The organism is Thermococcus sp. 9N3, assembly GCF_012027685.1.
GTDB classification, from domain to species: Archaea; Methanobacteriota_B; Thermococci; order Thermococcales; family Thermococcaceae; genus Thermococcus; species Thermococcus nautili.
The window spans coordinates 1-108,147 of sequence record NZ_SNUV01000002.1; the positions used below are offsets into that span (position 1 = coordinate 1).

A 108,147-nucleotide genomic window follows, 5' to 3' on the forward strand; every position below is an offset into this window, starting at 1 on the left:
GGGAACGCAGGCGGGCTTAACTTCCGGGGTCGAAACGAGACCGGGTGTAACCCCGCCGCTATGGCCGCCGTGCCGATTCATACCTGTCGTGGCGGGTTTATAAATTTTGCGGTGAATTTTTCGGCATATCCTGTTTTGAGGAGTCATATACATGGGACTCAATGCATAACAACATACGCCAAAGCATGCAGCATTCGTGTTCATAACATCAATGGACAATAATGTGTAACAATGAGGAAAAAGGTTATAATCCCAACTGGGCTAGGGAGTGTAAGTGGTTAGAATGGAGAGCTTGCTACTCCTCGGCCAGATGCTCAGCTTAACGGCCAAAATTGTTGTTGCAGTTTTCCTGCTGAGGGCGTATCGAATTTCGGAGAGGTTCTCATCCCTTCACCTAGGCATCGCTTGGCTGGTGTCCGCTGTAGTCGTTCTCATGGATGCGCTTGGACAGGAAACGTTTGTGGTTATTTTCTACGCTCTTTTTTCTGCGGTGCTCTTTTACGGTTCCCTTCTCTTTCTCATTGAAGAAGGCCAGGTTTCACTTAAACGCCCCTGGATGTGGGCCCTTCCTCCAATCGTTGGGACTGTTTACGGCCTTCTCCTTGGCAACGGCTGGGACTCCCGCGTGGGGATATCCTACGGAGTTTCGGCCTTTTACGTCTTCCTCGCCGGAGTTACCATAGCCTCAGCCGAGGCCGACTTCCCCACGGCAAGAAGGGCTGGAATCGCCTTGGCGCTCTTTGGCCTTCATGAAATGGACTACCCAATCCTTAGAGACGTCTCTTGGTTTGCGCCAATCGGTTTTACCGTAGGTGCGTTCCTAACACTGCTCTCCGCTTATCTAATGGCAAGAATGGTGCTCTCGGAGAGGTTCATCGGGAGGAAACCGACCGTTGAAGTTAAGCCCGGCGTCCAGCTGCTAACACGTGAGAATTATGGTAGCGTCGTGGACGGACTGAAGGACTACCCTGTCCTTGCGTTTCTGAGGGAACCGGCACCGTATCCAGCTTGGACCGGCTACATGCTGACTGCAGTAAGCGGTGAGATGAAGATTCACCCCACAAACCTTGCCAGGATTAGCGAGATAGTGAGCAGATACCTGCGCGAGGCCTCTGCTCAGGGCGTTACGGGCGTTGTTGTCATTGACGGCGTGGAGTTCCTAGTGACCTACAACGGCCTCCAACCGGTTCTCAAGTTCCTCGCGACGCTCCGGGACATGGCGCTTGTGAACAGAGCTCTCCTCCTCGTTTTCATAGAGGAAGGAGCCTGGAACCCCAAGGAACTGTCCATGCTGAGGAGGATTTTCGCGATCGAATGACGGAAGTTTAATAACCAACATCAACGAGACCCCCCAACAGGTGTGAACCATGGGACTGCTGGAGGACAAGGCCCTCGTTGAGGCGGCCCTCTTCGTTTCGGGAAGACCGCTCAGCGTCAAAGAACTGTCGAAGGCCCTCGGGATAAAATCCCTAGACTACCTCGAAAAGCTCATCGAGCTCATAGCGGCTGAGTACGCGGAGAGAAAGAGCGCCATAGAGGTCGTCAAGGTTCTGGGCGACAAATACGTCATGCAGGTCAAGCAGGAGTACAGCCAGAGGGTTATCCACCTCATGCCGAGACCCGACCTGAGGACCGGCGAGCTGAAGACCCTCGCGCTTATAGCTTACCTCCAGCCGATAGAGCAGAGCAAAATCATAAAGCTCCGCGGAAGCCAGGCCTACGAACACATAAAGAAGCTCATCGAGATGGGTCTAATCTACGCCGAGCCCTACGAGAGGACGAAGCTCCTCGGAACGACCCAGAAGTTCGCGGAGCTCTACGGCTTCCCGGAGAACGACCCGGCGATAATCAAGGAGGCCTTCAAGAAGGTTGTCCACGCGGAGTACAGCGACCTCATAGCGAAGCTCGAGGGTAAGGCAGGGGACGAGGGTGCCGAAACTGAGGGAGACAGTTCAGAAAGCGATGGAACTTCTTGAGCTCCCAGTTATCTCTTTTCTTCGATAGCGCAGAAATAATGCCCCTTCTCGCCAAAAGGAGTTCGGAGAACAAAAAGTTTAAATACCCCGAGTCCCAATTACCATCAAGGTGAGTGCTATGGTAGGCCTTACAAAGGAGCAGATAATCAATCGAATCATCCGGCATCGGGGCCTCTCAAAAGAGGAAATCGAGGAGAGGATTGCCGAGCTGGCTAAAACCCACGGAATTTCCGAGCACGCCGCGGCCGTAATGCTGGCCGAAGAGCTCGGCGTCAAGCTCGAGGAGGGAGAGGAGCTCCTTCACATAGCCGACCTCGTTCCGGGAATGAGCAACGTGAACATCGTCGCGAGGGTTCTCAGGAAGTTCCCGCCGAGGGAGTACAAGAAGAGGGACGGCTCGACCGGAAGGGTCGCCAACCTCATCATCTACGACTCCACCGGTCAGGCGAGGCTCGTCCTCTGGGACAACTTCGTTAGCAAGTACTACGACGAGCTCAGCCCCGGCGACGTCATCAAGGTCATAGACCCCCTCGTCAAGGAGGGAATGCGCGGGATAGAGCTCCACGCCAACTACAGGACGAGAATCATCAAGGACCCCGAAGACCCGCGCGTCGAGGAGATACCGCCCATCGAGGAGGTCAGAACTTACAACTACAGGAGGATGAAGATTAAAGACTTGGAGGGCAACGAGCGCTTCGTCGAGCTCAGGGGAACCATAGCGAGGCTTTACAGGGTTATAACCTACGACTCCTGCCCCGAGTGCAGGAGGAAGGTTGACTACGACCCGGCGAGCGAGAGCTGGGTCTGCCCGGAGCACGGTCCGGTCAAGCCCGTGAAGATGGTAGTCCTCGACTTTGGCCTGGACGACTCAACCGGCTACATCAGGGTCACGCTCTTCGGAGACGATGCCAGCGAGTTGCTCGGCGAAAGTCCAGAAGAGATAGACGAGAGGCTCAAGAAGCTCATCGAAGAGGGCCTGACGATGAGGGAAGCCGGCAGAAAGCTCGCGGAGGAAACCTACTACCCGCTCCTCGGCAGGGAGATAATCGTCAGGGGCAACGTCACGGAGGACAAGTTCCTCGGAACGCTCCTCAAGGCCAGGACCTGGGAAGACGTTGATGAGAGGCGCGAGATAGAGCTCGCGAGGAGAGAGCTGAGGGAAGTTTTGAGGGCCTTCGGTGGTGAGTGAAATGGAGGAGATGAGATTTAGGCGCAGAAAGCCCGCCGTCGAGAGGAAGATTGCCGAGATTAGGGAAGACGACACCAGAGTTTCCCTAATCGGCAAGGCCTTCAAGGTTGACAAGCTCGACTACACCTTCTGGCTCGACGACGGGACGGGAGTTATACTCGTCGAGAGCGAGGAGAACGTTTTACCCGAGAACGGCCAGGTCGTCAGGGTCATCGGCAGGGTCATAAGGAGCGAGGAGAGCGTTCACATCTTCGGCGAGGTCATACAGGACTTCAGCGACGCCGATTTGGAGGCCCTGGAGGAGATAAGGGAGCTCGAGAGGAAAGTGCTCCCGAAGGTTGAGAACGTCATCAGCTTCTTCGGAGGTGAGGAGCTATGAAGAAGCGCCTTCCAGCGAGCAGGGTCTACATCAAGGACATCCTCGACGGCTACTACGTCAGGAGCGAAGGTGATTTCGAGCCGAACTACCTCATAACGCGCGACGCCAGAAAGGTCTACCGCGTCAAGGTCGTCGCTACGGTCGTCAGGGAGCCGGTGATAAGCGACGACGAGACCTACGGCAAGTTCCAGATTGACGACGGAACCGGAACTATCTGGGTTCTCGGCTTTAGAGACGACACGCGCTTCATAAGGCTCGTGAAGAAAGGAGACATAGTCCAGATAATCGGAAAAGTGGCTGAATGGCGCGACGACAAGCAGATACTCGTCGAGGGAGTTGCGAAGGTGAGCCCGAACTTCTGGATACTCCACCGCTTTGAAACGCTCCGCGACAAGGTCGAGCACGCCGAGAAGGCGAAGATAGCCTTCGAAATCTACGACCGCTACGGCATAACGGCAAAGGCCAAGGTCATAGCCAGGAACAAGGGCGTTGACGAGGAGCTACTCCAGACGATAGACGAGCTGTACACGATGATGCTTGAGCAGAGGGCCCTTGAGGAAGAGCTAATCGAGGAGGAAACGACCGAGGAGACTGAAGAGACACCGGTCAGCCCGGAGCTTGAGAAGGCGAAGGAAGCCGTCATGAACCTCCTCCGCGAGAAGGGCAAAGCCCTGTCGCACAAGTTCATAGTCAAGAAGCTCTCCAAGGAGTTCGACGAGGAAATCATTGAAGAAGCCATAAGCCAGCTCTTAGCCGATGGAGAAATCTACGAGCCGGAGATAGGCTTCTACGAGCCCCTGTGAAGGAGCTCCCTTCTCATTTCCCTTTCAAAGTGCCTGAAGTCGAGGTACTCTCTAACCGTCAGGTCGTAGAACTCAAGCCATTTCTCCTCGTCCCTGGTGAAGAGTAGCTTTCCGTGGAGAACCCTGTACCTAAAAGCCGGCGGTGCGTCGTTCAAAACCCTGACATCAACCGGGTATTTGAGGAGCAACTCAAGCTCCACCGCGAGCTTGAGCTCGTAGCTGAGAAAGTCCTTGACCTTCTCCGGGTCAACGTACACGGCAACGTCGATGTCCCGATAGAACTCACCCTCAAGGAAACTACCGTGAAGGTAGGCGAATATTATCTCCTCCTTCTCCATAAGGAATTCGATGAGGGCTTTGATGACCTCATCCTTGTTTAGATGTACTCGGAGAACTAAATCCGGGTCAATTCCCACAGGACCACCCAAAGGGGATAAAGGGTCGCAAAGATAAAAACCCATCGTCAGTACTGCTCGCGCATCGTCCTTATCACGGGGTCATGTATCAGCGTCGACGTTATGCTGTCCACCATGCGGAAGAACTCGTCCTTTCCGCGCTCGAGGTCGAGGCTCTCAACCCTAATCAGCTCGCAGTCCTTCCCGAGTATCCACCTGCCGAGGAGAATCTTCTCCCTCCCGTCCTTCTGGAGGTCGAGCCTTATGAGGCCGTAGGGTATATCAGCTGTCCACCAGTTGGCCTTGAAGGTCACCTTCCAGCCCGCTTCTTCAACGACCTTAGCGAGCTCGTTTAGCGTTTTAGACGGGCCGTGCGGGGTCTTGAACGTCAAAACGGTCCAGAGCTCATCGTTTTCAAGCTCTTTAACTATCTCGTCCTTAAACTCCATACTCATCACCTCACGAGCGAAGCTATCATGAAGGCCATAACGGCAAGGAATATGCTTATTTTGAGCAGTTTTTGCGAGCGGTGGGCGGTTTCCCTGTCCTGCGAGCGGAGGATTAGGAGGGCCGAGTATAGGATTATGGCATCGACGGGAACCATTGCAAGGTAGCTGAGACCGACGCCGGCCTTAATCGGCAGGAAGGACGCGATAACCGTCAGGACAGCGAAGAACGCCCCCACGTAGGCGGATTTCTTCTTCCCGATGACTATCGGAAGGGTCCTCGCGCCCTTGGCGAGGTCGCCTTCCACATCCTCTATGTCCTTTATTACCTCCCTCGCGACGTTAACGAGGAACGCACACAGGGCCAGATAACCGGCGAGGCCTATCTTCCCCACCGCTATCGCGCCGTAGAGCGGTGTGGCCCCTGTAAGGCCAGCGACGACGAGGTTGCCGACGAAGGGGAGTGGCTTGAGCTTCCAGGCGTAGAGGAACATCGCGGTGTAGGCGACAACGGCAAGCAGGAAGGCGTAGACGTTTATCAGGGAGGCAAGGACTAGGCCGATGGCGAAGAGAACCATCGCGTACCAGAAAGCAACCCTCCGGCTCATCGCGCCCCTCGGCAGGGGCCTCTCGGGCCGGTTTATCCTGTCTATCTCGTAGTCAAAGTAGTCGTTTATCGTGTTGCCGGCGGAGCAACCGAGAGTGACCACTAAGAAGACGAGCAACGCCTTTACCGGCTCCGGGAAGTGGCCCACCGCCACTATCGAACCCAGCAGGCCGACTACCCCAGCCAGGACGCAGTTGTGCGGCCTCGTTATTTCGATGAAAGCCCTCGCCTCCAAACTACCACCGTCCAACCGTTATGGTTAGTCTTTAAAACCTTATGGGTTCAAAGTTCGTCTCTCCTCAGGAGACCGAGTTCCTCGCCGGTCTCAAGGACCCTCATCCTGCCGAAGCGGAGTTCCCTAACCTCTCCAAGTGCCACCTCGTCGAGCGGGGTGAGCAGTTGAAGCGTTTCGGCGCTGAAGTTCACCCACTTGAGGATTCCAAGGCCGAGACACAGCCCGTCCCCGTCGAGGAGACCCACGAGCAGGTTGCTTAGCCTTTCGAAGTCAACGGCGTGAATCGAGCGGTAGCCCCTTGGGAAGCTCTCCTCGTCGGCCTTGACGACCGTGTAGCGCCCCTCGTTTTCCCAGCCCGCTAAAACGAGCCACCTGAAGGCCCGCGAGAGGAGGGTCTTTTCCCTCTCATCGAGGGGACGGCCGGTGAAGAGCGAAGTTCCAGTTAAAGTGACCTCAGAAAGGCTGAACTCGGCGAGCCTGGCATTGGAGAAGTAGGTTCTCCACTTCTCGAACCTTATCTCCCGCCTCTCCTCCCGCGCAACGGCTTTCGCGTTCTCGCTAACGGTCAGCCTGACGACCTCGCCGTAGGGGCTCAAAGCCCTCGCAAGGGATTCCAGCTCGCCGTTCCGCTCGAGGAGAACTATCAGGTCTGGCCTCACGAGCTCCGCCTTGAGGCGCTTCATCTCGAAACCCGGCCCTGTTACAAAGCCGGTCGTGTCTATCAGAACGATTTCAGCACTCCTCTCAGCGAGCTCAACGAGCCTCTTCACACCAACGGCCATCTCGCCCGTGAACTGGGAAGGGGATACGGTGCCTATAAAGTAGTGCGCGACTCCCTCAAGCTCAGAAAGGCTGGAGAAGTTCTCATCCGGACGGGCGAGGCTTATCGTGGCAGGTGGCAGGATGCCCTTCTGACCCACATCGGAATCAACCACCGCGACGCTCCTCCCAAGGCTGAGGAGCTCGTTGGCCAGAAACGTTACAAGGGTGCTCTTTCCGGCGTCAAGGCCACCGATGACCATGACCTTAACCGCGTCGCGGGACGAGAGTTCGGCGAGGAGTTCAAGCCTGTCGGGCGGGACGTCACGGGTGTAGCTGGCCTTGTTCATGGTTTAAGGTTTCCGCCGGGAGTTAAAAACCTTGAGTCCGGGAAACTTAGAAAAACTTATAAGATGCATCACTCCCAGTGAGAAAATGAAAAGTTAGGTTTGACGTTTATCGCGCTCAAATTGGAAAAACGGTAAGGTGAAGGCTCATGGTTGAGAGGAACACCCTCACCCCGAGGCAGGTTAAGCTTCTAAGGAAGCTCTACGAGGACGGAAAGACCATAGAAGTTCACACCGTCGAGAAGACCCAGGACGAGCTTGCGAGGGAGCTCGGAATAACGAGACAGGCTCTGAGCAACCATCTAAAGGTTCTCAAGGAGCTCGGCTACATAAGGACCGGTAGGGGCTTTATCGATTTGACGGACAAGGCCCTTGAACTGCTCGGCGAGAAGAAGGGCGACGTCTTCGTCTTCGTCAAGATAGAGCCGACCAAGAGGAGGCAAGTCTACGATGCGATAAGGAGGCTCAAGATAAAGAAAATCTACCGCGTCACCGGCGACGTTGATTTAATAATCGAGGCCGACAAGACCAAGCTCGACGAAATCCTTGAGGAGATAGCTTCCCTCGACGGGGTGAAAGAAACCAACACCCACCTCGTTCTGGAGATTCTATGAGCGGATTTTCTTTTCCATCAACCTTCTGAGCTCGTCGAGGTTCTTCCCGAACTTGGCAGAGATTGGAACGAAGGTCTCGGGAATCTCGGAGTAGGGGACGCCGAACTTCTCGGCGAGGAAGTGGACGACCCGCTCGACGTTCTTGACCTTGTCAACCTTGTTGACTGCCACTACAACAGGTATCTCCAGCTCCCTGAGGAACCCGTAGAACTCCACATCTATCGGGATTTCGCCCCTCTTCTCCCAGCGCTCTATAATCTCGGGAGCGGCCTTGCCGTCAACGACGAGAACGGCGAGCTCTATTTTATCGGCGTTGTCCTCGATGAAGTGCACTATCTCGTCCTTTATCCGCTCCTGGACGTGCTTCGGAAGCCCGCTCATGAAACCGAAACCCGGTAAATCGACGATTTTCTTTCCGCGCCACTCGATTTCGACGGGCTTCCTCGTCACGCCGGGCCTCTTACCTCGCCTAACTTTCTTCCCGGTCAGCCTGAATATGAGGGTGCTCTTCCCCACGTTGGAGCGCCCGGCGAATATTATCATCTCTCCTCACCGGGCTGAAGTTCTTTCGGGCCTTTAAAAGGTTTGGCGGAAAGGTTAAGTATGCCGGGAGACAAAATCCAGCGGTGGTGAATATGTCTGAGGAAGCGCGGGCCAACCAGCTGATAAACAAGTTCGTGATTTCCCTTACAGATGGCAAGATACTCGGCTACGTCACCGATATAAACGTCGAGGTTGAGGGCGACCAGTTCTACTTCATCCTGAAGATGAAGGAAGTCGAGAACCTTGGAAAGGGTCAGAGCATATTCACGAGCGAGAAAAAGCTCAAGATAACCCCCAACGACATCGTGAACGTTGGGCCGGACGTCATAATTCTCGGCGACGGAAAGGTGCCTCCGCTGAGGGAAATCGAGAGGCTCCACCAGATAGCGGAGGAGTACAACAACCTGATGGCCGAGCTTGAGGCCAAGGAGAAGCTCATAGAACAGCTCAAGGAAGAAAACTACCGCCTCAAAAGGGAGCTCGACGAGCTACAGCGCGAGCTGAGGAAGTTCCAGGTCATGAAAGACGACTTCGAGCACCTCAAGGAACAGCTGGTGAGGCAGGAAGGCCAGCTCGAGATGGCGAGGGAGTACATAAGGCTCCTCGAGGGTCTCAGGGGCGACATAGACAAGATTAAGGCCGACGTTGAGGCGCTGATTCAGAGACAGCTTGAGGAGGTCGTCAGGGGGATAATAGACGAGGAATTAAACGCGAGGGGATTGAAGAAAACGAGCTTCCTTTAGCCAAAGATGCTCGGACCGAAAGCGTGCAGCAGGAACTCTATCGCAACCAGTATGAGGGTCATCGCTATGACGCCCTTCGGGCTGACCTTTATGGCCCTCGTGTCCTCGTCGAAGAACCTCATCAGCCCCGCTCCGGTCGGCGGAAGTGTGGTCTTTTCCTTCGCCATACTATCACCTGCCCTTGAGTTTTCTCCATGATATTTAAGCTTCACGGTAAGGTTTTTAAACGCTCCGTTCAAGACCGCTCGGGAAAGGGCTCTGCCCAATGAATCCCGCTGATGAATGGAGGTGGGAGGAATGGCCACTTTCAAGCTCGTTATATCGAACCCGAAGACCGGTATAGCGAAGCAGGTTGAGATAACCGGTGGAGAGGCAGAGAAGCTCGTAGGAAAGCGCATAGGCGAGGAAATCTCAGCGAAGGAGCTCGGACTCAACCTCAGGGAGATATTCGGCGACGAGAGCATTCCGGAGGATGCCAAGCTCAAGATAACCGGCGGAACCGACAAGGACGGCTTCCCCATGAGGCCCGACGTCCACGGCCCTAGGAGGGTCAAGATACTCCTCTCCAAGGGACCCGGATTCAGGCCCAGGGAGAAGGGTGAGAGGAGGAAGAAGACCGTCCACGGCAACACCATAAGCCCGAACATCGTCCAGGTCAACCTGAAGATAGTTGCTTAGCCTTTTACTCCAAAACATTTATATTTATATTAATAGTTTTTATTTTGGTGATAATAATGAAACGAGTGCATTTGAAAATACTTACTCTTTTATTCGCAGTGGGAATGATTTTAGTGTGGCTTATTAGCATTGGAAGTATGATTGAAAAATTTCCAATAACAAATGTTCCTAAAATAGAGGGATCAAATTCAACATATGTCTATTATAGACATATTCCCATAGTAGGGATTTTAATAACGACAAAAAACAATTCCCTTGTGACCTTTTTAGAGAATACTCTTGTAGTTACTACTGAACTCGACATAACTCCATCTAAAAAGCAATTCATACTTAAGTATTCTGTTCGTTTTTTGGGAGATAATTATACATTGCGTAAGTTAATACATGAAAAAATTATACAATTAACTCCTATATTTCCCAAAATTCCGAGAGAGTTAGCACAGGATACAAAGCAATCTAAGTGCATGCCACTATATATAGGAAGTACTCCCTACCAAAATTCAAGGGGCGATATAAAAATAACAATGAGAAATATAAGGATAACTACTCAATATTATCCAAATCCAATACCCCAAACATTTGGTGGAGAAATTCCTTGCATCCCCGTTGATACACATGTTGTCACAACCAATACACAAACTAAAATAAAAAATAAACCCTTTGAATCATTATGGATAGATAATAATACTCTTATTATAACAACAAAACCTATAGACTTATCTAGGATAACATATCAAGAGAATCCAATATATAAAACGGTAATTTTATACAACAAAGGAGCATTGTTTGAAATAAATTCAACTGCTAAAAACAGTGATTACTTTTGGGGTACATTACATATAAAACCTGTGACTATTGTTTATCTAAACTCAACAAAATATCAAATCTCAATTTTAAAACTAGTATCGATATCCCCAAACAACATTTATCAAATTAGACAGTCCAACATTAGTCTTATGTACAATAACAATGATGCTATTTACTTTCGCATAGTTAATAATGAAAAATATAGATTCTTAGGATTTAGTCTTCTAATTGGAATATTGTTAATACCCATTTTATTAGGCGGATTATTCGAGAATAACATAGAAAAAAGATTAACCATTGCAATATTTTATATTGTCTTTTTCTTATGTGTTACTAAAAGTTTGGGCAAAACTGAGCCTGCCCTTATTGGACTTTTCAGTTCAGTTCTGTTTATTATTTTTTCATGGTTGGAACAGCGCAGTTAGAATTTTATATTTTTTAATATTCCAACGCTCTTAATCCTAAGAGAATCTTAAGAGATATATTAATAAACGTCCCCGCTTTCTAAGCTTAGGGGTGAGAGAGATGGCCAAGAAGTTTAGGCAGGCCGAGGTTAACATTGGTATGGTAGGTCACGTTGACCACGGAAAGACGACGCTCACCAAGGCTCTAACCGGAATATGGACAGATACCCACAGCGAGGAGCTGAGAAGGGGTATCACGATAAAGATAGGCTTCGCGGACGCGGAGATAAGAAAGTGCCCGAAGTGTGGCAGGTATTCAACCTCTCCGGTCTGCCCGTACTGTGGCGCCGAGACCGAGTTTGAGAGGCGCGTTTCCTTCATAGACGCTCCCGGTCACGAGGCGCTGATGACGACGATGCTCGCTGGCGCCTCGCTCATGGACGGTGCCGTTCTCGTCGTTGCGGCGAACGAGGGAGTCATGCCCCAGACCAGGGAGCACCTGATGGCTTTGCAGATAGTCGGCAACAGGAACATCGTTATAGCGCTCAACAAGATTGAGCTCGTGGATAGGGAGACCGTTATGAAGCGCTACCAGGAGATTAAGGAGTTCGTAGCTGGAACCGTCGCCGAGAACGCCCCGATAATCCCGATTTCGGCACTTCACGGCGCGAACGTTGACGTTCTGCTCGCTGCAATAGAGAAGTTCATACCCACTCCCGAGCGCGACCCGAACAAGCCGCCCAAGATGCTCGTCCTTAGGAGCTTCGACGTCAACAAGCCCGGAACCCCGCCGGAGAAGCTCATCGGCGGTGTCATCGGCGGTTCGATAGTCCAGGGCAAGCTTAGAGTTGGCGACGAGATAGAGATTCGCCCCGGTGTTCCCTACGAGGAACACGGCAGAATCAAGTACGAGCCGATAACGACCGAGATTGTCTCGCTCCAGGCTGGAGGAAGGTTCGTCGAGGAGGCCTATCCCGGTGGACTCGTCGGCGTCGGAACCAAGCTCGACCCCTACCTCACCAAGGGCGACCTCATGGCCGGAAACGTCGTCGGAAAGCCCGGAAAGCTGCCTCCGGTGTGGGACGAGCTCCGCCTCGAAGTCCACCTGCTCGAGCGCGTCGTTGGAACCGAGGACGAGCTCAAGGTCGAGCCCATCAAGAGGAAGGAAGTGCTCCTCCTCAACGTTGGCACCGCCAGAACGATGGGCCTCGTCACCGGGCTCGGTAAGGATGAGGTCGAGCTCAAGCTCCAGATTCCGGTCTGCGCTGAAGTCGGAGACAGGGTTGCCATCAGCAGGCAGGTTGGCTCAAGGTGGCGCCTCATCGGCTACGGTTTCATAAAGGAGTGACCCTTCTTCCCTTTTCTTCCCGGTGGTCGCGATGGCCCATAGGAGAGAATGGCTCGTCCTTCCAGACACCAACTTTCTGCTCGTTCCCGGCCAGTTCGGGGTCGACATAGTTTCCGAGCTTAACAGAATCCTCGACGTAAAGTTCAAAATCGTCGTTCCAAACGTCGTTCTTGAAGAGCTTAACGTCATCGAGAAGAAAACGCGCGGAAGGGATTTGCTCGCTGTTAGAATGGCGAAGAAATTGGCTGAGCGCTTCGAGACCGTTGAAATCGGGGAGTTCGGGAAGAGGCCGATAGACGACCAGATTTACGACTTCGCCGTCAAGAACGAGAGGGTAATAGTCTGCACCAACGATAAGGGCCTGAAGAAGCGCCTCCGCGAGAGGGGTATCCCAGTGGTTTACCTCCGCTCGAAAAAGATACTCGAGCTTGAGGGCATGCTGGAGTAGGGGATTGGGAGAGATACGTCAAAACCGCCCCGCAAACGCCAGCTTTTTTCACCGAATCCCGTTCAAAACCCTTAAATTCTCCCCGCCGTTTGGCCCTTGGGTGGGAGAATGTACACCGAGGAGGAACTTCTGAAGGAGATTAGGGAACTCCTTGACGACGACAGGCTCTTCGAGGCCTACGAGAGAACCTTCAGGGAGTACCACTACTACTTCGACACCACCAACTACATAGTGCTCAACGTCTACCAGTTCAACGACCACGGGCCGGTCCACGTCCTCCTGACGACGAGGAGAGCCTTGGAACTGCTGAGAATCCTCAGGAAGTTCGGAATCCAGACGACGGCCGAGAAGCTCGGTAAACCTTTCTGGTGGAGCAAGTTCATCGTCGCCTTTGGAGCGCTCCTGCACGACATCGGCAACATGATACACAGGATAAACCACTACGAGTTCAGCGTTTTCTTAGCCGAGCCGATAGTTGAGAAGCTCGTGAGGGAGTTTGAAAGGCGCGACCCGCTACTCCTCAAGGCCCTGACGCTCAACGCGATATACACCCACGACGAGCACGTGCCGTGCACGACGATAGAGGGCTCGCTCGTCACGATAGCGGACGGCTGTGACATGGAGGCAGGAAGGAGCAGGCTCGTCCACAAGAAGGACCGCGTTGACATACACGCCGTCTCGGCCCTGGCAATAGAGCGCGTGGAGATAAGGGAGGGGAACGAGAGACAGCCAATACTCATCGAGATATGGATGAAGCACCCGGCAGGAATCTTCCAAGTGGACGAGATTCTGACGAAGAAGGTCAAGAGCTCCCTGCTGGCCGGCAAGGTCAGGCTAAGGATTCACACCGGCAAGGACGGCGAGACCCTCGAAAAGGTTATCTGAGCTCTTCCCAATTTTTCACCATGCTGATTGAGGCCTATCGAGACCTTAAGTACCTCCTCAACAGGGGCTACCGGAAGAGCGTTGCGTTGAACTTCGTGGCCGACCACTACAGGCTGAGGAAGGAGGAGAGGCACCTTCTAGCGAGATGCGTCTTCCCGGATTCCTGGATTGAGGAAGTTAAGCGAAAACTCCTTCGGCCGGATGAGATTAGGGGCCGGGTTCTCGGGGTTGATGGCTTCAACGTTCTCATAACCCTTGAATCGCTCCTCGCGGGGAGGGCTATCCTGTGCGAGGACGGCCTCATTAGGGACTTGGCCTACAGGGGAAAGTACAGACCGCACGGGGAGACCGGGAACAACTTGAGGCTCATTGTCTCGGCCCTGGCGGAGCTTTCACCCGGGAGGGCGGTCTTCTTCTACGGGAAGAACAACCCGGGGAGCGGGGTCGTTAGGAAGCTCACTGAGGAACTCCTTGACGAGTTTGGGGTTCCCGGTGAGGTGAGACTCGTCAAAAGTCCGGACCACGAGCTCAAGGCGTTCGAAACGGTGGCGACTGCCGACGTTGGGGTTATTGAGAAAGCTGGGCATGTCTTCGACCTCGCGGGGTTTGCGGGAAGATTGGCAGGTGCCGGACCTGTCCCGCTTCACGATATTTTAAAAACTTCAAGTTTGCTTGAATCCCTAAAAAAGTTTTAATAGAATGAGCGCGGAGTATATAAAGATGCCCTTTGCTTTTCTGGGCCTAAATCAAAGAGTCAGGAGATGTTTAGTATGAAAAAGTTTGCACTCGCCCTGTTGCTCGTGGCGGTTGTCCTGCTCGCGAGCGGATGCACGGGCTCGGGCGGAACCTCCTCTTCGGAAACGCCCGAAACGACTTCACACTCACAGGGATGGGAGAGTTCAACATCTCAAACGCCCACCTCATCGCAGGGAACGACGGAAACGCCCTCTGAGACACACTCAACCTCTTCCCCCACTCCAAGCCAGACGGAAACCCCCACATCTACCACCCCAACCCCCAGTGAGGAACTGTACTGGACGAACCCCTGGGAGTATTCACCGATAGACGTGAACGGGGAAAAATACGTCATAACACACTACGTCGTCCTCTACAAGGTCAGGCCCAACGAGACGAGCCCGCTCTACGAGTACAGGATTGAGAAGACGGAAAGGAAGACGAACATCACAGTTTACGGAATGGACTTCTCGGGCTCAAAGGTCGAGGTGGGAACCTTTGAGGTGTACGAGTACGAGACCGTCATAACGCCGGTAAAGGCGGCGGCGATGGAGGGGCCACTCACGATAAAGGTGTGGTACACAACGAGGGCAAGCGACGCGTTCATATACCCCTGGGATATGGGCTGGGCTTCGGCCAACTACGGAGAGAACCAGGTTGTTGGCTTTGAAATGGACTACCAGGGAAGACAGCTCCTCTACACCAACCCTATGGCCGTTGGAAAGTCCGCGATTCCCTATATGGGCGGCGACCAGAACATAATGGACGAGCTGAATACCGACCTGATGAACCTCTACTACGGCTGGTTCGCGGTTCTCCACGTGGGAATATGGGCCGACTGGAGCGGCAGAAATCTTCTCGTGCCCCAGAGTGGAACTTGGAGCGATTTCTTCGGCCACGCTTGGAGCTGGGAAACCAAACCGGACGGAACCGTTGAGTTCTCCGGCATTAAGTTCAGGGTCGTCGAGGGCACCTGGAGCTATACCGGGGTTGAAGGGGTTTCAATGACGGGCAAAGCCAGGGTCGCACCGAAGATATTCATTCCTCTGGAAGTTGACGGCCACTTCACCTCCATAGACGAAAACGGGAACCCCCTAACAATCTACGGCTACTTCAAGGTTGAGGAGCTCGACCTCGCGAAGGCCTCTTAGGAAACTTTAAATTTTTGGGCCCCCTATTTTTCAGCATGAAAACCTTCGGCGAGCACGAGCTCAGAACGCAGTTCATCCACGTCGGCGAGCGGAAGATTCACGTCGTTGAGAACCCGGACGGGACGTTCACGTACCGGCGGGACGACCTCAGGGTTAAAATCCTCGGTGGAAAGTACCTCTCGGTTCTCCCCGCCCCAGCCGAGGGTTACGGTGTCAAGTTCCTCATGGTGAAGTTGAGGGAGAGACTAGCGGTGCCCCCTGGGGAAACCGTTCACGGCTACCTGAGCGCTCCCGTGGACGTTGTTGTAAAAGCCGGAAACGCACCCATAGACCGCTTCATCGTCGGAAGGGAGAAGTACGCGCTCTACGGCGAGCATTCCATTGGAATAATCGCGAGGTACCACGTCAGCTGTTTCCACGAGAAGGAACCTGATTCCCTCGGTGTAATCAAGCTCGCCGTTAGAAACCCCACGAAGGAGTGGAAGCTTGTCGAGAGGGTTGTAATCCCGATAAGGAACAGCGTCATGTTCTACTCGGACGAGAAAGCATACTACCCCCTCATCATACTCACGACGAAGGAACCCTACGAGGTCAACAACACTGGGAATCCGCCGGACGGAAGGCTAAAGGCCACCCACCGGGCCGAGCCCCTACCTAACTTCAGGATGAGGTGGTGGCCATGAACACAACGGCGACTCTGCCGATTCCGTTCGTTCCGGGAATCACACTCGAGAGCCTGCTCAAGGCAGTTGTAACTCTCGTGGTTCTTACGTTCCTGGGGGAAGTGACGAAGAAGGCCATAATCCGCGCCTCCAAGGAGACCGACTTGACTTGGATACTCAACGAGGACACGGCCGAGCTCATCTTCAGGCTCTTCGTTCTTGGGGGAATAATCGGAGCCCTCTACGCCCTTGGAGTTATGAAATACACCCTCGGCCCCACAACGATAGGAAACCTGACCTTTGCCGTTGGTTTCTTCTACATCTCCTACCTGATAGCCAAGAAGTCCAAGGACTACCTGCTCCAGACGAAGAGGGGCCCAGAGGATATAATAAAGGCCAAGCTCTTCTACTACCTCTTCATTACTGTTGCGTTCTTCCTCTCCCTTAGCTTCGCAGGCGTCATGGGAGAGCTCGGGGCGCTGCTCGCGGCGGCTGGAATAACGGGCATAGTCCTCGGTTTTTCATCGAGAACCGTGGTCGCGAACTTCGTCTCGGGAATATTCATGTACTTTGACAAACCCCTCCAGATAGGGGACGCGGTTCAGGTCGGCGACGTCCAGGGCGTTGTCGAGGACATAAGAATTCTCTCGACGAGAATAAGAACGTGGGACGGAACACTCGTCAGGATTCCGAATGAAGCCCTCTTCAACAGCAATATAGTCAACCTCCAGAGGTATCCCGTGAGGAGAGTAGATGTAAGCGTCGGCATAGCGTACGCCGAGGACGCGGGAAGGGCCATAGAGGTCATACTTAAGACCCTCGATGAAATGCCCCTCGTCCTTGCTGAGCCGGAGCCAAAGGTTTACGTCGAGAGCCTCGGCGACAGCTCGGTGGTTTTGAGGGTCTGGGCGTGGGCGCCGAGCGAGAGGTGGTTCGACGTCAGGACAGAGGTCGTGAGGAGAATCAAGGAGGCCCTTGACAGGGAGGGAATAGAGATACCGTTCCCGCAGAGGGTCAACTGGTTTGCCAACGAACTCAGGGTGAAGTTAGAGGACGAGTGAGCGCTCCTTTTCCGCTATGTTTTCCAGAACCCGGAGCGCAATCGGCGCGAGTTCTGTTCTCTTTATCTCCTTCAGGAGGGGAACGAACTGCGCGAAGAGAACCGCGTCTTCCCTCGGAACCGTTCTCGTCATGGCCTCGAGAGTTAGAAGAACCTCGAATGGATACTCCTTGAGCAGGGCCCTCAGGAGCGGGAGCACTCTTCCGGCGAGTTCCCCATCCCAGCGCCTGGAGAAGTAGTAACTGAGGAATGTCAGCGCTCCCGGAACCGCTTTCTGCCTCTCGAGCAGCCCTATGACGGAACTCACTATTTTGGCACGGTAAGGGGCCCTCAGCGCCAGCCTCGCAAGGATTCTCGCAGACCTGTCCCTTGCCCACCTGTTTTCGGAGGCGAGAACACCGAGCAGGGGTTCTACCGCGGGCTCTAATGCCACGAGCCCCTTCTCAGGGAGCTCCTTCGCGAGCCTGTGGAGCTCCCACAGGGCGTCCATCTTCTCCTCGATGCTCCCGGAGAGGGAATCCACGAGCTCGGCCACGCGCTCAAAGGGAACGCGGGTTTCTGGCTTCTCCGGCGGTTCCGGCTTCTTTTTCCGCACGGCCCCCCACGAGGACGAACCACCGCCCGGCCCTGAACCCCTCAGGTGCTCTACATACTTAGGCCCCAGAACAACGGAGCCCCCGCGGGAAGGTAGTTTTGAAAATCCCCTTGGAACGTCCTCCCCAACCTCAAGGGCGAGCTCCATCGCCTCGTCAACCTTACCCTCAGCCAGGAGCTCAGCTATGGTTCTCATGGCCTCGCCGGGTCTTGAAGAGTAATACAGGGTGAGGAGCTTCTTAACCCGAAACGCCAGGTCCCTCACCTTGCTCCTGACCCCGGGAACAGGTGAGCGGTGGGAAACAACCTCAAGGGCCCGGAGGAGCTCCCAGTACTTGCCAACGTTTTCCTCACTCGGGGGGACAAGAACCTCCGAGAGGAGGTTGAGGGTGAAATCCTGGAGGGGGACGTCCTCCCCGAGCAGGGCCTCGTCAATCTCATCCAGCAGGAGCGAGAGAACCCGCGAGTCCCCAACGCTCATGTTGGCGAGCAGTCTGAGACCCATTGCCCGGAGCCTCGGGTTGCCGGAGGAGAGCAGGGCCATTGCCCTTGAGCGGGCCAGGGGAGATGCCTTCGCGGGCCTCAGCCGTTCAAGAACTGGGGGAATTTCCAGTAAAACCACCTCGTTTCTTTTGGAGCGTACTAGGGAAACAAGGGCATCAACGACTTCAACGTAGTCCCTTTCCTCTGGATGAACCAGCGAGAACAGAACCGCGAGAAGCCGAAGCGCCTCGATGGCAACTTCATCGGTGTCCTTCAAAAGACTAAGAACGGTTCTGAGGTTCCTGAGGACGGAAAGGGTGTACCTCGGTTCCGGCTTGCGCCGGAGGATTTCCCTTAGCGCTATGAGCGCACGCCTCCTGACGCGGTCGTCACCATCGCGCAGGAGAACCATGAGCGAAGAAAATGCCCCCTCGTTCGAGACCGCCAGCTCCACCACGTTTGAGGTTCTCCACGCGAGGAGCATCTCACGCAAAACGTCGCGGTAGTCCATCATGGTAGTCCTTACGACGAACCCCTATATTAGGCTTTCTCAATCAGCGCGTAGAAGAAGCCTATCGTCCCGTGCCTGTGGGGCCAGGCCCTTATAGTGCCGGGCAGGAAGCCCTCATCGTAGGGCCCGCCGAGCGGAACGAGTCTCGCGTCGTCGTGCCTCGAAAGGAACCACCTCACGACCTCCTCGTTCTCCTCCGGGAGCATAGAGCAGGTTGAGTAGAGCAACCTCCCGCCGGGCTTCAAAAGCCTCCACGCGCTTTCAAGCAACTCCTTCTGAAGCGCAACGACCTTCGGTATGTTCTTCTCGCGAAGGCGCCACCTCAGCTCGGGGTTCTTAGCGATGGTTCCGTCGCTCGTGCACGGTGCGTCTAATAGAACCCTGTCGGCAACTTCCTCGCCCAAAACTTCCGGGGCCTTCCTGCCGTCGAGCTTCCTGACCTCGGCAATCTCAACGCCGGCCCACTTCAGAATTTGCCCCATGCGCTTAATCCTCTCGGAATCGACGTCGAAGGCGTAGATTTTTCCCTCGTTCCCCATGAGCTCGGCCATGTGGGCGGTCTTTCCGCCGGGGGCCGCGGCCAAATCAACAACCGTCTCCCCTGGTTCGGGGGAGAGTATCAGGGAAGCGACGGCAGATGCCTCTTCCTGGGGTAACGCGAGACCCTTCTCCATCAGCTTTCCGGGGTTGAAGGGGTCCAGAACGCGGATTACCGTTTCAACGCGCTCGCTCCTCTCGAAGCGGAGGTTTTTCCTCCTCAGGTAATCCTCAACGTCTTCAACGCTCGCCTTAAGGCGATTGACGCGAAGACTAACCGGAAGGGTCTCGTTGAGGGCTTTCAGGAGTTCCTCTGCTTCATCCCCCAGAAGCCCGCGCATCTTCGCTATGAACCACTCGGGAAAGAGGTACTCCCACTTAAGCCTCTTCTCCTCGGAGTCGAGCTTTGGGACGTAGTTTATGATTCTCGGCAGTAGCTCGTAGTAGTAATAGCCCACATACGGGTGCGTTTTGCCCGAGAGGAACTTGGCGAGGCCCTTGAGGTGCTGAAGGGTTTTCTCGTTAGGGTTCCTGAAGACCGCGACCTCAACCGCAACCCTGAGCGCCGCCCTCAGCCAGGGGTCGAGAATTAGGGGAGAAACTCCTACGAGCTCCTCGATTACCTCGTCTATCAACCCGAGCCTCCGTTGAATCGAGTAGAAGATTCCGGTCAGCTTGGAGTTCTCCCAGCCCTCGATTTTGTAGCGCGAGAAGGCCTTCCTCTTGGCGCTTTGACTCGGCTTGATTACCTCGCCGAGCTTCACCGCTTCAATGAGTGCGTAGAGCTGTCTATCTGAGAGCTTGAGCTTTGGCATCAGAGCCTACCTCTGTTTCCGTAGGCCTCCCAGGGTGCAGTTGGGATTGTCCCTATAGCGGAGGAAATCATGTAGGCCTCATCCACGAGCCCAAGGCGCATGAGCTCCTCGACGACCCTCTGGGCCTCCCTCGGCCTGACGCGGTAGTAGCGAACCAGGGTTTCCCTGAGCCTGTCGAAGACCTCAACGGCCCTGGCCTTCCTAATCTGGTCGTCGCAGTCAACTATAGTCTTCCTGAGCGCAGGGAGGAGCTCCTTTATGAGGACGTCCATCGAGTACACCGGCGGGAGCTTCGAAATCTTCATTGATGCCACCAGGCCGGCGTCGACGAGCCTCGGCTCCCCGCTCAGCAGTGCCCCAGCAACCCTTTCAACGAGGGTGACCCAGCAGTCCTTGTCTATGGCGCCGGTCTCAAGGAGGACCATTGCCACTATTATCGCTTCTCCCGCCGTCCCAGACTTGAGGAGGGCCCTTAACTCGCCGGCAATCCCGTCGTCTATGTACGGCGCCATGACGTTGTCAACAACGTTGAGGAGTTCGTCCCACACAACGGCGTTCTTCGTCTCGGCCAGACCCGTTATTGCCCTCACGAGCTTGAGCAACCTGGCACCGTTGAGCGGATTGTTCTTGAGGAGCGCTGAGAGTATGGCGAGCGTCCTCCAGAGAACGCGCGGGTCATCGGTTGAGAGAGCATCAACGAGGGCATCAAAACCAAACTCAAGAATCCTCTTCCTCTCGCGCCAGTTGGAGGTCTGAACGAGTTCCAGAAGGGCTGAAAGTGATGCGAGCTTAACGTCAGGGTCATCTGACTCAACGGCCCGCAGAATCTCAATCAGAGCCTCGTCGCTCTCCCTCGCGAGCCTGATTAAATCCCTCATCTCCCATTTTTTGAGCAGGGAATCCAGCTTACCCCGGGGCATTCACGTCACCGACCTTGATTATATCACTTAGATTATGGTCTGAACCAAATATATTTTTTTCGGCGAAAGTCTTGGGTTTAAGGGGAATACCTTTCGAAGAGGTACAAGTCAACGAGAATCCTCTCCAGTCTCTTCCGGTGGAAAAAGAACTGAGCCGGAATCTCGAAGGGAACGGTCGCCAGCCGAATCAAGGTAAACCCGCCCTCGGCAGAGAACTTTTCGATGAAGTTCCTTACCTCGGGCTTCGCGAGATGGATTGAGTAAACCCTATCGGCGACCTCAAAGGCCTTGAGCAGGAACGGCCGGTCCGCGCCCTTCCTCTGGCTCCCGAAGGGAGGGTTCATCACAACGGTGTCAACCTTCTCCCCGAACTCAGAGACGTCGGCGTTTATGAACTCGACCTCGACACCGGCCCGTTCGGCGTTTCTCCTCGCGACTTCGAGGGCTTTCTCATCAACCTCGACGGCGTAGACCTTCTCCGCGCCCAGAAGCTTTGCCCCTATCGCGAGAACGCCGGTTCCGGTGCCGAGGTCGGCAACGACCTTTCCAGCGATGTCTCCAGCTGAGTAGGCCAGCCACAGCAGTTCAGCCGCGACGTTTCCGGGAGTTCTGTACTGCTCCAGCTCTGGTTTCGGCTCGGGGAAGCCCTCAAGCTTTGAGAGAAGCATTGCGAGGTGCTTCTTCTTCATCCCCTCACCCCGTGAACCGCTATGCCGAGGGGCTCGTCCTCCCCCCGCTCAACTCCAGGTATCTCATCGAACTCGTAGTCCTCGCGAAGACCGAGGAGGAGCTCCACTTCCCTCGGCGTCAGAACAGGCTTGCGCCAGTTCTCGTAGTCGTCTATCGGAACCCTCGGACAGGCAACGACGACGTACGCATCAAAGGGAAAGCCCTCAAGCTTCGAATAGCTTATGTGGTCCATCGCTATGAGCCTCGCTTCTCTACCGTGCTCGCGGAGGAGCTCAACTACCCGCCTGGCCTCCGCTAAGCGGAGCTGCCCCTTCTTAGTGCTCACCACGACTCCAAAGCTCTTCGCATCCATAGCCTTGGCTATCTGGGCCCACCGCTTTCTTACCAGGCGCTCCGCCTCTTCGTCCATCCAGAGCGCGTCGCCGGAGTAGGGGTTTATCGCCAGGGTCGGCTTCTTGACCGCCAGCGCAACGCCAAGCGGGTGGAAGTAGCCGGCCCCGATGAAGAGAACGCCGTCTGCCTCGACCTTCGCGCTGGAGAAGTTGCACCCGAGCACCTGCCCAGGCCAGCTCACCCTCGAGTCGCCTTTCCCAATGAGCACTTCGAATCCGTTTCTCTCCAAAAATTCCCGCGCCTCATCGAGCCTGTGAACGTGCTGGGCGGTGGTTACGAGCGCTATTCTCTTTCCAAGCTTCCGAATCTCCTCAATGTTCTTTTCAAGGGCGGGAACGAGTTCGACCTTCGCGAAGGCCGGGACAAAGATTGTCGGCACCTCAAGGTTCAGGCGCATGTAGCTGTGCCCGAGGTGGATTAAGGCGTCGCAGCCGAGCCTTTTGGCATCGGAATCGGCGGGGTCGCAGGCCCCGTAGTTTATCTCGCCGTGCAGGATGACGGCTAAACCGTTCTCCTCAAGGAAGCGAGCGAGCTCTTCGGCTTCCCGTCTCAGCCCTTCGGGGGACTGTATGAGAACGCATCTCGCACCGAGTTTTCTCAGCTCCTTCAGTATCTCGCCGTGCGGAACCTCGTGCATTCGACCACCTTGGGGTAATACTCGAAGGGGGTTTAAATGGGCATCGCAATGATTCGCTCCCCATGAATGGACATCCACCCCGTGGACGTAAGAGTGCAACCTCTTGGTGAACAAGTTCATGCATTGTATAACAACAGTGGGCAACCAAAATCTTTATTAGTCATTAATGTCCAAGTTTTTCTCACAATCTCGAGGTGGTGGTCAAATGAGGAAGATAGGTGCAATACTGGGGCTCCTGTTTTTGACTGCGATGTTGAACCCGGTAGCGGCTTCGGGAAGCAAGGGCGACGCCGACTACTGGCATCCATACCCGGGGAACGTTATCCCCGGCGACATAGTTATCGGCCACAACCCCAACAGCGACCCGTTCATCCCCGGGTACTGGACCCACACGGGAATGATAGCATACTTCGACTACAGCGCCAATGACTGGGTCGTTGTTGAGGCCTGGGACGACCCGAGCGCCGTTAGGCTTGTTTACCTCTCGGACTTCCTCAGAAGGTACGATACCGTTGCCGTCCTCCGCGTGGCAACCTCGGACTACGTGAGGCAGAACGCGGTGTACTTCGCGCTTCAGCAGCTTGGAAAGCCCTACGACTGGGGCTGGTGGACGAAGGAGGTTTACGGGGACAGCTACTACTGCTCCGAACTGGTCTGGGCAGCTTACATAGCTGCAGGAGGGCCCGACATTGACGCCAATCCGGGCTGGACATGGACGTACCTCAACGGTGTGGCTCCCCAGGAGGTCTACGATGATTCGGACACCTATGTCGTTTACTATCACTCAGACTGACGAAACATCTTCTTTCAACTTTTCAGGTTCTTCCCAACGTTTTTGAGCCCCGGAACTGGAAAACCGTACGAAACGACGACATAATTTTATTAAAACCTCGGTACCCAGTACAGACGCAACAATCAGGAGGTGGTCGAATGAAGAGGGCTGGAATAATGGCCCTGGCGGTTCTGGTTCTCTTCGCCAGCCTGCCAGCGGCCAGTGCCGGAGACCTTGTGAACTACATATGGAACACCAAGACCTACGAGCACCCGTACCCAACGGACGTGAAGCCCGGAGACCTCGTGTACGGCCACAACCCGGACCTTTTCAACGCCCTGATTCCCGGCTACTGGGTTCATGTTGCTATAGTGGCATGGTACAACGAGAGCATAAACGACTGGATGGTTATCGAGGCTAAAATCGGAAAGGGAGTCATAATAACTCCCCTCAGGGTTTTCCTCAGCAGGTACCAAACCGTTGCCCTCCAGAGGGTCAGAGTTGACGACTCTATAAGGGAGAAGGCGGTCGCCTTTGCCTACCAGCAGCTTGGAAAGCCCTACAACTACGACTACTTCAGCAAGCCGAAGGTCTACGACGACAAATACTACTGCTCCCAGCTCGTCTGGGCGGCTTATCTCGTCGCCAGCAACTTCCAGGTCAACCTCGACGAGAACGACGGGGCCTGGAGCTGGAAGTACTTCTACGCTGTCGCCCCCCAGGAGGTTTACGACGACCCCATGACCTACACCATCTACTACGACGAGGCCTGAATGGCCATTCCCTTCTTTTTCTTCCGGCGCAAGGTTTTTATGTTCTTGAGCTCAACTATACCTCGAAGTTCGATGCATCGAGGTGATTGGTATGATTGTTGTAACTACCGAAACCGTTCCAGGATATCGGATTGTGGAGGTCAAGGGAATAGCGAGGGGCGGCGTAGTTATGGCCACCCACCTGGGCAGGGACATCTTGGCGGGGCTGAGAAACCTCGTTGGAGGCGAAGTCAAGGAATACACCGAGATGATGGCCCAGGCAAGAGAGATAGCCCTGCAGAGACTCATTCAGAGCGCGGAGGAAATGGGCGCAAACGCGATAGTTGGGATGCGCTTCATGACCTCTAACGTCGGTCAAAGGATGGCCGAGGTCTACGCCTTTGGAACGGCCGTTGTGATAGAGCCGGAGTGATGCTTATGAAGCGCCTTCTGGCGGTTCTCGTTTTTCTGCTTTTCCTTGGCTACGTCTCGGCGCTGACGCCGCAGGAGGCCATGATGGAAGCCTGGAAGACTGGGAACTACTCCCTGGTTGAGCCGTACCTCAGCGGGGACATGAGGAAGGCCTTCACCGAAAAGACGTTCAGTACAATCCGGGAAGGAATGGTGAAGGAATACGGACCGGTTAAAGGCTACGAGCTTGAGAAAACTGAGGAAAAGGGCGGTTATCAAATCTACTACTACCGCGTCATAGCCGAGAAAGGCAACTACACGGTGAGCGTGACGGTAAAGGATGGAAAAGTTGAAGGCTTCCACTTTGCCCCCAAATTCAACCCCGAGAAGGCCCTCTACCCGCTTCTCGGCGGACTGCTCGGTTTACTGCTCCTCTGGGCCTACCTAAGGAAATTCCATGCTGGGGAGCTCATCCTTGGAGCCGTCCTTATACTCCCGGTGCTGGTCGTCCAGCCCCCTCTGCAAATGCTTCCCGGATACGCGGGGATAAGCAACGCGGTGCTTGCCGTCCTCTGGAGCGGCCTGATTGCGGGTCTGGTTCAGGAACCGCTCAAGTACTACTTCTCCCGCGACAAGACCCTCGGAAGGGCAGTTTACATCGGGGCCGGCTTTGGTCTCGGTGAAGCCATCTACGTGGCAACAATCTCAGCCCTCTTCGGCGGCTCTCTCCTGGGCCTCTTCGAAAGGACCCTCGCGCTCCTCTTCCATGCCTCAACGACGGCCCTCTTCGCATACTCCTACAGAAACGGCTGGGGTGGAAAGGCCCTGCTCGCGATGGTGCTCGTCCACTGGCTAACGGACAGCATAGCGGCCTACTGGCACGTTAATCCCTCGACCGCTGTCCTTGTTGCAGGATACGCGGTGATGCTCCTCACGGCCCTGGCGATACTCCCGAAACTCCTCCCGCTGGCAAGGACTGAAAGCGAGGAGCCAGAAGTAAGGTGGTGAACCTTTTTATTTTTCCTCCAATCTCCCGAGGGGGCAGTAAGTTGCTCGGCGGCGGTAAGGAAAAGGCCCTGCGGAAGCTCAAAAAGGACCTGCGCTCCGGACTTTACTCCTACTTAGTCCTCTCGCTCCTTGAGAAGGAGGGCGAGCTTCACGGCTACGCTATAAGGAAAAAGCTCGGCGAGCTGAGCGACGGCAAACTCGTCCCGAGCGAAGGTGCCCTCTACGACATTTTGAAGAGCCTGAAGAAGTACAAGCTCGTTGAGGACTTCTGGGTGGAGGTGGGCGGAAGGCCGAGAAAGTACTACCGCCTCACAGACCTCGGGGGAGAAGTTCTGCTGGAGCTGAGGGAGGAGGTAACGAGGATTAAACGAACCCTTGAGAGGCTGGAGGGGTTGGAATGAACGAGAAGGCCTTTGAGGTGTTTGTTTCTCTGAGTTTGCTCCTCGGTGGACTGCTGACCCTTGTCTTTCGAAGAAGGCGCAACGTTCTGATAGGATTTAGGATAGGCTACACCTGGCACTCGGAGAGGGTCTGGGAGAAGGTGAACACCTTCGCGGGAGTTTTTTCAATAGCGTATTCGCTAATCCTGTTCGTTTTGGCGCTCTACGGCATTTCGATGAACGTGTTTATCCTCATAATGGTAGCTTTCGTTGTGTCTGAAGTTCTCCTCGGCTTTTGGATGGCGAGGCGCGAGTACGAGCTCGAAGAGCTCTCCAAGGAGGCCCCCGAAAAGCCCCCTACGGCAGGTGAAAGTGAAGTGAAGAACGAGTTGGGAGAAACGAGTGTAAAGTCTTACCTCCTCCTTCAGCTCGGCTTTTTGACCTTCTACCTTCTGCTGGTTGCCCTCCTGTGGGACAGACTTCCGGAGAGGGTTGCCAGCCACTTCAACACGAGAGGAGAACCGGACAGCTATTCGAGCAGGTTCTGGGGGATGGTTGGCGTTCCGATACTGGCATGGCTTCTTCCGTTAGTTCTCACGATTCCGGCCAAGGAACCGGGATTTTTCGCGAGGGTCACCTTCTACCCGAAGAGCCTGAGGGCGTGGTGCGGATTCACGACGCTCCTGAGCGGCGGAATGGTCTTCGTTTTCACACTCGCCCTTCTCTACAACGCGGGACTCCTCCCGAGCAACGCAATAACCTACGGGGCAATCCTCTTCCTCGGTGTCCTTCTCTTCGCGGTTTACAGACTCCTTACGGTGAGGCCGGATGAACGGATATGAGCTCCTAAGAATCCTCTATGGGCTGTTCCTTGGCATTTTCCTTATAATCGCGGGAGTCCTGACTTTCACGTCCAAGGGCGAGCCAGGGATAGGCTTCAGGATAGGCTACACCTACCTCTCGGAGCGGGCGCGGAGAAAAGCCAACCGCGTTTCCGGAATTGGAACAATTCTGACGGGATTGGCGCTCGTCATTCTCTCGCCTTTCTTCCCGATGCCCTGGCTCATGGCCGTTGTAGCCCTCGGCCTCGGCGTAACCGTCCTGCTCGCTTACCTCGTGGCAAAGCGCGAGTACGAACTTGAGGAGCTCTCCAAAGAGGCATCGGAGAAACCCGGGAGGAGGATAGAACCCCCGAGGGTCGGAAAGTACCTCATCCTTCAGCTCATGTTCGCCGGCGTTTCCTTCACGCTCATTCTCACAGGGGAAGTCCCGAGGGACCCGGGGATTCTCCTGGTCGCCAGCATCCAGCTCTTCCTCCTTGCGCTTACTGTTCTCGTTTCCCGGCCCCTCGTCTTCCAGCTCGCTCCCAAGTTCAAGGGGAAGATGGCGCTCGGCTTCGCGAGGGCGATGACGGTGGTATCGGCGATGGTAGCGCTTCAGCTGGCAGTTGCTGCATTAAAGCCCGGGACGAGCCCGCTCCTCGTAGTCCTCATGCTCCTCGTCTCTCTGGGCGCGGTATTCTACGCGGCCTTCGTCTCCCTAACGAGCGCCTACGAGGAGGGTTACTATTAGCTCTCAAGGGCATTGATTAGCTTCTTCGGCTCGGGTTCGTCAACGATTCCCAGCTCGACCGCGTGCTTCAGGATGTAGTCCGGGAAATCCTCCCCAAAGACAGCCCTGACCCCCTTTCCCGGAAGGTAGAAGGCGTAAACGCGTACGTTCTTCCCGGCGCACCGGCCCCTCGCGACCATGAAGCCCTTCTCCGCGTTGACCCTGGCGATTTCCCACGAGAAGACCTCGGCCAGGCCAAAGAAGGCCTCGAAGAGCTTCACCCGGGCGTCCTTCAGGGCCTTGTTGACGGCCTGCCTTGAAACCCCGAGTTCCCCCGCTATATCCACCTCGCGCATACCCCTGGCCTTCATGAGCCAGACTCGCTCCATCGCCTCAGGGAGCCGGAACATTCGAACCACCGCTTACTAGCATTTTGAGGCTTTCCATGAACTCCCTTATTTCGCTTTCGTTGAGAGAGGAGACGAAGTAAGTGCCAGTTTCCGTTACAATGACGACAGTCCTTTCCCTGAAGTCCGTGAGGTAGAAGAACCCTATCACGATGGTCACGAGAACGTAGAGGGGGTAATCCTCAACCCCAACCCACCGAGCCAAGCCAGACATTATGATACCAAGGGCGAAGATTGTAAGCACGCACCACCTCTTGGCTTTCTTGGGGAACAGAAACGGTAGGAGTGTCATGAGCCCCCAGTACACCCACCCGAACCACACGAAAGACCAGCGGGGGTCGATAATAAATCCGAGTGTTCCCACACCAATCCAGAGGAGCGTTAGGGGAATAGCGGGCTTGGAGTATCTCAGTGGAAGAACGCCCTCAGCCCTTTCAAGGTCAACGACCTCTATAATCTCCTCCGGGGCTATTTCAACCCGGAACAAAGTAACGGGCCACCCGATTTCAAGAACCAGCCTCTTTCCATCGACCTTCACCCGTCTACCGAAAAGCAGGGTCGGCAGGCTGAGCCAGAAGAGAGCTCCCGCTAGGGTTGCGAGAGTTTCAATCCCGGTCAGCAGTGAGCAGAGATACAGTCCCCCTATGGCCCCCGCGAGTAGCCACTCACTCCAATGTCCGCCAAAGTGGACCATACAATCACCTCGTCAACCTCATCGAGAGGGACTTCCTTCCTCGAAAGCGGAACAGGCCGGCCAATCCTCACAACTATCCGGCCATGCTCGATTCTGGCATCGCTGGTCATGGACAGGTAAACCACGAGCCAGAAGGCGAGCGCCATGAGCGCCCAGCCGACGTTATCACCCAAGAGGAAGGAGACCGCAAGCAGGATGAATGGAAGGAGCATCACGGGGTGGTCAATCATCCTGAGGGGCATTGGCCAGCACCCCCACCAACCTTCTGGAGTCACCGCAGAGGAGCAGATAGCTCCTTCTTCCCGCCCGTATCACAACGCCGTCCCTCAGGAGCAGGTTCATGAGCGAGAGTGTTCCAGTACCCCAGACGAAGAGCATCGCGGGAAGGGCTTCTCTGTTAACGAGAACAAAGGGAAGCGACACCAGGAGGGGAACGAGAAGCGAGAGACCAAGCCTTTCCTTCAGCACTTTCAGCGGGAAGATTAACATCTCGGAGTACATGGCTATCCAGTAGAGGAGAGCGGGAAGAAGCATGGAAACCTCTGCCCCTCTCTTCAAAAGAATCAGCAGACTCAGGACGAGGAAGAAGGGCTCCAGAATCAGGGGAGTCATCCACTTAACCAGCCTCCCCCGCTCAAGCTCGCTCAGGCAGAGGATTTCGTCAACGTCAGAGACACGGATTTTGAAGAGGGCGTACCTCAAAACCAGACTCCCGTCGATTACGACGTCCCTCCCGGTGGAGGCGATTACGAGAACAACCCCGGCGAGGAACGCAGTTCCAGATTCTGTCAGAAGGGAGACAGCTATCAAGAGCCACCCGACCACCCTCAGGGCCAGCGGTTTTCCGGCCGATGGAAACGGAAAGCAGTCGAGCTTCATACCACCACCCTGTCAACTTATGTAAGTTGACAAAGCTCTTAAGCCTTTCGATGGGTTTAAAACCATCCGCGAGAACGTTCAACGGTGGGACGATGGAGGAGCTCTACCGCTATTTGAGAACCTTCATGGACCCCAAGAGCGAGGCCGCTCAAAACCGCTTCATCGGACTGCGCTCCTTCTTCAACTGGGCCGTCAAGGAGGGCCTGTTCCCCGAGAGGAGGAAGCTTAGAATCCTTGACCTCTGCGCCGGAACGGGTATAGCCGGTGGAGCACTCTATGAGACGCTCCGAGAGTGGGGCTACGAGGCTTCCCTGACGGTCGTTGACAAGAGGAAAGAGGATTTGCTCCTCGTCGAGGAGTGGGTGAGCGGGGAGGTTTACGGAGCCGTTATGGACTGCCTCGACGATTTGAGAAGGCTCGGGAAGTTCGATATAGCCCTAATCTTTGGATACACGATGCCCCACTTCGACCCGTTTCAAACGGCCGAACTCTTCAGGAACGTCGCGAGGGTTCTCGAAGGCGACGGGGTCTTCCTGCTTGAAGAGATGGACCGCTTTGGGACGTTCTTCTACAGGAGAGCCTACCGCGAGATTGTGCCGGAAGTTCGGGGCGAGGACTACACGGTAATTTCGCTTGATGAAGGCTACAACCCGATGAGGGGCGTTATCAGGAGGGGCTACTACAAGTTGCCGGGCTGGGAGAGGATTGGAGAAATCGAGACGCGCTACTGGGATTTAGCTGGCTTAGCCGGCATCGGTAAGGCCCTCTTCGAGGAGGCCAGGATAATAAGGAAAGGCGAGCACGGCGTTGTGAACGTCGGCGATATAATTTACCTTGGAAAGCCTTACAGGACGTAATACTGTGGCCGTCTGTCCTTGAAGACCTCGTTGAGCTCGTTCAGCCTCTTGTCCCTCGCCAGCTCAAGCTCTATCTCAACGACGGCAACCTCCTCCCTATCCTCGCTTCCCATCGCCAGAACCTCGGCCTTTGGTGAGGCTATCGTGCTCTTGCCGATGAACTTCAAGCCCCGCTCCTCGCCGATTCTATTGGCCGTTATCGTGTAAACGCGGTTCTCCAGGGCCCTAATAGGCATTGCCCTCGGGGCGTAGGGCATGACGAGGTTGCTCGGGTGCGCTATTACCTCAGCTCCCTTCAGGGCGAGCGTTCTGGCGGATTCGGGGAAGAACCAGTCGAAGCATATCATCACCCCGACCTTCGCGACCCCGATGTTGAAGACGTGGAAGCCGAGGTTCCCGGGCCTGAAGAAGAGCTTCTCGCGGTTGAAGAGGTGAACCTTCCGGTATTTCCCGATGTAGCCCCAGCCGACGGGCCCAACCACAACCGCCGAGTTGTAGAGGTTCCCGCGCTCGTCCTTTTCGGCCGTTCCCGCAACTATGAAGACTTCATTCTCCCTTGCGAGCTCGACGAGGAACTCGGTCGTCGGCCCGTCGGGAATCTCGCCGGCGACTTCAGCAACCTCGCTTTTACTCTCGAAGTTGTAGCCGGTGTCGAAGAGCTCGGGCAGAACGACGAGCTTTGCTCCCTCCTTAACAGCCTCGCCGATGAGCTTCTCGGCCTTAGAGTAGTTCTTTTCGGGGTCGAGGAAAGCCGGCTCCATCTGGACGTAGGCGACCTTCATGATACCACCCCATAAAGTTCGCCCCGGAATAGATAAGCTTAGCGGAGGCGGAAACGAAGCGTGTCCGCGACGGTTATGGGCCGAACTTTTTATAACCCATGCAAAAACAACTCGTTTGCCAAATGCGATAGTCTCAACAACGCAAAGCTAAAATATCCGGTGAAGCAACTTTAAAAACCTGAACAAAGGAAATAAAATCGAGAAAAATACCGCGAACCGAAAGGAGTTTCTGAACCGCTCACGCCCCGATTGGAGGGCCGAGAGGGCTTCTCGACCCGATGGGAAAAGCTTAAAAAGGGACTCCCGGAGCTAACCCCGGAGAGAAACTCAGGGGTGATGCTCATGAAGAGACGCCCAAGGAAGTGGAAGAAGAAGGGAAGGATGAGGTGGAAGTGGATTAAGAAGAGGATTAGGCGCCTCAAGAGGCAGCGCAGGAAGGAGCGCGGGCTCATCTGAAGCCCGGTGATTTTATGTCTCCTTTTTCCGACTTTGAGAGTTTATCCCTTTTGCTCGACACCTCCCTCGGAAGAACCCTTCTGATAGCTGACCCGCATATAGGCTTCGAGCTTTCCCGGGGATTGAGGATTAGAACGGGCTTTGAGGAAAGTCTGGCTCGGTTCATCGTGGAAAGCGGTGCCGACGCTTTGATAATCCTCGGCGACGTGAAAGAACCACTCGGCCTGAGCTTCCGCCTGAAGGAAATGCTCCTGCGCTTCTTCTCGGCGCTGAAGGACGTCAGAATAATCGTGACCAAGGGCAATCACGACGGAAGAATCGAAGAGGTAACCGGGAAGTTCCCCAACGTCGAGGTTCGAGAGCACTTACTGCTCGACGGGAAGCTCTTCCTCCACGGCCACACGAGACTGCCAAAGATAGAGTTCGAGGAGGCCTTCCTCGGCCACGCGCATCCCGCTTACACCCTGAAGTCCGGCGGTGTTGCGAGGAAGGTGAAGGTCTTCGCGAGGGTTAATGAATTCCTCGTCCTCCCGACGGTCAATCCATACATTGAGGGCTTCGACGTGAGGGAAGGAATTAAACTCGTCCCGTTCCTCAGGAAAGTGAGGGAGATTGAGCTCTTCCTCCCTGAGGGCCTCTACCTCGGGAGGCTAGAACTTTAGGAAAACCCTTATTAAGACCTATGCACAAAGAACTTCATAGGTGAGAACATTAGTGGTGAGAGAGATGAGCGACGTCTACGAGAGGCTCGAAACCCTGCTCCGCTCCCTGGGAGTCAAGAAAACCGAGCTCAGAATCTACCGCCTGCTCCTGGAGAAGAAGAGACCGATGCGCGTTACTGAGATAGTCAAGGAGCTCGGCATAAGCGAGCGCTCCGTTCGGGAGCACGTCCTCAGCCTTTACCGCAGGGGAATGCTCAGGAGGGAGCTAATACAGCAGGGATGGCTCGGCTACACCTACACCGCCGTTTCCCCGAGCGAGCTCCTTGAGAACCTCAAGAGGCACATCCTTGAGAGGATAAACGAAATAGAGAAGGAGCTCAGGAAAGAGTGACGATTTTCGCTCCCTCGAGAACGCCGACGAGTCTTTCAAGCTTTTCTTTATCCGCTCTGCCGTACTCCTCCTCAAGGGCTTTGAAGGCCCTCTCCTTCGGCAGCAGCTCCGAGAGCATGAGCAGTTCGTGAAGCTGGGCGTAGACCTTCCTGTCCTCTGTGAGCTTCTTGAACTCCTCGGCGTTGCCACCGTTCCGCCTAATCAGCCTCTCGTTGAGGATTCCCCTGAGCTTCCACTCGAGCCAAGGTTCGCTCTCAAACTCATAACCGAGCTCAAAGCCGAGGAACTTTGAATCCCTCGCGAGGCCCCTCATTACGAGTCTCTCGCTCTCCTCCGTCTCAGTGTTCATTGAAACCTCTCCGAGGACCTTCATGGCGTAGCCCCTCGCGAAGCGCCTCAGCTTCTCCCTGTCCTCCGTTGCCAGCGTAAGGGCAGTAACGAGAACCGCGTTTCCGATTATCGCGATTGTCTCAAGGCCCACCTTCTCAACGGTGTCCCCGCTCGAGTGATAAACCCTGTCGGGCCAAGTTATCGGCATCGTCCCAGGAACGCCGAAGAAGTTGAAGATGTCGTGGTCGCTCCCCATCTCGTAGGGGTAAGCTTTAAAGGCCATCGCCGGGAGCTCGCTTCCCGAGAAGCTCTTTCCTTTTCTGTTGGTCAGCCCGATGAAGTGTTCGAGCAGGCCGGAAACAATGGAGAAGCGTGAGAATGGCGTTCTGACGAGCATCAGCGTTGAGCCGCTCCTGTCGGAACTTCCCGCAACCATGTCGAGGTTTACGTTGGCGTAGAATTCCTCAGGGTTCACCCTTTCAAAGAAGGCCTGCGTGCCGTGGTACTCGGGAATCCAGAGGAAGGCGAAGCCGAAGCGGAAGGAGTCATTGTAGGCCTCGCTGAGCTTCCTCGCGAGTTCTATGAGCATCGCGCTCCCGCTCGCGTTGTCGTTGGCCCCGGGCTTGGGGTGGCAGATGTGGGCCGAGAAGACGATGTATGGGGCTTCTCCGATTGTAGCGTAGAGCATCGGGAGGTCTTCCCTCTCTGGGGTTTCCACCTGGACGGAAACGCTTACCTCAAGGCCACCCTTGAGAGATTTTGAAATCATATCCTTTGCCACGCTCTCAGGAACTGCCAGCGCGGGAATCTTCGCCCACTCAAGGTCGTCCTCCGTCAGAAACAGGCCGATGTAGGGATAGAACTCACCCGTGCCCTCGCGGTAGGCTATGAAGGCCTTGGCGCCGGCCTCGTTGGCCCTTTTATAGGCGTCTCTCCAGTTCCTGCCGACCAGGACGATTTTCCCCTCGGCCTTCTCCCAGTCCTCGTCGCGGAAAACCGGCAGGAGCTCGGCCTTGGCCTCTCCATCGGGTGAGTGGGCCATTATAAGGAGAGGGCTTTCCTCCGTCGTCAGCTTCCTCTCGCCGTAGGACAGCTCCCCGCGAACGGGGTTCCAAGCTATCGGCGAGGCCAGCGTCCCGTGCCAGGTTTTTCCGTCGTAGGTGGAACGTAAAAGCCTGTTCTCAACGCCGAGCCCATCGAGCCTCTCTTTAATCATCTCGACGCTCTCAACGAGCTCCCGCGAGCCCTGAATCCTGTGAAACTCCGCTATCTCAGAAATCTCCTTCAGAACGCGCTCCGGGCTGAGCCGGACGTCGGACAACTTCATGAAGACCACCGTATTAACGTGGAGAAGAAACTATAAAAGGCTAATCCCCGAGCCGGAGCATCTTCGGTGGCTCGAGGTGCTTAAGGGTATCCAAAAGCTCCGGAGGCATCGTGAGCTTCGTGCTCTGAAGGAACTCAACGTACTCGCGCTCGAGTTCGGAGGATTCCTCCGGCCGGGCGCTGGCCGCTACAGAAACGGCGCGCTTTGGCCGGGGTTTTGCCTCCTCCCGTTCGACCTTTGCCACGAGGCTTTCGTAAAGCTTCTCCTCCCTGTCCCGCTTCCCGAGCTCCTTTCCTCTCCTGTAGGCGTCTTTGACGAGCTCGTAGATGCCGAGTTCTTCAGCCTTCTGATAGAGCTCCTCCCTCTTCTGCCTCACCCACTCCGCCCACTCGCTGTGGCCCCTGAAGCCAACGAAGTAGCCGAACTGATATGCCTCCTTCAGGAGGTTCTTTTTCTCCTCGGTCATAGCGGGGCCTCCGGATAGACCCTTATTCCGTCTGTCGTGAAGCGAAGCCTCTTCAGGTTGCTGTCGTGCGGAACGCCGCGCATCTTGAGTATCTGGAGCGCCCTGACCATCTGGTAGTTACGCATGAAGTGGTGGAGCACTATCACCCCATCGGCAAGGTAGTACTCGTCGGTGTACTTTTCAGAGCTGAGCATCTCGGCGAGGAGAAGGGTCGTGACCTCAAGGGAGCGGAGGAGCCTGACGAACCTTCCAAGGGCCTTTTTCTTTCCCGCAGGGTCGCTGACGAATGACTCGAAGAGGCTGAAGGAGTCGATGACAACGCGCTTGGCCTTTTCGCGCTTGATAATCTCGATGAGGAGCTTGAAAAGCTCGTCCCAGGTGAGCTCGCGATTCGTGCTCAGCAGAATCTCGCCGAGGTCGTAGAAGGCTATCCGCTTGGACTGGAAGTGCTCAAGGATTCCGAAGTTATAGCGAAGCATGTCACGCAGGATAACGTCCTGGGTCTCGAAGAGCGATATGAAGAGACCCTTCTCGTCGTTGTTGGCACCCTCGACGAGGAACTGTATTCCAAGGGTAGTCTTACCACTACCCGGTGGCCCTGTAATCAGGTAAACCCTGCCCGGCAGGAAGCCGCCGCCGATTAGGTTGTCGAGCCCCGGGACGCCCGTTGGCAGTCTGTCGAGTCCCTTGAGTAGCTCGCCTACGTACATTTTCCGCGCACCCCCGTAAAATTAGAGAAAAGCCAGTATTAAAGGTTAACCATCGTGGAACGTTCAGCCCCACGTGACGTGCCTGTTGACGGCGAAGCGGACGACGAAAGAGGCACCGATGCCTATGAGGTTGGCTATGAGGTAGTGCAGGCCGAGCCACACGAGGGGCACGTATATCGCCCACTGGACAACGGCGCCGGTCAAGGCCGCGACGTGGAAGCTGACAAGTCTCTTCCAGAGGGGCTTTCTTTTGAGGTCTTTGAATGTCCACAGGTCGTTCCACAGGAAGTTGTTGAGTATCGCGAGCTCCGTTGCAGGGATGTTGGCGACGTAGCGGTTGAGGCCGAGGTGAACGAAGAGCCAGAGAAAGCCCTCGTTGACGAGGACTCCGGAGAGACCCACGAGCGAGAACTTTATCAGCCTGTCGAGCTCGCCCTCCCAGCGCATGAGCCGGTAGAGGTGTCTGAGGTAGTTGAGCATCGTCTTCCCGCTCAGCTTGCTCTCGCCGGCCTTCCTCAGGCCGAAGACGAAGGGAACCTCCACGACCTTCCGGTAGTTGCCCTTGATTAGAATCTCCATGAGGATTTTGAAGCCAACCGGGTTCAGCTCAACGCCCTCTACAACCTCCCGCCTGAGGGCAAAGAAACCGCTCACGGGGTCTTTAACGTCCCGGATTTTGGGGAGGGCGAGGCGGCCGAGCATTATGGCGCCCTTCGAGATGAGCTTTCTGTACCAGTACCAGTTCTTAACACCGCCCCCTGGAACGTATCTGCTGGCTATCGCGATGTCAGCACCTTCCTCTATCGCCTTCAGAAGCTCGGGAATGACTTCAGGAGGGTGCTGTAAATCCGCATCCATCACGACGAAAACGTCGCCTGTTGCTTCCTTAAACCCCCTGATTACAGCCGACGATAGGCCCTTCTCGTCGGTTCTCCTGATTACCTTAACGGGATAATCCTTCGAGAGCTCCTCGGCGAGCTTCCAGGTTTCGTCGGGAGAGTCGTCGTCAACTACGATTATCTCGTAATCGTAGCCCTTTAGCGCCTTTGAAATCCTCTCGAAGAGCTCGGGAAGGTTATCGCGCTCGTTGTACGTTGGGACGATGACGCTGACCTTCACTCCACACACCCCGCCGTAGTAGTCCGTAAACTTTATAAGCCCTGCGAAGTCCTTAAGAGCGGGCATGGGGCCGTGGGGTAGCTTGGTCTATCCTTCCGGCTTCGGGAGCCGGAGACCCGAGTTCAAATCTCGGCGGCCCCACCATTGCAGCCCTTTCTGACGAAAGCGCTGGCGGAAGTTGATGTGCCTTTTTGAAATTCAACAATTGTGGGGGAGTTTCTTTTGATTTGCTCTTTGGTGAGTGTTTCACTCTGAGAAGGCGTCCGAAGGACGCCAAAAATGAGTTGAAACTAGTTCAAGGGGCTCCTTTAATGCTAAACTCGTGTTGAATTTCCCAATTCGAGAATGCACGAGTGACTTTTTGTCCCGTTGATGAGAAGGGCGTTCTTTTGGTCAAGCTTTCTTAAAGCTTGTTCGCCTACGCGAAGTTTGACCAAGGTTCGTGATTCCTCTTTAAGGTTTCTTTGCAAGGGATTTTAAAATCGACGGGTATTTGAGATATTGAATCCACTGGACTAAGGCATTTTCACCCGGGTTCTGCTTGAACCGCGCTCCAAAGGAGCGCAAAAAAGGCTTGAACCCCTTTAAAAGACGCTTTTAAATGAATTCACTCTCCAACGAAGCAAACTCAAAAAGAAATCCACTTAAAAACTGTCCCTCAAAAGGGAATCACGAACTTTGATGAAACTTTTGCTTGGCAAAAGTTTCGATGGCGGGCCGGGCGGGATTCGAACCCGCGGCCACGGGGTTAAAAGCCCCGCGCTCTAACCAGGCTGAGCTACCGGCCCATCCCGACGGAATAACCGGGGGAGCCCTTATAAGCTTTGCTCCTTACCCACTTCTGCCCACCAACCGTTATAAGCGGTTCCGCTTAACCCCTCCCTTAGGTGTTGAATATGGAGGACCACCACCTTTTCGATTTGTCGGACTACAAGGTTCTAATCCCCAAGAAGCCGGACATCCACTACCTTTACATAGAGATAACCAACCGCTGTAACCTTCGCTGTGAGATGTGCTTCAAGCAGTACTGGGACGACCCCGAGGGCGACATGGACTGGGAGCTGTTCCTCAAGATTCTCGATGACGCCGAAGAGCTTCCCGAGCTCGAAATGATTTACTTCGGCGGAATCGGAGAGCCGACCGTTCATCCGCGCTTCATGGACATGGCGCGAGAGGTCAAAAAGCGCGGTTTTGCCCTTGGAATAAGCACCAACGGCTTTCTGCTCACCGACAAGCGCATCGAAGAGCTGGTGAAGCTCGGCCTCGACCTCATATACTTCTCCATTGACTCCGTGCCGACCCAGCCCGTTGACATCGGCCACATAAAGCCAGACTACACCAGCTCGCGCATAAGGAAGATTCAGGAGGTAAAGAAGAAGCTCGGAAGCAACGTCCCCCACATCGGCGTCGAGGTGGTCGCGACCAAGGAGAACTACAAGGAACTGCCCGAGATAGCTCACTACGTCGGCTCCCTCGGCGTTGACACTTTGCTCATCTCGAACCTGATTCCAATCACCAGGGAGCACGCGGAGCTGATAGTCTACGACGGTTCCGTTGACATGAAGCCCATCGTTGACAAGCTGGAAGCGATATATCACGGCTACCTCCACAAGATAGCCGAGTTCTCCCTGAGGACAGAGAGAAAGTGCGAGTTCGTTGACAAAAAGGTGGCCGTCGTCCGCTGGGATGGCGAAGTTGCTCCCTGCTACCGCTTCCTCCACACCTATCCCGAGATAGTCTTCGGCAGGGAGAAGAAGGTCTACGCTCACTCCTTCGGCAACGTCCGCGAGAAGAGCCTGGCGGAGATATGGACGAGCAGGGAATACAGCTGGTTCCGCTACGTTGTCAAAAACGCTCTCTATCCGAGCTGCACCGACTGCCCGCTGAACGAGTCCTGCTCCTTCGTGCAGGACACCAACTACGACTGCTGGGGCAACACGCCGAGCTGTGCGGACTGTCTTTGGGCAAGGAGAATAGTGCTCTGCCCGATTCCGGAGAAGGGTATGAAGGGCTTCTGGTAGTTAAACAGATGTGCTTTCGATGTCCATTCTTGTTCCCTTTTTTTGCTTTCGTCAAGTTTATTAGCATCAATGTACAAAAATGATTCACAAAGCGTTTGGAGGCATCGAAGTATGTACGCCTACTGGGGTAAGATTCTGAGGGTGAACCTGACCGATGGAACCATAAAGGAAGAGCACTTCGATGAGAAGTTCGCCAAGAAGTGGCTCGGCACGAGGGGATTCGGCATATACTACCTCCTCAAGGAGATGGACCCGACCGTTGACCCGTTCAGTCCAGATAACAAGATGATTTTTGCCACCGGTCCGTTGACCGGAACCACCGCTCCAACGGGCGGAAGGTACATGGTGATAACCAAGAGCCCGCTGACGGGATACATTGCAATGGCCAACTCCGGCGGCTTCTTCGGAGCGGAGCTCAAGTTCGCGGGCTGGGACGCGATAATAGTTGAAGGCGCTTCCGACCACCCGGTTTACATCTACATCAACGACGAGAGCGTAGAGATTCGCGACGCTAGCCACCTCTGGGGCAAGACCTCAAGCGAGACAGAGGCGGCACTCAAGGAGGAGATAGGCGACAAGCGCATACGTGCGGCCCTCATAGGACCTGCCGGCGAAAATCTCGTCCGCTTTGCCGCTGTGATGAACGACGAGCACCGTGCCGCCGGTAGGGGTGGCGTTGGAGCGGTCATGGGAAGCAAGAAGCTTAAAGCGATAGTCGTCCGCGGCCACAAGCGCGTTGAAGTTGCCGACAGGGCGAAGTTCACGAGCGTCGTCAAGGAGAAGACCGACAAGCTCAGGAACGACCCAACTGCCGGTGGTGGACTGCCCAAGTACGGAACGGCAGTTCTCGTCAACATAATCAACCAGAACGGCCTTTACCCGACGAGGAACTTCCAGTACAGCCAGTTCGAGTACGCGGAGGAGCAGAGCGGTGAAGCTATGGCCGCCAAGTACCTCGTCAGAAACAAGCCCTGTTACGCCTGTCCAATCGGCTGTGGAAGGGTTAACAGGCTTCCAACGCTCGGCATCACCGAGGGACCGGAGTACGAGAGCATCTGGGCTTTGGGAGCTCACAACGGCATAAACGACCTCGCGAGCATCATCGAGGCCAACCACCTTGCCGATGAGTACGGTATGGACACCATAAGCCTCGGTGGAACTTTGGCAACTGCCATGGAGCTCTACGAGAAGGGCCTGCTCAAGCAGGAGGACCTCGGCGAGGACGCTCCGCCCTTCAGGTGGGGCAACACGGAGGTGCTCCACTACTACATCGAGAAGATTGCTAAGAGAGAGGGCTTCGGTGACAAGCTGGCCGAGGGCGGTTACCGCCTGGCCGAGATGTACAACGGCGTCGAGTACTTCATGGGTGTCAAGAAGCAAGAGCTTCCGGCTTACGACCCGCGTGGAGCCGAGGGCCACGGTCTCGGTTACGCCACCAACAACCGCGGTGGCTGTCACATCAAGCAGTACATGATTAGCCCCGAGATTCTCGGCTACCCGTACAAGATGGACCCGCACGACATAAGCGACGAGAAGGTCAAGATGGTCATACTCTTCCAGGACCTTACAGCGCTCATCGACGCCGCCGGTCTGTGTGTCTTCACCACCTTCGGTCTCGGTGCCGACGACTACCGCGACATGCTCAACGCGGCCCTCGGCTGGGACCTCTCGACCGAGGAGTACCTCAAGATAGGCGAGCGCATCTGGAACGCCGAGAGGCTGTTCAACCTGAAAGCGGGCCTTGACCCGCTCAAGGAGGACACCCTGCCGAAGAGGCTCCTCGAGGAGCCCGTCAAGAACGGACCGAACAAGGGCCACGTCGTCAGGCTCCACCTGATGCTTCCGAAGTACTACAAGTTCCGCGGCTGGACCGAGGACGGCAAGATACCTGAGGAGAAGCTCAAGGAGCTCGGCCTGGACGAGTTGTAATTTTTCCAATTTGTTACATATTCTTTTTTGCTTTGATTACTCCGCACGAGGGCATGTTGTTTCTTTTGGCTTGAATCTGAGTCGATTTTGTAGAATATTCATCGGTTATACCGTGCATTTAGTTATGGATTTTTGCAATAGTGTGACCAATACATGTACATTGAGCCAATGTACTGATACGAAAAGTATATTGTTGCGCAAAGTTTTTAACTAAAGACCATTCAACGTCTAGGATGCCCATTATATGGGCATACTGTACAAGGAGGTGCCACCATGAAGAAGTGGGGTATGGTAGTGGTTGCACTGCTACTTGTTGGTTTAATGGCAGGTAGCGTCTTTGCCGCGCCTTCCAAGCCGGTGCCAGTTAGGAACACCTATCAGGAGAAGAACTACGGTCTCCTCACACCTGGCCTCTTTAAGAAGGTTCAGAACATGGACTGGAACAAGGAGGTCAACGTAGTCATAATGTTCGACAACAGCTACGACCAGAGGAAGGCGGTTCAGGTTCTCAAGCTTATGGGCGCTAAAATAAAGTACAAGTACAACGTCATACCCGCAGTAGCGGTCAAGCTCAAGGTTCACGACCTTCTTCTCATCGCGGGCATGATTGATACGGGCTTCTTCGGCAACAGCCAGATGTCTGGAATCAAGTTCATCCAGGAGGACTACAAGGTTCAGGTAGCCGTCGATACAGAGGGTCTTGACGAATCCGCCGCCCAGGTTATGGCCACCAACATGTGGAACCTCGGCTACGATGGCTCGGGAATAACCATAGCCATCATAGACACCGGTATCGACGCCTCCCACCCCGACCTTCAGGGCAAGGTCATCGGCTGGAAGGACTTCGTCAACGGCAAAACTACCCCCTATGACGACCAGGGCCACGGAACCCACGTCGCCAGCATAGCGGCCGGAACCGGTGCCGCAAGCAACGGAAAGTACAAGGGAATGGCCCCTGGAGCGAAGCTCGTCGGCATTAAGGTTCTCGGTGCCGACGGCTCGGGAAGCATATCCGACATAATAGCAGGTGTTGACTGGGCCGTCGAGAACAAGGACAAGTACGGAATCAAGGTCATCAACCTCTCACTCGGCTCAAGCCAGAGTTCCGACGGTACCGACTCCCTCAGCCAGGCCGTCAACAACGCCTGGGATGCGGGAATAGTCGTCTGTGTTGCCGCTGGAAACAGCGGGCCTGACAAGTACACCGTTGGTTCCCCTGCCGCGGCCAGCAAGGTTATCACAGTCGGTGCCGTTGACAAGAACGACGTTATAACCGACTTCTCCAGCAGGGGTCCGACCGCCGATGGAAGGCTCAAGCCCGAGGTCGTCGCTCCGGGCAACTGGATTATCGCCGCGCGCGCCAGCGGAACCCAGCTCACTGACGTCACCATAGGCGACTACTACGTTGCCGCTCCGGGAACTTCGATGGCCACCCCGCACGTCGCTGGAATCTCCGCCCTTATCCTCCAGGCCCACCCGAGCTGGACTCCTGACCAGGTCAAGAAGGCCCTCATTGAGACCGCTGACATAGTCAAGCCCGACGAGATTGCCGACATCGCATACGGTGCCGGTAGGGTCAACGCCTACAAGGCTGCCCACTACGACAGCTACGCCAAGCTCACCTTCACCGGCTACGTTGCAGACAAGGGAAGCGCAACCCACCAGTTCACCATAAGCGGAGCCTCCTTCGTCACCGCGACCCTCTACTGGGACAACTCCAAGAGCGACCTTGACCTCTATCTCTACGACCCGAACGGCAACCAGGTGGACTACTCCTACACCGCCTACTACGGCTTCGAAAAGGTCGGCTACTACAACCCGAGCGCTGGAACCTGGACGCTCAAGGTCGTCAGCTACTCCGGAAGCGCCAACTACCAGGTTGACGTCGTCAGCGACGGCAGCCTTGGCCAGCCGAGCAGCGGCGACAACGGAGGAACCGAGCCCGCGCCACAGCCCGAGCCGCAGCCGACCGTCGATGAGAAGACCTTCACCGGAAGCGTCAGCTACCACGACTACAACGTCCACCAGATGACCGTTAACAGCGGTGCCACCAAGATAACCGGCGACCTCAGCGGAAGCAGCTACGACGACCTCGACCTCTATCTCTACGACCCGAACAAGAACCTCGTTGACCGCTCCGAGAACTACGGCTCAAGCGAGCACGTTGAGTACAGCAACCCTGCTCCGGGAACCTGGTACTTCCTCGTCTATGCCTACAACACCTACTACTGGACCGCCAGCTACCAGCTCGACGTTAAGGTCTACTACGGTTGATTTTTAACTCCGTTCTCCCTCTTTTTCTGGGGTGGTTCCATGAGGAAGGTTCTGGCAGTGGTTTTCATCCTCGCGCTCATGGCGTCATCCGTTCCCGCGAGCGCTAAAATCCAGCCCTACGTTTACACCCCAACGGTTCCCGAGACCGCCTTTGCCGTTCTGGCCCTCTATGAAACCGCCGATTATGCGCGCGTTCTTGAGGGATGCGAGTGGCTCATGGCGCTGAGAACTCCCTTTGACTCCTGGGGATACAAGTACGGGGAAGAGCACGAGGCCAAGTACACGGCCATGGCCATGATGGCGCTGATGAGGGGGGAGAGGATAGCGAGGGGCAGGTACAACTCAACGATAAACAGCGCCGCCTACTGGCTTATCTACAAGCAGAACCCCGATGGCTCATGGGAGGACTACCTAGGAACGTCACTGGCGGTTCTGGCCCTCAAAGAGTTCCTGAAGGGAAACTACATCAACGACAAACTCATCGGTTTCAAGAAGCAGGTACAGGAAGCGATAAGCAGGGGCGAGGGCTACCTCCTCTCGGCAAAGCCAGAGAACGACGTTGAAAGGATTTTTGGTTACCTCGCCCTAGGGGACTGGGAAGACCTGGAAAAGATGAAGGTCGAGGGAAGGCTGAAAGCCTATCGGGCCTTTGCGCTGGCTTACTTGGGTAAAAGGGTGGAACTGGATGACGACTTCAACGACACGCTCTCAATTGCAATGGCCCTCTACGCAACCGGAAACGAGAAATACCGGAAGGAGCTCATCGAAAGGGAGCACTTTGGCTTCTGGGGAACCCTTCACTACCGCGTTCTCGACCTCCTGAGCGTTTCAAAGGTCAACGGTTTTTCGGAGATGAGAACAATCGCGTGCCCCTACCTTCAGAAAATCACGCCCGGAAGCAACTGGGAGGAGGTTGTACTCGCGGACTACTACTTAACCTGCAACAGAACTCCTTCACTGCCCTCAAACCTCTCCGGTCTGCTTCCCTGGCAGGTGGCCGAGCTCGCAAGGGTCAAATCCCTTCTCGACGAGGATTACAGTGAAGAGGTCAGCTACCTCCTCTCAACCGAGAGAGACGGGGTGTGGAGGGACTTCTACAACACCGAGTACGTCGTCTGGGTTTTCAAAGGGTTAAACGTGAGCTACAACTACAGCTCCTCGCTCCGCTACCTCAGCGAGAACCTTACATGGATGCTCGAAACCACCGAGGCGAAGACCGGGAACCCGGTTTACTACAACGTGCCCACCTACTACTTCGCCTACGCGGTGATTGTCTTCAAAGAGTTCGGAATGGAAAGAGAGCTGAACGAGACCCTCAAAATCCTGAAGGATAGACAGTATCCCAACGGGGCCTTTCCATACACCCAGGGCTCGATAGCAGGTATAACCTCCACGGCCAAGGTTCTCTGGGCCCTCCAGGAGGCAGACCTAACCGAAACTGAGATATACGAGAGGGGCACCGCGTTCCTAAGGTCGCTTCTCTACGCCGATATTCCAGAGCCCGAAACCAACGGAACGGCGGTCGTTCTTGCGAACGCAACGTTCCTGCTCATTAAGAACTCGACCTACCTCGGCAACACCACGGGAAGGATATGCACAAACGGTCTGGACGGCTACGTCGTGATTTATCCCTCAAAAAGCCCCCTCGCAGTAATGGCTAGGGAGGTAAACGGCTTCAAAGCAGTTGCCAGGGAAAACGAGAGAAGCATTAACTACGTTTACATTGCCCTCGCAGGCGCACTCCTCCTGGTCGCGATAGCGGTCTGGAAGAAGCGCTGAGTTTTTGCCTTTCGTTTCCAATTTGTTTATTTTGTGTAAAAGCAACTTCCAGAAAAGAGAATTAAAGGAAAATCAGGTGGTAGAAGCCTCTTCGTCGTTGTAGAGCTCGTCGCCGACGGTAATCCTCTCCTCGAAGCCCTTTGAGCCCTCAAGCGTCTGAATCCTGAACATGTAGCTCTTGTACCAGTTGTAGGACGGCTTAACCTTGACCGGAAGGAGCTTCCAGGCGCGCGTTTCCTCCTCGTAGCCCCAGTTGACGTACTCGTTGAAGTTCCTGATGATGTCGGTTATGACGACGCCGAACTCGTTGAGGAGGAGCCTCTGGATTTCGCGCCACTTGTCGAGGGAGCTCTCGCGCCTCGTTATGCCAAAGTAGCCGGCGCAACCGGGGCCCTTGAGGGTCGCGATTCCCCTGCCGACGAAGGCCCTTATTGCCGGAACGGTCTCGGGCGGGTCGGTGATGAAGGTGTCGAACTTGTGGAGCGCGTAGTCGGGGAGTGGCTCGCGGAGGTCGAAGGTGAATATCTCGATGTCGGAGTAGCCGAGCTCGTCAGCGGTCTTCTCGATGAACTTCATGAGCCTCTCGTCGATGTCGAGGACCGCTATCCTCTTGGGCAGACCGCTGAGCATCAGGGCGATGCTGGTTAAGTCGTCGTCGCCGAGGACGAAAACCTCTTTGTTCTCAAGGTCGCCCCTGCTGTGCATGAGGGCGACCCTTGCAACGGTGGTCTCGGGCGTAACGTAAGCCTGGTCGAAGTCGTGCTTCGGCTGGGGCCTGTCCTTGACTATCTCCTTGAACTGCTCGAGCAGGTCGCTGAACGCTGAAAGCTCGACGGTCTTGCCCTCGCAGTGGGAGCAGGTGTAGTCCCTCCTCGGTCCGATTCCGTACTTCTCGACGAGCTGTTTACCGCTCTCGGTGAGGATAACGTTCGGGCCCTCAAAGGCTATGTGGCCGAGCTCGTGGAGCGCCTCAAGAACCGCCACGACGAGCGGGAGCGGTTCCTCGCTGAGGTCAACGATGCGCCAGACGTCACTGCTGGCCTGAATCGCCGAAAGAACGTTCTCTATCGTCCTCTCGTAAACGGGGATGCTCGTTCTGGCCTTAACCCTCTCAACTATCTCCCTCATTTTGAATCCCTCCAGAAGGATTTTTGGTTCGTGAACGGGGTTAGTAAGGGCCTCTTTTAAGGTTTTCCCGTGAACGTGAAAGTTTTAACCAATACCCTCGCCTTTATGTTTGGTGAGAAGATGTCATACTTCCTCATCTCGGTCGCGACGATGGAGAACCTTGAAAAATGCACTCAGATGAACGTTGCAGGGTTCACAAGTAGCGTAAACGGGTACTGGGCCTTTGTCGATATTGATGTCGGAGACTACGTCTCGTTCCTGCACGGGGCGAAGGTTTACAACCTCTATCGCGTGAAAAAGAAAGTCGCAATTGAGAACCCCGACGAAGTCGGCCCCTGGGAGCCGATAAAACTGCCCTCTGGGAGGGTGTATTCTTTCCCCTTCAGGCTCCTGCTGACGCCCCTTCGTGAGCTTTCCGAGTCAATGATAAGACCGGAGTTTTCTTACGTAGCTGAAAACCTTCTGTTGAGAGGGGGGTATAGAAAGACTCATTTCCAGGCCGATGAGGTAACACTCTACAACGTTTCGGGAATGGGAATCCCAGTGAGCGAAGAATTTCAACATGAAACCTCAAAATGGAAAGCGTTCATGCCAAAAATCACCTTTTCACGGGAACTCATAGACCTACCGAGGGTTTTCCCGATGAGGGAAGTCCTCCTCCAGTCCCTCCTTCGAAAGGCCATTGAGCGGAATTTTCTGGATGGGCTTTTGGAGACGTTTAAAATAGACAGGAACCCGGAGGATTTTGAGGTTCTCGGCGAAAAGGCTCTCCCCTCCGGACATGTGGACCTCCTGATAAAGCCCAAACACCCCCTCGGCAGGGCTCCGAGGATTCTTGTGGAAGTAAAGCTCGGAAGCGCCGGAAAAGAAGACTTGAAACAGCTGAAGGCGTACATAAAGGAAAGCGGCCCCGAGACTGTGGGAGGAGTGCTGATTGCCAAATCCTTCAAGAAGAACATCGAGGAAGAGCCCGATATCAAATTCTGGAGTTACGGGTTTGGGAATATCACGAGAGAAGCAACTTACACCTACGAAGAACTGTTCGGGAAAATACGGCTGGAGGAGGTTTAAATGCTCACCCCCACCCAAGACCCTGTCAAGCGCTACCGCCTCCGCTACAACCTCGATGCACTGGAGAGTGTGAGGGAAGCGATAGGCGAGAGCGCGTATTCCAGGCTGAGGGAGCTTGTCATCTTCCGCCTCGAAGGAAGAGACTTCGAAAGGACTCCCACTGATGCCAAGGTCGCTGTGGCCTTCTCCGCTGGCTCCGACAGCACGGCAACGCTGAAAATCCTCCGCTGGGCAGGCTTTGACGCCGTTCCAATAACGGCGAGACTGCCCCAGATGGGCGAAAAAACCCTCCAAAAGGTTCGCTCCGAGAACGCAGTACTCGTCGAGGTGCCGGGTTACGAGGAGACGATGCGGGAGCTGATTGAGAAAGGGGCACCAATCTGCGGCCGCTGTCACTCAATGGTCATGGAAGCGGTTGAGCGGAAGGCGAGGGAGCTTGGCGTGAGAATCCTTGCGACGGGCGACATGCTCAGCTCAGGCCTGATTTCGATTTACGAGAAGAACGACATCGTTATCCTTAACTTTCCGGCGTTTCTTGCCCTCGACAAGGGCGAGATTATCGAGATAATCGGTGGAGAATACAAGTTAAGCTTCGGCTGTCCCCTCCTGTGGGAGCTCTTTAAGCGGGCCCCGTCGACGAAGCGTTTAGCCCTCCAGAGGATTCTTAGGGAGACGCGGGCGAGGGCTTTGAGCCCCGAAATGGCCGTCGAGCTGATGAGGGACGTCCTCCTCCGTTAGTTCCCAACTTTGACCCAAAAGGTTTAAATGTGTAGTTCTTAAGTTGGAGCGGTGGTGAGCATGGTCACGAAGGAAGAGGTTGAGAATGTCGTGAAATCCGTCGTTGACGGGAAGTTCATCCGCTCAATCGAGGTTGACGAGAAGGGCAACGTCACGGTTACCCTTGCAAAGGACACACCCGATATAGACAACGTTCTCATAAAGCTCCACTCCGAGCTCGGAAAGCTCGAGGGGGTCGGCTTGATAACCATCAACCGCGAGAGGGAAGTGAAGGAAGCTGGAGACGTCAAGATAACCGAGGAGATGATACTTGAGAAGCTCAAGGAGGTCATAGACCCCGAGATTGGAATAGACGTCGTCAACCTCGGCCTCATCTACGAGGTGAAGGTTAACCCCGACAACACCGTTTACGTCAAGATGACGATGACGACCCCCGGCTGTCCGCTGACAATGTGGATTCTCAGGGCCGTTGAGGACAAAATCCTCGAGATTCCCGGCGTTAAAGATGCGGAAATTGAGCTTACCTTCGACCCACCATGGACGCCGGACAGAATCAGCCCGGAGTACAAGAAGAAGCTGGGCCTTTACTGACCCATCTTGTCTTTTTCTGTTCATCTTAGCTTTCTTCCGCTTCCCTTTCCACAGACTATCGTTTCAAACCCTCGGTTTTAGGAACGAAAAGTTTATATTCGTCAAACCCCACCTAAGCCCGGTGATGTGCCATGGCGTGGAAGGTTACCGTCGACCAGGACACCTGCATTGGTGACGCCATCTGTGCCAGCCTCTGCCCGGACGTTTTCGAGATGAACGACGAGGGCAAGGCTCAGCCGGTCGTCGAGGTTATTGAGGACGAGAACCTCTACAACTGCGCTCAGGAGGCCATGGAGGCCTGCCCTGTTAGCGCTATCAGCATTGAGGAGGCCTGAAGGCCTCTCTTTCCTATTCCTTGTCGGGCTTTTCTGAAGACAATTAAAAAATTAAGAAGAGCTCATTCGAGGCTCAGCTTGAACTTCTCGGCCTGCTCAAGGACGTACTCCCTTATCTCCCTTGCCTTCGGGAGCTCGGCCACTATCTCACCGTTCTCGATGAGCGGCTGGAGGAGCGGTTCGACCTTCGCCCCACAGACGGGACAGCGTTCGAGCTTTTTCTCTGCCGGAACGCGGTGGTAGTGTCCGTTCTCACAGCGGTATATCTGCTTCCTTCCGCTCAGCTTCCCGCGCTTCGTTATCGGCTTCCCCTCAACCTCAACGATGTCAAGGGAAAAGTCTACCGGCTTTGCGCTCGCAATGGCAGAACCAACGCCGAAGGCGTCTGCCACGTCAACGATTTCCCTTATGCTCTCCTCGTTCAGCCCACCGCTCACGAAAATCTTCACCCAGTCGTAGCCCCTTAAGTCCAGCTCCCAGCGGACCTCCTCAATTATCTTCCTGAAGTTGCCCCTCCTCGAGCCCGGAGTGTCAAGCCTCACAGCTGTTAGCCTCTCGCCGAGCGCTTCAGCCGCCATCAATGCCTCGAACTTCTCGTCGCAGAGCGTATCAACGAGGGCTGTCCTCGGGACTTCTGGCTCAACAACTTCATCGAAGTACTTCCAGGCCTTCACCTGGTCACCGACTGTGAGTATTAACGCGTGGGGCATGGTTCCAACGGGCTTCTCCCCTATCATCTCCGCTCCTAGGACGCCGCTAACGCCGTCGCAACCGCCTATAAAGGCCGCTCTGTCAATCATCGGCGCTATGGCCGGGTGCATGTGCCTTATTCCGAATGAGTAAACCGGCTTGAAGTTGGCCGCTATCTTGACCCTCAATGCTGCCGTCGCTATCCCGCTCGCCTGGCTGAGCATTCCGAGTAGAGCCGTCTCGTAAATTCCAAACTCCTCGTAGTAGCCTTCAATTTGGAGAACCGGCTCGTAGGGGTGGAATATAGTGCCCTCTCTCATCGCGTAGACGTTCACCGGCAGACCTTCGAGGAGCTTCGCGACCTCCTCAATTCCCGCGAGAACGCCCCACTTCCATCCCTTGGGGAGGGAAGTCGTGGTGACGTCGGCGAAAACCTTCCTGTGGATTCCCTTCTCGGTCAGTATCTTCTTCGTTCGAATGAAGTAAACGTCCGTCGTCTTTCCAGCCTTTATATCCTCCTCGTGGGCGATGTAGAAGTTCCTCATCGGTCTCACCTGGAATGGACTTCTCTCGAACCGATTTAAGGGTTTCCAGAGAAAAGCTTATAAGGTTGCAAACCGACCGGTCGGTAGGTGATATGGTGCGGGTTTGCATTCTGTACGGCTCAAGGAGAGGGGCCACTAGGACCGTGGCGCAAGCGATTGAGAGGGCCCTTAGGAAGAAGGGCTACAACCCCCGCGCAGTGGAAGTTAAACAGAAACCCGACGTTGCCGACTGTGACCTCGTGATAGTTGGAGCACCGGTTTACTACGAGAGACCTCTCCCCGAGGTGCTGAGGTTCATCGAAGAGCAGGGAGGCCTCGCGGGGAAGAAGGTTACCGTTTTTATCCTGGCCATGGCTCAGAAGTTCGGAAAACATGGAAGGGAATACGCCGAGAGGAGGTACCTGAGGCTAATTATGGAGCCCATTAAGGGAGATGTCATTTCTTCGAGGGTATTTGAGGGGTGGCTCTTCAGAAAAAACGAGACAACGATAAAGGAAGCCCAAACCTGGGCGGAGGAGGTGGTAAAACTGGCCGGAGGTGAACCGGATGAGCTTTGCAGACCTCGTGGTTGAGAAGCCGAAGAGAACGATTGCAGTAATTCTGCTCGTCACGCTGGTCTTCATGGCCTTTGCCTCGCAGCTCAAGGAGGAAACGAGCCTGAACGCTCTGTTCCCCAACTACCCGGAGGTGAAGGCCCTTGAGAAAATTCAAAGGGACTTCGGCAATGTGGAGCCAGTTGTGGTCGTTTTCAGGGGGAGCAACGTGCTGACACCCGAGTACTTCTCCAAAACGGCCGAACTGACGGAGAAAATAATGGACGGCAGTGCGGGGAAATTCCTCATTGAGCCGAAGGAAAACGCCGTGACGTCCCTTCCCGCGGTTCTCGCATCTTACAGGCTCGCGAAGGAGGGAGTAAGCCCCACCCCGGACCGGGTTCTCGAGGAGATGCGCTCCTTCAAAACGGCCGCCGAAATCCGCGAAACGCTGAGGGAGTTCCTGAGCGACCCCTCCGTCCCGGAGCAGATGAAGGATTACGCCCTCTCGCTCCTCCCCAGGGACTTCAACCGGGAAAGGATGGAGAGCCCCTCGATGGCAATCTACGTCCTCCTCAACGCGAGCTACCCGGAGGACGAGCTTGAAAAGGCCGAGCTCGAGATAGAGGGCGACGCCCTCTCGGTTGACAACGACTCCCTCACCTACGGGTTCCACCTGATGAACTACTACTACGTCAAGACCGAGGAGCGCCTCGCGCCCGCCTTCCTGCTCGCCCTTGTCCTAATCCTCGCCCTCATGTACCTGAACTTCAGGAGCCTCGGGGACGTTGCCATATCGCTCATCACGCTGTTCCTCGCGGTGGTGTGGACGTTCGGCCTCGCGGGCGCGCTCGGCTGGAAGCTGGACCTCATGGCAGGCATGGTGCCGATTCTCGTCCTCGGCCTCGGCATAGACTTCTCCTTCCACGTCCTCATGGGCTACCGCGAGAAGCTGAACCTCGGACCGAAGGATGCCATGAAGGCCGTGCTCTCGACCGTCGGCGTGGCTCTCCTCCTCGCTATGGTCACGACCGTCGTCGGCTTCTCCTCAAACGCCATCTCAAGCCTCCCGAGCATGAGGCGCTTCGGGTTCCTCTCGGCCTTTGCAATCCTCTCGGTCTTCGTCCTCAACGTGACGTTCGTTCCGGCCCTTAAGGTTCTCCGCCCCTCCGCTCCCCCCGCGCGAAGGAAGGGACGGGCCCGCCTTGCCATCGGGGCGCTCTCGGACAAACGGTTCGCGGGCCTGCTCGTCATCTCTGCTTTCCTTGTGGCGGCGGTTGGCTGGTCCCTCGGCCTCGGAATGAAGGCCTCGTACAACCCCACAGGTGAGCTCGCGAAGGACCTGCGCGTTACAAAGGCCTACGAGCTCCTGAACAGCAAATTCGACATCGGGACCGAGAGGGTCTACGTCCGCGTTGATGGGAACCTGACGGACCCAGCTCTCTGGAGGAGGCTCCAGATTGCCGTGCAGAGAATGGCCGACGACAGGTACGTGGTCAAATCCGGCGGAAAACCGGCCGTTGAGTGGCTCCTGAGTGCGCTGCCCATGATTGCCGCCGAGAACCCGGGGGTCAGTAAAGCCTACGCCCTCGTTGATAGGAACGGGGACGGCTGGATTGACTCAAACGTGACACCCCGCGAGCTCGAGGAGTTTCTGAAGGAGGCATACGAGACAAGAACAGGGCGCTTTTACCTTCACGAGAGCAACGGGCACTTTGACGGCCTTCTTCTCGTTGTCCCCTCAAGGACGGACTTCGGCTACCACGGGAAGGAGCTCCTGAGGGAGCTGAGGGAGGACTTCAGGGGGCTGAACGCCACGATAACCGGCGACCCGATAATATGGGCCAAGGGGCTCGACGACATGAGGAACGCCATGATTCTCTCAATCCTCCTGTGTCTGGCCTTTGCCCTAACCGTACTGCCCGTTTCGTTCGCCGTTGCGCACCGCGCCCCCCTGGAAGGGCTCCTCGCGGCGCTCGTCCCCCTCGCGGTCCTCGGCTGGCTCTTCGCCACGATGAAGCTCCTCAACATCCCGCTCAACGCGATGACGGCCATGGTCGGCGCGATAATAGTCGGAATAGGCATAGACTACCCAATCCACGTCGCCAACCGCTGGGTCATCGAGAGAAGGTCAGGAAAAGGGTTCTGGGAGGCCTACTCGACTGCTGTCTCAACCGCGGGCAGGGAGGTGCTCTACTCGGCGCTGACGACGCTGATAGCCTTTGGAGTCCTCGTCACAATCCCCATACCTGTCGTGACCCAGTTCGCGGCGACCGTGCTGTTCGGCCTTGTCTACAGCTTCCTCGGGGCAGTGGTTCTCCTGCCGGCCATGGTGAGGCTCCTCCGGTGATTTCATTTTTTCACAAAGTATTTTTAGGTGGCCCACCAAGGAAGGCCGGGGGATGGCATGGCGAGGGACACGCGGACGAGGATAATCGAGGCTGCCCTTGAGCTCTTCAGCGAACGCTCATACCATGAGGTATCGGTCGAGGAGATAGCCAGAAAAGCCGGCGTCTCAAAGGGAGGGCTCTTCCACCACTTCCCGAGCAAGTACGAGCTCGCTAAGGCCGTTTTCTTCCACTACCTCACCCAGTGGGAGCGGGAGCTCGGGGAGGTCATGGAAAAAGCCGATGGCCCCGAGGAGAGGCTCCGGGTGCTGGTCGGAGCGATGTTCGACTTCGTGAGCCAGAACCAGAAGCTCTACCGGTTCTTCCTTGAGTTCTACGAGGAGAGCCTGAAGCGGGGCGAGTGGGAGGAGGAGTGGCGCGAGATGGCCGAGAGGTACCTTGAGATGATTGAAGGCCTCCTCCGCGATGCCGGCGTAGAAAACCCGCGGGTAAGGGCCTTCCTTCTCGTCTCGCTCATAGACGGCTTCGCCTTCGACTACCTTTTCCTCGACGGAGACGTCTCCGTGGAGGAGGCGAAGAGGGAGACCCTCAGGATGGTGCTGTGCCGATAGTGTTTAGAGCCCCTGTGCCGTATTACATTTTTCTTTTGGAAGCCTCGTCCTTTAGGGTAGGGTACAGTTTTTGACCCAGCGAGCTTTGAACAATCGAAACCCTTAAGTATCCTTGTCGTTTAAGTAGGCTTCGGGGAGGCCACTGTAAGACAACCCCTTTAAGGGGGTTTCAAGTTACCCTTCAGCCATTGAAGGGTTGACGCCGATAGGCGTTCTTTCAAAAACCGCCTTTAGGCGGTTAGAAACTCTAAGGGTGGTCTCTGAAACGATAACCCCAATCGGGTTTTTGCCCGTAGGGGTAACGGGCCGGAGACCCGGCCTTCGGGCGAACCCGAAAGTGGTAACACGAGTAGGGGATGATTGCCCGTAAACCGAACCGCCCGTTGGCGAGGGGTTAATTCCTTGGAACCCCCGCCTTTCAAGACGGGGAGGAGGTCAGATTAGGGGATTCCAATGGCCACCCCTCTATCTGAGCTGATTTCCCTCTCGGGAAGGAGGGCCCTGATTACGGGCGCCGCTTCGGGAATAGGCCGCGCAACGGCGCTTCGCTTCGCCGAGGCCGGGGCGGACCTCGAGCTTGTGGACGTTGACGAGTTCGGACTGAAGGAGACGAGGGAACTCGCCGGGGAGTTCGGCGTCGAGGTGAACGTCCACCGTGTGGACCTTTCGCGGAAGGTGGAGATAGACGCGCTGTGGGAGGCCCTGAAGGGCAGGGAGCCGGATATACTGGTGAACAACGCGGGAGTTTACTGGTTCAGGGACTTCGAGGAGGTGGACGAGGGGTTCTACGAGAGGGTCATGGCGATAAACCTCCACTCGGTGTTCTGGATGTGCCAGCACTTCGTCAGGACGAGGAAAGAACGGGGCGGCGTGATAATCAACGTGAGCTCCATAGAGGCGTTCCTCCCCTTTGCGAGGGGCCTGGCCCACTACGACACCGCGAAGCTCGGCGTGGTAGCCCTCACGAGGGCCATCGCGAGGGAGTACGGGAAGAGAATACGGGCGAACGTCATAGTTCCCGGCGGGATAGAGACCGAGGGCGTGAGGAGGCTCAAGAAGGAGGCGATAATGAAGTTCGACATGGAAAAGATAGGAATATCCTTTCACTTCAACGCCCGGCTTCCCATGGGGCGCTTCGGCGAGCCTGACGAGGTGGCGAGGGTTATTCTCTTCCTGGCTAGTGATTTGGCAAGCTACGTGAACGGGGCGGTGATTCCCGTCGACGGCGGCTTCCTCTCAACCTAACCTGAACGGGACCTTCGCTTTCTCGCCCCTCTCGATTTTGTGGAGCTCCCTCCTGTAGGCCTCCAGCGGTCTGTCCTCGACCTTCAGAAATCCAGCGAAGGTCTTCGGTCTCTTCTCGAGCTCGTCGAAGAAGCGCGGGTAGTTCCTGTCCCTGACGATGTGGTGGTCGAGGATTATTTGGGCGTTCGTTTCGCGGATTATCTCGTTGAGGTTTTTAATTCCCGTTTCCCAGCTTCCCTCGGCGCGCTTTCCAAGGTAAGTTGGCGGTCCGCCTGTTATGAGGACGTCGGGGTTCTTCTCGATTATCCACTCGACGGCCTTCCTGTTGAGGAGCTGGATGTCGCTGGCGTGGATTAGCCGGGTTCCGTCGTCGATGAGGACCATCACCACGAAGCCCAGCCTTGAGCCCTCGCTACCGTGCGGAACCGCCGGCGAGAACTCCAGTGTAACGCCACCGAGGTCGAAGCTCCTCCCGTCCGAGAACTCCACCCTCTTAGCTATTGGCTCCGCCTTCTTGAGGAAGGCCCAGGCCCGTTTCCTCTGGCTGAAGTTGATGTTCTCGGTGGGGTGTTTGGTGAATATCAGCTTTCCTTCGTAGATTTCCCTCGCAAAGGCTTCGCTGGAGCTCTCGTAGAGACCCTCGAAGAAAGGAGTGTGGTGGTCGTAGTGGTAGTGGGAAATCGTCACGAGGTCCGCTTTCCTCGCGTAGCCCTGTACCTTCCCCCTCATCTTTTGAAGGGTCTCGAGCTCGATTTTTGCCGGCGGGAGACCGTAGCGCTTCGGCCCGAGGGCGACGCCGGGGTCGATGAGGATTTTTAAGCCAGCAGCTTCCACGAACGTCGCCAGGCTCCTAACGCCGAGGCTTTCAGAGGCGAGCGGAATGAGTCGCATGGATATCACCTACCACTCAAAAATCTGCCGAAAGTTTAATAAAATCTGCCATCAAAGTGTCTCTCAGAGGTATGAGGGTGGGGGTCGCCCGGAAGGGGACTAGCCACCCGACTCCTCATAACCTTCTGAGTTCTCTCTCGTTGATGAATCGCCCGAAGATGATTTTATCACGTATTTTATCGATTAACTCACTGTTTCTGTACTGATAGTTGAGGTAGATGACATTAGCCATTGCATCGGCGAGCTGGAGACCAGCCCTTTTCTGAGAATCGTCCGGGACAACAGCTATGGAGTACCTTCTTGAGAGAAATCCCGAGATGTCCTTTGAGTATTGACTCCTATCCACAACGATAATTTGCGGAGCACCATATGATTGCAGACCTTGAACCAACGCCCCGTGTAGCTTCATGGCCGCTAAGCTCTTGTTGCGTTTGCTCTTGTCCAGCCAATCCCTCAGTTTCCTATCGTTCTTTGAAAGGACCACGTATGCAACTTTGAATTCCAAAGGGGAGAGCATTTTCACGGCTTCAACCTTCTCGTCATAAGATAGCTCGCTGAACTTAAGTTCCGGTAGTCCAAATTTCTTAGATATGTCTTGTATCGTGGTTTTTATTGCAGCCTCCTCGCAGAGCACAGCTGCAATTACAAAGTATCGCTTGTTACTCCTACTGCCACCGAGGTCCCCGCTCTCGTCCACGAACACTTGAGTCACGTTTTCTCCCCCACGGGATGTTGAATAAGAGTTTAAAGCACCATCGGATTACGAGATTTTCACGAGGATTCCCCCATCCAGTTGTCATGAGGTGGGAACCTTACCCATTCAAAAACAAAAGCTTAATTAACACTTTTTCCTTCACAACTCTCACGGGGTGGGATGACAGACCCACTTTAACCGATGACACCTACTCCCTGGAAAATGCCCCTTTGGCCGAAAGGAGGCTTGAGAGGGGAGATTTGGGTTGCGAACCGATGAGGAGTGTCATCCCTCCTGATGCCAAGATGATGACATTATCCCCACCTGAGGTGGTCCAATGCTGGGCTTTTTAAGGAGGAAGAAAACATACGGGCCCTTCGTTTACCTGACGGAGCCCACCTTCCTCTACCACACCCGAACCGAGAGGGCAATCGTTGAGATTATCGAAGAAAAACTGAACTCTAACAACATCCTCGTGCCCTCGAAGTACGGCATGAGGGACACGAGTGACAGGATTAAGGAAGCCGAGTACCTCGTCGCGGTTGCTCCCCTCGGGAAGTTCACGTCCCTCGTCGGGAGGGAAGTTAAGCTCGCGCAGGAGCTCGGCGTTAAAATCTTCACCCTCCTCATAGCGAGGAAGGAGAACGAGCTCGTTTACCTCTGGGTCGAGGGAGTTCCCGAGGAGGTCGAGTGGCTCTCGCCTGAAGAGACGATGGAGTTCACCAAGACGTTTCTCAACAGCGAGTTCATGGACTACCTGAGAAAGGGCCTGTTCTTCGGCTCAAGAAAAAGGGAATGGTAAAGCGGAGTCATGCGCTGGCCTTCTTCGCCCTGATGTACTTGTCTATCGCCTTTGCCGCCTTCTTTCCGTCGCCCATTGCGAGGATAACCGTTGCCTCGCCCCTTATCGCGTCTCCGCCCGCGAAGACTCCGGGAACGCTCGTCATAAGGTTCTCATCAACGACGAGCGTCCCGTTGGGGTTGGTCTTCAGGCCGGCTTCCTCGCTGATAATCTTGTTGGGCTCAAGGCCGATTGCTATTATCACCGTGTCTGCCTCAACGGTGACGTACTCGCCGGTTGGCTTTATCTTCCTCTTGCCCCTGCTGTCCCTCTCTTCCAACGGCTCCATCTTCTCGAATTTCACCGCCTTGACCTTGCCCTTCTCGTCGCCGATGAACTCAACCGGCTGGACGAAGTAGAGGAACTTCACGCCCTCCTCCTTCGCGTGCTCGACTTCCTCAATCCTCGCCGTCACGTCCTCCTCGCCACGCCTGTAGGCTATCGTCACATCACAACCAAGCCTCAGCGCGGAGCGCGCCGCGTCCATGGCGGTGTTTCCGGCTCCGATGACGATTACCTTCTTCCCAACCGCTATCGGCGTGTCGTACTCGGGGAACTCGTAGGCCTTCATAAGGTTAATCCTCGTGAGGAACTCGTTGGCCGAGTAAATCCTGTCGAGCAGGATTCCCGGGATGTTGAGGAGCTTCGGCGTTCCTGCCCCGGTTCCTATGAAGACGGCGTCGTACTCCTGGAGAAGCTCTTCAAGGGTGACCGTCTTTCCAACTACGTGGTCTGTCTTTATCTCGACTCCAAGGCGCTTGAGCTTGGCCAGCTCGTGGTCGAGTATCTCCTTGGGAAGCCTGAACTCGGGGATTCCATAGATGAGAACTCCACCGGGCTTGTGAAGGGCCTCGAAGACGGTCACCTTGTAGCCCATCTTCGCAAGCTCACCGGCGCAGGTCAGGCCCGCTGGACCAGCTCCCACGACGGCCACCTTTCCAAGCTCTCCGGTGCACTTCTCCTCGAACTCGCAGAGGAGCTCCTCCTCTATGCCGTGCTTCCTCGCGTAGTCGGCAACGAAGCGCTCAAGCTTGCCGATGTTTACAGCCTGGCCGACTTTTCCGACGACACATACACCCTCACACTGGTCCTCCTGCGGGCAGACACGGCCTGTTATGGCAGGGAGCGTGTTGTCGTTCCAGATTATCCTCAGGGCGCCCTTGATGTCGCCCTCCTTAATCTTGGCTATGAAGGCAGGAATGTTGATGTGAACCGGACAGCCCTTTATACAGGGCGCGTAGTTCTCGGGACACTGGAGGCAACGCTCAGCTTCCTTAACGGCAAGCTCAAAAGTGTAGCCGAGGTTGACCTCACCGAAGTCCTTAACCCTCTCCTCAACGGGTCTCTCAGGGGTTGGAACCCTCTCCTTGATGAGCTTCGGCATTCAAATCACCCCCTTGGCGCGGAGATATTCAAGATAGCGCTCCTTGGCAAGCCTCTCCTGTTCCGAGAAGCGCTCATAGTTTCTCCTTATCGCGTCCTCCCAGTCAATCTTGTGGGCGTCAAAGACCGGCCCGTCCCTGCAGGCGAACTTTACTTCCCCGTCGTATAGAACCCTGCACGAACCGCACATGCCGGTTCCGTCCACCATAATCTGCCTCACCGTTGCGTAGGTTGGGATTCCGTAGGGCCTCGTGAGCTCGGCGAGTTTTGCGAGGTTTCTCAGACTTCCTCCCGCAAATATGACATCAACCCGGTCTTTCTCGATGAGCTCTCGCACAACGTCGAGGTAGTGGCCCTTTATGCCGACCGACCCGTCAAGGGTCGTTAGGTAGTACTCGTCAGCGACTTCCCTAGCCAAAAAGCGGGTTGGGTAAACCTTCTCCCTGTCCTCGAAGGTCTGAACGGAAATCGTGTAATTGCCGGCCTCACGCATGACTTTAAGTGTTGCCCGGTTCTCGGCGTGGCCGCAGACGGCATCGGAGACGAAGGCGACTCTACCGTAGTTCTTGACCTTAATCGGCTTTCCAAGGGGCCCGACGAAGCTCCAGAGCTCGTCCCCGGGCTTGTACTCGTGGTAGAGCTGAAGGCTTGTCTTTCCGAGCTTCCTGATAAACATCCCAACCTTTCCATCTTCGGCTTTGTAGACAGACATGGGTATTCTCTCTCCCCTCTCGTGGAGGATGAAGACGACGAACTGTCCGGGTTTCCAGGCCTTTGCAACGTGCGGTGCCTCCACTTCTACAAAATAGTCAATTGGACTCAAATCCTCCTTTGCGGTAATCTTGTATCCCACGATGAACACCCCCGCTCACGGGAACATTTTTGTTCACCAAAAGTTCTGAACCTTGAGTTTATACGATTTTCTTGAACCAAAGGTTTAGAACCCTTTTTCAGCCAAAAGAAGGAACGAGCTTGCTTTTTCGAAGGGGACCACTAAGACAGGTTTATTAGGGATGGGGAGAAAAGTCTCCGGTGGTTGGAATGGTGAAGATTCCAAAGAGCCATCCGCGCTACTGGAGCCTCTACTACCGCGAGAAAATCATAGAGGGGATGGAGAAGGGAATGACGGCCAAAGCCGGTCTAATCGCCCACGGGCGCGGGGAGGCTTTTGACTACCTCATCGGTGAGAAAACGATAGAACCCGCCGAAAGAGCCATGAGGGCAGCGGTTGCCAAGTTTCTGCTCGCGGAGTGGCCCGTAATCTCGGTGAACGGCAACGTCGCGGCGCTCGTTCCGAAGGAGACGATTGAGCTGGCGAAGGCCCTCGGCGCGAAGCTCGAGATAAACCTCTTCTACCGGACGGAAGAGCGCGTTAGAGCCATAGAGCGGGAGCTCCGGAAGTACGACCCCGGGATGGAGATACTCGGCATAAACCCGACGAAAAGGATTCCGGGCCTTGAGCACGAGCGCGGAAAGGTTGACGAAAATGGCATCTGGAGGACAGACGTCGTTCTCGTCCCGCTTGAGGACGGCGACAGGACGGAGGCGCTCGTGAAGATGGGCAAGTTCGTGGTTACCGTTGACCTGAACCCCCTCTCAAGGAGCGCGAGGATGGCTGATATAACGATAGTTGACAACATAGTCCGTGCATACCCGAGAATGGTTGAGCTGGCAAAGGAAATGCAGAACCTTCCAAGGGAAGAGCTCAAGAAGATAGTTGAGTCCTACGACAACGGGAAAACGCTGAGCGACGTTCTGGTGCACATAAGGAACAGACTAACTGAGCTCGCCGAAGAAGGAATCTGGAGAAGGAAGGAGCTTTAAAGTTCCTTCTCCGTTTTTTCAACGAGTTTTCTAAGGTTGGTTATGAGCTCCGACTCGCTTGAGGCCTTCGAAACTACCAGGGGAACCCTTTCGCGCTCGGCCAGTTTAACAGCGAGCTCATCGAGCCTCTTGACCCCGTGAAGGACTATGACGGCCGGCTTCAATCCCTGGACGCGGACGGCTATCATGGGGCTCCTCCCTGTGGTCACCTTCGTGAAAACTAGGGCCCTCTCGGTAGTCCAGCCGTAGAGCTTGAGGAACTCCTCACTGCTCATCTCAAGTATCGCCCTTATGCTGTCAACGACGGTGTAGCCGTAGATTCTCCGCTCGATGAGGTGTGGATTCGCCACAACCTCGCCGCGGACGGCCTCAACGACGTCAGAAATCTTCACCGGAACCGCGAACTCCCTTATGTCGAGTATCGCACTCGTGGGGAGCTCCCCTTCGATGGTCTTGCTGAAGGCCCTTATGACGTTGCCACCGCGCCTCTCGTCGATTTCAAGAAGGGCTTCCACAAACTTCCTTATAGTTGAGGCGCCGGGGCTCTTTCTCCTTCCGCCCTCGTAATCGCTGATGACCGAGGAAGAGACGCCGAGGTACTCGGCAAGCTCGGTCTGGCTGATTCCAAAGATTTCGCGCCATTTTCGCATCGTTTTTCCGGGGTCAGAGGAGAGCGTTATCTCACCTGCAATCCTCTTAGCGAGCGCTTCCTTCTCTTTCTCCAGCATGCCCGTTACTACTCGTAATAGATTATAAGCCTTTCGGCAATTGCTGAAACCCCGTTCTGGTTTTAGGCAAGCTTCGCCAAAGAAACTTTGCCCACAGCCTTTGAGAAAGGCTGGCGAAATGAGTGCCCTTCTCGCCAAAGAGCAGAAAAACAGTCGGGCACTAACGAAAAAGCAAGTTCATACAGGTTTAACACTACAACAAAACTCCTTGGGGATAGTTTCAACTTCATATCGGCGCCCTTTGGGCGCCTTCAAAGGGAGAAACACTCACAAAAGGAGCAACTCTAGTAGAAACCCATTCTAAAACCTGCACTCTTAAAAAGGCACCTCATCTTCCGCCAGCGCTTGCGCAGGAAGCTTTTGAAAAAAGCTTCACCAAAAGTTAGTAGCTCCTGATCGAGGGCTCAAGTAGAGCAGATTTTGCTCATAAATCGCACTTTCAAAAGGAGAACTCTCTCAGAAAGCCTCTCAAAGGGGTTTACTCTCCCTTGACGCCCTTCGGGCGTTGATTTAAAGGTAAACCCACGGTAAAAGAGCAATTCGATAGGTTCTCCAACTCAAAAAGGGCCAGTTGATAAGAAATGACCCGAAATTTAGCCCTCCAAAAGGAGCTACGAGCCTTGGTCAAACTTCGCACAGGCGAAGTTTGTGTGGTGCGGTGGCCGGGATTTGAACCCGGGTCACCGGCTTGGAAGGCCGGTGTCCTAGACCAGGCTAGACTACCACCGCACAGAAAGTGGTGGGGCGAGGGGGATTTGAACCCCCGACACCCGGATCTTCAGTCCGGCGCTCTCCCAGGCTGAGCTACCGCCCCACGCCCAAAGATAAGGGCAAGGAAGAGATTTATAAATCTTGCGGTGGCAAATGAACAGGTATGCACATCAAATCTTCGGCTCGACGGCGTAAACGGTCTCGTCCTCACCGATGGTATCAATCAGACCGCGGTGCCGCCTCACACAGCTTTCACACTCGCCGCAGTGTATTGGCTTTCCGTCCTCTGTGAAGCCCTTCGGCATGTAGCAGGAGTTGGAGTACTCGTACTTCGCGTTCAGCTCCTTAAGGAGCTTAGCGATGCCCCTCTTGTCAAGGTCTATGAGCGGAGCAACGACCTTAACCTCTGCCATCGTTCCATACTTTAGCATCTCGTTCATCTTCTCGACGAACTCGGGCGTGTTGTCCGGGAAAGTGGCACCTTCCTCCGCGTTGAAGCCGACTATTATGTCCCCCCCGCCGAGGGCATCGAGGAGAGAAGCGGCAACGCTTATGAGGACGACGTTACGAGCTGGAACCCAGACGCTTTTGGCCGTCTCCTTCGCCCTCTCGAAGTCCTCAAGCTCCTCCGCGGTTACCTTCGGCGTCTCTCCACCGACGAGCGTCGTTCCGCGAAGCTTTGAGAACTCCTCAAGGAAGTCGAGGCGAACTATCTTCAGCGGGACGTCGAGCTCCTTTGAAAAGAACTCCGCAACTTTGTTCGTAACGCGCTCCTCGTTGCTCCCGTAGTTGATGACGAGCATTATGACCTCGTCGTAGTTCTTCTTTGCCCAGTAGAGGCAGGCCGTTGAGTCGAGTCCACCGGAAAACAGCACCACCGCGCGCTTCATTCCAACACCTCCGGGATGGGTTTAATTCCAACTTTCATTGCACGGTTTCTAAGCTTTTTGTCGTAGCTCGCGAGGGTTCCGACTTCCTTGGCTATCGCAAGGATTACGGAGTCGTTGTAGTGCTTGAGACCGAGGTTTCCGAAGAGCTCGAAGGCCGAGAGTAAATACCGCCTATCATCGACGATTTCTGTCCTGGGTTCTTCAATTATCTGCTTAATCATATCTTCAGCGTTATTCGGGGAAACACCCATTTTTGCCAGTTGCCAAATGAGCTCATAGAGGGTTATTGTAGGCACGACCCACTTATCAAGGTTCATTAAGATGTCGAGGGCCTCTTCGTGTCTCTCGTAATCCTCAAACAGAGCATAAACGAAAAAGTTCGTGTCGATAACTGCTACTCCTCCCATGTCAATGCCTCCTCTATGGACTCCTCAATCATTCTTTCCATCTCTTCGAGGCTGTACTTTCTGCCCAGGCGGTAGGTCTTCCACTTTCTCTTTGCCCTTTTGATAACTATCTCTTCCCCCCTCAGCTCAACGGTGAGGTATTCGCCCTGCTTTATGCCCAAAGCTTTTCTAATCTCGGCCGGAATCGTTATCTGGTAGTTCCGGGTTACCTTCGTGACCGGCATAGTAGTTCACCATAGTATAGTAGACTTTCCTCCTATAAAGTCCTTTTGGCCAAAAAGGAGTGCGGGACAAAACAGAATGCAGAAATAAAACTTCACTCAAGGGCGAGGCCAACTATCTCCTCCACGCTCGAAAAGCCCTCACTCTCGAGGTAGGCTTCGATGCCCTCATTGATTTCCCTGAAGACCTTCCAGCCCCGAAGCGAGACTGCAGTTCCAATCTGAAGCGCCGAGGCCCCAGCCAAAAGGAACTCAACGGCGTCCTGCCACGTTGTTATTCCGCCGATGCCTATCACCGGAACCTCGAGGGCCTTCGCGAGGTCGTAAACAGCTCTGAGCGCGACGGGCTTAACGCCAGGTCCGGAGTAGCCTCCAACGCGGTTGCTGAGGATTGGTTTCCTCGCGTAGATGTCAATGGCAACGGCCTTGAGAGTGTTTATCGCCGAGACGGCATCTGCACCGGCCTTCTCAGCCGCCAAGCCGAGCTTCGTGATGTCGTCTATGTTCGGCGTCAGCTTCGCGATAACCGGCTTATCGGTGGCGTCCTTGACGGCTTTCACCACCTCGTAGACGTTCTCCGGGCTCTGGCCGATTTCCATGCCATAACCTTTGGCGTGGGGACAGCTGAGGTTCAGCTCGAAGGCATCTGCCACGTCGCTCAGCTTTTGGGCTAAGAAGGCGAACTCCTCAGGCGTTCCGCCGAAAATCGAGACTATCAGCGGGAAGTCGAAGGTGTAACCGTTTACCATCTCGAGGAAGCCCTTCCAGCCCGGGTTTGGCAGGCCCATCGCGTTTATCAGACCGTAGGGAAGCTCGACGATGGTGGGGTTGTCGTAACCTTTCCTCGGCTCGATTCCGATTGATTTCGTAACGACTCCTCCAGCACCTTCCTCGTGCGCTCGAATCCACTGCTCCGGAACCTTGTCGTTGATTCCCGATGCGAGAATGAGCGGGTTCTCGAACCTTATCCCAAAAAGCTCGACCTCAAGGCTCGCCATCTCTACACCTCAAAGGCAAAAAGAGGGAGGAACTTTAAGCCTTTTGGATTAGTTTGAGCATCTCCTCGCCGTAGTGGAAGACCCCCGGGAAGCCGCCGGTGTGGATGAAAAGCACGGTTTCGCCGAGTTCTCCCCTCTCAGCCAGCTCCATGAGGCCGTAGAAGGCCTTTCCGGTGTAGACCGGGTCGAGGATTATTCCCTCGCTCGTGCCGACGAACCTTATGAGCTCGGCGACCTCCCTCACTATCTTTCCGTATGCTCCAAAGCCGTAGTCGTGGATTTCCGGCTCAGGAACTTCAACGCTGACGCCCATCAGTTCCGACGCCTCAAGGGCGAGTTTCTTCACGCGCTCTCCCAGGCCTTCAACGAAGCCGCCGACGTCCATGCCGACGACCTTCCAAGGAGCCTTCACGAGGACCGAGCCGAGGAGCAGGCCTGCAAGAGTTCCCCCACTGCCGACGGCGTCAACGACCGAGTTGAACTCAACGCCGAGCCTTGTCATCTGGGCGTGGATTTCCCCAACGGCCCTCACGTAGCCGAGCGTTCCAACCGGGGAGGCTCCACCTGCGGGAATGAGGTAGGGTTTTCTGCCCTCTTTTTCCAGCTCTTCGGCGACCTTTTGAGCAATCGGCCAGAGCTCGCTCGTCTTCTCAACGCTGTAAACCCTCGTCTCGATTCCCATGAGCTTGTCGAGGAGGTAGTTGCCCTTGAGTTCTTCCTTACCCCTTAGAACGAGAACGGCGCCTAATCCGAGGCTTTTTGCAGCGAGAGCGGTAACGAACGCGTGGTTGGAGTGAACGGCACCGGTTGTTATGACCGTGTCGCAACCTTTGGCTATCGCGTCGCCGAGAAGGAACTCAAGCTTCCTGACCTTGTTCCCGCCGATTCCGAAGCCGGTCAAGTCGTCGCGCTTGACGTAGACGTCAACCCCGAGCCTTTCGCTGACCTTCGGAAGGTACTGAATCGGGGTCTCCCACTTTATCAGCTCGACCCTCGGGAACCTCGCGAGAAGCGAACCTATCTTTGGGTGCATCGGAACCACTGTTAAGATTTAGGTAGAAACGTTCAAAAGTTTAGCGGCGGCGGGCGCGCCCGGGGGTGGGAACCCTCCGCCGCGCCCCTCCACCGGGGCTCCCTCACCCCCGCTACCCCGGGAGCGCCGAACGTCCCGCCTACCGCTGCTCCCTTCCGGGCCTGGCGGGGTTCGGCGGGCAAAGGGCGTTAGCCCGGCCCTCCAGCCGGACCTCGCCCACCGCCGGCCCCCCGGGACGAGGGCTCATCGTTACACCCCGGCTTCGGGGCGCGGTTTTGGGAACCGCCCCCCGGGCTTCGGCCCCGGCATATCGGCGGTTTCCGGTTACAGGGGACGCCGAACCCCCCGGCCTAGCCCGCCGCCAACGTTAGTTTTAGGGCCGGATATATAAAGGTTTGGTAGGCTTGGATACCGAAAACCTCTTATTTTCTGAGATGTTGTAGTAACAAGGGGGTATTATGAAAAGGATGTTGCCCTTTATAATCGCACTTATTCTCTCATCGCTGGCTGTTCCGGTGGTTAATGCCGAGAGCGGCCCCCTGTGGGCGAAGAGTTACGGCGGCAAATATGGAGATATTGCTAATGCGGTTGCCGTTGCTCCAAACGGAGACATTATCATTGCTGGGGGCACTGACAGCTTCGGTGCTGGCTCTGCGGATGTTTGGGTTCTTAGACTTGATAGTGAGGGCGATGCGAGATGGAGTAAGACCTACGGTGGATTGAGTAATGATTATGCCAACGCCCTCACCGTTGCCCCCAACGGGGACATCGTTATCGCTGGGAGTACTAAAAGCTTCGGTGCTGGAAGTTATGACGTTTGGGTTCTTCGGCTTGATGCCGAGGGTAATGTAAAATGGCAGAAGACTTACGGTGGCTCCGGGTGGGATGAGGCCAAAGCCGTTGTCATTGCGCCAAACGGAGACATAATCGTGGCGGGATACATGGACGGCGACGTATGGGTTCTTCGTTTGGATGAGAATGGAAACGTAAAATGGCAAAAAACCTATGGGGGGAGTGATGAGGAAGATGCCTACGCGATTGCTCTGACTCAAGACGGAGGCATCATCGTAGTTGGCCATACCTACAGCTTTGGCACAGGTGCTCCCGTTTATTCCAACGTCTGGGTCCTCAGCTTGGATGAGAACGGTAGTGTAAAGTGGCAGAAAACTTATGGTGGGTTCAAAAATGATGAGGCTTATACAGTTGCGGTTACCAAGAACGGAGACATCGTTGTAGCTGGGTACACCGAAAGTTTTGGTTCTAGAAGGGAAGATGTTTGGGTTCTTCGGCTCGATAGTGATGGAAACGTTAAGTGGCAGAAAACTTACGGTGGAGATGGCAATGAGAGGGCTTACGGGGCTGTGATTGAAAAGAATGGGGATATCACCATTGTAGGCGGCACTAAAAGCTTTGGTTCTGGCCGTTATGACGTTTGGATTCTTCGACTTGACGCTAATGGTAAGGTAAAATGGCAAAAGACTTACGGAGGGTCCAGCAGTGATTGGGCCTATGCGGTTTCCATCGAACCCGGGGGAGACGTTACTGTCGCGGGCTGGACTGTGAGCTTCGGCGCCGGTCGTGGGGACGCTTGGGTCCTCAGGCTTACTCCTGGCGACTTTTCGTGGTTTAAGTCGAGTTTCGGGTTCTCTAGTGAAGGTTCAAACGCTCGAGTAATGGATACCAATGCTCAAGTCGCAACTTCTAGTGCTCTGGAAAGTATCCCAAACATTGAAGTCAAACACTCCAAAGCTGAAGTTTTAAGCGAAGGGATAGTGGTGGAGACACAGTATCCCTCCAATGAAAGAGTTCTGACGGTTTTAGTACTCAGCATTGGTTTTATGATGGGAATAACTCTTTACGGGGCTCGCAAGAGAAAGGGGCCCCAACCAGAGGGCTAAACGCCTTGCAAGCTTACATCTTTCTTTTGAAAGCCTCGCCATTCAGGCAGGGAGCGGTCAGAAACTCTACTCAAACTACGGCCAACCAGAACGGTCGTTAGACTCACATGCAGTCTCAAACAAGACCTGAAACAGATGGATTTGGGTTCTTTTCCTTTTCTCACGTACATCTCGGCTCGAAAACCAAAGGTGAAGAACCTTCGGGTTGAAAAATTTTCATAAACAAAACGAAGCATCCATTCATAGGTGACCGTTAATGCGCCTCAATGAACATCCTGTTCTCAGGTTTGAACGCGGCAGAGAGGTTACAATATACTTTGAAGGGAAACCCCTCAAGGCCTACGAGGGCGAGACAATAGCGACTGCCCTTCACGCCGCGGGAATCAGGGTCCTCAACTACTCCCCGAACGAGAAGCGCCCGAGGGGGCTCTTCTGCGCCATAGGCAAGTGCTCCTCCTGCCTGATGGTCGTCAACGGGATTCCAAACGTCAGGACGTGCATAACACTCGTCGAGGACGGCATGAGGATAGAGCGCCAGCACGGAAGGTCCAGGCTCCCGACTAAGGCCAAGCCGCCGGAATTCAAAGATGCGAAGGTCGTTAGGGCGGACATCATAGTCATAGGCGGCGGCCCCGCTGGGCTGATGGCGGCAATTCACGCATCGAGGGCCGGGGCCAAGGTCGTTCTCATAGACGAGAACCACATGCTCGGCGGCCAGCTCGTCAAGCAGACCCACAAGTTCTTCGGCAAGCGCGAGCAGTTCGCGGGAGTCAGGGGAGTGGAAATCGCGAGAATCCTCGAGGAGGAGCTGAGGAAGAGCGAGAACGTCGAGGTATTTCTCGAAACCTCAGCGGTTGGCATCTTCCAGGAGGGCGAAGAGAAGCTCGTCCTGGCCGTCAGAAAGGAGCGCGAGCTGATAGAGTTCAGGGGAAGGGCAGTTATCGTCGCCACCGGCGCGATGGAGAGGATGATTCCCTTCGAGAACAACGATTTGCCCGGGGTTTACGGCGCCGGAGCAATCCAGACGCTCATGAACACATACGGCGTCAAGCCCGGAGACAGGGTTCTCATCGTTGGAGCGGGAAACGTGGGGCTTATCCTCGCCTACCAGCTCATACAGGCCGGCGTCGAGGTGAAGGCGATAGTAGAGGCCATGCCCAAAGTTGGCGGCTACTTCGTCCACGCGGCGAAGGTCAGGCGTCTTGGAGTTCCAATACTCACGAGGCACACCATCCTCCGGGCCGAAGGAAAAGAAAAGGTCGAGAGGGCCGTTGTGGCCCAGCTCGATGAAAACTGGAGGCCGATTCCGGGAACAGAGAAGACCTTCGAGGTTGACGTCATAGCGCTCGCCGTTGGCCTGAGGCCCAGCATTGAACTGCTCCACCAAGCCGGCTGTCAGATAAAGTACGTCCGCGAGCTGGGAGGCCACGTGGCGGTTCGCGACGATTGGATGGAGACGACCGTTCGGGGAATCTTCGTTGCAGGAGATTCGGCCGGAATTGAGGAGGCAACCACCGCGATGCTCGAGGGCAAGATAGCTGGAATAGCAGCAGCGCTGAGGCTCGGAATAGCGGACGAGAGCTGGGTTAGAGAGATAGAGAAGGCCCAGCGCGACCTTGACGAGTTCCGCTCCGGGCCCTTCGGCAGGCACGTAGCGGAGGGAATTAGGAAAATACTCGCGGAGGCGAGAGCATGAGCGAGATTCCTGCTTACCTTCAGAGGGGATACATAACCCCGGGGGAGCTGTTCTCAATAATTCCGAAGCCGAGCGAGGATAGGCTCAGGAAGAGACCCGTCGCAGTTCCTGAGTGCCCGCAGGAGATACCGTGCGCCCCGTGCAGGGAGATATGCCCGACGGGCGCAATAAACATGCCCACCCCGAACGACCTGCCGATTGTTGACTACGACAAGTGCATCGGTTGCTCCCTCTGTGTCCAAATCTGCCCAGGTCTGGCGTTCTTCATGGTGCACTACGTCGGCGACAAAGCGCGCATAACGATGCCCCACGAGCTCCTTCCGGTTCCCGAGAAGGGCGAGGAGGTCGTTCTTCTCAACAGGGTCGGCGAGCCGGTCGGAAAGGGGAAGGTAATTACCGTCGTCCCGAGGGAGAAGAGCAAGGGTGACACGCCGATAATCGTTGTTGAGGTGCCAATTGAGCTGGCCTGGGACGTTCGGGCGGTTAGGGTTGAACGGAGGGGATGACATGACCGGAAAGAAAATCGTCTGCCGCTGTAACGACGTAACAGTTGAAGACGTCGAGAGGCTCATAGATTCAGGCGTCACGGACATTGAGGAAATTAAAAGGCTCCTCCGCGTCGGCATGGGGCCGTGCCAGGGGAGGACGTGCATTCCAATCGTAATCTCAATCCTCGCGAGGAAGACCGGGAAGAGGCCCGAGGAGATACCGCTCCCGAAGGCGAGGGTTCCGATTCGGCCGGTCCGCGTAGAGGTCATCGTGGGTGGTGCCGATGAGTAGAATCGCGGTAATCGGAGGCGGAATAATAGGGGTCGCCACGGCCTACGAGCTGGCCAAGCTCGGCGAGGAGGTGGTCCTCTTCGAGAAGAACTACTTCGGTTCGGGCTCCACCTTCCGCTGTGCCACGGGAATACGCGCCCAGTTCACGGACGAGGCCAACATCAAGCTCATGAAGCACTCGGTCGAGCGCTGGGAGAAACTCGAGGAGGAGCTTGGGGCGGATATAGGCTTCAACCAGACCGGCTACCTGTTCTTAGCGACGAGCGAGGAGGAGGTTGAGGCGTTCAAGGCCAACATAAAGTTGCAGAACCGCTTCGGCGTCCCGACGAGGCTCATCGGCATGGACGAGGCGAAGGAGATAGTGCCAATCCTCAACACCGAGCCGTTTTTGGCGGGAGCATGGAACCCGAAGGACGCTAAGGCGAACCCATTCAAGACGCTCTTCGCCTATCTGCGGAGGGCGAGGGAGCTTGGCGTTGACGCGCGCGAGCACACAGAGGTCGTTGGACTTGAGCGCGAAGGAGAGACCATAACCGCTGTAAAGTTCAGGAGCAACGGGAAGGTTGAGAGCGTTAAGGTTGACGCTGTCCTAAATGCTTCCAACGCATGGGCGCCTCTAATCAACGAGATGGCGGGCTTAAGGCGTGACCTCGTTCCGATTAAGGCCTACAAGCACCAGCTCGTCAAAACGGAACCGCTTGAGAGGGGACAGGCCGAGCCTTTGGTGTGCCCGCCAGCGTGGGAAGACGCCTACATAATTCAGGACGGCGAGGACGGCGGAATCATCTGCGGTGCGGGGATAGAGCACGAGGCGAAGAGCTTAGAAGATGTGGAGCCGACCTACGACTTCCTGCGCGGGGTTCTCAGGTGGGCAGTGAGAATCGCCCCTCCGCTCCGCTACGCCCACGTTGTAAGGCAGTGGGCCGGCTTCTACGCGAAGACACCCGACAGCAACCCGGCAATCGGGAAGCTTTTGGACAACTTCTACATCGCGGCGGGCTTTTCTGGCCACGGCTTCATGATGGCGCCGGCCGTTGCCCAGGCCATGGCCGAGCTAATCTCGAAGGGTCGTTCTAAGGCTCCCCTGGACTGGGAGTGGTACGACCCGTACCGCTTCGAGCGCGGAGAGCTGAGAAGCTCGGCGTTCCAGATTGGGTGAGCTTTTTCTCCGGCTTTTCCTTTTAACATCCCTCCGTCAAGAAAAAGGTTATAAATCGAGCCGATTAGCACCGTGAGGGTCGTCATGAGAATCGTCTTCGACATAGGTGGCTCTGTTCTCGTTCCCGAAGACCCGGACGTCGAGTTCATCAAGGCGATAGCGTACGAGCTCATCAAGATAAGCGAGGACCACGAGGTAGCGGTGGTTGTCGGCGGTGGAAAGGTGGCGCGCAAGTACATAGAAGCCGCGAAGACCTTCACGCCCAACGAGACCTTCAAGGACTACATAGGAATCCACATCACGAGGGCGAACGCGATGCTCCTCATAGCGGCGCTCGGCGAAAAGGCCTATCCCTTCGTCATTCAGGACTTCCGTAAGGCGTGGGAGGTCATACAGCTCAAGAAGATACCGATAATGGGCGGAACTCATCCCGGCCACACGACCGATGCCGTCTCGGCTCTCCTCGCCGAGTACCTTCAGGCCGACCTCCTTGTCGTCGTAACCAACGTTGATGGAGTCTACGACTCCGACCCGAGGAAGAACCCGAACGCGAAGAAGCTCGACAGAATAACCCCTGAACAGCTCGTCGAGATTGCGATGGAGGCCGAGAGTAAAGCCGGCGGAAGCGGTGTCGTTGATGCCTTAGCGGCGAAGTTCATCCAGCGCGGGCGGATAAGGACCTACATCGTCGGCAAGAAGGACGCCTATCACCTCTTCGACGTTGTCAGAGGGAAGCACGGCGGGACTGTTGTGGAGCCTTGAAGTCTTTCTTTTGATTTTGGTTGCTGACTAATTTTGCTGAGCCAAAATGTTTTTATCATCAAGTTCGGTAATATACAGCCATGTGCAAGATGGCACACTTCGGGAACTGCGACCCTGAGACGGCAGACCAAGAGTACTGCATTTTTCATAAGCCAAATAAGAGTGGGGAGGAAGCTGTAGAGTTCTATAAAAAGTTCTTAGATAGATTTAAGCCACATGTTGAAGAGATTGAAGTTGATGGAAGGAAAATAAAGAGATTTGTTTTTGAAAAGCCTGTGGATGCGAGAGGTTTTGTTTTCCCAGAAATTCCAGACGTGACGATTGAATATAAGGACAAGAAAGGCAACGAGTGGAATCAGAGATTGATTTACGTTTGAAAATGCAGTATTTAAACATGAAATAAATTTAAGTAACTCAATATTTAAGAGCAATATGTATTTTAATTTTCATGATGTAACCTTTAGTGGAGTGCTAAAATTGCACAAAACAAGACTGTATCCGGGGTTAGATTTTTCCGGAAGCACATTTGAAGAAAATGTTGAAATTGTAACTGATTCCCCCTCAGGAATTTTGATATTTAATAACTGTATTTTTGGAGGAGAACTAGTCCTCATAGAATCTACTCTGGAGGGGATTTTAGGAGAAAACATTGAGTTTACTAAGATTGGGTTAACGTTTTGGGATTCTAAGTTACAGAATATTGTACTCAAGAATATCAACGCCTTCTCATTAAGTATAAATGATTGCATCATCGGCAAAGAATTCGTTATAACCAACTCAAAAATTGTGGCAGGTGACTTTTCAGGTTCTCAGTTTACGGGATTTCTTGAACTTCATAACTGTAAAATCGACGAAGCAAACTTCTCTGAATTATATGTGGGTCTTCGTTGCAATTTTGAAAACATAATATTCTTGAATAACTCCGACTTCTCAGCTACAACTTTCAACGGGTATGTCTATTTTACGGACTCTGTTTTTAAGGGAGACGTCTCCTTTGAGGGAGCTTCATTTAATGAGCCTGTATCTTTCCAGGGGAAACCTAAAAATGAAAAATTCAAATTCTACGGAAAGCTCGATTTTTCTCATGTGGACATCCGAAAAGGCATTGATATTGACATCCCAACTGAATGGTTCAAACTCCCCGAAGCGGAAATCGAAGCTCGTCGTGTCCAACGTCTCAGTTACGAAAAAGAGGGCAAACGCGACGAAGCCGATAGAATGTTCGTCCTAGAAATGAGAGCTAAGAGACGTGCACGCTTACAAAACGCAAGGAGCAAGTTCGAGCAGATTAAAGCAAGACTCCATAACTTTGTTGAATGGCTTTTAGCAGATTTGCCCCCAGAATACGGCACGAACTGGGTTCGCCTGTTTTTATTTTCGCTTTTGGTAATCATTGGAAACACCATTCCCTACACAATATGGAGCAACTTCATTAAGGGATTCCCAAAAACCTCAAACATTGTCATCCGTTTCGCCAACGCCCTCTACTACTCCCTCGTCACCTTCACGACCCTTGGCTACGGGGACATGCATCCTACCGGCTGGCTCAAGGCTCTGAGCGCCCTTGAAGCCTTAACCGGAGCCGTCTTTATGGCCCTCATCGTCGCGGTGATAGCGAGGAAGTGGATGCGCTGACTCAACCCTTTTATATTCTCTCGTTTATTCAGAAGTGGTGGGGGCATGGAAGCTGACCCGATAAACGTTCTCCTCTACGATATCCGTGAGATGAAGAAACGACTTGATGAGATGGAGAAGGCCCTTCTAATGCTCAAAGCAAGGTTAATTGAAGAGGAAGAAGGGGAAAGCCCGGAGGAGATAGAAGCCCTCGAAAGGGAAGCACTTGAGAGCGGGAAGGACTGGGAAGAGCTGAAAAGTTAACTCAACTAATGAACCCTAGTTAAAGCCAACTTTTTATACCTCCGCGCCCTTCTCAAGCTGGTGGTGCTCATGAAAATCGTCGTTATCGGTTCTGGAACAGCTGGAAGCAACTTCGCCCTCTTCATGAGAAAGCTCGACAGGAAGGCGGAAATAGTTGTCATCGGGAAGGAAGGCACGATGCAGTACTCGCCCTGTGCTTTACCCCACGTCATAAGCGGGACGATAGAGAAGCCCGAAGACGTCATCGTCTTCCCGAACGAGTTCTACGAAAAGCAGAAGATAAAGCTCATGCTCAACACCGAGGCAAAGGCAATTGACCGCGATAGGAAGGTCGTAATTACCGACAAGGGCGAGGTCCCCTACGACAAACTCGTCCTTGCCCTCGGCTCCAAAGCGTTTATCCCGCCGATTAAAGGGGTTCAAAACGAGGGCGTCTTCACCCTCAAGAGCCTCGACGACGTGAGGAGGATTAAAGCTTACATCGCCGAGAGGAAGCCGAAGAGGGCAGTTGTCATCGGCGCGGGTCTAATTGGCCTAGAGGGGGCTGAAGCTTTTGCCAAGCTCGGAATGGAGGTTCTGGTCGTTGAGCTCATGGACAGGCTCATGCCAACGATGCTCGACAAAGATACAGCAAAGCTCGTCCAGAAGGAGATGGAAGCCAACGGCGTCTCCTTCCGCTTCGGCGTTGGAGTCAGCGAGATAATCGGCAGTCCCGTCGAGGCGGTTAGAATAGGCGAGGAGAAGGTTCCGGCCGAGCTGGTTCTCGTTGCTACGGGCGTCAGGGCCAACACAGACCTCGCAAAGGAGGCGGGGCTTGAGGTGAACAGGGGGATAGTGGTCAACGAGCACCTACAGACGAGCGACCCTGACATCTACGCGATAGGCGACTGCGCCGAGGTGATAGATGCGGTAACTGGGGAAAGAACGCTCAGCCAGCTCGGAACGAGCGCTGTTAGAATGGCGAAAGTGGCAGCGGAGCACATAGCGGGAAAGGACGTCTCCTTTAGACCCGTCTTTAATACAGCGATAACAGAGCTCTTCGGCCTCGAGATAGGCACCTTTGGCATCACTGAGGAGAGGGCGAAGAAAGAAGGTATTGAAGTTGCCGTCGGCAAGTTCAAGGGCTCAACAAAGCCCGAGTACTACCCCGGCGGAAAGCCGATAACGGTAAAGGTTCTCTTCAGGAAGTCGGACAGAAAGCTCGTCGGAGCGCAGATAGTCGGCGGCGAGCGCGTCTGGGGCAGGATAATGACGCTCTCGGCCTTAGCTCAGAAGGGAGCGACAGTAGAAGATATCGTTTACCTTGAGACCGCCTACGCCCCGCCGATAAGCCCGACGATAGACCCGATAAGCGTCGCGGCGGAGATGGCGCTGAGAAAGTTCCGCTGAGTCCATTTCAACAACTTTTTAAAGTCAGTTTTTCTAACCTTTTTGGGTGATTGAATGAAACGTCACCTCATCGTTCTCCTTTTAATCGTTGTCATTGCCTCGGGGTGCATCTCGGGGGAAAGCGGAAGGCCGACAAAAACGTCCCCAACTCCAACCACCACACTCCTGCCCGCGGGAGAGTCAAGGAACTACACCCAAGAAGAGCTCCTTCAGAATCTCGACAGGATAACGTTTCTTAGGTTCCGGGAAGAAACAACGGGCGTTACAGTAGTCATAATTGGAAACGCAAACCAGACGATGGAGATAAAGGGCAGTAAAGTAGGCTACGTTGACATCGCCCGCAGGAAGGCAGAGGTAAACTCCACCGCCACGGTGGGCCCGTCGACTATCAAATCGAGAATCATCGTGACCAACGAAAGCGCTTACTTCGAGTTCGCGGGCAGGGGCGAGAACCTGACCGAGCCAGAGGCCGTTGAGAAGCTCTGGGAATCCACCAACGTCCTTGAAGTCGTGAGAAGGTATCTAACGGAGCTTGAACCCTTCAAGGTGGACTTCATGAACGGCACTCAGGAGTTCTACTACAATGTCACCAATACAATGATGCTCGGCGAAGTTCCAGGAATCGAGGGAAACGGAAACGTCACCATTAACGGAACTGCGATTCTGAGGTTCAGGGGAGGATACCCCGTTGAGGTCGTCTTCAGGTACACCCTCAAAACAGTTTCAGAGCAGGGAGGCGTGAGAATTACTAACATTGTAACCGCGGTCGAACGGATAGAGTTCCAAGAAATCAAAACCGGAAAAGGGACTTAAGGCACCGTCCCTTTTCTTTCTCGGGGGTGAGTATGAACCGCGTGAAGGTTAGCAAGCTCATGGCCTACATTCTCAGGCACTCGCCAGAGGAGTTCGGGCTGAAGCCAGACGAAGAAGGCTTCGTCCCGCTGAACGAGCTCGTCAAAGCCCTCCAAACTGTTTATCCTGACGTTACAGAGGAGTTCGTGAGGGAAATAGTTGATGGGGACTCCAAGGGACGCTACGAGATTAGAGACGGCAAAATCCGCGCCCGCTACGGCCACAGCTTCAAAGTTAAGCTCGACCACGAGGAGGACATGGAGTCAAGAGTTCTCTACCACGGCACGCCAAGAAGGAACCTCGGGAGGATTATGCGCGAGGGTCTCAAACCGATGAGGAGGCAGTTCGTTCACCTCAGCACGAGCAGGGAGGAGGCGATAGAAACGGGCAGAAGGCACGGGAGGGACGTGGTCCTGCTCATCATAGATGCGGAATGCCTGAGGAGAAAAGGCCTGAGGGTTTACAAGGCCGGAAAGAACGTGAGAATCGTCGAGCGCGTTCCGCCCGAGTGTATCACCCTGGCAGTCTGAGGGCGAGCAGAAAGGCCAGCCCGAGGGGAATCAGCGTGCTCATGAAGTTCAGCTGGAAGCTTATCCCCGAGAGGTAGCCCCCAATCAAAGGCCCGACGACCCAGCCGAGGCTCATCATGGCGTTGAGCAGACCCATTCCCTGTGCCCTCTCGCTCACCCTGACGTTCTGCGCCACGTAGGCGGAGGTCGAGTTTATTGTCAGAACCCACTTGACGCCCGAGAGGAAGGCTATTCCAAAGACGAGCCAGACGTTTCTAACGACGGCATAGAGCAGGAAAGCCAAACCGTAGCCCGCTATCGCTATTAAATAGAACCTCTTCGCGCCGTGCCTGTCTATCAGCTTCCCGAGGAAGTAGCCCGTTAGCGCCGCGGCGAGGCTCTCTATGCCGAAGATTACGCCAACGCTCCACTCGCCGAAGGTCTCCTTGAAGTAAACGGAGGAAACGCTGTAGAACTGCCCGCTCGCTATCATGACGAGGAAAACCGTGACGTAGAATAGCCCGAGGTGCCCGCGCATGAGCCTCTTGAAGGCCGAGCCCTTGACCGTCGCCCTCCAGCTTTCCCTGCCTTCCTGCACGAGAATCATGCCGAGGAGGGAGCGCCTTCCCGTCGGACGCTCGCGGATTAGAAGGACTATTCCGGCAGATACGAACAGGAGGAGGCCGGAGATTAGGAAGAGCTTCCTGACGCCAAGGTAGCCGACTATCGCGGAGCCGAGGAAGTTGCCCACCATGTAACCGGCGTTCTCGATGGAGTTGAAGAGGCCGAATATCGAGCCCGCCCTCGTGGAGAGTTCTGAAATCAGCGCCGAATGCGCCGGGGTCATGGCGGAACCGAAAACACCTTGGAGGGTCCTCAGGATTAGAACGCTGGTGGCGGAGCCGACGAAGGCCATGACGATGTAGAAGAATCCTATCGATGCCACGCCGAAGGCTATGAAGCCCTTCCTGTTGCCGGTTGAGTCGGAGAGCCAGCCGAAGGGGTACTGGAAGACCGTCGAGGTCAGGTTGAAGGCGACGCTCAGAAGGCCGACCATGAACATGCTCGCGCCGAGGAGGCGCATGTAGACGCTGAGGTAGGGGAAGGCCATTCCAAAGGCGACGTTAGCGATAAACATGGCCATGGCCAAGATTACGACGTTCCTCCGCTTAACCCGGAGCTTCTTGAGCTTGAGCGTTTTCTCGCGCTTTCCCTGGGTGACAACGAGTTCTCGCTTGCTCATCGCTGGAAGAACCGGCGAGGGACTTATAAAATTTCCGTCGAAATGATAAGAAAAGGGTGGAAATCGTGGGCAATCAGCCCATCTGAAGCGCCTGCCCGCGCAGTTCACCGCGCTCGAAGCGGTACGGGTCGTACCACTCGACCGGCAGGTCTGTTCTGCCCTTCGTGATTAGGTCGGCGACCATCTCTGCCACCGCAGGAGCCATCATGAAGCCGTGCCCGCTGAAACCAGCGGCAATGTAGTAATCGCTCAGCTCCTCGATTTTCCCTATCGCAGGATTGCTGTCGGGTGTCTTTGCGTAGTAGCCGGCCCACGTCCTGAGGATTAGGAGCTCTCTGAGGGCCGGAATAATCTTGGTGAAGTAGTAGCTCACCTCGCGCAGGAACTCGTAGGTTGGGCTGAGGTCGTAGGTTGGCCCGAGCTCGTAGCCGACTCCGCCGACGACACCGCCGTGGGCGGTCTGGGTGAGGTAGGCGTGGCCGTACTTGAAGGAGATGACCATAGGCTTAATCGCTCCCTTCCTTATGGGCTGTGTGATGACCGCCTGGTGCTTGTAGGGCTCTATCGGAATTGGAGTGCTTATCCCGGCCATCGCGTTGATGAGCTTGGCCCAGGCGTTGGTGGCGTTGACGACTATGCTCGTCTTTATGACTCCCCTGCTCGTCTTCAGCCCCTTAATCTCGCCGTTCTCGATGATGAAGTCCTTGACCTCGGTATACTCGACGAGCTTGGCCCCGAACTCCTCGGCCTTTATCGCGAACTTCGCGGTGGAGTGGAAGGGGTCCGCCTTTCCGTCTGTGGGGTTCCAGGAAGCGGCGATAACCTCGCTGATGTCGAGGAGCGGCACTATCTCCTTGGCCTCTTCCGGCGTTATGAGCCTCGTCGGAACGCCGAAGCGGTTCTGTATCGCGATGTTGCGCCTGAACTCCTCGACCTCCTCGTCGTCATAAAGCAGGAAGAGGTAGCCGGTCTGCTCGAAGGAGAAGCCGTACTCCTCGCTGTACTTCTTCCACAGCTCGACGGAGCGCTTCATAACCTGGACGTTGGCCTCGTCGTTGAACTGCTGTCTTATGCCCGTCCCACAGCGGAAGGTGGAGCCCGAGCCGATGAAGCGCTTCTCTATGACTGTAACTTCCTCACCGCGCTTAGCTAACTCGTGCGCTATCGTGACGCCGACTATTCCGCCACCGATAATCGTTATCTCGCTCCTTTCGGGAAGTTCCCTCGTCGGCATCTTCAATCCCTCCTCGCGGGGACCTTCATGCGGATGTTCTTGAGCGGGGGCCTCGCGACGGGAATGTCAAGTTTATCCATCGGCGTTCCGGTTCTCTGGGATACAACGACGGCACCGTTGAAGAGGCAGAAGCGTCCCTGACAGAAGCCCATGGCGAGGTGGGTCAGCCTTTTGATTATCTGGAGGTCGGTGATGCCGGACTTCACAACGTCGTCAACCTTTCTCAGCGTCACGTCACAGCCGCAAATCTGAACGTCCTCGCCGTTGAACTCGTCGAGCGGAAGCCTGTGGACTGGAACCGCTATCGGCTCGTAGTTCTTGAGCCTCTCCTCGTAGACGCACGGCTCGGCCTCGAAGCCGAACTCCCTGAGAATGTACGCGCCGACGAGCCTTCCCTCAAGGTAGTTCGCGTAGTGGGGCTTTATCGAAACCGCACTGCCTGCCACGTAGATTCCCTCGCGGATTCTGTGGTTCGAGTCGAGAACCGGACGGTAGTAACCGCGCTTGAAGTACAGCTTTCCACCGGCCTGGGTCACGGGGTTTATGTCCGGTCTTCTGCCGTCGGAGACTATGACGGCGTCGACCTCGTAAACGTTGCCGTTTGCATCTATGAGCCTCTCGACCTTCTCGTTGCCCTCAACGCGCTTCGGGTTGGGGACCACAACGTACTCAATTCCCCAGCGGTCGAGCTCGGCAGTCAGCTCCTCAGGAAAGGCCCCAACGACAGCGACCTTCCTTCCAGGGGCCACTCCCCAGACGTTCATGACCTCAAGCGCGTCGCTCCTCCTGAAGACGCCGGGGTAATCGTTGTTCTCAAAGAGCATGATGTTGTCAACGGCTCCGGTAGCTAAAACCACGCGCTTGGCGAGAATTTCAATCAGCTGGTCGCCCCTCACTATCGGCACGAGGAAGTACTCGCCCTTGTCGAAAACTCCAATGGCGACGCTCTTCAGGAAGACGCGGGTGTTCTCGGGCAAATCGGAGAGCTCCTTCAGGGCCTCTTTAGGGTCTCCAAAGCCCTCCTGCTCGACGCCCTTGAGCTTTAAGTCTCCGCCGAGCCAGCCCCTCTCCTCGATTATCGCCGTCGTGAGCCTTCCGCCGATTTCCTTGACGACGCCGAGGCCGGCCGGACCGGCGCCAATGATAGCTACATCAACCACGTACTGGAGAACGGGCTTGCTCTCGTCGATTTCTACCGTCTCCTGGAAGTCGCCGTAGCCCTGTCTCTCGAGCCTCATGCCGTCCTTTACGGCGGTTTTCCTCGCGTTTACGTTCTTGACGCCGTTGACGACCATCGGGACGGGCCCAAAAGTAAAGGCGCCCCTCTTTCTTCCCCCGGTGCTCGTCGTTAGCCAGTAGACGCCGTTCGCGAGCAGGGCAACGGTAACCTTTTCCCCCTCGTATGCCTCAAGGGGTCGGCCCTCGAAGTAGATTGTAACTCTCTTAGAAGGGTCTTTTTCGGTAAGGTCGAGGGGTCTCATGCCCATACCTCCGAAATTTTAGTCATCTTTACGTATGTCATCCAAACCTTATAAACGTTAGGTTGACCAAAAATGGTTTAAAACCAAAAGGTTGAAAACGCCTTGTCCCTCGAAAAAATTGTAAAGGTATCAGGCAAGACCGCGCTCGATGAGGAAGTCGGCGACGTTCTCAACCTGGCTCTTGGCCCTGGTTTCGGTGAGGCTCTTCTTTCCGGTCTCGATGGGAACCTTCTTGAAGAGCTCCTCGTGGAGCTTCACAACGTCCTCTGGCGGCTTTGTGAATAGGCTGACGACGATTATGACGAACAGGGTAACGAAGAAGTTGATGAAGAACACAGGGACGCCGTTGAACCAGGAGCCGATTGTTCCGAAGATTCCGGGGGCGTCCGGGTTGAAGGCCCATCCGTAGACCTTGGCCTCAAGAATGACTTCGCTGACAAGGCCGTAGGCCATGCCGACGATTGCGCCTTCCTTGGTGACCCGCTTCCACCAGAGGCTCAGCACGAGAATCGGGCCGAAACCGACCGCGAGACCGCCCCATGCAGTCGCCACCATCTCATAGACGACCTTGTTGCCGGTCAGCGCGAACCAGAGACCGACGAGGGCGACGCCGGCAACGACGAGCCTCGATATGTTAACCATCTGCCTCTTGCCGACCTCCTTGCCGAGGACCTTGTGGTAGAAGTCCCTCGCTATGGCGGAGGAAGCGACGAGCAACTGTGAGTCGGCGGTGCTCATGACGGCCGAGATTATACCCGCTATGACGAAGCCGGCCAGCCAGCCGGGCATGAGCTCGACGGCCATCGCAGGGATTACCTTCTCCGGGTCGCTGACCTGGAGCATTCCGGCCTGGTACATCGCAAAGCCGAGGAATCCAGCGAAGAAAGCACCCCAGAGGACGAGTATCGTCCAGGTTCCGCTGATGAAGATTCCGGGCCTTCTGAGCTTCCTCGGGTCCTCAACGCTCATGTAGCGCGTAACTATGTGGGGCTGGCCGAGGTAGCCGACTATCCAGGAGGCGTAGCCGATGGCGAAGATTATCGCCGCCCAGCCGGTTGCCCCTCCGAACGGGTCGAGCTTGGTCGGGTCAGCCTGGGCTATTATCTGGGTGGCCTTGTCGAAGCCTCCAATCTCAGCGAGCGCCAGGAACGGGACGATTATCAGCGTCAGGAGCATGAACATTGCCTGAACGACGTCGGTCCAGACGACCGCAAAGAAGCCGCCGGTTATGACGTAGGCGGTCAGGATTATCACCGTCAGAATTATTCCCGCGTTGTCGCTGATTCCGAAGCCCTCTGCAAACGTCTTTCCACCGGCCGTGAACTGGGCGGCGACGTAAGCGGTCATGAATATGAGGATTATCAGCGCGCTGAGGATTCTTATCATCTTTGTGTCGTCCTTGAGCCTGGCCTCAAGGTAGTCCGGAACGGTTATCGCCCTGAATTTACCGGCGTAGATTCTCAGCCTTGGCCCAATGAGCACGTAGTCCGCGAGCGTTCCGAAGAGACAGCCCACCGCAGCCCAGAATGCACCGAGACCGGCTTTGAAGGCGCTTCCCGGATAGCCGAGCATCAGCCAGCCACTGAAGTCGCTCGCCTTATCGGAAAGTGTAGCGGCCAGGACATGAACCTTTCTTCCGCCCACGAAGTACTGGTCCTCGGTCTTGGTGTACTTGTTGGCCCACCAGCCGATGTAGGCCAGCAACGCGAGGTAGAAGAGGAAGCCAATCAGTATCTCGGTGTTCATGCCCCTCCCTCCTGCTGTCTAATCAGGTCTTCGTCGTAGGCGAGAATGTCGTCGTCAACGTAGTACTCCTCGCCGGTTATTCTGTCCCAAAAACCATAGAGGAGCATCGTTGCTATTCCCAAAAGGGTTGGAACCAGTAGCAATGCCCATCCACCGGCACTGAGCCCCATATTGAACCCTCCTGCATATATATGCTGGCCAATGGCCAGCGCTGTATATTATTGCCAAAAAGTTATAAACCTATCGTTCAAAACTATATGTTGAATAGTTTGTGGGAATTCGGGAAGCCGAATTAGTACAAACCGTTACGGTGTTGGGCATGAACCGGGTAAAAGTCATGAAGCCTATATTCCGTCCTGAAATAGAATCGAGCTTCGTTTTGTATCCATACAGGATATACCACCTCAGGCTCTACTACAAGAGGCTGGGAATGAGGGATAAGGTCTTCGACTACTTCGCCTACGTCGACCTCTACCGGCTCGGTGCCGAGAGGGGGGACAGGTTCATAGAACTCCAGGAGTGGGAGGTTGAGGAAAAGGCCGTTATGAACCCGCTAGTCAATGAAGAGGAGGCGAGGATGAAGGCCTTTGAGAGCGCCATAACCTGGGGAAACTCGCGCGTGATTTCGTGGTGGCTCCCGAGGATTGAGGTCGTTCGAGAAGAACTCGCCTACAAGGTCTTCTGGCTCTACGAGAAGGATGGCGAGAGGTTAATCCTCGACAGCCTCGACGGAAAGGAATACAGCCTTGACGTACTGACCGGGAAGGGGAGAAGAACCTGCAAAGGGCCGTTCTGCCGTTAGCGGGCGTGAATCTCCACTATGTCCCCATCCTCGAGCACGTGGTCGGCACCAACCCTCTGTCCCGGGAACTTGACGCTCTTGCCCCAGACCCTCGCATAGCGGAAGTTCTTGGCGAAGTCCTTGTGAATCCTCTCGGCCAAATCCATGACGGTAGAGCCCTTCTTAAGCGCGACCGGAGGATAAGCCGGCTCCTCGCCGGGGCTCTTGGTGAAAACGCGGATGATTCCGGCCAAATCGTAGAGCTCGTCCTTGAGTTTGTCGAGGTTTATGCCCTTCTTTGCCGATATCGGGATTATCTTGAAGCGGTCACCGTAGGCCTTGACGAGTTTCTCGTAGTTCTCCTTACTGCCGGGAGCGTCGCCCTTGTTGGCTATGATTATGGCCCTCCTCCAGACGAGGCTCTCATCTATGGCATCGGCGAACTCTTCAAGCGTTACGGGCTCCTTGACCGTTATCTCAGCCGAGTGTATGCGCTCCTCGCGGAGCATCTTCATGACTTCCTGAATGTCGCCCTTTATGTTCTCCTGGCCGTTGATGACGATTCCACCCATCGCCGTTCTCTTGATTTCAACCCTCGGCTTCCTCTTGTTGACCTTTATTCCGGCTCTCTCGAACTCCCTCAAAAGAATCTCCATCTGCTTGACCGGGTTCTGGGAGAGGTCAACGACTATCGCTATCGCATCGGCGTTCCTTATAACGCTCAGGAGCTGTGGGCCCATCCCTTTACCCAGAGCGGCGCCCTCAACGAGGCCGGGAACCTCAACGAGCTGGATTTGAACGTCCTTGTGGTGCATCATTCCCGGAATCGGCTGAACGGTTGTGAAGGCGTAATCTGCAACGTCCGCATCGACGTTTGTTAGAGCTTTGAGGAGTGAGCTCTTGCCAACGTTGGGAAGACCAGCTAAAACTATCTGCGCCGCGCCCTCTTTCCTGACGGCCATCGAGGGCCCGCCACCGCCTTTCCTCATCTGCCTCTGCTTCTCAAGCTCCTTCCTGAGCTCCGCTAACTTGCGCTTTATCTGGAGCCTGAGCTTCTCGGTTCCCTTGTGCTTCGGAACCGTCGCGTACATCTTTTCAAGGGCTCGAATCTTCTCGGGAATTGTCTTTGCGTTCCTGTATTCCTCCTCCGCGGCAAGGTACTCCGCTGTTACGTTCGTTGGCATTCCTGCTCACCCCCGGCCCGGAACTAAAAGACGAACGGCGTTTTATAAACGTATGGTTATCGAGAATCGGCAAATTTATAAGGATTGCCGAAAATTTTCCATGACGGTGGTGAGAATGACGAGGAGCGGTCTGGATGAGGTTGATAGAAAAATACTCACGATACTCCAGCGGAACAGCAGAACGCCCCTTCGTGAGATTTCTAAGGAAGTCGGTCTCGCCGAATCAACCATATACGAGCGCATAAAGAAGCTGAAGGATAGGGGAATAATAAAGAAGTTCACGGTCATTCTCGACCCGGACTCACTGGGCTTCAAGATTCTCGCCTTCATTCTCATAAAGGCCCGCGCCGGGATGTACGGCCACGTCGCGGACGAGCTCAAGAAGTACCCCCAGATATGCGAGGTCTACGAGACGACCGGGGACTACGACATGCTCGTCAAGATTAGGACGAGGAGCAGTGAAGAGCTCAACGAGTTCCTCGACAAGATTGGAGAGGTCGACGGGGTCGAATCAACCCACACGATGGTCGTCCTCAAGACCCACAAGGAAACCACCGAGCTCCCGCTCTAACCATTTTTGTCCAGTTAGGGTTATAAGCGGTCACCCATATATTCTTCTGAACGTTAAGGGGGTGATTGAAGTGAAGGTTCTGTTCCTCAGCGCCAACGATTTTGAGGACGTTGAGCTGATTTATCCACTTCACAGACTCAAGGAGGAGGGGCACGAGGTCTACATAGCGAGCTTCGAGCGCGGGAAGATTACCGGAAAGCACGGCTACACCGTCGAAGTCCAGCTGGCCTTTGACGAGGTTGACCCCGATGAATTCGACGCCCTCGTTCTGCCCGGCGGAAGGGCACCGGAAAGGGTGAGGCTCAACGAGAAGGCCGTGGCGATAGCGAGGAAGATGTTCGAGGACGGAAAGCCGGTCGCGAGCATCTGCCACGGGCCGCAGATACTCATCTCAGCCGGGGTGCTCAGGGGTAGGAAGGGGACGAGCTACGCCGGAATAAGGGACGACATGAGGAACGCTGGGGTAGAATGGGTTGATGAGCCGGTTGTCGTTGACGGCAACTGGGTCAGCTCAAGGCACCCCGGGGATTTGTACGCCTGGATGAGGGAGTTCGTCAAACTGCTCCGCTGAGAAAGCATTTTAAGGTTTCTCCCCTCTTTTCTACCGGTGGAAGAATGAACCGGTGGGAGCTCATCAGGGCTTTTCTCACGGGGCCGTTAATAGAGGTAGCCGTTCCAAAGCCAGGGAACGTGAGCAGGAGAAGGGACTTCGAGGATTTGAGCATCTACAACTTTCTCGTTGCGTATCCTGCCCTGGCCGGCATCTACCACGAGGCGATAAAGCGGGCTGAGTCAATCCGCTCCGGTCTTCTCAGGCCGAACGAGGCCGGAATAGGTGAGCTCATAAGGCGTGGCGTTGAGGCGAGCAAGAGGGTACAAGATGCCAACCCGAACTTCGGGGTAATCGTCCTCTCGATTCCGCTCCTGATGGGGCTCTCGATGACGAGGAAGATACTGGAGGGTGGCGAGAAGGCGAAGCTACTCATCGAGGAGTCAACGGTGGGGGACACGATGGAGCTCTACCGGGCGATAAGAATCGCGAACCCCAAGGGGCTCCCGAGCGGGGTGAAGTACGATGTCTACTCGGAGAAGGCCTTCGAGGAACTCTTCCGAGACAGGATAAACCTTTCCAGGATTGCCGAGATTAGCAGAGAGCGGGAGCTCATCTTCCGCGAGTGGATTGAGGGTTACAGGCTCACCTACGGGACCTTCGAGAGGCTCGCAGAAAGAATCCCCTGCCCGCTGGAGGAGACCATTGTTGGGGTCTTCATTGAACTCCTCGCTGAAAACCTCGACACGCTAATCCTGCGCAAGGCCGGTAGGGATGAAGCTGAGCTCGTTAGGGAAAAGGCGAAAGACGTCGTGGAGGGAAGGATGAGCCTTGAGGAGTTCGACGCGTTCATGCGCGAGAAGGGTGACTTAAGGAACCCGGGCAGTCTGGCGGACGTTATGGCAGTCTCGCTGAGCCTGCTGTTTCTGGCCGGAGTAAGGGTCGAAATGAGAAACGGAAGGGCCTGGCTGGTCACCTCACAACGGTGAAGCGCTTGGCGGCGGGTGCGTAGCCGAGGGCCTTGCTGTCTATCACAACCGCGTCCTTGCCGAGTTCATCAACTATCCTCACGGGAAGCCCAGAGAGCTCAAGAACCTCCTCGTCGCCACCGAACTCCTCGTTCACCTGAACCTTTATGAACTCGTAGGCCTCCCCTCCGACGAGAACCACGTCGGGCTCGAAATCCTCAAGCTTCAGCTCGTTCGCCTTCTCCTCAACGGCGCTCAGAATCCTTATCAGGTCTCCACGCATTTTCAACACCGATGAAAGTTCAACCCGGACGATTTAAGGGTTTTGGAAAAATCAGAGGCCAAAGGCCCCCTTGATGCCGTTTATAATCATCTGGACGGCCATCGACGTCAGGATTAGACCCATCATCCTCGTCATTACCTTTATGCCGACCCTTCCAAGGCGGGCCTTAATCACGTTCGCCGAGCAGAGAACGAGCCAGACCGTAACGCCGATGAGAACTATCGTGAGCAGGACAACCGCCCTCTCGGCGACGCTCCCGGCCTTCGCCATGTAGAGCATCACCGTCGTTATGGCACCTGGGCCGGAAATCAGGGGGATTGCGAGGGGTATTATGGCGACCTCCTCAAGCGTGACGACTTCTTCATCGAACTCCTCTGTCTCTTCCCTGCTTATCTTGACGGAGGAGAGTCTGCCCGAGAGCATGTCCATTGCCATCCTGAAGAGGAGGATTCCACCGGCTATCGCGAAAGCGTCAACGCTTGAGCCGAAGAACTTGAAAATCCACTGACCGATGAGGGCAAAAACGATTAGGGTCACGATAACGGTCAGGGCCGTTTTCGTCGCTATCTCCCGCCTCTCCCTCAGGCTGAGGTCATGGGTAACACTCAAGAACACAGGAACGGCTCCAACTGGGTTCGTTATCGCAAACAGACCACCGTAGAGAATCAGGAGGTACTTAAAAAGGGTCACAACGTCTATCATGACACCACCAACCGAGCACGATGGGCTGTCCTTAAAAACTTAATGGGGTTGTTACGTCACAAAGTTGCATTAAGAAAAACTTTTTAAGGTTCTAACATTACCTTCGTTGGTGATAGTGTGGGGCACACGGTTTACTACAGAACCCGGGTCTACAGGTGGGAGATGTTCAGGGGGTTCGTGGAGAGGGTTGCGCGAGGAATAGGGTACCAGGTGAAGAGCCAAGGAGACTCCCTGACACTCGACCCCGGACACCCGCTGGTCGAACCCCTAGTGATAGAGAAGAGGGGAGAGGGGTTCGCCAAAACCAACCTGGTAGAACCTCACCACTCCATTTACCTGCTCGTCCTTCATTCCATAGCGTTCTTCGGCTCGGTGGAGCTCTGGGAGGACTGAGAGAGATAGACCTCGATTATCCTCACGGGCTTGGCGCTCCTGAAGGCCCTGTCCTCCACGAGAACCTTGACGACCCTGCCGGGTTCCACATCCGGAACGGCCGGGAGCCAGTAAAGGCCGGGCTTGACGTTGGCGGAGAGGTCATCGTGCACGAATACCCTGACGAGGTCGCCTTTGAGCTCCTCGACGACGCCGTACGTGTAGTCCCTGCCAAAGGTTCTCTTGAAGTACCAGCGGAAGAGCAGGACGAGGACGGCTATCCCCATCACGTAGGCGTAGACGTAGAGGACTCCACCGGCGTAGAGCCTGACGATTGAGTAGCCAAAGAACGCGAGGAAAGAGAGCGCCGAAATTACTGTGTAAAACACCCGGTATGGCTTTTCCTCAAGGAGAAAGTGGCCGTAGCGGTTGAAAATGTAGCGGAGGTACAGGAAGTAGGGAACCGCCAGGATGAGCACCCACAGGGGGCTACTCACCAGGAACACCACCACAAAGTTCAGGACCAGGTAGAGCAGGAAGCAGAGTTGGAGGTGAAGGCTGAAGAGCTCGTGGAGTGTGACCCTGGATTTAACGAGCCTCCGCGTGAAACCGAAACGCGGTGGGTTCTCGGCGGGTTCCGGGAAAAGGAAAGACCTGAAGGCGGAGGCGATGCGCTCTACCCCCTCACCGATTGAGTAGAGGAACTCGTCCACTGCCATTTACATCACCCTGAGCCTATTGGAACGAGCAGGTCGTTGGCGTACGGGCCGAATATGAGGCTTGCGGTGGCCGGAGTAAGGTAAAAGTTCTGGTCCAGGACGGGAGTTGACGTTATTCCTCCCGTGGCTGAGATTCCAAGGACCTGCATTGCGTCTGGGTCGTCACCTGGATAGTCAGCGTAGTCAAGGTATATGTAGTCAACCGCAGGTTGCTCGCGAACCAGGAAGTTAAGGTTTGCAGGAAGGTTCTTGGGAAGTATGAAGCTCACCAGGCCAATCGGATATCTGACACCACCGTAAACCGCCCTCTGCATAGCCTCAGCCAGGGAGATGTAGTGGGCGCGGTGTGCCGAGCTTCCACCCTCAAGGCGCTCGAAGAAGGATGGAGCACCCGCGACACCGAAGTACCTTTCGTCGATAACGCATTGGCGGAAGGGCTGAATGTCAAAGACCCTCGCGGTCACATAGTTGCCCTCTGGTGGCTTCTGCTCGGGAACCCCAACGAGGGGCGAAAGAACGGCGTAGGGGTACGGACCCCAGAAGACCCAGGAAAAGTGGGCGGAGTTTTCAGCGCTGTTTCTTACAGTAAGGTAGACACCAACGTCACCGGCGATGGAAACATCCACCACCGTCCTTGAGTTTTCTGGAATCACGGAGTTGGGGTTGTGAGTGTAGTTGAGGAAGAGCCCAGTGCTGGAAGGCACCACATCAACCTCATAGCGGTTGGGGACGTTAATCGGCCAGGTGCCAGTTGAGTAGCTCGCGAGGGTTGTCCCCCAGTCCTGGAGTATGAACAGTCTTCCAGCCGTCGTCCAGTTGTCAACGAGCTGGAATGAAATTGGCTCAGGGGTATAAACCCGGGAGATACTTTCGTCTAGGTCTGCGAGATTCAGGTATTTTCTGATGAAAATCCACTGGAAAATGACATTGTTATCATTGTTGTCCTTTTTATTTATTAGAGATACCCTCTCAAGGGGTTCGTGGTATACCCTAAAGTAATTGTCGTCATAGTTTGCCCTCACAGGCTCCTTAAAGTAGCTCCACTTTGTCTGGCCATAATCAAGAAACGAGACATTTGTTACTGGATAGGCACCAATCCATCCAGAAGGCAATATTATCACTTCATATGTCCTATAGGCACAACATCCTCTCGTCTCGCCAGCACTGGTAGCGCCTTGGTAATACCATTTCCCATAATAATCATCATACCAGTAACCCCATATCCTAAGACCATTGTTTTTATTAACAAGGTCATCTGTAAAGTCTATGTAATATCTATCAGTATACTCGCCCCAATATGTGTAACTTGTATAAATCCGTACACCTGCATTCCATGCCTTGTTTTTGGTTGGTCTCATACTAAAGCGTATTGCTATGTTGCCATAAAGATTATACTTTGAGACGTCAAAAGAGACGCTCTTCCCATCATTAACGGTAGTTTTCTTGTCATAGAACCACAGGAACACCTCATCCCCATCCCCTCTGGTGAGCGGTAGGTCGTCTCCGAACTTAATGTAGACGTCGCCTGGAACGCTAGTCCTGACCCATATCAGGGCCCCGTTGTCGTTCCAGTACTCAATCCAGAAGGGCAACCGCTGGGTCAGGCCGGAATCAGAGTAGACCTCGATTTGGGCTTCGTTCCCAGAGTGCGGAATCCGCGATGCCCAGGTTGAGTTCAGATAAATTGGAACCTGCACATCTGAAACGGTATAGGGATAGTCAATGGAAACTTTAAGAACATTTGACGGCACCAGTGCCGGAACGTTAAGCTCAACCCCCCCACCAAAGTCAGAATTAGCAGATGCGGAGGCGTTGTAGCGGACAAAGACGGGAGAATCGGTGTTGAAGAGGAACATAGACTGACCCGGAGAGAGGTCAACGTTCTCTGTGTAGTTATCCCCGAAAACATAGTACAACTGCCCCCTGCTCAGAGGCTGGGTTCCATCGGAGGAATAGTAGATTGAATAGGAGGTACCCGTAACCTTCAGCCATATAAGAATCTCGTTTGAGTCCCACTTCTCAATCCAGTAATTGGCAAGGGTACAGCTGGATGTGTATATTGCCATGTCCGCATACGCTCCATTGTGACGTATCTGAGAGAACGGGACAGAGGAGGGGTTGAACTTCAGGAGAACAATCTGTCCATCAGAGACTCCCGAGAGCGTAAAGCCAGCCTTCATTTGATAGTTGTCGTTGCACCAGGAAGTCCCAGCACCAACCCTACCGGAGAACACCATGACGCCCATGTCCCCATCGTTGAAAACACTAGCCGGAGAAATCAGGGACCCATTTACGCGGGTGTCAAAAACAAAGGCGGAGCTCGGGGTTGTTGTCGGCTGCTCTTTGAGAACGTAAGCTAGAGCACCGCCGCCCGGGTATGTGTCCCCATAGTAGATTGCGTCGGAGGAGATGGCCGAAGCAAATGGGGCAGCAAACTTAAGGGGCTTTGTCTGGGGGTCGCCATAGCCGTTTACGAGATAATACGGAGGGGTTATGTTTGGGTATGCGAACTTACAGGGGACGATAACCCGAGATAGCCTACCCTTGGTTAGGTAGGAAATCAGAGGGTCTTCGAGGTTTGTCACAGGCACGACGACGTAAAGGGAGCCCGTAGGAGGTATGCTGGAGTTGTAAACTATCTTGCCGGAGGAATCCTCTATGACAATCTGGGGAATCGTGATGTTTGCAACGATATGGAACGAATCAAGGGGGGCTATAGTAAGGCGGATGTCATTGAGTATCTGGGATGGTGGAGTGACCATTCTATAACCCATGGTTGCCAGGTAGTCCCTCATGTTGTTCAGCCAATCGAGCAGGGTTGCGTTGCCCATGAACTGCCTTTCCCGGGAAATCCAATCGGCACCAGCAGAATTTATCTGCGAGTAGCTTCCATACTTAACCAGACTTTCCAGGGCAAGCTGAGCGTTGTCAAGGGGTTCAACAGTTGTAACGAAGGCAATGCTGAGAACGAGAGCCCTCTTTAGGGACAGACGCATAACGTTCTGAAGGTCAAATTGGAGATACGAGACCACGTCCTGCGTTGTTTTTAGACGAGCTGCCTGCGACTGTGCTTGAAGAACGTAGGAAGTAACGTTGCTGTACGTTGCAAGGAGCAGGAGTAAGGGTATGAGCAGAACGAGGACTGTTGAGTTTATTATAAAGCCGCGCCTTTTCATCCTCCCACCCTCCATATCCTAAGGGTCACCGTTATCGGAGATATAGACCTGGGAACGCCCGGAAGGGAGACGTAGCTTATCATCGTGTCCCCCAGGTCAACGAGCACGGGCTTTGTACAGCCATCTCCCCCAAGGTTCTTGAAAAGCCTCAAAACGGCATCGTCAACGGCGTATTTATCGGGGTCGAGCTGACAGGCGGTTATGTTGGCGTATTCTCCACTGGCTATCGCCTTCGTATCGCCAACTATTATAGAGCCGTACTCAACGGAACCGACATGAACACCAACACCGTCAGGGGAATCCTCCACGTTACCGCCGACGACCTCGGAGACCCCGGATGGGACATCTACTACGGCTACGGAATAGTCAGGGCCGACCTGGCAGTCCAGGCGGCTCTTGGCTGATTTCCTCTCTTTTATCTTCTGAGAAGTCCTCAGAAAAGTCCAGTTCAAAGGAAAGAAAGGGAAATCACTTCTTCCACTCGGTGTAGCCGCACCTTCCGCAGGACCAGCGGTCCTTGTGGTTGGCCATGAAAACGCCCGGCCCGCAGCGCGGGCAGAACTTGTTCTTCCTGACGACCTTTCCACCCTTAACCTCGTAGAGCTTCCACTTCTGGCTGGTCTTCTTCTTGCCCTTGGCCATTTACACCACCTCACTCTTCCTCCTTCTGAATGAGGCCGTCCCTAACGAGGATGTACTCAGGCTCTATGTAGAGCATCCTCTCCCTCGTCTCGTAGGCCTTGGCGTAGCCCTTGCTGACGTGGCTTCCGAAGTAGCTCCTGATGTACTGGAGAACGGTGGTGTTCGGGTCGAGGTCGAGCATGGCGACGAGCTTACCCTTCACCGCTTCCCTGCTCGGGGTAGGCTCGCCCTCGTGGATGATGTCGAAGTATATCTCCTTTCTCCCGAGGAGCTTGTTCTCCCTTATCTCGGTCACCTTAATCTCCATCACGAACCACCTCCATCTTGGCAAGTATTTGCGCACACCTGCGCTTGCATTCGGGTGTTACCTTTATAAGCACTACCCCCTCGTCGGGCTGGCCGTAGAGGACGACCGAGTTGAGAGGGGCGTAGAGCACCGCCGGAATCGCCCCCAAATCCTCCTCACCGCTGACGAGTATGTGAACTGGCCTGCCCCGCTCGACGAGGCGGAAGGCCTTTCTGATGGCGTCTAATAAAGCTTTCGTTATGGTCCCGGGGGGATTAGAAACGGTCATGAAGACGGCCTTCGCGTTTATGTCGGGAGAATAGTCGGCCCTCTTCGTCCTGAGGTCGTAGAGGGCAAGGGAAGGGGAAATGCCGAGCTTGAGGACGTTCTCCGTAACGACGTCCCCGACGGTGATTACGGTCTTACCCCTAAGCTCGTCCTTAATCCGAAGGTAGGGCTCCGGAATCGGGCCCCTTATCAGCTCTCCCAGCGGTTCCTTGAGCTCTCGCCGGAGCTCTTCAGTTAGGCGGAACAGCATTTCACCTGACCCTTATGGCGTATTTGCCAGGAACTTTGGCGGCCTCTGGTATGCTCTCGCGGAGTTTCTTGGCAATTTTGCTCTCGGTGTCGAGGATTATGACGAGGTCAAACCAGTCGTCGCTCAAATCCCTGCTCCCGCAGACGGGACAGCGGTCCTCGGTCGTTATGTAGTGGCAGTGCCTGCAGGCCCTCTCCTTCGCCATGCTCACTCCTCCTTGGCCTTTCTCTTCTCCTTCTCAATCCACTCGAACTTTCCGAGACCGGGCTGGCGCATGGTCATGTTAATCTTGTTCTCCCTGATGATTCTGCTCTTGACGCTTATGCCGATTATCCTCGCCCTCACGAAGTCGCCGAGCTTGAGGACGCGGTTGGTTTCCTTGCCTATGAACTGCCTGTTCTTCTCGTCGAAGACGACGTAGTCGTCCATGAGCTGGCTTATGTGGACAAGACCGTCCATCGGGCCGATTCTGATGAAGGCGCCGTAGGGCATCATCTCAACGACCTCGCCCTCAACGACCTCCTGGTTCTCGGGCTTCCAGACGAGGACGTCAAAGGTTACCTCGTGGTAAGTGGCCCCGTCGCCTGGGACGATTATTCCCTGCCCAACGTCGTGGACGTCAAGGATTGCCAGGATAACTCCCTCATCTCTATCATAGATGCCCTCGTAGGTCTCGCGGAGAACCTTCTTGGCGGCCTCCTTCGGGTCCATCGTGAACATCCTGGGCGGAATCCTGACGACGTCCTTAACCGTCAAAAGCTTGTACATGGCCTGACCTCCAAAAAGAGTTGAAAGGAATCACTTCTTTCCAAACTTCTCCTTGTAGAGCTCTATGGCACGGAGGATTTCCTTCTTGGCCTCCTCGGCGTTGCCCCAGCCCTCAATCTTGGTGACCTTGCCCTGGAGCTCCTTGTAGCGCTGGAAGAAGTGGGCAATCTCGTCGAGGAAGGCCTTGGGAACGTCGTCGATGTCCTTCCAGTCCTTGAAGTACGGGTCCTCAACCGGGACGGCGAGAACCTTCCAGTCCTTGTCTCCACTGTCCTCCATCTTCATTATGCCTATCGGCCTGGCCTCGATGATGGTGAGCGGGTAAACGGGCTCGCGCATGATGACCATTATGTCGAAGGGGTCGCCGTCGTCGTACCAGGTCTGGGGTATTATTCCGTAGTCCACCGGGTAGAAGAACGGGCTGTAAAGGACGCGGTCAAGCTTGAGGAGTCCGGTCTTCTTGTCGAGCTCGTACTTGTTCCTGCTCCCCTTCGGAATCTCTATGAGCGCGTACACAACGTCCGGAACGTTCGGTCCGGGCTCAAGCTCGTGGAACGGGTTCATCTCTAACCACCTCTAACCCTTTTAGAATTCCTAAGGTGGCTTTCCGCTTGGGCTTTTAAAGTTGTTGGTGTCCGGGCTAATTCGCCCGGTACTCGTAAACGATTTCACCGTCGGTTATCGCATAGACGTCAGTCTCGCCGTCGCGGTAGTGCACTATCGGCCTGTCAACGAGCTCGAAGACCCTCTCAAGGTCCTTCGGGGAGGAGAGCTCAACGCGCTTCCCGTCGGGGGACGTTCCCTCAACCGTGTACTTCTTCAGGCCCTTCAGCTCCTTGGGCTCGCGTTCCTTCTTTTCGCGCTTGGCGTAGATGAACCCCGCGGGAGGAATCGCGAAGAGCAGTGCCATGGCCGGGAAAACGGTTCTGGCCGTCGAAACCCCGACGTTCGAGCCGGCAAAGGAGAGCGAGTTCGTAGTTGTGCTGACCGTTCTCACGACCTTCTGGTACTCCTTGTCCGTTCCGCTGAAGTACAGCATCCCTGATGCGTCGCGCTTCAGCCGGATTTCCTGGGTGAAGGACTCCCTCCCGTTGGCCAGAACTTTCACGGTGACGTAAACTTCCCTCTCGGCACGGTAGAGGCCCGTTCCTTCGCGAACCATCTGGAGTCTCTCATTCAGCTCAGTAAAGTTCAGCTCAACTGGAACCTCGAAGGAATTCACGAAGGTGCCCTTGGCGAGGAGCTTCGTGTCGTTGACGATGTAGACCCTCTTCTTGCCCGAGGTGACGTAGTAGTTGACGTGGAGAACGGCTTCGTAGCTTCCCCTAGCACCGTCCGATGAGAACTCGTATGTCCCAACTATCACGTCGGTTATCTTTGAGGGATAGTACTCAAGGGAAGTCCCGTTACCGTAAACGGTTTCGTTCGAGAACAGCCCATAGGCCGTAAAGTGTCCCTCCTGCGCGTAGGCTTTTGAGTAGGTTGCCTTCGTTGTTACCGGCTCCCTCGAGTAGGCAACGCCCGAGTAGATGGCAAAGATGAAGGCGAGGGAAACCGAGAGGGCGAGACCTCCGAGGAGCGCCCGCTTTTTATCAATCTTCATAATCAACGACCTCCAGTTACGTGAACCGTGATTTTATTCGAGACGACGTCGGTGCCGCACAGGTGAGCCCCGCAGTTGAGGACGTAATCACGCGGGCAGTAGAAGATAACGCTCATTGGAATGTTCAGGGTTACCGTCTCCCCATGGGCTACGTGGACGTGCCACACTATGAGCCAGCCCCAGCAGCCGCAGTGACCAACCCGGAAATGCATGTCGGCATCGCCAGAACTTGCATCGGGGTGGAACGGCACGTACAACGCGCCCCTTTGCGAGGGAATGAAGTCCTTTATGACGAAGTCGCCCTCAGGACCGTTGTTGGTGAAGTTGAGTTGCAGGGTTATCGAATACCAGTTCCAAACAGTGTAGTTGTAAACGTCCCCAACTATGGCCTTCCTGAGCACGTAGGTTGGCTTCTCAACCTTAGCGTACATCGAGCAGTCCTTGAGCTCGGCGCTTCCCCCATCCCACTCCGCGTAAACGGTCAGGGGAACTCCGTAGGTGCCGTCATCAACGTCATCATCCGCCGAGAAGCTCCCGCCGATTGCAGCCGATTCGCCCGGCTCAAGGGTGTAAGTTGAACCGTTAACGCTCCCGCTGAGGCCATCCGGAAGGGCTGAGTAGTCCCCCTCCACGTGGAACGTTATCGGCCGGTCCATCAGGTTTTCAACTGTTATGGCCGTGAACTCCACGCCCGAGCTTGCGTTAACCGGAACCGGCTCCGACAGACAGCGGTATGCTATGTAGGAATCGCTTCCGCTCACAACATCAAACTCGGCACTCCTACTTGCAGTGTAAGCCCGAAAATTCCCGCTCGAACCCACTATCAGGAGCAGCCCGAGGAGGAAAGTCGTAATAAGTATGAATTTTCTCATGCTAACCATCTCCGAGTACCTTGGAGAGGATACTTCCCCTCCGTTTCCTGATTCTAAGAACGTCCCCCTCCGAAATCCCCGCGAGATGGTAGAAGGCCAGGAGCACTGCCGAGATTAGCAGGGCGTAGGCTACGAGCGGGAGATACGGGCTGAAGGAGTACAGGAAAATCACGAGTGAAGCGGGAAGGATTGCCGGATAAGACCTAACCTGGAACTCCTCCCTGTAAATCTTTGTGTCCTCTGGAACGGTGACGTGGACGGGAACTTCAACGCTTGAACCTCCACCAATGCGGAAAAACGTCGGCCCCAGCAGCTGGGCCCGTTCGCCGTCGCCGCTGATGAAGTAGTAGAACGGGTACAGGGCCTTGTTCTCGACGCTCAGGTTCTTATCGAAGGTTGAACCCGGAAGGTACCATCCCTCCCTCTGGCCGCCGGCGAGCGTTGAGGAGTAAGTGAATGCCAGCGTTCCCCACGAGGCAACCGTCACGAAGAGAAAGCCTGCCACTATCAGGGCCGATGCAACCGCGTATAGGGTTCTAATGCTCACGCGGTAGTACTTAACTCGCTTCTTCCTTTTGGAGTCCCCCGAAAACGTAAGGAACGCCCCGACGATAAGGAGGACCGCTATCGCGTAGACGTTGCTGAGCCTTGCCCTCAGGGACTGGATTAAGTTCCCCCCTCCCCTCAGGACAAGAGGTTTGCCGAAGAGAACGACCACCTTTCCTGCCACGTCAGAGTTGTTTACGGGCGGATAAAGGCCGTCCTGCTGGTCGGTGGCAACGTTGTTGTCGCCCTTTGTTATAATGCCCTCCTCGGTAACCGCGAAGACTCTGTGAACCGTCCAGCCGTCGCGCCTGTGGAAAACTATGATATCGCCAACCTCAAAGTTCTTCGCAAAGGGATTCATCAAGAAGAGGTCGCCCCTGTTTATGGTGGGCGTCATGCTATCGGAGTAAACGTACGAGAGAAACACGGGGCGGTCCAAGAAAAAGCCCGCTAACGAGCCAAGGAGAAAGGCAATCACAATGAAAGCAAAGGTGAACTCAAGTATTTTTTTCATAGCAACTCCCCCTCAAAGGGGTTGGGGCAAAGGCCCCGAAAAGAAATCACTGGGGCCCACCGGTGCATTCGCCGGCAACGGCCTCAATGCTCATCTGGAACTGGTAGTCACCGAGAGTTGAGTTTGTGTTGTCGAATATCATTCCAACGGGGATGGGGTTTCCGTGGGTCACGGTGAAGTTTATGTTGTGGGCAGGTCCCGCTATGGGGCTGTCGTAGGTTCCCGCGAAGATTAACACATCCGCATGTGCGGTCTTAATGGTGACACATATCGGGTAGCTTCCGTTGTCGTTCTCCCAGAGCTCGTTGCTTACCTGGAACATCTCCTCAAAGACGTAGGTCGTGTTCGGGCTCATTCCTTCGCCTCCACCTTCGGGCCTGTTTGTGTTGTACTTGTTCAGCTGAACATAGAGCTTACCCGTATCATAGGTCACGTAGGGCTGAAGGGCCGTCAAATCAATCAGCTCGTTGTCGTCGGAGACGACATCAAAGCTCGCCTGCCTGTCGGCAGAGTAATACCTGAAGTTTGCCCCGGCTCCAACCGCCAGGAGCATTCCAACCATCAGTAAAGCCAATCCAAATAGTTTATTCATCTTTCATACCCCCTTCATGACCCCTGACCGCACTTGCCGACTAGCTCGCTGGGCTCGGTGCCGAGCCTGTAGGCCTGGATGTGTATAGTGCTGCTCTCCTTAACCGGGAAGGTGGTGTTGCTAACAATGTTGCCAACGGTGAAGTCCATACCAACCTTAACGGCCTCTCCGGGACCAACAACGAAGCAGACGTCGTTCTTAGCGTTGTCGCTGGCGTCGACTATCTCGCCGGTCGAAACGTAGTGTATATCCCTGTCAGCGCCGTAGAACTGTATCGCGGCGTTGGCATTGGTAATCCTGACGACGATGGTCATGTTGTCCTCCCAAAGGTCGTTGCTTACCTCAAAGACCTCGTCGAAGTTGTACTCCGAGTTCGGGCTGAGGCCCTGGCCGTAGCCTGGGTAGTTCGGGTTGTCCGGGCTTATATCAACGACGAGAACGCCACCGTCGTTTATGTACGCGTAGGGCTGAATGGGCGTTAAATCAATGAGCTCGTTATCATCGCTGACGATGTCCCAGTGGACACTCCTGTCAGCGTTGTAGTCCCTGAAGTTGGCTCCAGCCCCTAACACGAGACCAAAGGCCACCAACAGGCCAAAAATTCCAAGGGCAATATTCTTTCTCATTTTTTTCGCCTCCAGATTGGAGGCACTGTGGCAGAGAAGCCAGCGGTGAGAGTGAAGGTTCATCCCTAAACCAAGACACACTCACGACCACTGCAACGGTGAAATCAACGCAGTGCCTCTGCAACCCCATCGGGTTGCTCACTAATTCCTTGACCCGTTGGGGTATATATGAAATGTCGGATTAACGGCCGGTAATGGGAGATTACCCAAGAAAAGAAGGCCTAAATGCGCTTCATTTTCCTGTGGTGGATAACCCCAACACCGGCGTAAACCAGCGATGCGAGGGCGAGGTGAAGGTTGTTCAGGTAGAGGGCCGTTATGAAGAACATCAGCGAGAGCCCAATATAGAAGGAGCTCCAGCTTATGTCGTTCTTCTTGACGGTCTCCATGTAAACTGTGACATCGTCGGGCACCTTCACGAGGGTTATGACGCCGTGCTTGAAGGTTATAACCCCCTCGCGCTCGAGCTTCGGAATATGCGTCTGAACCAGGCTCACGTAAACGCTCTTTCTGTGCTTCCGGTCAGTGTTCCCCTCGTTCTCGGCTATGTACTCAACCATATCCCTCAGCTCGGCCCTCCCGTCGGACTTCTGGAGGTACTCAATCATGAGCATCCTCCTGCTGTTTCCGAGTATGACCGAGGAGGTCCCCATGGCAATCACCGTGCTAACCTGTAGTGTTTTCTACCGTTGTTGCCGACCCTCGTCTCGACGAGACCGGCCTTGGCCAACCGTCTGAGGGCCCGCTCGACCCCCTGTCTCGTGACGTCAAAGCCCCTTTCCATAAGAAAACGGGTGATGAATGCAACGGTCAGCTCCCTCTCGCGGAGCATCTCAACCATTTCACTCTCAAAATCCCTCTTCATGACTACGACCTCCCGGCCGGAGTAAGACCCGGCCTTGGGAAGAATAGGGAAAGGTAGTATTTAAACCTGCCTCAAAAGTTCGAGAAGGGAAGTTAGAGAAGAAGAGAAAGTGAATCAGGCTGAATTCGGGTAAAAACGCTCAACAAAAGGCCTATGTTCAAAAACAAAGGCAGAAATAGTCGGAACATCAAACGGAATTTCACGGATTTTCCAAAATAAACGGGCAGAACCGTGCATCCAGCTCATCTTTGAAGGCAAATTCATGGGAAAGACCAGGAAAATCGCGACATGTTAGGATAAACATCAACGGCAAAAATACGTTTTGAGGTATAACACGAGGTTCGAGAAGGGAATTTAAGAGAGGGGGTTCGGGGTTCTGGAGCCCTTAGACGATGGTAGCCCCGCGGGGATTCGAACCCCGGTCGCGGGATCCAGAGTCCCGCATGCTTGGCCGCTACACCACGGGGCTGTGCCCGTTGAATAGCTAAAGGGGAGGATTTATAAATTTTACTCCCTAGAAACTTTTGCCAAGCAAAAGTTTCATCAAAGTTTGTGATTCATTTAACAAGGGCTTCTTCAAGAGCGTTTGCACTTTCAACATCTAGGAGATGTTTTGGAATTCTCACTTCTGGAAGCTTTTTAGTTGGGGTTTACTTTTTATCGCGCCCCGAAGGAGCGCTTCTCAGAGGAACCCCATCTTAAGGGTTCCTTAAAGAGAATCCTCCCACAAAAAGGGTCATTTGAAAGCGCAAACTTCCTAGAATTGCATTTTTGGAAAAAGAATCACGAACCTTAGTCAGAGCTCCATGGGACCGTCGTTCACTACATTGGACAAAACCCACCGCGCAGAGAAGCAAACAAGCTCTAAGAAAGCTCCATGAGCTTCCTGAGAACTTCCACCTTGTTCATTTTTTATTGCCTTATACCAAACATTTTTTAGCAGTATTTGAGAAACTTTGAATTTGAAGCTCTAGGCGGGACCCTGCGCGACCAGAGGAGACAAATGTTTTTAGTTAAGTTGTTGTTTCTAGTTAGAGCCATGCTCAATAGGTGTCTGTCCGTCGTTAGGGCGAGATTTCATTTTATTGTCTCAAAAATCCAAACGTTTTTATTAAGTTGTTTGTAATTTTGAGACATGACACTCAGGAAGGCGGAGCTCAAAGTGCTCTTGGCGCTAGCGTCAGGACCAATCACACTCAAAGAGTTAGCCCGTAAAATGAACGTCTCCAAGAGCACTCTCTCTATTACCCTGCATTCCCTCGAACGAAAGGGCCTCGTTAATATCGAAGGAAAAAGACCGCTCAAAGCCAAACTCGCCGATAACAAAGCAACCCAGCTCCTAAGAAAAATTCTCTTGATGCTCCCGAAAAACAGGACTCTCAAAGTCCTCAGTGGAAGTAGACTCAAGGTACTCTCAGCCCTTAAAGTTGAGGAACTCCAGCCGCCCTGGCTCGTTCAGCTTAAGGCTAACGTGAGCAGAGCGACACTTCATAGAGTTCTCAACGAGCTCATGGAAATGCTCATCGTCGGGAAAAGGAAAGAGGGGTACTTCATCAGCGAACGTTTTGGCGTCCTTAAAGACTTCGCCGACGAGTACTTCTACCTCCAGAACTTCATTAGGGCTAAAGAGTTCGATGAAAAGGCCGTCCTCGTGTGGAGCGGGGTTGAAGAACTCATTCTTGCAACGGAAACGTTCAAAGGGAAACACCTTGGAAACTTTCAGCTCACAGGGCTGGCCCGTTTCTCTGACTATGGATTACCTCTAGTTTCCTCGGGCGTTTATCACTACTACTGGCCGGCTAGGGAGCTTGACCTTGAAGAAATCGTTATCCACGCCCTAAAGGCGGGTTACGATGCAAGGGAGCTCCTTTACGTCATTGTCCTCCTAAAGGCTCATCCGTTCAACGAGGAGCGACTTAAGCGCTTAGCCGCTAAGTTTGAAGTATCCAGTATTGTGGAGGATATCCTTGAGTTTCTACGTGGGAAGGTCAAATCCTACCCGTTCCCCTCGCGGGAGGAAGTTGAGGAGCTTTGCAAGAGGTACTTTGGAGGTTGTGAAGGTGATAACGAGGGAAAGACTGATTAGGGAGTTCGAGCTAATTGATGAAAAGGCAGGGTTGATGGGCTCCGATGAAATTGACCTCTACCTTATCGGCGGTGGAAACTTGGCCTTGAGGGGAATAAAGCCTGCAACGGCCGACGTTGATGTTGTCGTTAAAGATTATCGGACTTTAACGGCCCTTGAGAACGTTCTCATAAATCCCTCTCCCAAGTTCCGAACGAGCAGCGGAATCGTAGTCTATTTGAAGGTCTTTGGGCATGAGTATGAGAAAAAACTGGGTGCAGATGCAGTTTATCAAAAGGTTGACCCAGAAACGGGAGATTTCAACCTCGACGTCTTTGTAAAGCGGGTTATGAGAGGAATTCACCTGAGTGGGGGAATGATTGACCGAGCAGTAGTACCTAAAGAGTTTCAGGAACTCAAAAAGCTCAGAGTTCATCTCGTCTCGGTTGAGGATGTGTTTCTGTTCAAGGGAGTCACGTCATTGGGCCGCTCGAAGGACGTGGACGACATTTTAAGACTTCTCGAGCTGGGAGTTGATTTTAATGTGGTCCTGAAGGAAATAGAAGTCCAAAGGAAGCTTCTTGAGGTGGAGACTTTTGAGAGATTGGCGCACATTCTTTTTGAGAAAATCAAGCTTGTCCAGAAGATTCTTGAGGAGAGAGGCCTGAGAAGCCGTGGTTTGGACCACTTCATAAACCAACTGGAAGGCTACTTGGGATGAAGTTCAAAAACACCTACTCTTCCGCCAGCGCTTGCGAAGGAAGCTTTTGGGAAAAGCTTCACCAAAGAAACTTTGCCCGGCAAAGTTTCATCAAAGTTCGTGATTCCTTCATCAGGGGCTTCTTTTTGGAGTGTTTGCGCTTTTAGTGGATTCTTGTAGAATGCAAATTCCCTGATTTTGGAAGCTTTCTCACACGGGTTTACCTTTTCTCGCGCTCCGGAGGAGCGCCTCTTAGAGGAACCCCTCCTAAATGACCCCTTTGAAAAGAATTCTCCTGATAACACTGTCTTTTAAGAGTGCAAACTTCTTAGAAATCGCATTTTTGGAGAAGAATCACAAACCTTGGTCAAACTTCGCGCTAGTAAAGTTTTCTGGGGGTGTGGGGGCGTTAGCCCCCCAGAGGTTTGGAAGAAAACGGGGTTGTGGGGCGAAGCCCCACTCCGGGGGTTTGAGAGTACAGAGCAAGCTTTGAGAAAGCTTGACCAAAAGCTCGTGATTCCTCTTTAGGGCTCCTCTTCAAAGGATTTCAAAATCAAGTCAGCCGTTGAGAGGTTGAATTCACACTCCAAGGACTCCTTCACGCGGGTTCCATCTACTCGCGCTCCGAAGGAGCGCAAAAAATACTTGAACCCCATTAAAAGGCACTTTTAAAGGAATTCATCCTCTCAAAGGAGCAACTCAAAAAGAAATCCACTCAAAGAATAGGCTTTTTTTCAGAAGGGAATCACGAACTTTGATGAAACTTTGCCCAGCAAAGTTTCGATGGTGGGCCCGCGGGGCTTCGAACCCCGGACCTCCCGCTTATCAGGCGGGCGCTCTGACCAGGCTGAGCCACGGGCCCATAAGAATTCTGGTGCCCCGGCCGGGATTTGAACCCGGGTCGCGGGATCGAGAGTCCCGCATGATTGACCGGGCTACACCACCGGGGCGTGTCCGAGATTAAGGGCGAGGGAGGGTTTAAAAAGTTTTCGGTCAGAGGAGTTCCCTAACTGTTCTCCTCACTGCCTCGTAGCTGTTGAGCCTCGGCCTCCATCCGGTGGCTTTTGCCTTCTCTATGCTGAGGCGCATGAACTTGACGTCGCCCTTCCAGCCCCTGCCGCCGTCAACTCCACCAGTGAAGACGAACCTCGGCTTAAGCCCCATCTCCTCGCTCACTATCTCCGCTATTTCCCGAACGGTTATCCAGTCATCGTTGCCGAGGTTGTAGAAGTCAACGGTTTTGGCATCTCCTTTAAAGTGCTCGAATATTTTGAGCATTCCCTCAACCGTATCGCTCACGTGGAGGTAGCTCTTCCTCTGCGTTCCGTCACCGAGTATTTCAAGCTCTTCCGGATTCTTCCTGAGCTTGTTGATGAAGTCGTAGATTACACCGTGGTTGGAGCGCTCGCCTATGATGTTCGCCAGGCGGAATATCAGGGCTTTGAACCCGAAGGTGTGGGCGTAACCGCTTATCAAAGCCTCAGCCGCGAGCTTCGCCCCGCCGTAGACGCTTATAGGTTCGAGCGGGGCGTAGTCCTCGGGAGTAGGTATGACCTCGGCGTCACCGTAAACCGTTGAAGAGCTCGTGAAGACGAGGTACTTGGCGCTCGAATCCCTCATCGCGTTGAGAAGGTTGTAGGTTATCAGCACGTTGGTCTCGTAGAGAAGTTCGGGGCTCTGAGAGCCGATTCTAACCTCAGGGTTGGCCGCGAGGTGGAAGACGGCCTCAACGTCTTTAACAGCCTCCCTCACGATTTCCGGGTTCCTCATATCACCCTTGATGAACTCAAAGTTCTCGCTGTCCAGCCAGCGTTTTATGTTGTCCAGACTGCCCGCGCTTAAGTCGTCGAGAACCCTGACCTCATGTCCGAGCTCCATGAGATTATCAACGAGGTGCGAGCCTATGAAGCCAGCCCCACCGGTAACGAGAACCTTCATGGTATCACCATACGGAGTTTGAGCAACTATTATTAAGCTTTGGGAAAGTTTTTTGTATCCAACACCATACCCACTACCATGCGGGTTTACACGCTGGGGAAGGAAGAAAAAGAAAGGATTATCAAGTCACTCAGGGATTTCCTCTCAAAGCGGGATGAGATTGCCTTCGCCTATCTGCACGGCTCCTTCCTTGAGGACGGTCCCTTCAGAGACGTGGACGTCGCCGTTTACGTGGGTACTGAGGTTCACCCGTTCTATGAGGAGGAGCTGGAAGAGGAGCTCTCAAGAATAATCGGGCTTCCAGTTGACGTTAGAGTCCTCAACGACGCTCCTGTAACGTTCAGGTTCCGCGCCATTGGGGGCCTGTTGCTCTTCAGCAGGGACGAGAAAGCCCGGTGCAACTTCGAGGAGGGGACGATGCGGGAGTATCACGATTACTCATACTACCTGAACATGTACAGGAGGGAGGCCCTTGGAATACGATGAGGAGAAGGTAACTCGCCTGATGTCGGAGGCGAGGACTGCTCTGGAAGCACTTTATGAGCTCTCGGAACTTCCTAAGGAGGAATTTCTTCAGAACAGACACTACGTTTCAAGCGCAAAGTACAACCTTCTTGTTGCAATCGAAGCGTGCATTGACATTGCCTACCACCTGATATCAAGGAACAAAATGAGACTTCCAAAGGACTACGCAGATTCATTCAGGGTTTTAAACGAGAGGGAAATCATTAACGATGATTTAACCAAGAGACTTGTTCTCATGACGAGATTCCGGAACAGACTCGTTCACATTTACTGGGAGGTTGATGATGAGTTTATTTATGAGATACTCCAGGATAACTTGTCGGATATTGAGGAATTTATGGACTCGATTTCAAAAGCACTCAGGAGGGAAAAACCATGAAGGTCCTAATCATGGCCGGCGGCTACGCAACTCGGCTATGGCCGATAACGAAGGACAACCCAAAGGCACTGCTTCCGGTCGGGGAGAAGAGGATAATAGACCACATCCTTGAGAAAGTCCTAAGGCTCGACCTGCCGGTTTACATCTCCACCAACCGCTTCTTTGAGTCCCACTTCAGGCCAATAGCGGAAGAGTACGGCGTCGAGCTAATCGTTGAGGACACTCTCCACGAGGAAGAGAAGCTTGGAACCATCGGCGCCATGAAGAAAGCCGTTGAAGAGCTCGGTTTAGATGATTACCTTGTCATAGCGGGAGACAACCTGTTCTCGTTCTCGCTGGAGGATTTTCTGGCGAGGTACTCCGGAGACACGCTTATAGCGGTTTACGACGTCGGCGACCTTGAACTGGCCAAGCGCTACGGCGTTGTTGTACTTGAAGGCGACAGGGTTGTCGCCTTTGAGGAGAAGCCGGCACAGCCGCGTTCGACGCTAATCAGCACCGGTGTCTACGTTTTTCCCGAGAGGGTCATGGGACTTCTTGACGAGTACCTGAGCAACGGGAACCGAGATTCACCGGGCTACTTCGTCCAGTGGCTTCTCGCGAGGGGGGAGCCGATAAAGGCCTACCGCTTCTCCGAGTACTGGTACGACATAGGGAGCGCGGACAGCTACTTGGAGGCCCTGAGAACGCTTTTGAAGGAAAGCCACATTGAGGAAATCCAGATAAGTCCCTACGCAAAGATAATCCCGCCGGTGGTCGTAAAGAGGGGCGCCAAAATACTCGGCCGCTCGATTATAGGGCCCTTCGCCTACATCGGGGAGGACTGCGTTATAGAGAACTCCGACGTCAGCGACTCGATAATCTTCAGAAAAACCATAATCAGGAACTCCACAATATGGCGCTCCATCATAGACGAGAAGTGCGAGATAAGGAACCTCGAGCTGAGGAAGAGCCTCGTTGGCGGTCACGCAAAGATACAGAGGGGTGAGTAGAGGGTACCCGTTTCGGGTAGGGTCTACTTCTTTGGCCTTGAGGTAAATCAAATCGCAACCCTTATTAACAACTGGACCCCACCTGAAACAGGTGGGGTCTAATGCTTTTTGACACCCGTCCAAAGGCTTCAATGGATGAGGTTTTTGGGAGGAAGGCCGAGTATTGGGAGCTGGTTGAGAAAATCGAAAACGGGAGGAACTTCTTTGTTATAACTGGCCCAAGGAGGATTGGAAAGACTACCTTCCTCACGGCGGCGCTGAACGACCTTCACGAGAAGTACAAAATACCGTTCTGGTTAGCCGTGACTTGTGTAAAGTTGGTAAGCGTCGTTACGGCTAACCTTCCCCACTCCCGTTTTCATCGTGGGGCTTTCGGGGGGAACGGTTACTCCCCACATCTTCAAGGCCCTCAAATGAATATTCCAACTTCCAACCACATCCCTATCGGCCTCAAACCCACAATTCAAACACTTCAAAACCCTGTGCCCATTCGGGCTTAATTTCTCCCCACATACCGGGCACAGGGAGGAAGTATGAGCTGGATTTACAAAAACAACCCTAACGCCCTTCAACTTCGCCTTGTATTCGATAATGCTTTGAAGCTTCCGAAAACTCCAGCGGTGAAGCCTGCCGTTCATCTCGGCGGAATACCCAATCGAATCTCTGATTTCCGTCAAATCCTCAAGAGCAATACCACCGTATTTTTCTGCTAACTCAACGATTTTATTAGCAAGTTTATGATACAAATCGTTTAACCTGTTTCTTTCCCTCCGCCCGTATTTTTCGAGGAGTTCTTTTCGTCTCTTTCCAGCCCTAATCTTCCGCTGAATTCTTCTCCTCTTCACGAAGTAACCTGTCCTAACCTCCCGCTCGTGAGTGATGATTTGAACGAATTTCCCGTTGGGAAGGGAGAGGGTAACGTTGTTCTCGTTCAAATCTACTCCAACAAAGGCTTTCAGTTCTCTAACTTCAACTTCTTTCGAGAAGACGACGTTTAGGAAGACGCCCTTCGGCGTTCTAACCAACCAAGCCTGCCCAACCTTCCAGTCCTTGAACTTCTCGTGGTATTTTGCAGGATAAAACTCCAATTGGACTCGTCCGTTCGGAGTGGAGAGGTTTACCCTTCTGCTCTCTAAATTGAGTTTGAACAGGTGGTCGTCGAGCATTATGACTTCTTTCTTGAAAACCGGTCTTCCTCTCGCTTTACCCTTCTTTTTCCTCTTTCTGAAGCTTTTGAAGATTGCCGTCGCCATCTGGCAGGCCGTGTAAAGGTAGTGACTTGGGAGTTCTGGATACTCTTGGCGGAGGCTTTTGTAAGTTTCTTTTTTCAGCCGGTAAAAGCTGGTGATGTTGTTCTCAAAAGCGTGAGTGATGAGAAAGTTCACAATCTCTCGGTAAGTTTGGAAAAGCTCATCTAACCTTTCGGGCGTTTCCTTTAGCTTGAATTTGGCAGTGAGTTTGATGGTTTCACTCGGCATTTTCCAGCTCCTTTTTTGTTTTCTTAATCCACTCCTTGATTGCCTCTTCAATTGCAACGCTTAGGACTCCTCTCTTGTCCCCGTAGCGTTTTTTGGCGAGTTTTTTGAACTCTTGGAGGGTTTCTTCACTGATGACGAAAGTAGCCTTAGGCATTATTAACCACCATCAAAGAAATACTAAGTTGAAGTATTTAAACCTTGTGCTAACAAAAACCAGCAAAAATTACGAAAGTTACCAACTAAGAAACAGCCCACATAATCATCGACGCCAGGGCCATTTCAACTGCCAACTCAAAGAACCCCCAGGGTCAAATTGTGAGAGAGCTCCTCAGCATTAGAAAACATTCCAAAAAAAGGCGGCTCTCGAAAATAACGGACTCCATTGAAGGTATCACCATTAAGGGGGTCAAACTAAAGCTCAAGAAAGACGAGGAGTACACTTTGCCGGATATCCTGAGGGAGCTCAACGACTCCAACGAGCTGCTCGTCATAGCGTACGACGAAGCGCAGTACTTCAGGTATGCAAACGAGGACTTTACAAAAATCCTCGCTTGGGTTTACGATAAGCTTCCCAATATAATCACGATTGTGACAGGTTCTCAGGTGGGGGTTCTTGAAAACTTCCTGCGCTTTGACGACTACAAAGCTCCCCTTTACGGCAGATACCACGTGAAAATACCGCTAACAAGGTTCACCCCCTCTCAGAGTTTTGAGTTCCTTGAGAGGGGTTTTGAAGAGTATGGGTTGTCTGCAAATCCAAAGGAGATACTCTCTGCTATCAAGGCTCTTGATGGTGTACCAGGCTGGCTGACACATTATGGGGCAAGCAGAGTTGATGGGAAGACCCACTGGGATGCCATTCAGGACGTTCTCATCGAGGCTGAGGGATACATTCATTCGGAGTTCGAGGAACTGGACAGGGCTTCCCCGAGGTACAGGGCTATTATGGAAATCGTGGCGGGCATCACTTCCAGGAAGAACTCTGCTTCCTGGACGGAAATAAAGAACGCCCTAGAACTCAGAGAAGGTAAGGAGATTGATGACAAAAATCTTAACCTGCTCCTCAAGAAGCTCGTTA

123 protein-coding genes, 7 tRNA genes, 1 rRNA gene and 1 other RNA gene (1 of these 132 only partly in view) are annotated in these 108,147 nt (G+C 54.5%); 65 read left to right on the top strand and 67 right to left on the bottom strand.

Features of this window, described 5'->3' with window-relative positions:
- Positions 1-72: ribosomal RNA gene (gene rrf / locus E3E30_RS06945) — 5S ribosomal RNA — on the bottom strand; the annotation flags it as partial.
- Between the two features lie 211 nt (positions 73-283).
- On the opposite strand from rrf, the gene E3E30_RS06950 reads away from it, so the two are divergent.
- From E3E30_RS06950 to E3E30_RS06970, 5 genes are all read left to right on the top strand, one after another.
- Positions 284-1,318, top strand: coding sequence for a DUF835 domain-containing protein (locus tag E3E30_RS06950; protein ID WP_240922665.1), 1,035 nt, complete (start codon positions 284-286; stop codon positions 1,316-1,318).
- A gap of 49 nt (positions 1,319-1,367) precedes the next feature.
- Positions 1,368-1,976, top strand: a complete 609-nt coding sequence (gene scpB / locus E3E30_RS06955; protein ID WP_167729036.1) for an SMC-Scp complex subunit ScpB — start codon at positions 1,368-1,370, stop codon at positions 1,974-1,976.
- Between the two features lie 118 nt (positions 1,977-2,094).
- Positions 2,095-3,165 carry an OB-fold nucleic acid binding domain-containing protein gene (locus E3E30_RS06960; protein ID WP_167729357.1) on the top strand — a complete coding sequence of 357 codons (1,071 nt, stop codon included), beginning with the start codon at positions 2,095-2,097 and terminating at the stop codon, positions 3,163-3,165.
- 1 nt (position 3,166) lies between these two features.
- Complete coding sequence (locus E3E30_RS06965; protein WP_042692575.1) at positions 3,167-3,544, top strand: replication protein RepA; 378 nt, start codon at positions 3,167-3,169, stop codon at positions 3,542-3,544.
- Positions 3,541-4,347, top strand: coding sequence for an OB-fold nucleic acid binding domain-containing protein (locus E3E30_RS06970; RefSeq protein WP_167729037.1), 807 nt, complete (start codon positions 3,541-3,543; stop codon positions 4,345-4,347). Before E3E30_RS06965 ends, E3E30_RS06970 begins: the two co-directional genes overlap by 4 nt.
- Here E3E30_RS06970 and E3E30_RS06975 read toward each other — a convergent pair.
- Genes E3E30_RS06975 through E3E30_RS06990 form a run of 4 tightly spaced genes read right to left on the bottom strand, consistent with a single transcriptional unit; the run spans position 4,332 to position 7,139 of the window.
- Complete coding sequence (locus tag E3E30_RS06975) at positions 4,332-4,763, bottom strand: nucleotidyltransferase domain-containing protein (protein ID WP_346765908.1); 432 nt, start codon at positions 4,761-4,763, stop codon at positions 4,332-4,334. The genes E3E30_RS06970 and E3E30_RS06975 overlap by 16 nt on opposite strands.
- 47 nt (positions 4,764-4,810) lie before the next feature.
- On the bottom strand, positions 4,811-5,191 hold the full coding sequence (locus E3E30_RS06980) for a ribonucleoside-triphosphate reductase (protein WP_167729358.1): 381 nt from the start codon (positions 5,189-5,191) through the stop codon (positions 4,811-4,813).
- Between the two features lie 5 nt (positions 5,192-5,196).
- Positions 5,197-6,030, bottom strand: coding sequence for a geranylgeranylglycerol-phosphate geranylgeranyltransferase (locus E3E30_RS06985; protein WP_167729039.1), 834 nt, complete (start codon positions 6,028-6,030; stop codon positions 5,197-5,199).
- A 47-nt stretch (positions 6,031-6,077) separates the two neighbouring features.
- On the bottom strand, positions 6,078-7,139 hold the full coding sequence (locus tag E3E30_RS06990) for a Clp1/GlmU family protein (protein ID WP_167729040.1): 1,062 nt from the start codon (positions 7,137-7,139) through the stop codon (positions 6,078-6,080).
- 146 nt (positions 7,140-7,285) lie between these two features.
- On the opposite strand from E3E30_RS06990, the gene E3E30_RS06995 reads away from it, so the two are divergent.
- Entirely contained in the window at positions 7,286-7,750 is a 465-nt protein-coding gene (locus E3E30_RS06995; protein ID WP_042692557.1) for an Lrp/AsnC family transcriptional regulator, read from the top strand.
- Here E3E30_RS06995 and engB read toward each other — a convergent pair.
- Positions 7,745-8,293, bottom strand: coding sequence for a GTP-binding protein EngB (engB, locus tag E3E30_RS07000; RefSeq protein WP_167729041.1), 549 nt, complete (start codon positions 8,291-8,293; stop codon positions 7,745-7,747). The two genes, E3E30_RS06995 and engB, sit on opposite strands and share 6 nt — an antisense overlap.
- Positions 8,294-8,385: 92 nt before the next feature.
- Between engB and E3E30_RS07005 the strand changes: the two genes are divergently transcribed.
- Positions 8,386-9,036, top strand: coding sequence for a hypothetical protein (locus tag E3E30_RS07005; RefSeq protein ID WP_042692550.1), 651 nt, complete (start codon positions 8,386-8,388; stop codon positions 9,034-9,036).
- On the opposite strand, the gene E3E30_RS07010 is transcribed toward E3E30_RS07005, so the two are convergent.
- A complete protein-coding gene (locus tag E3E30_RS07010) occupies positions 9,033-9,203 on the bottom strand; it encodes a preprotein translocase subunit Sec61beta (protein WP_042692547.1) in 171 nt (56 codons plus the stop codon). The genes E3E30_RS07005 and E3E30_RS07010 overlap by 4 nt on opposite strands.
- 130 nt (positions 9,204-9,333) lie before the next feature.
- Here E3E30_RS07010 and E3E30_RS07015 point away from each other — a divergent pair, with 130 nt between their 5' ends.
- From E3E30_RS07015 to E3E30_RS07055, 9 genes are all read left to right on the top strand, one after another.
- A complete protein-coding gene (locus E3E30_RS07015) occupies positions 9,334-9,714 on the top strand; it encodes a 30S ribosomal protein S6e (protein ID WP_167729042.1) in 381 nt (126 codons plus the stop codon).
- 47 nt (positions 9,715-9,761) lie between these two features.
- The gene (locus tag E3E30_RS07020; protein WP_167729043.1) at positions 9,762-10,946 is read left to right on the top strand and encodes a hypothetical protein; all 1,185 of its coding nucleotides are present in this window, start codon (positions 9,762-9,764) and stop codon (positions 10,944-10,946) included.
- A 100-nt stretch (positions 10,947-11,046) separates the two neighbouring features.
- Entirely contained in the window at positions 11,047-12,273 is a 1,227-nt protein-coding gene (eif2g, locus tag E3E30_RS07025) for a translation initiation factor IF-2 subunit gamma (RefSeq protein WP_042692542.1), read from the top strand.
- A gap of 31 nt (positions 12,274-12,304) precedes the next feature.
- The gene (locus E3E30_RS07030) at positions 12,305-12,721 is read left to right on the top strand and encodes a PIN domain-containing protein (RefSeq protein ID WP_167729044.1); all 417 of its coding nucleotides are present in this window, start codon (positions 12,305-12,307) and stop codon (positions 12,719-12,721) included.
- A gap of 108 nt (positions 12,722-12,829) precedes the next feature.
- Positions 12,830-13,606: an HD domain-containing protein gene (locus E3E30_RS07035; protein WP_167729045.1), complete on the top strand. Its 777-nt coding sequence runs from the start codon at positions 12,830-12,832 to the stop codon at positions 13,604-13,606.
- Positions 13,607-13,626: 20 nt separating this feature from the next.
- Positions 13,627-14,301 carry a DUF434 domain-containing protein gene (locus tag E3E30_RS07040; RefSeq protein WP_167729046.1) on the top strand — a complete coding sequence of 225 codons (675 nt, stop codon included), beginning with the start codon at positions 13,627-13,629 and terminating at the stop codon, positions 14,299-14,301.
- 66 nt (positions 14,302-14,367) lie between these two features.
- Complete coding sequence (locus E3E30_RS07045) at positions 14,368-15,492, top strand: hypothetical protein (RefSeq protein WP_167729047.1); 1,125 nt, start codon at positions 14,368-14,370, stop codon at positions 15,490-15,492.
- Between the two features lie 35 nt (positions 15,493-15,527).
- The gene (locus E3E30_RS07050; protein ID WP_042692523.1) at positions 15,528-16,175 is read left to right on the top strand and encodes a DUF432 domain-containing protein; all 648 of its coding nucleotides are present in this window, start codon (positions 15,528-15,530) and stop codon (positions 16,173-16,175) included.
- Positions 16,172-17,215, top strand: a complete 1,044-nt coding sequence (locus E3E30_RS07055; RefSeq protein ID WP_167729359.1) for a mechanosensitive ion channel family protein — start codon at positions 16,172-16,174, stop codon at positions 17,213-17,215. The genes E3E30_RS07050 and E3E30_RS07055 overlap by 4 nt, the downstream gene beginning before the upstream one ends.
- Here the strand turns inward: E3E30_RS07055 and E3E30_RS07060 are convergent.
- The 5 genes from E3E30_RS07060 to dph2 all read right to left on the bottom strand — a co-directional run bounded on the left by E3E30_RS07060 (position 17,201) and on the right by dph2 (position 22,794).
- On the bottom strand, positions 17,201-18,805 hold the full coding sequence (locus E3E30_RS07060) for a hypothetical protein (protein ID WP_167729048.1): 1,605 nt from the start codon (positions 18,803-18,805) through the stop codon (positions 17,201-17,203). The two genes, E3E30_RS07055 and E3E30_RS07060, sit on opposite strands and share 15 nt — an antisense overlap.
- Before the next feature lie 26 nt (positions 18,806-18,831).
- Positions 18,832-20,154, bottom strand: coding sequence for an RsmB/NOP family class I SAM-dependent RNA methyltransferase (locus E3E30_RS07065; protein ID WP_167729049.1), 1,323 nt, complete (start codon positions 20,152-20,154; stop codon positions 18,832-18,834).
- Complete coding sequence (locus E3E30_RS07070; protein WP_042692511.1) at positions 20,154-21,074, bottom strand: hypothetical protein; 921 nt, start codon at positions 21,072-21,074, stop codon at positions 20,154-20,156. The genes E3E30_RS07065 and E3E30_RS07070 overlap by 1 nt, the downstream gene beginning before the upstream one ends.
- Positions 21,075-21,151: 77 nt before the next feature.
- A complete protein-coding gene (locus E3E30_RS07075) occupies positions 21,152-21,763 on the bottom strand; it encodes an METTL5 family protein (protein WP_167729050.1) in 612 nt (203 codons plus the stop codon).
- A complete protein-coding gene (gene dph2, locus E3E30_RS07080; protein WP_167729051.1) occupies positions 21,760-22,794 on the bottom strand; it encodes a diphthamide biosynthesis enzyme Dph2 in 1,035 nt (344 codons plus the stop codon). The genes E3E30_RS07075 and dph2 overlap by 4 nt, the downstream gene beginning before the upstream one ends.
- Positions 22,795-22,999: 205 nt before the next feature.
- On the opposite strand from dph2, the gene E3E30_RS07085 reads away from it, so the two are divergent.
- The 7 genes from E3E30_RS07085 to E3E30_RS07115 all read left to right on the top strand — a co-directional run bounded on the left by E3E30_RS07085 (position 23,000) and on the right by E3E30_RS07115 (position 27,689).
- The gene (locus tag E3E30_RS07085; protein ID WP_042692504.1) at positions 23,000-23,587 is read left to right on the top strand and encodes a YiiX/YebB-like N1pC/P60 family cysteine hydrolase; all 588 of its coding nucleotides are present in this window, start codon (positions 23,000-23,002) and stop codon (positions 23,585-23,587) included.
- Between the two features lie 137 nt (positions 23,588-23,724).
- The gene (locus tag E3E30_RS07090; protein ID WP_042692501.1) at positions 23,725-24,339 is read left to right on the top strand and encodes a YiiX/YebB-like N1pC/P60 family cysteine hydrolase; all 615 of its coding nucleotides are present in this window, start codon (positions 23,725-23,727) and stop codon (positions 24,337-24,339) included.
- A 91-nt stretch (positions 24,340-24,430) separates the two neighbouring features.
- The gene (locus E3E30_RS07095; RefSeq protein WP_167729052.1) at positions 24,431-24,751 is read left to right on the top strand and encodes a heavy metal-binding domain-containing protein; all 321 of its coding nucleotides are present in this window, start codon (positions 24,431-24,433) and stop codon (positions 24,749-24,751) included.
- Entirely contained in the window at positions 24,751-25,737 is a 987-nt protein-coding gene (locus E3E30_RS07100; RefSeq protein WP_167729053.1) for a DUF3887 domain-containing protein, read from the top strand. Before E3E30_RS07095 ends, E3E30_RS07100 begins: the two co-directional genes overlap by 1 nt.
- Positions 25,738-25,778: 41 nt before the next feature.
- Entirely contained in the window at positions 25,779-26,138 is a 360-nt protein-coding gene (locus tag E3E30_RS07105) for a PadR family transcriptional regulator (protein ID WP_042692493.1), read from the top strand.
- Positions 26,135-26,959, top strand: coding sequence for a DUF1648 domain-containing protein (locus E3E30_RS07110; RefSeq protein ID WP_167729054.1), 825 nt, complete (start codon positions 26,135-26,137; stop codon positions 26,957-26,959). Before E3E30_RS07105 ends, E3E30_RS07110 begins: the two co-directional genes overlap by 4 nt.
- Entirely contained in the window at positions 26,946-27,689 is a 744-nt protein-coding gene (locus tag E3E30_RS07115) for an SdpI family protein (protein WP_206205117.1), read from the top strand. The genes E3E30_RS07110 and E3E30_RS07115 overlap by 14 nt, the downstream gene beginning before the upstream one ends.
- On the opposite strand, the gene E3E30_RS07120 is transcribed toward E3E30_RS07115, so the two are convergent.
- From E3E30_RS07120 to E3E30_RS07135, 4 genes are read right to left on the bottom strand one after another with little or no spacing between them, the layout of a single operon-like run.
- On the bottom strand, positions 27,686-28,078 hold the full coding sequence (locus E3E30_RS07120) for a hypothetical protein (RefSeq protein WP_167729055.1): 393 nt from the start codon (positions 28,076-28,078) through the stop codon (positions 27,686-27,688). The genes E3E30_RS07115 and E3E30_RS07120 overlap by 4 nt on opposite strands.
- Entirely contained in the window at positions 28,062-28,769 is a 708-nt protein-coding gene (locus tag E3E30_RS07125) for a hypothetical protein (protein WP_167729056.1), read from the bottom strand. The genes E3E30_RS07120 and E3E30_RS07125 overlap by 17 nt, the downstream gene beginning before the upstream one ends.
- Complete coding sequence (locus E3E30_RS07130) at positions 28,718-29,011, bottom strand: hypothetical protein (RefSeq protein WP_167729057.1); 294 nt, start codon at positions 29,009-29,011, stop codon at positions 28,718-28,720. Before E3E30_RS07130 ends, E3E30_RS07125 begins: the two co-directional genes overlap by 52 nt.
- Positions 28,992-29,648 carry a hypothetical protein gene (locus E3E30_RS07135; RefSeq protein ID WP_167729058.1) on the bottom strand — a complete coding sequence of 219 codons (657 nt, stop codon included), beginning with the start codon at positions 29,646-29,648 and terminating at the stop codon, positions 28,992-28,994. Before E3E30_RS07135 ends, E3E30_RS07130 begins: the two co-directional genes overlap by 20 nt.
- A gap of 92 nt (positions 29,649-29,740) precedes the next feature.
- Between E3E30_RS07135 and E3E30_RS07140 the strand changes: the two genes are divergently transcribed.
- Positions 29,741-30,505 carry a class I SAM-dependent methyltransferase gene (locus E3E30_RS07140; RefSeq protein ID WP_167729059.1) on the top strand — a complete coding sequence of 255 codons (765 nt, stop codon included), beginning with the start codon at positions 29,741-29,743 and terminating at the stop codon, positions 30,503-30,505.
- Here the strand turns inward: E3E30_RS07140 and E3E30_RS07145 are convergent.
- Positions 30,493-31,287 carry a nitrilase gene (locus E3E30_RS07145; RefSeq protein WP_167729060.1) on the bottom strand — a complete coding sequence of 265 codons (795 nt, stop codon included), beginning with the start codon at positions 31,285-31,287 and terminating at the stop codon, positions 30,493-30,495. The two genes, E3E30_RS07140 and E3E30_RS07145, sit on opposite strands and share 13 nt — an antisense overlap.
- Positions 31,288-31,757: 470 nt before the next feature.
- On the opposite strand from E3E30_RS07145, the gene E3E30_RS07150 reads away from it, so the two are divergent.
- Together E3E30_RS07150 and E3E30_RS07155 are read left to right on the top strand one after the other, a co-directional pair.
- A complete protein-coding gene (locus E3E30_RS07150; protein WP_167729061.1) occupies positions 31,758-32,405 on the top strand; it encodes a metallophosphoesterase in 648 nt (215 codons plus the stop codon).
- Positions 32,406-32,469: 64 nt separating this feature from the next.
- The gene (locus E3E30_RS07155) at positions 32,470-32,796 is read left to right on the top strand and encodes a transcriptional regulator (RefSeq protein ID WP_042692462.1); all 327 of its coding nucleotides are present in this window, start codon (positions 32,470-32,472) and stop codon (positions 32,794-32,796) included.
- Here E3E30_RS07155 and E3E30_RS07160 read toward each other — a convergent pair.
- The 4 genes from E3E30_RS07160 to E3E30_RS07175 form a co-directional block, all read right to left on the bottom strand.
- Entirely contained in the window at positions 32,783-34,453 is a 1,671-nt protein-coding gene (locus E3E30_RS07160; protein WP_167729361.1) for a DUF4910 domain-containing protein, read from the bottom strand. The two genes, E3E30_RS07155 and E3E30_RS07160, sit on opposite strands and share 14 nt — an antisense overlap.
- Positions 34,454-34,493: 40 nt before the next feature.
- Positions 34,494-34,919, bottom strand: a complete 426-nt coding sequence (locus tag E3E30_RS07165) for a hypothetical protein (protein ID WP_167729062.1) — start codon at positions 34,917-34,919, stop codon at positions 34,494-34,496.
- A complete protein-coding gene (locus E3E30_RS07170) occupies positions 34,916-35,629 on the bottom strand; it encodes an ATPase domain-containing protein (protein ID WP_042692453.1) in 714 nt (237 codons plus the stop codon). The genes E3E30_RS07165 and E3E30_RS07170 overlap by 4 nt, the downstream gene beginning before the upstream one ends.
- A gap of 63 nt (positions 35,630-35,692) precedes the next feature.
- The gene (locus tag E3E30_RS07175) at positions 35,693-36,748 is read right to left on the bottom strand and encodes a glycosyltransferase family 2 protein (RefSeq protein ID WP_042693341.1); all 1,056 of its coding nucleotides are present in this window, start codon (positions 36,746-36,748) and stop codon (positions 35,693-35,695) included.
- A 66-nt stretch (positions 36,749-36,814) separates the two neighbouring features.
- Here E3E30_RS07175 and E3E30_RS07180 point away from each other — a divergent pair.
- Positions 36,815-36,892 (top strand) — tRNA-Pro (locus E3E30_RS07180).
- A 566-nt stretch (positions 36,893-37,458) separates the two neighbouring features.
- On the opposite strand, the gene E3E30_RS07185 is transcribed toward E3E30_RS07180, so the two are convergent.
- Positions 37,459-37,536, bottom strand: a tRNA-Lys gene (locus tag E3E30_RS07185).
- 108 nt (positions 37,537-37,644) lie between these two features.
- On the opposite strand from E3E30_RS07185, the gene E3E30_RS07190 reads away from it, so the two are divergent.
- From E3E30_RS07190 to E3E30_RS07205, 4 genes are all read left to right on the top strand, one after another.
- Positions 37,645-38,769, top strand: a complete 1,125-nt coding sequence (locus E3E30_RS07190; protein ID WP_167729362.1) for a tungsten cofactor oxidoreductase radical SAM maturase — start codon at positions 37,645-37,647, stop codon at positions 38,767-38,769.
- A 111-nt stretch (positions 38,770-38,880) separates the two neighbouring features.
- Positions 38,881-40,698 (top strand): aldehyde ferredoxin oxidoreductase family protein, encoded by a 1,818-nt coding sequence (locus tag E3E30_RS07195; RefSeq protein WP_042692450.1) that lies wholly within the window; start codon positions 38,881-38,883, stop codon positions 40,696-40,698.
- Positions 40,699-40,971: 273 nt separating this feature from the next.
- Positions 40,972-42,972 (top strand): S8 family serine peptidase, encoded by a 2,001-nt coding sequence (locus E3E30_RS07200; protein ID WP_167729063.1) that lies wholly within the window; start codon positions 40,972-40,974, stop codon positions 42,970-42,972.
- 39 nt (positions 42,973-43,011) lie between these two features.
- Positions 43,012-44,751: a hypothetical protein gene (locus tag E3E30_RS07205; protein ID WP_167729064.1), complete on the top strand. Its 1,740-nt coding sequence runs from the start codon at positions 43,012-43,014 to the stop codon at positions 44,749-44,751.
- 72 nt (positions 44,752-44,823) lie between these two features.
- Here E3E30_RS07205 and bpsA read toward each other — a convergent pair whose 3' ends face one another.
- The gene (gene bpsA, locus E3E30_RS07210; RefSeq protein ID WP_167729065.1) at positions 44,824-45,879 is read right to left on the bottom strand and encodes a N(4)-bis(aminopropyl)spermidine synthase; all 1,056 of its coding nucleotides are present in this window, start codon (positions 45,877-45,879) and stop codon (positions 44,824-44,826) included.
- A gap of 69 nt (positions 45,880-45,948) precedes the next feature.
- On the opposite strand from bpsA, the gene E3E30_RS07215 reads away from it, so the two are divergent.
- The 4 genes from E3E30_RS07215 to E3E30_RS07230 all read left to right on the top strand — a co-directional run bounded on the left by E3E30_RS07215 (position 45,949) and on the right by E3E30_RS07230 (position 48,614).
- Positions 45,949-46,950 (top strand): hypothetical protein, encoded by a 1,002-nt coding sequence (locus E3E30_RS07215; RefSeq protein ID WP_346765909.1) that lies wholly within the window; start codon positions 45,949-45,951, stop codon positions 46,948-46,950.
- The gene (locus tag E3E30_RS07220) at positions 46,951-47,688 is read left to right on the top strand and encodes an ATPase (protein WP_167729066.1); all 738 of its coding nucleotides are present in this window, start codon (positions 46,951-46,953) and stop codon (positions 47,686-47,688) included. It begins immediately after the preceding gene.
- A 60-nt stretch (positions 47,689-47,748) separates the two neighbouring features.
- Entirely contained in the window at positions 47,749-48,279 is a 531-nt protein-coding gene (locus tag E3E30_RS07225) for a metal-sulfur cluster assembly factor (protein ID WP_167729364.1), read from the top strand.
- A gap of 131 nt (positions 48,280-48,410) precedes the next feature.
- Positions 48,411-48,614 (top strand): ferredoxin, encoded by a 204-nt coding sequence (locus tag E3E30_RS07230; protein ID WP_099209819.1) that lies wholly within the window; start codon positions 48,411-48,413, stop codon positions 48,612-48,614.
- Positions 48,615-48,676: 62 nt separating this feature from the next.
- Here E3E30_RS07230 and E3E30_RS07235 read toward each other — a convergent pair whose 3' ends face one another.
- The gene (locus E3E30_RS07235) at positions 48,677-49,849 is read right to left on the bottom strand and encodes a nicotinate phosphoribosyltransferase (RefSeq protein ID WP_167729365.1); all 1,173 of its coding nucleotides are present in this window, start codon (positions 49,847-49,849) and stop codon (positions 48,677-48,679) included.
- Between the two features lie 14 nt (positions 49,850-49,863).
- Here E3E30_RS07235 and E3E30_RS07240 point away from each other — a divergent pair, with 14 nt between their 5' ends.
- From E3E30_RS07240 to E3E30_RS07255, 4 genes are all read left to right on the top strand, one after another.
- Complete coding sequence (locus tag E3E30_RS07240) at positions 49,864-50,421, top strand: flavodoxin domain-containing protein (protein ID WP_167729067.1); 558 nt, start codon at positions 49,864-49,866, stop codon at positions 50,419-50,421.
- On the top strand, positions 50,396-52,732 hold the full coding sequence (locus E3E30_RS07245) for an MMPL family transporter (protein ID WP_167729068.1): 2,337 nt from the start codon (positions 50,396-50,398) through the stop codon (positions 52,730-52,732). Before E3E30_RS07240 ends, E3E30_RS07245 begins: the two co-directional genes overlap by 26 nt.
- Before the next feature lie 57 nt (positions 52,733-52,789).
- Entirely contained in the window at positions 52,790-53,341 is a 552-nt protein-coding gene (locus tag E3E30_RS07250) for a TetR/AcrR family transcriptional regulator (protein ID WP_167729069.1), read from the top strand.
- Positions 53,342-53,794: 453 nt separating this feature from the next.
- The gene (locus tag E3E30_RS07255; protein ID WP_167729070.1) at positions 53,795-54,586 is read left to right on the top strand and encodes an SDR family NAD(P)-dependent oxidoreductase; all 792 of its coding nucleotides are present in this window, start codon (positions 53,795-53,797) and stop codon (positions 54,584-54,586) included.
- Here the strand turns inward: E3E30_RS07255 and E3E30_RS07260 are convergent.
- Positions 54,578-55,477, bottom strand: a complete 900-nt coding sequence (locus tag E3E30_RS07260; protein ID WP_167729071.1) for an MBL fold metallo-hydrolase — start codon at positions 55,475-55,477, stop codon at positions 54,578-54,580. The two genes, E3E30_RS07255 and E3E30_RS07260, sit on opposite strands and share 9 nt — an antisense overlap.
- Before the next feature lie 115 nt (positions 55,478-55,592).
- Positions 55,593-56,180, bottom strand: coding sequence for a DUF3800 domain-containing protein (locus tag E3E30_RS07265; protein WP_167729072.1), 588 nt, complete (start codon positions 56,178-56,180; stop codon positions 55,593-55,595).
- 328 nt (positions 56,181-56,508) lie between these two features.
- Here E3E30_RS07265 and E3E30_RS07270 point away from each other — a divergent pair, with 328 nt between their 5' ends.
- Positions 56,509-56,973 (top strand): hypothetical protein, encoded by a 465-nt coding sequence (locus tag E3E30_RS07270; protein WP_167729073.1) that lies wholly within the window; start codon positions 56,509-56,511, stop codon positions 56,971-56,973.
- A 7-nt stretch (positions 56,974-56,980) separates the two neighbouring features.
- Here E3E30_RS07270 and gltA read toward each other — a convergent pair whose 3' ends face one another.
- Positions 56,981-58,396 carry an NADPH-dependent glutamate synthase gene (gene gltA, locus E3E30_RS07275; RefSeq protein WP_167729074.1) on the bottom strand — a complete coding sequence of 472 codons (1,416 nt, stop codon included), beginning with the start codon at positions 58,394-58,396 and terminating at the stop codon, positions 56,981-56,983.
- Entirely contained in the window at positions 58,397-59,248 is an 852-nt protein-coding gene (locus E3E30_RS07280) for a sulfide/dihydroorotate dehydrogenase-like FAD/NAD-binding protein (RefSeq protein ID WP_042692414.1), read from the bottom strand.
- A 188-nt stretch (positions 59,249-59,436) separates the two neighbouring features.
- Between E3E30_RS07280 and E3E30_RS07285 the strand changes: the two genes are divergently transcribed.
- Positions 59,437-60,219 (top strand): 4-phosphopantoate--beta-alanine ligase, encoded by a 783-nt coding sequence (locus tag E3E30_RS07285; protein WP_167729366.1) that lies wholly within the window; start codon positions 59,437-59,439, stop codon positions 60,217-60,219.
- Here the strand turns inward: E3E30_RS07285 and E3E30_RS07290 are convergent.
- The 9 genes from E3E30_RS07290 to ffs form a co-directional block, all read right to left on the bottom strand.
- Entirely contained in the window at positions 60,216-60,947 is a 732-nt protein-coding gene (locus E3E30_RS07290) for a helix-turn-helix domain-containing protein (RefSeq protein WP_167729075.1), read from the bottom strand. The two genes, E3E30_RS07285 and E3E30_RS07290, sit on opposite strands and share 4 nt — an antisense overlap.
- Positions 60,948-61,598: 651 nt before the next feature.
- Positions 61,599-61,676 (bottom strand) — tRNA-Gly (locus E3E30_RS07295).
- An 8-nt stretch (positions 61,677-61,684) separates the two neighbouring features.
- Positions 61,685-61,761 (bottom strand) — tRNA-Phe (locus E3E30_RS07300).
- Between the two features lie 67 nt (positions 61,762-61,828).
- Positions 61,829-62,548, bottom strand: a complete 720-nt coding sequence (gene queC / locus E3E30_RS07305; protein WP_167729076.1) for a 7-cyano-7-deazaguanine synthase QueC — start codon at positions 62,546-62,548, stop codon at positions 61,829-61,831.
- Positions 62,545-62,955, bottom strand: coding sequence for a PIN domain-containing protein (locus E3E30_RS07310; RefSeq protein WP_167729077.1), 411 nt, complete (start codon positions 62,953-62,955; stop codon positions 62,545-62,547). Before E3E30_RS07310 ends, queC begins: the two co-directional genes overlap by 4 nt.
- On the bottom strand, positions 62,943-63,179 hold the full coding sequence (locus tag E3E30_RS07315) for an AbrB/MazE/SpoVT family DNA-binding domain-containing protein (protein WP_167729078.1): 237 nt from the start codon (positions 63,177-63,179) through the stop codon (positions 62,943-62,945). Before E3E30_RS07315 ends, E3E30_RS07310 begins: the two co-directional genes overlap by 13 nt.
- Before the next feature lie 92 nt (positions 63,180-63,271).
- On the bottom strand, positions 63,272-64,174 hold the full coding sequence (locus E3E30_RS07320) for a dihydroorotate dehydrogenase (RefSeq protein WP_167729079.1): 903 nt from the start codon (positions 64,172-64,174) through the stop codon (positions 63,272-63,274).
- 34 nt (positions 64,175-64,208) lie between these two features.
- Positions 64,209-65,207: a pyridoxal-phosphate dependent enzyme gene (locus E3E30_RS07325; protein WP_167729367.1), complete on the bottom strand. Its 999-nt coding sequence runs from the start codon at positions 65,205-65,207 to the stop codon at positions 64,209-64,211.
- 47 nt (positions 65,208-65,254) lie between these two features.
- Positions 65,255-65,568: signal recognition particle sRNA (ffs, locus tag E3E30_RS07330), an RNA gene on the bottom strand.
- Between the two features lie 97 nt (positions 65,569-65,665).
- On the opposite strand from ffs, the gene E3E30_RS07335 reads away from it, so the two are divergent.
- The 12 genes from E3E30_RS07335 (at position 65,666) to E3E30_RS07390 (ending at position 76,151) form a co-directional block, all read left to right on the top strand.
- A complete protein-coding gene (locus E3E30_RS07335) occupies positions 65,666-67,105 on the top strand; it encodes a hypothetical protein (RefSeq protein ID WP_167729080.1) in 1,440 nt (479 codons plus the stop codon).
- A gap of 256 nt (positions 67,106-67,361) precedes the next feature.
- Entirely contained in the window at positions 67,362-68,801 is a 1,440-nt protein-coding gene (locus E3E30_RS07340) for an FAD-dependent oxidoreductase (RefSeq protein ID WP_167729081.1), read from the top strand.
- A complete protein-coding gene (locus tag E3E30_RS07345) occupies positions 68,798-69,307 on the top strand; it encodes a 4Fe-4S binding protein (protein WP_167729082.1) in 510 nt (169 codons plus the stop codon). The genes E3E30_RS07340 and E3E30_RS07345 overlap by 4 nt, the downstream gene beginning before the upstream one ends.
- A gap of 1 nt (position 69,308) precedes the next feature.
- Complete coding sequence (locus E3E30_RS07350; protein ID WP_042691515.1) at positions 69,309-69,581, top strand: (2Fe-2S)-binding protein; 273 nt, start codon at positions 69,309-69,311, stop codon at positions 69,579-69,581.
- Positions 69,574-70,740: an FAD-binding oxidoreductase gene (locus tag E3E30_RS07355; protein WP_167729083.1), complete on the top strand. Its 1,167-nt coding sequence runs from the start codon at positions 69,574-69,576 to the stop codon at positions 70,738-70,740. The genes E3E30_RS07350 and E3E30_RS07355 overlap by 8 nt, the downstream gene beginning before the upstream one ends.
- Before the next feature lie 84 nt (positions 70,741-70,824).
- The gene (pyrH, locus tag E3E30_RS07360; RefSeq protein WP_167729368.1) at positions 70,825-71,502 is read left to right on the top strand and encodes a UMP kinase; all 678 of its coding nucleotides are present in this window, start codon (positions 70,825-70,827) and stop codon (positions 71,500-71,502) included.
- 80 nt (positions 71,503-71,582) lie between these two features.
- Complete coding sequence (locus E3E30_RS07365; RefSeq protein WP_167729084.1) at positions 71,583-71,879, top strand: hypothetical protein; 297 nt, start codon at positions 71,583-71,585, stop codon at positions 71,877-71,879.
- 91 nt (positions 71,880-71,970) lie between these two features.
- Positions 71,971-73,137, top strand: coding sequence for a potassium channel family protein (locus tag E3E30_RS07370; protein WP_167729085.1), 1,167 nt, complete (start codon positions 71,971-71,973; stop codon positions 73,135-73,137).
- 45 nt (positions 73,138-73,182) lie between these two features.
- Positions 73,183-73,380 (top strand): hypothetical protein, encoded by a 198-nt coding sequence (locus E3E30_RS07375; protein ID WP_167729086.1) that lies wholly within the window; start codon positions 73,183-73,185, stop codon positions 73,378-73,380.
- Between the two features lie 69 nt (positions 73,381-73,449).
- The gene (locus tag E3E30_RS07380; protein WP_167729369.1) at positions 73,450-74,769 is read left to right on the top strand and encodes an FAD-dependent oxidoreductase; all 1,320 of its coding nucleotides are present in this window, start codon (positions 73,450-73,452) and stop codon (positions 74,767-74,769) included.
- 54 nt (positions 74,770-74,823) lie between these two features.
- Positions 74,824-75,582 (top strand): hypothetical protein, encoded by a 759-nt coding sequence (locus tag E3E30_RS07385; RefSeq protein ID WP_167729087.1) that lies wholly within the window; start codon positions 74,824-74,826, stop codon positions 75,580-75,582.
- 32 nt (positions 75,583-75,614) lie between these two features.
- Positions 75,615-76,151, top strand: coding sequence for an RNA 2'-phosphotransferase (locus tag E3E30_RS07390; protein WP_167729088.1), 537 nt, complete (start codon positions 75,615-75,617; stop codon positions 76,149-76,151).
- Here E3E30_RS07390 and E3E30_RS07395 read toward each other — a convergent pair.
- From E3E30_RS07395 to E3E30_RS07415, 5 genes are all read right to left on the bottom strand, one after another.
- A complete protein-coding gene (locus tag E3E30_RS07395; RefSeq protein ID WP_167729089.1) occupies positions 76,135-77,373 on the bottom strand; it encodes an MFS transporter in 1,239 nt (412 codons plus the stop codon). The two genes, E3E30_RS07390 and E3E30_RS07395, sit on opposite strands and share 17 nt — an antisense overlap.
- Before the next feature lie 73 nt (positions 77,374-77,446).
- A complete protein-coding gene (locus tag E3E30_RS07400; RefSeq protein WP_167729090.1) occupies positions 77,447-78,607 on the bottom strand; it encodes an FAD-binding oxidoreductase in 1,161 nt (386 codons plus the stop codon).
- 2 nt (positions 78,608-78,609) lie between these two features.
- Positions 78,610-80,088, bottom strand: coding sequence for an FAD-dependent oxidoreductase (locus tag E3E30_RS07405; protein ID WP_167729091.1), 1,479 nt, complete (start codon positions 80,086-80,088; stop codon positions 78,610-78,612).
- 129 nt (positions 80,089-80,217) lie between these two features.
- Positions 80,218-81,834 carry a sodium/proline symporter gene (locus E3E30_RS07410; RefSeq protein WP_167729092.1) on the bottom strand — a complete coding sequence of 539 codons (1,617 nt, stop codon included), beginning with the start codon at positions 81,832-81,834 and terminating at the stop codon, positions 80,218-80,220.
- Complete coding sequence (locus E3E30_RS07415; RefSeq protein WP_167729093.1) at positions 81,831-82,004, bottom strand: hypothetical protein; 174 nt, start codon at positions 82,002-82,004, stop codon at positions 81,831-81,833. The genes E3E30_RS07410 and E3E30_RS07415 overlap by 4 nt, the downstream gene beginning before the upstream one ends.
- A gap of 149 nt (positions 82,005-82,153) precedes the next feature.
- On the opposite strand from E3E30_RS07415, the gene E3E30_RS07420 reads away from it, so the two are divergent.
- Complete coding sequence (locus tag E3E30_RS07420; protein ID WP_167729094.1) at positions 82,154-82,636, top strand: hypothetical protein; 483 nt, start codon at positions 82,154-82,156, stop codon at positions 82,634-82,636.
- Here E3E30_RS07420 and E3E30_RS07425 read toward each other — a convergent pair.
- Entirely contained in the window at positions 82,633-83,799 is a 1,167-nt protein-coding gene (locus E3E30_RS07425; protein WP_167729095.1) for a GTP-binding protein, read from the bottom strand. The genes E3E30_RS07420 and E3E30_RS07425 overlap by 4 nt on opposite strands.
- Before the next feature lie 115 nt (positions 83,800-83,914).
- On the opposite strand from E3E30_RS07425, the gene E3E30_RS07430 reads away from it, so the two are divergent.
- The 3 genes from E3E30_RS07430 to E3E30_RS07440 all read left to right on the top strand — a co-directional run bounded on the left by E3E30_RS07430 (position 83,915) and on the right by E3E30_RS07440 (position 85,909).
- Entirely contained in the window at positions 83,915-84,370 is a 456-nt protein-coding gene (locus tag E3E30_RS07430; protein ID WP_042691471.1) for an Lrp/AsnC family transcriptional regulator, read from the top strand.
- A 70-nt stretch (positions 84,371-84,440) separates the two neighbouring features.
- A complete protein-coding gene (pfpI, locus tag E3E30_RS07435; protein WP_167729370.1) occupies positions 84,441-84,941 on the top strand; it encodes a deglycase PfpI in 501 nt (166 codons plus the stop codon).
- A gap of 44 nt (positions 84,942-84,985) precedes the next feature.
- Complete coding sequence (locus tag E3E30_RS07440; RefSeq protein WP_167729096.1) at positions 84,986-85,909, top strand: triphosphoribosyl-dephospho-CoA synthase; 924 nt, start codon at positions 84,986-84,988, stop codon at positions 85,907-85,909.
- On the opposite strand, the gene E3E30_RS07445 is transcribed toward E3E30_RS07440, so the two are convergent.
- Together E3E30_RS07445 and snatA are read right to left on the bottom strand one after the other, a co-directional pair.
- Entirely contained in the window at positions 85,893-86,171 is a 279-nt protein-coding gene (locus tag E3E30_RS07445; RefSeq protein ID WP_167729371.1) for a family 4A encapsulin nanocompartment shell protein, read from the bottom strand. The two genes, E3E30_RS07440 and E3E30_RS07445, sit on opposite strands and share 17 nt — an antisense overlap.
- A gap of 51 nt (positions 86,172-86,222) precedes the next feature.
- Positions 86,223-86,873: a neutral amino acid NAAT transporter SnatA gene (gene snatA / locus E3E30_RS07450; protein WP_042691461.1), complete on the bottom strand. Its 651-nt coding sequence runs from the start codon at positions 86,871-86,873 to the stop codon at positions 86,223-86,225.
- Positions 86,874-86,990: 117 nt separating this feature from the next.
- On the opposite strand from snatA, the gene E3E30_RS07455 reads away from it, so the two are divergent.
- A complete protein-coding gene (locus E3E30_RS07455; protein WP_167729097.1) occupies positions 86,991-87,266 on the top strand; it encodes a TonB-dependent receptor in 276 nt (91 codons plus the stop codon).
- Here E3E30_RS07455 and E3E30_RS07460 read toward each other — a convergent pair.
- From E3E30_RS07460 to E3E30_RS07470, 3 genes are read right to left on the bottom strand one after another with little or no spacing between them, the layout of a single operon-like run.
- Positions 87,221-87,964: a DUF2101 family protein gene (locus E3E30_RS07460; RefSeq protein ID WP_167729098.1), complete on the bottom strand. Its 744-nt coding sequence runs from the start codon at positions 87,962-87,964 to the stop codon at positions 87,221-87,223. The two genes, E3E30_RS07455 and E3E30_RS07460, sit on opposite strands and share 46 nt — an antisense overlap.
- A 5-nt stretch (positions 87,965-87,969) precedes the next feature.
- Positions 87,970-91,140: a DUF2341 domain-containing protein gene (locus tag E3E30_RS07465; RefSeq protein ID WP_167729099.1), complete on the bottom strand. Its 3,171-nt coding sequence runs from the start codon at positions 91,138-91,140 to the stop codon at positions 87,970-87,972.
- Positions 91,137-91,448 (bottom strand): hypothetical protein, encoded by a 312-nt coding sequence (locus tag E3E30_RS07470; protein WP_167729100.1) that lies wholly within the window; start codon positions 91,446-91,448, stop codon positions 91,137-91,139. The genes E3E30_RS07465 and E3E30_RS07470 overlap by 4 nt, the downstream gene beginning before the upstream one ends.
- On the opposite strand from E3E30_RS07470, the gene E3E30_RS11420 reads away from it, so the two are divergent.
- Positions 91,416-91,544: a hypothetical protein gene (locus E3E30_RS11420; protein WP_277342784.1), complete on the top strand. Its 129-nt coding sequence runs from the start codon at positions 91,416-91,418 to the stop codon at positions 91,542-91,544. The genes E3E30_RS07470 and E3E30_RS11420 overlap by 33 nt on opposite strands.
- A 64-nt stretch (positions 91,545-91,608) precedes the next feature.
- On the opposite strand, the gene E3E30_RS07480 is transcribed toward E3E30_RS11420, so the two are convergent.
- From E3E30_RS07480 to E3E30_RS07545, 14 genes are all read right to left on the bottom strand, one after another.
- Entirely contained in the window at positions 91,609-91,782 is a 174-nt protein-coding gene (locus E3E30_RS07480; protein WP_011250646.1) for a 30S ribosomal protein S27ae, read from the bottom strand.
- Between the two features lie 10 nt (positions 91,783-91,792).
- Positions 91,793-92,089, bottom strand: a complete 297-nt coding sequence (locus E3E30_RS07485; protein ID WP_167729101.1) for a 30S ribosomal protein S24e — start codon at positions 92,087-92,089, stop codon at positions 91,793-91,795.
- Positions 92,079-92,606: a GTP-dependent dephospho-CoA kinase gene (locus E3E30_RS07490; RefSeq protein WP_167729102.1), complete on the bottom strand. Its 528-nt coding sequence runs from the start codon at positions 92,604-92,606 to the stop codon at positions 92,079-92,081. The genes E3E30_RS07485 and E3E30_RS07490 overlap by 11 nt, the downstream gene beginning before the upstream one ends.
- Position 92,607: 1 nt before the next feature.
- Positions 92,608-92,811, bottom strand: coding sequence for a transcription elongation factor subunit Spt4 (gene spt4 / locus E3E30_RS07495; RefSeq protein ID WP_042691415.1), 204 nt, complete (start codon positions 92,809-92,811; stop codon positions 92,608-92,610).
- A 2-nt stretch (positions 92,812-92,813) separates the two neighbouring features.
- Entirely contained in the window at positions 92,814-93,374 is a 561-nt protein-coding gene (locus E3E30_RS07500) for a DNA-directed RNA polymerase (RefSeq protein ID WP_042691412.1), read from the bottom strand.
- Positions 93,375-93,404: 30 nt separating this feature from the next.
- Entirely contained in the window at positions 93,405-93,938 is a 534-nt protein-coding gene (locus E3E30_RS07505; protein ID WP_167729103.1) for an inorganic diphosphatase, read from the bottom strand.
- 76 nt (positions 93,939-94,014) lie between these two features.
- Positions 94,015-94,977 carry a DUF5305 family protein gene (locus E3E30_RS07510; protein ID WP_167729104.1) on the bottom strand — a complete coding sequence of 321 codons (963 nt, stop codon included), beginning with the start codon at positions 94,975-94,977 and terminating at the stop codon, positions 94,015-94,017.
- Between the two features lie 2 nt (positions 94,978-94,979).
- On the bottom strand, positions 94,980-95,849 hold the full coding sequence (locus E3E30_RS07515) for a hypothetical protein (RefSeq protein WP_042691405.1): 870 nt from the start codon (positions 95,847-95,849) through the stop codon (positions 94,980-94,982).
- 1 nt (position 95,850) lies between these two features.
- The gene (locus E3E30_RS07520) at positions 95,851-96,909 is read right to left on the bottom strand and encodes a signal peptidase I (RefSeq protein WP_042691402.1); all 1,059 of its coding nucleotides are present in this window, start codon (positions 96,907-96,909) and stop codon (positions 95,851-95,853) included.
- Between the two features lie 46 nt (positions 96,910-96,955).
- A complete protein-coding gene (locus tag E3E30_RS07525; protein ID WP_167729105.1) occupies positions 96,956-97,501 on the bottom strand; it encodes a DUF1102 domain-containing protein in 546 nt (181 codons plus the stop codon).
- A 14-nt stretch (positions 97,502-97,515) separates the two neighbouring features.
- Positions 97,516-98,127: a DUF1102 domain-containing protein gene (locus tag E3E30_RS07530; RefSeq protein WP_167729106.1), complete on the bottom strand. Its 612-nt coding sequence runs from the start codon at positions 98,125-98,127 to the stop codon at positions 97,516-97,518.
- A gap of 221 nt (positions 98,128-98,348) precedes the next feature.
- Entirely contained in the window at positions 98,349-98,780 is a 432-nt protein-coding gene (locus E3E30_RS07535) for a hypothetical protein (protein ID WP_042691394.1), read from the bottom strand.
- Positions 98,781-98,785: 5 nt separating this feature from the next.
- The gene (locus E3E30_RS07540; RefSeq protein ID WP_042691391.1) at positions 98,786-98,992 is read right to left on the bottom strand and encodes a GntR family transcriptional regulator; all 207 of its coding nucleotides are present in this window, start codon (positions 98,990-98,992) and stop codon (positions 98,786-98,788) included.
- A 393-nt stretch (positions 98,993-99,385) separates the two neighbouring features.
- A tRNA-Gln gene (locus E3E30_RS07545) sits at positions 99,386-99,461 on the bottom strand.
- 666 nt (positions 99,462-100,127) lie between these two features.
- On the opposite strand from E3E30_RS07545, the gene E3E30_RS07550 reads away from it, so the two are divergent.
- On the top strand, positions 100,128-101,078 hold the full coding sequence (locus tag E3E30_RS07550) for a helix-turn-helix domain-containing protein (protein WP_167729107.1): 951 nt from the start codon (positions 100,128-100,130) through the stop codon (positions 101,076-101,078).
- Entirely contained in the window at positions 101,053-101,778 is a 726-nt protein-coding gene (locus tag E3E30_RS07555; protein ID WP_167729108.1) for a hypothetical protein, read from the top strand. Before E3E30_RS07550 ends, E3E30_RS07555 begins: the two co-directional genes overlap by 26 nt.
- Positions 101,779-102,541: 763 nt before the next feature.
- Here the strand turns inward: E3E30_RS07555 and E3E30_RS07560 are convergent.
- The 3 genes from E3E30_RS07560 to E3E30_RS07570 form a co-directional block, all read right to left on the bottom strand.
- Positions 102,542-102,619, bottom strand: a tRNA-Ile gene (locus E3E30_RS07560).
- Between the two features lie 10 nt (positions 102,620-102,629).
- A tRNA-Glu gene (locus E3E30_RS07565) sits at positions 102,630-102,707 on the bottom strand.
- A 43-nt stretch (positions 102,708-102,750) separates the two neighbouring features.
- Positions 102,751-103,695, bottom strand: a complete 945-nt coding sequence (locus tag E3E30_RS07570; RefSeq protein ID WP_167729109.1) for an NAD-dependent epimerase/dehydratase family protein — start codon at positions 103,693-103,695, stop codon at positions 102,751-102,753.
- Between the two features lie 78 nt (positions 103,696-103,773).
- On the opposite strand from E3E30_RS07570, the gene E3E30_RS07575 reads away from it, so the two are divergent.
- Genes E3E30_RS07575 through E3E30_RS07585 form a run of 3 tightly spaced genes read left to right on the top strand, consistent with a single transcriptional unit; the run spans position 103,774 to position 105,591 of the window.
- Entirely contained in the window at positions 103,774-104,181 is a 408-nt protein-coding gene (locus E3E30_RS07575; protein WP_167729110.1) for a nucleotidyltransferase domain-containing protein, read from the top strand.
- A complete protein-coding gene (locus E3E30_RS07580; protein WP_167729111.1) occupies positions 104,168-104,599 on the top strand; it encodes a DUF86 domain-containing protein in 432 nt (143 codons plus the stop codon). The genes E3E30_RS07575 and E3E30_RS07580 overlap by 14 nt, the downstream gene beginning before the upstream one ends.
- Positions 104,596-105,591, top strand: coding sequence for an NDP-sugar synthase (locus E3E30_RS07585; RefSeq protein WP_167729112.1), 996 nt, complete (start codon positions 104,596-104,598; stop codon positions 105,589-105,591). The genes E3E30_RS07580 and E3E30_RS07585 overlap by 4 nt, the downstream gene beginning before the upstream one ends.
- Positions 105,592-105,887: 296 nt before the next feature.
- Here the strand turns inward: E3E30_RS07585 and E3E30_RS07590 are convergent, their stop codons facing one another.
- The gene (locus E3E30_RS07590) at positions 105,888-107,069 is read right to left on the bottom strand and encodes an RNA-guided endonuclease TnpB family protein (protein WP_167729113.1); all 1,182 of its coding nucleotides are present in this window, start codon (positions 107,067-107,069) and stop codon (positions 105,888-105,890) included.
- Positions 107,059-107,223, bottom strand: a complete 165-nt coding sequence (locus E3E30_RS07595) for a hypothetical protein (protein ID WP_167729114.1) — start codon at positions 107,221-107,223, stop codon at positions 107,059-107,061. The genes E3E30_RS07590 and E3E30_RS07595 overlap by 11 nt, the downstream gene beginning before the upstream one ends.
- Before the next feature lie 161 nt (positions 107,224-107,384).
- On the opposite strand from E3E30_RS07595, the gene E3E30_RS07600 reads away from it, so the two are divergent.
- Positions 107,385-108,147 carry the 5' portion of an ATP-binding protein gene (locus tag E3E30_RS07600; protein ID WP_167729115.1) on the top strand. 77 nt of this gene lie beyond the right edge of the window, so the window shows 763 of its 840 coding nt (coding positions 1-763); its start codon is at positions 107,385-107,387; its stop codon lies beyond the right edge, outside the window.

Excerpts from the sequence above, each read along its gene's own strand:
- E3E30_RS06950 (WP_240922665.1), top strand. The coding sequence starts at position 284 with ATGGAGAGCTTGCTACTCCTCGGCCAGATGCTCAGCTTAACGGCCAAA.
- scpB (WP_167729036.1), top strand. The coding sequence starts at position 1,368 with ATGGGACTGCTGGAGGACAAGGCCCTCGTTGAGGCGGCCCTCTTCGTT.
- E3E30_RS06960 (WP_167729357.1), top strand. The coding sequence starts at position 2,095 with ATGGTAGGCCTTACAAAGGAGCAGATAATCAATCGAATCATCCGGCAT.
- E3E30_RS06965 (WP_042692575.1), top strand. The coding sequence starts at position 3,167 with ATGGAGGAGATGAGATTTAGGCGCAGAAAGCCCGCCGTCGAGAGGAAG.
- E3E30_RS06970 (WP_167729037.1), top strand. The coding sequence starts at position 3,541 with ATGAAGAAGCGCCTTCCAGCGAGCAGGGTCTACATCAAGGACATCCTC.
- E3E30_RS06980 (WP_167729358.1), bottom strand. The coding sequence starts at position 5,191 with ATGGAGTTTAAGGACGAGATAGTTAAAGAGCTTGAAAACGATGAGCTC.
- E3E30_RS06990 (WP_167729040.1), bottom strand. The coding sequence starts at position 7,139 with ATGAACAAGGCCAGCTACACCCGTGACGTCCCGCCCGACAGGCTTGAA.
- E3E30_RS06995 (WP_042692557.1), top strand. The coding sequence starts at position 7,286 with ATGGTTGAGAGGAACACCCTCACCCCGAGGCAGGTTAAGCTTCTAAGG.
- engB (WP_167729041.1), bottom strand. The coding sequence starts at position 8,293 with ATGATAATATTCGCCGGGCGCTCCAACGTGGGGAAGAGCACCCTCATA.
- E3E30_RS07005 (WP_042692550.1), top strand. The coding sequence starts at position 8,386 with ATGTCTGAGGAAGCGCGGGCCAACCAGCTGATAAACAAGTTCGTGATT.
- E3E30_RS07010 (WP_042692547.1), bottom strand. The coding sequence starts at position 9,203 with ATGGCGAAGGAAAAGACCACACTTCCGCCGACCGGAGCGGGGCTGATG.
- E3E30_RS07015 (WP_167729042.1), top strand. The coding sequence starts at position 9,334 with ATGGCCACTTTCAAGCTCGTTATATCGAACCCGAAGACCGGTATAGCG.
- eif2g (WP_042692542.1), top strand. The coding sequence starts at position 11,047 with ATGGCCAAGAAGTTTAGGCAGGCCGAGGTTAACATTGGTATGGTAGGT.
- E3E30_RS07030 (WP_167729044.1), top strand. The coding sequence starts at position 12,305 with ATGGCCCATAGGAGAGAATGGCTCGTCCTTCCAGACACCAACTTTCTG.
- E3E30_RS07035 (WP_167729045.1), top strand. The coding sequence starts at position 12,830 with ATGTACACCGAGGAGGAACTTCTGAAGGAGATTAGGGAACTCCTTGAC.
- E3E30_RS07040 (WP_167729046.1), top strand. The coding sequence starts at position 13,627 with ATGCTGATTGAGGCCTATCGAGACCTTAAGTACCTCCTCAACAGGGGC.
- E3E30_RS07045 (WP_167729047.1), top strand. The coding sequence starts at position 14,368 with ATGTTTAGTATGAAAAAGTTTGCACTCGCCCTGTTGCTCGTGGCGGTT.
- E3E30_RS07050 (WP_042692523.1), top strand. The coding sequence starts at position 15,528 with ATGAAAACCTTCGGCGAGCACGAGCTCAGAACGCAGTTCATCCACGTC.
- E3E30_RS07055 (WP_167729359.1), top strand. The coding sequence starts at position 16,172 with ATGAACACAACGGCGACTCTGCCGATTCCGTTCGTTCCGGGAATCACA.
- E3E30_RS07060 (WP_167729048.1), bottom strand. The coding sequence starts at position 18,805 with ATGATGGACTACCGCGACGTTTTGCGTGAGATGCTCCTCGCGTGGAGA.
- E3E30_RS07065 (WP_167729049.1), bottom strand. The coding sequence starts at position 20,154 with ATGCCAAAGCTCAAGCTCTCAGATAGACAGCTCTACGCACTCATTGAA.
- E3E30_RS07070 (WP_042692511.1), bottom strand. The coding sequence starts at position 21,074 with ATGCCCCGGGGTAAGCTGGATTCCCTGCTCAAAAAATGGGAGATGAGG.
- E3E30_RS07075 (WP_167729050.1), bottom strand. The coding sequence starts at position 21,763 with ATGAAGAAGAAGCACCTCGCAATGCTTCTCTCAAAGCTTGAGGGCTTC.
- dph2 (WP_167729051.1), bottom strand. The coding sequence starts at position 22,794 with ATGCACGAGGTTCCGCACGGCGAGATACTGAAGGAGCTGAGAAAACTC.
- E3E30_RS07085 (WP_042692504.1), top strand. The coding sequence starts at position 23,000 with ATGAGGAAGATAGGTGCAATACTGGGGCTCCTGTTTTTGACTGCGATG.
- E3E30_RS07090 (WP_042692501.1), top strand. The coding sequence starts at position 23,725 with ATGAAGAGGGCTGGAATAATGGCCCTGGCGGTTCTGGTTCTCTTCGCC.
- E3E30_RS07095 (WP_167729052.1), top strand. The coding sequence starts at position 24,431 with ATGATTGTTGTAACTACCGAAACCGTTCCAGGATATCGGATTGTGGAG.
- E3E30_RS07100 (WP_167729053.1), top strand. The coding sequence starts at position 24,751 with ATGCTTATGAAGCGCCTTCTGGCGGTTCTCGTTTTTCTGCTTTTCCTT.
- E3E30_RS07110 (WP_167729054.1), top strand. The coding sequence starts at position 26,135 with ATGAACGAGAAGGCCTTTGAGGTGTTTGTTTCTCTGAGTTTGCTCCTC.
- E3E30_RS07115 (WP_206205117.1), top strand. The coding sequence starts at position 26,946 with ATGAACGGATATGAGCTCCTAAGAATCCTCTATGGGCTGTTCCTTGGC.
- E3E30_RS07120 (WP_167729055.1), bottom strand. The coding sequence starts at position 28,078 with ATGTTCCGGCTCCCTGAGGCGATGGAGCGAGTCTGGCTCATGAAGGCC.
- E3E30_RS07125 (WP_167729056.1), bottom strand. The coding sequence starts at position 28,769 with ATGGTCCACTTTGGCGGACATTGGAGTGAGTGGCTACTCGCGGGGGCC.
- E3E30_RS07130 (WP_167729057.1), bottom strand. The coding sequence starts at position 29,011 with ATGCCCCTCAGGATGATTGACCACCCCGTGATGCTCCTTCCATTCATC.
- E3E30_RS07135 (WP_167729058.1), bottom strand. The coding sequence starts at position 29,648 with ATGAAGCTCGACTGCTTTCCGTTTCCATCGGCCGGAAAACCGCTGGCC.
- E3E30_RS07140 (WP_167729059.1), top strand. The coding sequence starts at position 29,741 with ATGGAGGAGCTCTACCGCTATTTGAGAACCTTCATGGACCCCAAGAGC.
- E3E30_RS07145 (WP_167729060.1), bottom strand. The coding sequence starts at position 31,287 with ATGAAGGTCGCCTACGTCCAGATGGAGCCGGCTTTCCTCGACCCCGAA.
- E3E30_RS07150 (WP_167729061.1), top strand. The coding sequence starts at position 31,758 with ATGTCTCCTTTTTCCGACTTTGAGAGTTTATCCCTTTTGCTCGACACC.
- E3E30_RS07155 (WP_042692462.1), top strand. The coding sequence starts at position 32,470 with ATGAGCGACGTCTACGAGAGGCTCGAAACCCTGCTCCGCTCCCTGGGA.
- E3E30_RS07160 (WP_167729361.1), bottom strand. The coding sequence starts at position 34,453 with ATGAAGTTGTCCGACGTCCGGCTCAGCCCGGAGCGCGTTCTGAAGGAG.
- E3E30_RS07165 (WP_167729062.1), bottom strand. The coding sequence starts at position 34,919 with ATGACCGAGGAGAAAAAGAACCTCCTGAAGGAGGCATATCAGTTCGGC.
- E3E30_RS07170 (WP_042692453.1), bottom strand. The coding sequence starts at position 35,629 with ATGTACGTAGGCGAGCTACTCAAGGGACTCGACAGACTGCCAACGGGC.
- E3E30_RS07190 (WP_167729362.1), top strand. The coding sequence starts at position 37,645 with ATGGAGGACCACCACCTTTTCGATTTGTCGGACTACAAGGTTCTAATC.
- E3E30_RS07195 (WP_042692450.1), top strand. The coding sequence starts at position 38,881 with ATGTACGCCTACTGGGGTAAGATTCTGAGGGTGAACCTGACCGATGGA.
- E3E30_RS07200 (WP_167729063.1), top strand. The coding sequence starts at position 40,972 with ATGAAGAAGTGGGGTATGGTAGTGGTTGCACTGCTACTTGTTGGTTTA.
- E3E30_RS07205 (WP_167729064.1), top strand. The coding sequence starts at position 43,012 with ATGAGGAAGGTTCTGGCAGTGGTTTTCATCCTCGCGCTCATGGCGTCA.
- bpsA (WP_167729065.1), bottom strand. The coding sequence starts at position 45,879 with ATGAGGGAGATAGTTGAGAGGGTTAAGGCCAGAACGAGCATCCCCGTT.
- E3E30_RS07220 (WP_167729066.1), top strand. The coding sequence starts at position 46,951 with ATGCTCACCCCCACCCAAGACCCTGTCAAGCGCTACCGCCTCCGCTAC.
- E3E30_RS07225 (WP_167729364.1), top strand. The coding sequence starts at position 47,749 with ATGGTCACGAAGGAAGAGGTTGAGAATGTCGTGAAATCCGTCGTTGAC.
- E3E30_RS07230 (WP_099209819.1), top strand. The coding sequence starts at position 48,411 with ATGGCGTGGAAGGTTACCGTCGACCAGGACACCTGCATTGGTGACGCC.
- E3E30_RS07235 (WP_167729365.1), bottom strand. The coding sequence starts at position 49,849 with ATGAGGAACTTCTACATCGCCCACGAGGAGGATATAAAGGCTGGAAAG.
- E3E30_RS07240 (WP_167729067.1), top strand. The coding sequence starts at position 49,864 with ATGGACTTCTCTCGAACCGATTTAAGGGTTTCCAGAGAAAAGCTTATA.
- E3E30_RS07245 (WP_167729068.1), top strand. The coding sequence starts at position 50,396 with ATGAGCTTTGCAGACCTCGTGGTTGAGAAGCCGAAGAGAACGATTGCA.
- E3E30_RS07250 (WP_167729069.1), top strand. The coding sequence starts at position 52,790 with ATGGCGAGGGACACGCGGACGAGGATAATCGAGGCTGCCCTTGAGCTC.
- E3E30_RS07255 (WP_167729070.1), top strand. The coding sequence starts at position 53,795 with ATGGCCACCCCTCTATCTGAGCTGATTTCCCTCTCGGGAAGGAGGGCC.
- E3E30_RS07260 (WP_167729071.1), bottom strand. The coding sequence starts at position 55,477 with ATGCGACTCATTCCGCTCGCCTCTGAAAGCCTCGGCGTTAGGAGCCTG.
- E3E30_RS07270 (WP_167729073.1), top strand. The coding sequence starts at position 56,509 with ATGCTGGGCTTTTTAAGGAGGAAGAAAACATACGGGCCCTTCGTTTAC.
- gltA (WP_167729074.1), bottom strand. The coding sequence starts at position 58,396 with ATGCCGAAGCTCATCAAGGAGAGGGTTCCAACCCCTGAGAGACCCGTT.
- E3E30_RS07285 (WP_167729366.1), top strand. The coding sequence starts at position 59,437 with ATGGTGAAGATTCCAAAGAGCCATCCGCGCTACTGGAGCCTCTACTAC.
- E3E30_RS07290 (WP_167729075.1), bottom strand. The coding sequence starts at position 60,947 with ATGCTGGAGAAAGAGAAGGAAGCGCTCGCTAAGAGGATTGCAGGTGAG.
- queC (WP_167729076.1), bottom strand. The coding sequence starts at position 62,548 with ATGAAGCGCGCGGTGGTGCTGTTTTCCGGTGGACTCGACTCAACGGCC.
- E3E30_RS07310 (WP_167729077.1), bottom strand. The coding sequence starts at position 62,955 with ATGGGAGGAGTAGCAGTTATCGACACGAACTTTTTCGTTTATGCTCTG.
- E3E30_RS07315 (WP_167729078.1), bottom strand. The coding sequence starts at position 63,179 with ATGCCGGTCACGAAGGTAACCCGGAACTACCAGATAACGATTCCGGCC.
- E3E30_RS07320 (WP_167729079.1), bottom strand. The coding sequence starts at position 64,174 with ATGGCGAGCCTTGAGGTCGAGCTTTTTGGGATAAGGTTCGAGAACCCG.
- E3E30_RS07325 (WP_167729367.1), bottom strand. The coding sequence starts at position 65,207 with ATGCACCCAAAGATAGGTTCGCTTCTCGCGAGGTTCCCGAGGGTCGAG.
- E3E30_RS07335 (WP_167729080.1), top strand. The coding sequence starts at position 65,666 with ATGAAAAGGATGTTGCCCTTTATAATCGCACTTATTCTCTCATCGCTG.
- E3E30_RS07340 (WP_167729081.1), top strand. The coding sequence starts at position 67,362 with ATGCGCCTCAATGAACATCCTGTTCTCAGGTTTGAACGCGGCAGAGAG.
- E3E30_RS07345 (WP_167729082.1), top strand. The coding sequence starts at position 68,798 with ATGAGCGAGATTCCTGCTTACCTTCAGAGGGGATACATAACCCCGGGG.
- E3E30_RS07350 (WP_042691515.1), top strand. The coding sequence starts at position 69,309 with ATGACCGGAAAGAAAATCGTCTGCCGCTGTAACGACGTAACAGTTGAA.
- E3E30_RS07355 (WP_167729083.1), top strand. The coding sequence starts at position 69,574 with ATGAGTAGAATCGCGGTAATCGGAGGCGGAATAATAGGGGTCGCCACG.
- pyrH (WP_167729368.1), top strand. The coding sequence starts at position 70,825 with ATGAGAATCGTCTTCGACATAGGTGGCTCTGTTCTCGTTCCCGAAGAC.
- E3E30_RS07365 (WP_167729084.1), top strand. The coding sequence starts at position 71,583 with ATGTGCAAGATGGCACACTTCGGGAACTGCGACCCTGAGACGGCAGAC.
- E3E30_RS07375 (WP_167729086.1), top strand. The coding sequence starts at position 73,183 with ATGGAAGCTGACCCGATAAACGTTCTCCTCTACGATATCCGTGAGATG.
- E3E30_RS07380 (WP_167729369.1), top strand. The coding sequence starts at position 73,450 with ATGAAAATCGTCGTTATCGGTTCTGGAACAGCTGGAAGCAACTTCGCC.
- E3E30_RS07385 (WP_167729087.1), top strand. The coding sequence starts at position 74,824 with ATGAAACGTCACCTCATCGTTCTCCTTTTAATCGTTGTCATTGCCTCG.
- E3E30_RS07390 (WP_167729088.1), top strand. The coding sequence starts at position 75,615 with ATGAACCGCGTGAAGGTTAGCAAGCTCATGGCCTACATTCTCAGGCAC.
- E3E30_RS07395 (WP_167729089.1), bottom strand. The coding sequence starts at position 77,373 with ATGAGCAAGCGAGAACTCGTTGTCACCCAGGGAAAGCGCGAGAAAACG.
- E3E30_RS07400 (WP_167729090.1), bottom strand. The coding sequence starts at position 78,607 with ATGCCGACGAGGGAACTTCCCGAAAGGAGCGAGATAACGATTATCGGT.
- E3E30_RS07405 (WP_167729091.1), bottom strand. The coding sequence starts at position 80,088 with ATGAGACCCCTCGACCTTACCGAAAAAGACCCTTCTAAGAGAGTTACA.
- E3E30_RS07410 (WP_167729092.1), bottom strand. The coding sequence starts at position 81,834 with ATGAACACCGAGATACTGATTGGCTTCCTCTTCTACCTCGCGTTGCTG.
- E3E30_RS07415 (WP_167729093.1), bottom strand. The coding sequence starts at position 82,004 with ATGGGGCTCAGTGCCGGTGGATGGGCATTGCTACTGGTTCCAACCCTT.
- E3E30_RS07420 (WP_167729094.1), top strand. The coding sequence starts at position 82,154 with ATGAACCGGGTAAAAGTCATGAAGCCTATATTCCGTCCTGAAATAGAA.
- E3E30_RS07425 (WP_167729095.1), bottom strand. The coding sequence starts at position 83,799 with ATGCCAACGAACGTAACAGCGGAGTACCTTGCCGCGGAGGAGGAATAC.
- E3E30_RS07430 (WP_042691471.1), top strand. The coding sequence starts at position 83,915 with ATGACGAGGAGCGGTCTGGATGAGGTTGATAGAAAAATACTCACGATA.
- E3E30_RS07440 (WP_167729096.1), top strand. The coding sequence starts at position 84,986 with ATGAACCGGTGGGAGCTCATCAGGGCTTTTCTCACGGGGCCGTTAATA.
- E3E30_RS07445 (WP_167729371.1), bottom strand. The coding sequence starts at position 86,171 with ATGCGTGGAGACCTGATAAGGATTCTGAGCGCCGTTGAGGAGAAGGCG.
- snatA (WP_042691461.1), bottom strand. The coding sequence starts at position 86,873 with ATGATAGACGTTGTGACCCTTTTTAAGTACCTCCTGATTCTCTACGGT.
- E3E30_RS07460 (WP_167729098.1), bottom strand. The coding sequence starts at position 87,964 with ATGGCAGTGGACGAGTTCCTCTACTCAATCGGTGAGGGGGTAGAGCGC.
- E3E30_RS07465 (WP_167729099.1), bottom strand. The coding sequence starts at position 91,140 with ATGAAAAGGCGCGGCTTTATAATAAACTCAACAGTCCTCGTTCTGCTC.
- E3E30_RS11420 (WP_277342784.1), top strand. The coding sequence starts at position 91,416 with ATGAACACCAACACCGTCAGGGGAATCCTCCACGTTACCGCCGACGAC.
- E3E30_RS07480 (WP_011250646.1), bottom strand. The coding sequence starts at position 91,782 with ATGGCCAAGGGCAAGAAGAAGACCAGCCAGAAGTGGAAGCTCTACGAG.
- E3E30_RS07485 (WP_167729101.1), bottom strand. The coding sequence starts at position 92,089 with ATGGAGATTAAGGTGACCGAGATAAGGGAGAACAAGCTCCTCGGGAGA.
- E3E30_RS07490 (WP_167729102.1), bottom strand. The coding sequence starts at position 92,606 with ATGCTGTTCCGCCTAACTGAAGAGCTCCGGCGAGAGCTCAAGGAACCG.
- spt4 (WP_042691415.1), bottom strand. The coding sequence starts at position 92,811 with ATGGCGAAGGAGAGGGCCTGCAGGCACTGCCACTACATAACGACCGAG.
- E3E30_RS07500 (WP_042691412.1), bottom strand. The coding sequence starts at position 93,374 with ATGTACAAGCTTTTGACGGTTAAGGACGTCGTCAGGATTCCGCCCAGG.
- E3E30_RS07505 (WP_167729103.1), bottom strand. The coding sequence starts at position 93,938 with ATGAACCCGTTCCACGAGCTTGAGCCCGGACCGAACGTTCCGGACGTT.
- E3E30_RS07510 (WP_167729104.1), bottom strand. The coding sequence starts at position 94,977 with ATGAAGATTGATAAAAAGCGGGCGCTCCTCGGAGGTCTCGCCCTCTCG.
- E3E30_RS07515 (WP_042691405.1), bottom strand. The coding sequence starts at position 95,849 with ATGAGAAAATTCATACTTATTACGACTTTCCTCCTCGGGCTGCTCCTG.
- E3E30_RS07520 (WP_042691402.1), bottom strand. The coding sequence starts at position 96,909 with ATGAAAAAAATACTTGAGTTCACCTTTGCTTTCATTGTGATTGCCTTT.
- E3E30_RS07525 (WP_167729105.1), bottom strand. The coding sequence starts at position 97,501 with ATGAATAAACTATTTGGATTGGCTTTACTGATGGTTGGAATGCTCCTG.
- E3E30_RS07530 (WP_167729106.1), bottom strand. The coding sequence starts at position 98,127 with ATGAGAAAGAATATTGCCCTTGGAATTTTTGGCCTGTTGGTGGCCTTT.
- E3E30_RS07535 (WP_042691394.1), bottom strand. The coding sequence starts at position 98,780 with ATGGGGACCTCCTCGGTCATACTCGGAAACAGCAGGAGGATGCTCATG.
- E3E30_RS07540 (WP_042691391.1), bottom strand. The coding sequence starts at position 98,992 with ATGAAGAGGGATTTTGAGAGTGAAATGGTTGAGATGCTCCGCGAGAGG.
- E3E30_RS07550 (WP_167729107.1), top strand. The coding sequence starts at position 100,128 with ATGACACTCAGGAAGGCGGAGCTCAAAGTGCTCTTGGCGCTAGCGTCA.
- E3E30_RS07570 (WP_167729109.1), bottom strand. The coding sequence starts at position 103,695 with ATGAAGGTTCTCGTTACCGGTGGGGCTGGCTTCATAGGCTCGCACCTC.
- E3E30_RS07575 (WP_167729110.1), top strand. The coding sequence starts at position 103,774 with ATGCGGGTTTACACGCTGGGGAAGGAAGAAAAAGAAAGGATTATCAAG.
- E3E30_RS07585 (WP_167729112.1), top strand. The coding sequence starts at position 104,596 with ATGAAGGTCCTAATCATGGCCGGCGGCTACGCAACTCGGCTATGGCCG.
- E3E30_RS07590 (WP_167729113.1), bottom strand. The coding sequence starts at position 107,069 with ATGCCGAGTGAAACCATCAAACTCACTGCCAAATTCAAGCTAAAGGAA.
- E3E30_RS07595 (WP_167729114.1), bottom strand. The coding sequence starts at position 107,223 with ATGCCTAAGGCTACTTTCGTCATCAGTGAAGAAACCCTCCAAGAGTTC.